This window comes from Nocardioides jiangxiensis (assembly GCF_030580915.1).
GTDB lineage: Bacteria > Actinomycetota > Actinomycetes > Propionibacteriales > Nocardioidaceae > Nocardioides > Nocardioides jiangxiensis.
In genome coordinates, this window is sequence record NZ_JAUQTA010000002.1 from 109,941 (window position 1) to 222,737 (window position 112,797).

104 protein-coding genes and 2 tRNA genes (2 of these 106 running past the window's edge) are annotated in these 112,797 nt (G+C 71.5%); 76 read left to right on the forward strand and 30 right to left on the reverse strand.

Going from position 1 to position 112,797, the window contains the following annotated elements; genetic code table 11:
* The 6 genes from Q5722_RS11880 to Q5722_RS11905 form a co-directional block, all read left to right on the forward strand.
* Window positions 1–1,194: the 3' portion of a lipase family alpha/beta hydrolase gene (locus tag Q5722_RS11880; protein ID WP_305028481.1), read on the forward strand. It extends 18 nt beyond the left edge of the window; the window shows 1,194 of its 1,212 coding nt (coding positions 19–1,212); its start codon lies beyond the left edge, outside the window; the stop codon is at window positions 1,192–1,194.
* Window positions 1,191–1,676, forward strand: coding sequence for an SRPBCC family protein (locus Q5722_RS11885; protein ID WP_305028482.1), 486 nt, complete (start codon window positions 1,191–1,193; stop codon window positions 1,674–1,676). Before Q5722_RS11880 ends, Q5722_RS11885 begins: the two co-directional genes overlap by 4 nt.
* A 143-nt stretch (window positions 1,677–1,819) precedes the next feature.
* Window positions 1,820–2,419: an ATP-dependent Clp protease proteolytic subunit gene (locus Q5722_RS11890; RefSeq protein WP_305029065.1), complete on the forward strand. Its 600-nt coding sequence runs from the start codon at window positions 1,820–1,822 to the stop codon at window positions 2,417–2,419.
* Complete coding sequence (locus tag Q5722_RS11895; RefSeq protein ID WP_305029066.1) at window positions 2,416–3,054, forward strand: ATP-dependent Clp protease proteolytic subunit; 639 nt, start codon at window positions 2,416–2,418, stop codon at window positions 3,052–3,054. Before Q5722_RS11890 ends, Q5722_RS11895 begins: the two co-directional genes overlap by 4 nt.
* 87 nt (window positions 3,055–3,141) lie before the next feature.
* Window positions 3,142–4,419, forward strand: coding sequence for an ATP-dependent Clp protease ATP-binding subunit ClpX (gene clpX, locus Q5722_RS11900; RefSeq protein WP_305028483.1), 1,278 nt, complete (start codon window positions 3,142–3,144; stop codon window positions 4,417–4,419).
* Window positions 4,420–4,557: 138 nt separating this feature from the next.
* Complete coding sequence (locus Q5722_RS11905; RefSeq protein ID WP_305028485.1) at window positions 4,558–5,106, forward strand: hypothetical protein; 549 nt, start codon at window positions 4,558–4,560, stop codon at window positions 5,104–5,106.
* 177 nt (window positions 5,107–5,283) lie between these two features.
* Here the strand turns inward: Q5722_RS11905 and valS are convergent, their stop codons facing one another.
* Window positions 5,284–7,896: a valine--tRNA ligase gene (gene valS, locus Q5722_RS11910; protein WP_305028486.1), complete on the reverse strand. Its 2,613-nt coding sequence runs from the start codon at window positions 7,894–7,896 to the stop codon at window positions 5,284–5,286.
* A 123-nt stretch (window positions 7,897–8,019) separates the two neighbouring features.
* Between valS and Q5722_RS11915 the strand changes: the two genes are divergently transcribed.
* The 11 genes from Q5722_RS11915 to rodA all read left to right on the forward strand — a co-directional run bounded on the left by Q5722_RS11915 (window position 8,020) and on the right by rodA (window position 19,410).
* Window positions 8,020–9,480: a bifunctional folylpolyglutamate synthase/dihydrofolate synthase gene (locus tag Q5722_RS11915; protein WP_305028487.1), complete on the forward strand. Its 1,461-nt coding sequence runs from the start codon at window positions 8,020–8,022 to the stop codon at window positions 9,478–9,480.
* Complete coding sequence (locus Q5722_RS11920) at window positions 9,477–9,905, forward strand: DUF4233 domain-containing protein (RefSeq protein WP_305028488.1); 429 nt, start codon at window positions 9,477–9,479, stop codon at window positions 9,903–9,905. Before Q5722_RS11915 ends, Q5722_RS11920 begins: the two co-directional genes overlap by 4 nt.
* Window positions 9,906–10,049: 144 nt before the next feature.
* Window positions 10,050–10,469 (forward strand): hypothetical protein, encoded by a 420-nt coding sequence (locus Q5722_RS11925; RefSeq protein WP_305028489.1) that lies wholly within the window; start codon window positions 10,050–10,052, stop codon window positions 10,467–10,469.
* Between the two features lie 10 nt (window positions 10,470–10,479).
* Window positions 10,480–10,902 carry a nucleoside-diphosphate kinase gene (ndk, locus tag Q5722_RS11930; protein ID WP_305028490.1) on the forward strand — a complete coding sequence of 141 codons (423 nt, stop codon included), beginning with the start codon at window positions 10,480–10,482 and terminating at the stop codon, window positions 10,900–10,902.
* Complete coding sequence (locus tag Q5722_RS11935; RefSeq protein WP_305028491.1) at window positions 10,902–11,876, forward strand: hypothetical protein; 975 nt, start codon at window positions 10,902–10,904, stop codon at window positions 11,874–11,876. Before ndk ends, Q5722_RS11935 begins: the two co-directional genes overlap by 1 nt.
* 124 nt (window positions 11,877–12,000) lie before the next feature.
* Window positions 12,001–13,428 (forward strand): PxKF domain-containing protein, encoded by a 1,428-nt coding sequence (locus Q5722_RS11940; protein WP_305028492.1) that lies wholly within the window; start codon window positions 12,001–12,003, stop codon window positions 13,426–13,428.
* A 196-nt stretch (window positions 13,429–13,624) separates the two neighbouring features.
* Window positions 13,625–14,653: a rod shape-determining protein gene (locus Q5722_RS11945; protein ID WP_305028493.1), complete on the forward strand. Its 1,029-nt coding sequence runs from the start codon at window positions 13,625–13,627 to the stop codon at window positions 14,651–14,653.
* Window positions 14,653–15,597 (forward strand): rod shape-determining protein MreC, encoded by a 945-nt coding sequence (mreC, locus tag Q5722_RS11950; protein WP_305028494.1) that lies wholly within the window; start codon window positions 14,653–14,655, stop codon window positions 15,595–15,597. The genes Q5722_RS11945 and mreC overlap by 1 nt, the downstream gene beginning before the upstream one ends.
* Window positions 15,594–16,118: a rod shape-determining protein MreD gene (gene mreD, locus Q5722_RS11955; protein WP_305028495.1), complete on the forward strand. Its 525-nt coding sequence runs from the start codon at window positions 15,594–15,596 to the stop codon at window positions 16,116–16,118. The genes mreC and mreD overlap by 4 nt, the downstream gene beginning before the upstream one ends.
* Entirely contained in the window at window positions 16,115–18,238 is a 2,124-nt protein-coding gene (gene mrdA / locus Q5722_RS11960; protein ID WP_305028496.1) for a penicillin-binding protein 2, read from the forward strand. Before mreD ends, mrdA begins: the two co-directional genes overlap by 4 nt.
* Window positions 18,235–19,410 (forward strand): rod shape-determining protein RodA, encoded by a 1,176-nt coding sequence (gene rodA, locus Q5722_RS11965; protein WP_305028497.1) that lies wholly within the window; start codon window positions 18,235–18,237, stop codon window positions 19,408–19,410. The genes mrdA and rodA overlap by 4 nt, the downstream gene beginning before the upstream one ends.
* Before the next feature lie 193 nt (window positions 19,411–19,603).
* Here the strand turns inward: rodA and Q5722_RS11970 are convergent, their stop codons facing one another.
* A complete protein-coding gene (locus tag Q5722_RS11970) occupies window positions 19,604–21,646 on the reverse strand; it encodes an acyltransferase family protein (RefSeq protein WP_305028498.1) in 2,043 nt (680 codons plus the stop codon).
* An 82-nt stretch (window positions 21,647–21,728) separates the two neighbouring features.
* Between Q5722_RS11970 and Q5722_RS11975 the strand changes: the two genes are divergently transcribed.
* The gene (locus Q5722_RS11975) at window positions 21,729–23,714 is read left to right on the forward strand and encodes a TIGR03960 family B12-binding radical SAM protein (protein ID WP_305028499.1); all 1,986 of its coding nucleotides are present in this window, start codon (window positions 21,729–21,731) and stop codon (window positions 23,712–23,714) included.
* A 66-nt stretch (window positions 23,715–23,780) separates the two neighbouring features.
* Entirely contained in the window at window positions 23,781–24,350 is a 570-nt protein-coding gene (locus Q5722_RS11980) for a TIGR03086 family metal-binding protein (protein ID WP_305028500.1), read from the forward strand.
* A 27-nt stretch (window positions 24,351–24,377) separates the two neighbouring features.
* On the opposite strand, the gene Q5722_RS11985 is transcribed toward Q5722_RS11980, so the two are convergent.
* Together Q5722_RS11985 and Q5722_RS11990 are read right to left on the reverse strand one after the other, a co-directional pair.
* Window positions 24,378–25,214 carry a DUF4190 domain-containing protein gene (locus Q5722_RS11985; RefSeq protein ID WP_305028501.1) on the reverse strand — a complete coding sequence of 279 codons (837 nt, stop codon included), beginning with the start codon at window positions 25,212–25,214 and terminating at the stop codon, window positions 24,378–24,380.
* Complete coding sequence (locus Q5722_RS11990) at window positions 25,211–25,744, reverse strand: hypothetical protein (RefSeq protein ID WP_305028502.1); 534 nt, start codon at window positions 25,742–25,744, stop codon at window positions 25,211–25,213. The genes Q5722_RS11985 and Q5722_RS11990 overlap by 4 nt, the downstream gene beginning before the upstream one ends.
* A gap of 100 nt (window positions 25,745–25,844) precedes the next feature.
* Between Q5722_RS11990 and Q5722_RS11995 the strand changes: the two genes are divergently transcribed.
* From Q5722_RS11995 to Q5722_RS12040, 10 genes are all read left to right on the forward strand, one after another.
* Window positions 25,845–26,540 (forward strand): TIGR03936 family radical SAM-associated protein, encoded by a 696-nt coding sequence (locus tag Q5722_RS11995; RefSeq protein ID WP_305028503.1) that lies wholly within the window; start codon window positions 25,845–25,847, stop codon window positions 26,538–26,540.
* Between the two features lie 338 nt (window positions 26,541–26,878).
* Window positions 26,879–30,265, forward strand: coding sequence for an Rne/Rng family ribonuclease (locus Q5722_RS12000; RefSeq protein ID WP_369415030.1), 3,387 nt, complete (start codon window positions 26,879–26,881; stop codon window positions 30,263–30,265).
* A gap of 183 nt (window positions 30,266–30,448) precedes the next feature.
* On the forward strand, window positions 30,449–30,751 hold the full coding sequence (gene rplU, locus Q5722_RS12005) for a 50S ribosomal protein L21 (protein WP_305028504.1): 303 nt from the start codon (window positions 30,449–30,451) through the stop codon (window positions 30,749–30,751).
* Between the two features lie 46 nt (window positions 30,752–30,797).
* On the forward strand, window positions 30,798–31,052 hold the full coding sequence (rpmA, locus tag Q5722_RS12010) for a 50S ribosomal protein L27 (protein WP_107700322.1): 255 nt from the start codon (window positions 30,798–30,800) through the stop codon (window positions 31,050–31,052).
* A 111-nt stretch (window positions 31,053–31,163) separates the two neighbouring features.
* Window positions 31,164–32,714 carry a GTPase ObgE gene (obgE, locus tag Q5722_RS12015; RefSeq protein WP_305028505.1) on the forward strand — a complete coding sequence of 517 codons (1,551 nt, stop codon included), beginning with the start codon at window positions 31,164–31,166 and terminating at the stop codon, window positions 32,712–32,714.
* Entirely contained in the window at window positions 32,711–33,826 is a 1,116-nt protein-coding gene (proB, locus tag Q5722_RS12020) for a glutamate 5-kinase (RefSeq protein ID WP_305028506.1), read from the forward strand. Before obgE ends, proB begins: the two co-directional genes overlap by 4 nt.
* Before the next feature lie 19 nt (window positions 33,827–33,845).
* Window positions 33,846–34,994, forward strand: coding sequence for a cysteine desulfurase family protein (locus Q5722_RS12025; protein WP_305028507.1), 1,149 nt, complete (start codon window positions 33,846–33,848; stop codon window positions 34,992–34,994).
* Between the two features lie 7 nt (window positions 34,995–35,001).
* The gene (gene mnmA, locus Q5722_RS12030) at window positions 35,002–36,153 is read left to right on the forward strand and encodes a tRNA 2-thiouridine(34) synthase MnmA (protein WP_305028508.1); all 1,152 of its coding nucleotides are present in this window, start codon (window positions 35,002–35,004) and stop codon (window positions 36,151–36,153) included.
* Complete coding sequence (locus Q5722_RS12035) at window positions 36,150–37,157, forward strand: uroporphyrinogen decarboxylase/cobalamine-independent methonine synthase family protein (RefSeq protein WP_305028509.1); 1,008 nt, start codon at window positions 36,150–36,152, stop codon at window positions 37,155–37,157. The genes mnmA and Q5722_RS12035 overlap by 4 nt, the downstream gene beginning before the upstream one ends.
* Window positions 37,158–37,245: 88 nt before the next feature.
* Window positions 37,246–38,388, forward strand: a complete 1,143-nt coding sequence (locus Q5722_RS12040; protein WP_305028510.1) for a hypothetical protein — start codon at window positions 37,246–37,248, stop codon at window positions 38,386–38,388.
* 67 nt (window positions 38,389–38,455) lie between these two features.
* On the opposite strand, the gene Q5722_RS12045 is transcribed toward Q5722_RS12040, so the two are convergent.
* Both Q5722_RS12045 and Q5722_RS12050 read right to left on the reverse strand, forming a co-directional pair.
* The gene (locus Q5722_RS12045) at window positions 38,456–40,135 is read right to left on the reverse strand and encodes an MFS transporter (RefSeq protein WP_305028511.1); all 1,680 of its coding nucleotides are present in this window, start codon (window positions 40,133–40,135) and stop codon (window positions 38,456–38,458) included.
* Window positions 40,136–40,155: 20 nt separating this feature from the next.
* Entirely contained in the window at window positions 40,156–40,758 is a 603-nt protein-coding gene (locus tag Q5722_RS12050; RefSeq protein WP_305028512.1) for a TetR/AcrR family transcriptional regulator, read from the reverse strand.
* A 204-nt stretch (window positions 40,759–40,962) separates the two neighbouring features.
* Between Q5722_RS12050 and Q5722_RS12055 the strand changes: the two genes are divergently transcribed.
* Window positions 40,963–41,439 (forward strand): Hsp20/alpha crystallin family protein, encoded by a 477-nt coding sequence (locus Q5722_RS12055; protein WP_305028513.1) that lies wholly within the window; start codon window positions 40,963–40,965, stop codon window positions 41,437–41,439.
* A 123-nt stretch (window positions 41,440–41,562) separates the two neighbouring features.
* Here Q5722_RS12055 and Q5722_RS12060 read toward each other — a convergent pair whose 3' ends face one another.
* Window positions 41,563–42,183, reverse strand: coding sequence for an alpha/beta hydrolase (locus Q5722_RS12060; protein WP_305028514.1), 621 nt, complete (start codon window positions 42,181–42,183; stop codon window positions 41,563–41,565).
* 114 nt (window positions 42,184–42,297) lie between these two features.
* Here Q5722_RS12060 and ligA point away from each other — a divergent pair, with 114 nt between their 5' ends.
* Window positions 42,298–44,403, forward strand: coding sequence for an NAD-dependent DNA ligase LigA (gene ligA / locus Q5722_RS12065; RefSeq protein WP_305029067.1), 2,106 nt, complete (start codon window positions 42,298–42,300; stop codon window positions 44,401–44,403).
* Window positions 44,404–44,542: 139 nt separating this feature from the next.
* The gene (locus Q5722_RS12070) at window positions 44,543–46,831 is read left to right on the forward strand and encodes a glycosyltransferase family 2 protein (RefSeq protein WP_305028515.1); all 2,289 of its coding nucleotides are present in this window, start codon (window positions 44,543–44,545) and stop codon (window positions 46,829–46,831) included.
* A 15-nt stretch (window positions 46,832–46,846) separates the two neighbouring features.
* Here the strand turns inward: Q5722_RS12070 and Q5722_RS12075 are convergent, their stop codons facing one another.
* Window positions 46,847–47,758: an SGNH/GDSL hydrolase family protein gene (locus Q5722_RS12075; protein WP_305028516.1), complete on the reverse strand. Its 912-nt coding sequence runs from the start codon at window positions 47,756–47,758 to the stop codon at window positions 46,847–46,849.
* 80 nt (window positions 47,759–47,838) lie between these two features.
* Here Q5722_RS12075 and gatC point away from each other — a divergent pair, with 80 nt between their 5' ends.
* Genes gatC through gatB form a run of 3 tightly spaced genes read left to right on the forward strand, consistent with a single transcriptional unit; the run spans window position 47,839 to window position 51,144 of the window.
* On the forward strand, window positions 47,839–48,135 hold the full coding sequence (gatC, locus tag Q5722_RS12080) for an Asp-tRNA(Asn)/Glu-tRNA(Gln) amidotransferase subunit GatC (protein WP_305028517.1): 297 nt from the start codon (window positions 47,839–47,841) through the stop codon (window positions 48,133–48,135).
* 2 nt (window positions 48,136–48,137) lie between these two features.
* Window positions 48,138–49,643: an Asp-tRNA(Asn)/Glu-tRNA(Gln) amidotransferase subunit GatA gene (gene gatA / locus Q5722_RS12085; protein ID WP_305028518.1), complete on the forward strand. Its 1,506-nt coding sequence runs from the start codon at window positions 48,138–48,140 to the stop codon at window positions 49,641–49,643.
* A gap of 1 nt (window position 49,644) precedes the next feature.
* On the forward strand, window positions 49,645–51,144 hold the full coding sequence (gene gatB / locus Q5722_RS12090; protein ID WP_305028519.1) for an Asp-tRNA(Asn)/Glu-tRNA(Gln) amidotransferase subunit GatB: 1,500 nt from the start codon (window positions 49,645–49,647) through the stop codon (window positions 51,142–51,144).
* Between the two features lie 191 nt (window positions 51,145–51,335).
* Here the strand turns inward: gatB and Q5722_RS12095 are convergent, their stop codons facing one another.
* The 3 genes from Q5722_RS12095 to Q5722_RS12105 form a co-directional block, all read right to left on the reverse strand.
* Window positions 51,336–51,599: a hypothetical protein gene (locus Q5722_RS12095; RefSeq protein ID WP_305028520.1), complete on the reverse strand. Its 264-nt coding sequence runs from the start codon at window positions 51,597–51,599 to the stop codon at window positions 51,336–51,338.
* A gap of 128 nt (window positions 51,600–51,727) precedes the next feature.
* Window positions 51,728–53,242 (reverse strand): adenylate/guanylate cyclase domain-containing protein, encoded by a 1,515-nt coding sequence (locus Q5722_RS12100; protein WP_305029068.1) that lies wholly within the window; start codon window positions 53,240–53,242, stop codon window positions 51,728–51,730.
* 32 nt (window positions 53,243–53,274) lie between these two features.
* Window positions 53,275–54,789 (reverse strand): adenylate/guanylate cyclase domain-containing protein, encoded by a 1,515-nt coding sequence (locus Q5722_RS12105; RefSeq protein ID WP_305028521.1) that lies wholly within the window; start codon window positions 54,787–54,789, stop codon window positions 53,275–53,277.
* Between the two features lie 50 nt (window positions 54,790–54,839).
* Between Q5722_RS12105 and ilvD the strand changes: the two genes are divergently transcribed.
* From ilvD to ilvC, 7 genes are all read left to right on the forward strand, one after another.
* Entirely contained in the window at window positions 54,840–56,687 is a 1,848-nt protein-coding gene (ilvD, locus tag Q5722_RS12110; RefSeq protein ID WP_305028522.1) for a dihydroxy-acid dehydratase, read from the forward strand.
* Window positions 56,684–57,379, forward strand: a complete 696-nt coding sequence (locus Q5722_RS12115) for a GNAT family N-acetyltransferase (protein ID WP_305028523.1) — start codon at window positions 56,684–56,686, stop codon at window positions 57,377–57,379. The genes ilvD and Q5722_RS12115 overlap by 4 nt, the downstream gene beginning before the upstream one ends.
* Window positions 57,376–58,299: a hypothetical protein gene (locus tag Q5722_RS12120; RefSeq protein ID WP_305028524.1), complete on the forward strand. Its 924-nt coding sequence runs from the start codon at window positions 57,376–57,378 to the stop codon at window positions 58,297–58,299. Before Q5722_RS12115 ends, Q5722_RS12120 begins: the two co-directional genes overlap by 4 nt.
* Before the next feature lie 12 nt (window positions 58,300–58,311).
* Window positions 58,312–58,965, forward strand: a complete 654-nt coding sequence (locus tag Q5722_RS12125; RefSeq protein WP_305028525.1) for a 4a-hydroxytetrahydrobiopterin dehydratase — start codon at window positions 58,312–58,314, stop codon at window positions 58,963–58,965.
* Window positions 58,966–59,208: 243 nt separating this feature from the next.
* Window positions 59,209–60,951, forward strand: a complete 1,743-nt coding sequence (locus Q5722_RS12130) for an acetolactate synthase large subunit (RefSeq protein WP_305028526.1) — start codon at window positions 59,209–59,211, stop codon at window positions 60,949–60,951.
* Window positions 60,951–61,493 carry an acetolactate synthase small subunit gene (gene ilvN / locus Q5722_RS12135; protein WP_305028527.1) on the forward strand — a complete coding sequence of 181 codons (543 nt, stop codon included), beginning with the start codon at window positions 60,951–60,953 and terminating at the stop codon, window positions 61,491–61,493. Before Q5722_RS12130 ends, ilvN begins: the two co-directional genes overlap by 1 nt.
* A 74-nt stretch (window positions 61,494–61,567) precedes the next feature.
* Window positions 61,568–62,593, forward strand: a complete 1,026-nt coding sequence (gene ilvC, locus Q5722_RS12140; RefSeq protein WP_305028528.1) for a ketol-acid reductoisomerase — start codon at window positions 61,568–61,570, stop codon at window positions 62,591–62,593.
* 71 nt (window positions 62,594–62,664) lie between these two features.
* Here ilvC and Q5722_RS12145 read toward each other — a convergent pair whose 3' ends face one another.
* Entirely contained in the window at window positions 62,665–63,486 is an 822-nt protein-coding gene (locus Q5722_RS12145; protein WP_305028529.1) for an ABC transporter permease subunit, read from the reverse strand.
* Entirely contained in the window at window positions 63,483–64,379 is an 897-nt protein-coding gene (locus tag Q5722_RS12150; RefSeq protein ID WP_305028530.1) for an ABC transporter ATP-binding protein, read from the reverse strand. The genes Q5722_RS12145 and Q5722_RS12150 overlap by 4 nt, the downstream gene beginning before the upstream one ends.
* Before the next feature lie 132 nt (window positions 64,380–64,511).
* Between Q5722_RS12150 and Q5722_RS12155 the strand changes: the two genes are divergently transcribed.
* From Q5722_RS12155 to Q5722_RS12180, 6 genes are all read left to right on the forward strand, one after another.
* Complete coding sequence (locus Q5722_RS12155) at window positions 64,512–65,210, forward strand: DsbA family oxidoreductase (RefSeq protein ID WP_305028531.1); 699 nt, start codon at window positions 64,512–64,514, stop codon at window positions 65,208–65,210.
* 169 nt (window positions 65,211–65,379) lie between these two features.
* The gene (gene serA, locus Q5722_RS12160; protein ID WP_305028532.1) at window positions 65,380–66,969 is read left to right on the forward strand and encodes a phosphoglycerate dehydrogenase; all 1,590 of its coding nucleotides are present in this window, start codon (window positions 65,380–65,382) and stop codon (window positions 66,967–66,969) included.
* 194 nt (window positions 66,970–67,163) lie between these two features.
* Window positions 67,164–68,039, forward strand: a complete 876-nt coding sequence (locus tag Q5722_RS12165; RefSeq protein ID WP_305028533.1) for a glycoside hydrolase family 16 protein — start codon at window positions 67,164–67,166, stop codon at window positions 68,037–68,039.
* A gap of 18 nt (window positions 68,040–68,057) precedes the next feature.
* On the forward strand, window positions 68,058–68,939 hold the full coding sequence (locus Q5722_RS12170; RefSeq protein ID WP_305028534.1) for a glycoside hydrolase family 16 protein: 882 nt from the start codon (window positions 68,058–68,060) through the stop codon (window positions 68,937–68,939).
* Between the two features lie 214 nt (window positions 68,940–69,153).
* On the forward strand, window positions 69,154–70,035 hold the full coding sequence (locus tag Q5722_RS12175) for a glycoside hydrolase family 16 protein (RefSeq protein WP_305028535.1): 882 nt from the start codon (window positions 69,154–69,156) through the stop codon (window positions 70,033–70,035).
* A gap of 145 nt (window positions 70,036–70,180) precedes the next feature.
* On the forward strand, window positions 70,181–71,080 hold the full coding sequence (locus Q5722_RS12180; protein ID WP_305028536.1) for a glycoside hydrolase family 16 protein: 900 nt from the start codon (window positions 70,181–70,183) through the stop codon (window positions 71,078–71,080).
* Between the two features lie 8 nt (window positions 71,081–71,088).
* On the opposite strand, the gene Q5722_RS12185 is transcribed toward Q5722_RS12180, so the two are convergent.
* Window positions 71,089–71,655 carry an O-methyltransferase gene (locus tag Q5722_RS12185; protein WP_305028537.1) on the reverse strand — a complete coding sequence of 189 codons (567 nt, stop codon included), beginning with the start codon at window positions 71,653–71,655 and terminating at the stop codon, window positions 71,089–71,091.
* A gap of 239 nt (window positions 71,656–71,894) precedes the next feature.
* Between Q5722_RS12185 and Q5722_RS12190 the strand changes: the two genes are divergently transcribed.
* The 4 genes from Q5722_RS12190 (at window position 71,895) to Q5722_RS12205 (ending at window position 75,767) form a co-directional block, all read left to right on the forward strand.
* Complete coding sequence (locus Q5722_RS12190) at window positions 71,895–72,020, forward strand: hypothetical protein (protein WP_305028538.1); 126 nt, start codon at window positions 71,895–71,897, stop codon at window positions 72,018–72,020.
* A gap of 11 nt (window positions 72,021–72,031) precedes the next feature.
* On the forward strand, window positions 72,032–73,081 hold the full coding sequence (locus Q5722_RS12195; RefSeq protein WP_305028539.1) for a 3-isopropylmalate dehydrogenase: 1,050 nt from the start codon (window positions 72,032–72,034) through the stop codon (window positions 73,079–73,081).
* A 93-nt stretch (window positions 73,082–73,174) separates the two neighbouring features.
* Window positions 73,175–74,257, forward strand: a complete 1,083-nt coding sequence (locus tag Q5722_RS12200) for a branched-chain amino acid aminotransferase (protein WP_305028540.1) — start codon at window positions 73,175–73,177, stop codon at window positions 74,255–74,257.
* 1 nt (window position 74,258) lies between these two features.
* Window positions 74,259–75,767, forward strand: coding sequence for a serine/threonine-protein kinase (locus Q5722_RS12205; protein WP_305028541.1), 1,509 nt, complete (start codon window positions 74,259–74,261; stop codon window positions 75,765–75,767).
* Window positions 75,768–75,856: 89 nt separating this feature from the next.
* Here the strand turns inward: Q5722_RS12205 and Q5722_RS12210 are convergent, their stop codons facing one another.
* Complete coding sequence (locus tag Q5722_RS12210) at window positions 75,857–76,519, reverse strand: MerR family transcriptional regulator (RefSeq protein ID WP_305028542.1); 663 nt, start codon at window positions 76,517–76,519, stop codon at window positions 75,857–75,859.
* A gap of 214 nt (window positions 76,520–76,733) precedes the next feature.
* On the opposite strand from Q5722_RS12210, the gene cimA reads away from it, so the two are divergent.
* Entirely contained in the window at window positions 76,734–78,338 is a 1,605-nt protein-coding gene (gene cimA, locus Q5722_RS12215; protein WP_305028543.1) for a citramalate synthase, read from the forward strand.
* 108 nt (window positions 78,339–78,446) lie between these two features.
* Window positions 78,447–78,974 (forward strand): NAD(P)H-dependent oxidoreductase, encoded by a 528-nt coding sequence (locus tag Q5722_RS12220; RefSeq protein WP_305028544.1) that lies wholly within the window; start codon window positions 78,447–78,449, stop codon window positions 78,972–78,974.
* Window positions 78,975–79,010: 36 nt separating this feature from the next.
* On the opposite strand, the gene bioD is transcribed toward Q5722_RS12220, so the two are convergent.
* Genes bioD through bioB form a run of 4 tightly spaced genes read right to left on the reverse strand, consistent with a single transcriptional unit; the run spans window position 79,011 to window position 83,344 of the window.
* The gene (bioD, locus tag Q5722_RS12225) at window positions 79,011–79,679 is read right to left on the reverse strand and encodes a dethiobiotin synthase (RefSeq protein WP_305028545.1); all 669 of its coding nucleotides are present in this window, start codon (window positions 79,677–79,679) and stop codon (window positions 79,011–79,013) included.
* Window positions 79,676–80,803 carry an 8-amino-7-oxononanoate synthase gene (locus tag Q5722_RS12230; protein ID WP_305028546.1) on the reverse strand — a complete coding sequence of 376 codons (1,128 nt, stop codon included), beginning with the start codon at window positions 80,801–80,803 and terminating at the stop codon, window positions 79,676–79,678. The genes bioD and Q5722_RS12230 overlap by 4 nt, the downstream gene beginning before the upstream one ends.
* Window positions 80,800–82,119: an adenosylmethionine--8-amino-7-oxononanoate transaminase gene (locus tag Q5722_RS12235; protein ID WP_305028547.1), complete on the reverse strand. Its 1,320-nt coding sequence runs from the start codon at window positions 82,117–82,119 to the stop codon at window positions 80,800–80,802. Before Q5722_RS12235 ends, Q5722_RS12230 begins: the two co-directional genes overlap by 4 nt.
* A 10-nt stretch (window positions 82,120–82,129) precedes the next feature.
* On the reverse strand, window positions 82,130–83,344 hold the full coding sequence (bioB, locus tag Q5722_RS12240) for a biotin synthase BioB (RefSeq protein ID WP_305028548.1): 1,215 nt from the start codon (window positions 83,342–83,344) through the stop codon (window positions 82,130–82,132).
* Between the two features lie 100 nt (window positions 83,345–83,444).
* On the opposite strand from bioB, the gene Q5722_RS12245 reads away from it, so the two are divergent.
* Window positions 83,445–84,038, forward strand: coding sequence for a TetR/AcrR family transcriptional regulator C-terminal domain-containing protein (locus Q5722_RS12245; protein WP_305028549.1), 594 nt, complete (start codon window positions 83,445–83,447; stop codon window positions 84,036–84,038).
* Window positions 84,039–84,043: 5 nt separating this feature from the next.
* Window positions 84,044–84,313 carry a hypothetical protein gene (locus Q5722_RS12250; RefSeq protein WP_305028550.1) on the forward strand — a complete coding sequence of 90 codons (270 nt, stop codon included), beginning with the start codon at window positions 84,044–84,046 and terminating at the stop codon, window positions 84,311–84,313.
* 77 nt (window positions 84,314–84,390) lie between these two features.
* Here the strand turns inward: Q5722_RS12250 and Q5722_RS12255 are convergent, their stop codons facing one another.
* The 3 genes from Q5722_RS12255 to Q5722_RS12265 all read right to left on the reverse strand — a co-directional run bounded on the left by Q5722_RS12255 (window position 84,391) and on the right by Q5722_RS12265 (window position 87,380).
* On the reverse strand, window positions 84,391–85,881 hold the full coding sequence (locus Q5722_RS12255) for an adenylate/guanylate cyclase domain-containing protein (protein ID WP_305028551.1): 1,491 nt from the start codon (window positions 85,879–85,881) through the stop codon (window positions 84,391–84,393).
* 50 nt (window positions 85,882–85,931) lie between these two features.
* Entirely contained in the window at window positions 85,932–86,426 is a 495-nt protein-coding gene (locus Q5722_RS12260) for a GNAT family N-acetyltransferase (protein WP_305028552.1), read from the reverse strand.
* A gap of 156 nt (window positions 86,427–86,582) precedes the next feature.
* Window positions 86,583–87,380: a 3-methyladenine DNA glycosylase gene (locus Q5722_RS12265; protein ID WP_305028553.1), complete on the reverse strand. Its 798-nt coding sequence runs from the start codon at window positions 87,378–87,380 to the stop codon at window positions 86,583–86,585.
* A gap of 217 nt (window positions 87,381–87,597) precedes the next feature.
* Between Q5722_RS12265 and Q5722_RS12270 the strand changes: the two genes are divergently transcribed.
* A complete protein-coding gene (locus Q5722_RS12270; protein WP_305028554.1) occupies window positions 87,598–88,281 on the forward strand; it encodes an RDD family protein in 684 nt (227 codons plus the stop codon).
* 3 nt (window positions 88,282–88,284) lie between these two features.
* Here Q5722_RS12270 and Q5722_RS12275 read toward each other — a convergent pair whose 3' ends face one another.
* Window positions 88,285–89,403 (reverse strand): DUF2306 domain-containing protein, encoded by a 1,119-nt coding sequence (locus Q5722_RS12275; protein WP_305028555.1) that lies wholly within the window; start codon window positions 89,401–89,403, stop codon window positions 88,285–88,287.
* 80 nt (window positions 89,404–89,483) lie between these two features.
* Here Q5722_RS12275 and Q5722_RS12280 point away from each other — a divergent pair, with 80 nt between their 5' ends.
* From Q5722_RS12280 to Q5722_RS12295, 4 genes are read left to right on the forward strand one after another with little or no spacing between them, the layout of a single operon-like run.
* Window positions 89,484–90,101: a TetR/AcrR family transcriptional regulator gene (locus Q5722_RS12280; protein WP_305028556.1), complete on the forward strand. Its 618-nt coding sequence runs from the start codon at window positions 89,484–89,486 to the stop codon at window positions 90,099–90,101.
* A 10-nt stretch (window positions 90,102–90,111) separates the two neighbouring features.
* Complete coding sequence (locus Q5722_RS12285; RefSeq protein ID WP_305028557.1) at window positions 90,112–90,927, forward strand: fumarylacetoacetate hydrolase family protein; 816 nt, start codon at window positions 90,112–90,114, stop codon at window positions 90,925–90,927.
* A complete protein-coding gene (gene gltX / locus Q5722_RS12290; protein ID WP_305028558.1) occupies window positions 90,924–92,393 on the forward strand; it encodes a glutamate--tRNA ligase in 1,470 nt (489 codons plus the stop codon). The genes Q5722_RS12285 and gltX overlap by 4 nt, the downstream gene beginning before the upstream one ends.
* A gap of 14 nt (window positions 92,394–92,407) precedes the next feature.
* The gene (locus tag Q5722_RS12295; protein WP_305028559.1) at window positions 92,408–93,331 is read left to right on the forward strand and encodes a CPBP family intramembrane glutamic endopeptidase; all 924 of its coding nucleotides are present in this window, start codon (window positions 92,408–92,410) and stop codon (window positions 93,329–93,331) included.
* Here the strand turns inward: Q5722_RS12295 and Q5722_RS12300 are convergent.
* The gene (locus tag Q5722_RS12300) at window positions 93,321–94,076 is read right to left on the reverse strand and encodes a metallophosphoesterase (RefSeq protein ID WP_305028560.1); all 756 of its coding nucleotides are present in this window, start codon (window positions 94,074–94,076) and stop codon (window positions 93,321–93,323) included. The genes Q5722_RS12295 and Q5722_RS12300 overlap by 11 nt on opposite strands.
* A gap of 131 nt (window positions 94,077–94,207) precedes the next feature.
* Here Q5722_RS12300 and Q5722_RS12305 point away from each other — a divergent pair.
* From Q5722_RS12305 to Q5722_RS12325, 5 genes are all read left to right on the forward strand, one after another.
* Window positions 94,208–94,279 (forward strand) — tRNA-Gln (locus Q5722_RS12305).
* 116 nt (window positions 94,280–94,395) lie between these two features.
* A tRNA-Glu gene (locus Q5722_RS12310) sits at window positions 94,396–94,471 on the forward strand.
* Window positions 94,472–94,544: 73 nt separating this feature from the next.
* Window positions 94,545–94,982 carry an SRPBCC family protein gene (locus tag Q5722_RS12315; RefSeq protein WP_305028561.1) on the forward strand — a complete coding sequence of 146 codons (438 nt, stop codon included), beginning with the start codon at window positions 94,545–94,547 and terminating at the stop codon, window positions 94,980–94,982.
* A gap of 104 nt (window positions 94,983–95,086) precedes the next feature.
* A complete protein-coding gene (locus Q5722_RS12320) occupies window positions 95,087–97,309 on the forward strand; it encodes an ATP-binding cassette domain-containing protein (RefSeq protein ID WP_305028562.1) in 2,223 nt (740 codons plus the stop codon).
* Window positions 97,310–97,344: 35 nt separating this feature from the next.
* A complete protein-coding gene (locus Q5722_RS12325) occupies window positions 97,345–97,830 on the forward strand; it encodes a methylated-DNA--[protein]-cysteine S-methyltransferase (protein WP_305028563.1) in 486 nt (161 codons plus the stop codon).
* Window position 97,831: 1 nt separating this feature from the next.
* Here Q5722_RS12325 and Q5722_RS12330 read toward each other — a convergent pair whose 3' ends face one another.
* Window positions 97,832–98,830: a metallophosphoesterase family protein gene (locus Q5722_RS12330; protein WP_305028564.1), complete on the reverse strand. Its 999-nt coding sequence runs from the start codon at window positions 98,828–98,830 to the stop codon at window positions 97,832–97,834.
* Window positions 98,831–98,888: 58 nt separating this feature from the next.
* A complete protein-coding gene (locus Q5722_RS12335; RefSeq protein WP_107700199.1) occupies window positions 98,889–99,611 on the reverse strand; it encodes an IclR family transcriptional regulator in 723 nt (240 codons plus the stop codon).
* Between the two features lie 99 nt (window positions 99,612–99,710).
* On the opposite strand from Q5722_RS12335, the gene leuC reads away from it, so the two are divergent.
* From leuC to Q5722_RS12360, 5 genes are all read left to right on the forward strand, one after another.
* A complete protein-coding gene (gene leuC / locus Q5722_RS12340) occupies window positions 99,711–101,111 on the forward strand; it encodes a 3-isopropylmalate dehydratase large subunit (protein ID WP_305028565.1) in 1,401 nt (466 codons plus the stop codon).
* 20 nt (window positions 101,112–101,131) lie between these two features.
* On the forward strand, window positions 101,132–101,725 hold the full coding sequence (gene leuD, locus Q5722_RS12345; RefSeq protein ID WP_305028566.1) for a 3-isopropylmalate dehydratase small subunit: 594 nt from the start codon (window positions 101,132–101,134) through the stop codon (window positions 101,723–101,725).
* A 211-nt stretch (window positions 101,726–101,936) separates the two neighbouring features.
* Complete coding sequence (locus Q5722_RS12350; RefSeq protein ID WP_305028567.1) at window positions 101,937–102,749, forward strand: HU family DNA-binding protein; 813 nt, start codon at window positions 101,937–101,939, stop codon at window positions 102,747–102,749.
* 147 nt (window positions 102,750–102,896) lie between these two features.
* Window positions 102,897–103,667, forward strand: a complete 771-nt coding sequence (locus Q5722_RS12355) for a lysophospholipid acyltransferase family protein (RefSeq protein WP_305028568.1) — start codon at window positions 102,897–102,899, stop codon at window positions 103,665–103,667.
* Complete coding sequence (locus tag Q5722_RS12360) at window positions 103,664–104,665, forward strand: NAD(P)H-dependent glycerol-3-phosphate dehydrogenase (RefSeq protein WP_305028569.1); 1,002 nt, start codon at window positions 103,664–103,666, stop codon at window positions 104,663–104,665. Before Q5722_RS12355 ends, Q5722_RS12360 begins: the two co-directional genes overlap by 4 nt.
* Window positions 104,666–104,709: 44 nt before the next feature.
* On the opposite strand, the gene Q5722_RS12365 is transcribed toward Q5722_RS12360, so the two are convergent.
* Window positions 104,710–105,825 (reverse strand): trans-sulfuration enzyme family protein, encoded by a 1,116-nt coding sequence (locus tag Q5722_RS12365; RefSeq protein ID WP_305028570.1) that lies wholly within the window; start codon window positions 105,823–105,825, stop codon window positions 104,710–104,712.
* Window positions 105,826–105,854: 29 nt separating this feature from the next.
* Between Q5722_RS12365 and pyrE the strand changes: the two genes are divergently transcribed.
* Window positions 105,855–106,397: an orotate phosphoribosyltransferase gene (pyrE, locus tag Q5722_RS12370; RefSeq protein WP_305028571.1), complete on the forward strand. Its 543-nt coding sequence runs from the start codon at window positions 105,855–105,857 to the stop codon at window positions 106,395–106,397.
* Complete coding sequence (locus tag Q5722_RS12375) at window positions 106,394–107,503, forward strand: D-alanine--D-alanine ligase family protein (protein ID WP_305028572.1); 1,110 nt, start codon at window positions 106,394–106,396, stop codon at window positions 107,501–107,503. The genes pyrE and Q5722_RS12375 overlap by 4 nt, the downstream gene beginning before the upstream one ends.
* A 24-nt stretch (window positions 107,504–107,527) precedes the next feature.
* On the opposite strand, the gene Q5722_RS12380 is transcribed toward Q5722_RS12375, so the two are convergent.
* Together Q5722_RS12380 and Q5722_RS12385 are read right to left on the reverse strand one after the other, a co-directional pair.
* On the reverse strand, window positions 107,528–108,016 hold the full coding sequence (locus Q5722_RS12380) for a DUF3515 domain-containing protein (protein WP_305028573.1): 489 nt from the start codon (window positions 108,014–108,016) through the stop codon (window positions 107,528–107,530).
* Window positions 108,017–108,042: 26 nt separating this feature from the next.
* On the reverse strand, window positions 108,043–108,279 hold the full coding sequence (locus Q5722_RS12385; protein ID WP_305028574.1) for an Lrp/AsnC ligand binding domain-containing protein: 237 nt from the start codon (window positions 108,277–108,279) through the stop codon (window positions 108,043–108,045).
* A 112-nt stretch (window positions 108,280–108,391) separates the two neighbouring features.
* Here Q5722_RS12385 and Q5722_RS12390 point away from each other — a divergent pair, with 112 nt between their 5' ends.
* The gene (locus tag Q5722_RS12390; protein ID WP_305028575.1) at window positions 108,392–109,363 is read left to right on the forward strand and encodes a thiamine-phosphate kinase; all 972 of its coding nucleotides are present in this window, start codon (window positions 108,392–108,394) and stop codon (window positions 109,361–109,363) included.
* Window positions 109,364–109,519: 156 nt separating this feature from the next.
* Here Q5722_RS12390 and rpmB read toward each other — a convergent pair whose 3' ends face one another.
* Window positions 109,520–109,705, reverse strand: a complete 186-nt coding sequence (gene rpmB / locus Q5722_RS12395) for a 50S ribosomal protein L28 (protein WP_107700189.1) — start codon at window positions 109,703–109,705, stop codon at window positions 109,520–109,522.
* 220 nt (window positions 109,706–109,925) lie between these two features.
* Here rpmB and Q5722_RS12400 point away from each other — a divergent pair, with 220 nt between their 5' ends.
* Entirely contained in the window at window positions 109,926–111,536 is a 1,611-nt protein-coding gene (locus Q5722_RS12400) for a DAK2 domain-containing protein (protein ID WP_305028576.1), read from the forward strand.
* A 16-nt stretch (window positions 111,537–111,552) separates the two neighbouring features.
* Window positions 111,553–112,797: the 5' portion of an ATP-dependent DNA helicase RecG gene (locus tag Q5722_RS12405; RefSeq protein ID WP_305028577.1), read on the forward strand. 993 nt of this gene lie beyond the right edge of the window; 1,245 of the gene's 2,238 nt are visible here — the first part of the coding sequence; its start codon is at window positions 111,553–111,555; its stop codon lies beyond the right edge, outside the window.

Sequence of the window (112,797 nt, forward strand, 5' to 3'; positions counted from 1 at the left end):
GCTCCCGCAGCTGCCCGTGTCGTCGCCACGGCGTCCACCGACGGAGCCACCCTCCACGGCACCGGCGCCCTCGCCGCGACGTACGCCGAGGACCTGCTGCTCGGCACCGTCCGCGACACCCACCTCGCGATCGCGAACCGTGTCTGGGGGCTGGTCAACCCGGCGACCGCCGGCGCCGCGAAGCCCTCCCAGCTCGTGCACGACGCCATCGCCGGCGGCATCTACGCGTCGCTGGGTGCCGGACTGCGTGCCGGTGCGAAGGTGCTCGACCGCCAGGACCGCAAGGGCCGCGGTCGACGCACCGAGGACCTCCGCCTCGGCCGGCACGTCACGTCCGTGGTCAACGGCCTGATCGGTGACCGGCTGACCGAGGACGGCAGCTCCAGCGCGATCCGGATGGCGGTGCGCGACGGCGGGCACGACGTGCCGATGACTCCGCAGGGCCTGCGTGCCGCGTTCCCGCAGGCCAGCGGGCAGGTCGTCGTCTTCGTGCACGGCCTCATGGAGCACGACGAGCACTGGGACCGTCGCGCCGACGAGCTGCCGTCGTACGGCGCGGCCCTCGCCGCCACGGGGGAGTGGTCGCCGGTCCGGCTCCGCGTCAACACCGGCCTCTCGATCGCCGAGAACGGCGTCGCCCTCGCAGCCCTGCTGGACGAGCTCGTCGCGGGCTGGCCCGCGCCCGTGACCCGCATCGCGCTCGTGGGCCACTCCATGGGCGGCCTGATCATCCGCCGCGCCTGCGTCGTCGACACCGGCGCGCCGGAGCCGTGGCGCGAGCTGGTCACGGACGTCGTCATGCTCGGCACTCCTCACCTGGGCGCGCCGCTGGAGCGGCTCGTCCACGGCGGTGCGTGGGCGCTCGGCAAGCTGCCCGAGGTGCGCTCCATCGGTCGCATCCTCGACACCCGCTCCGTCGGCATCTCGGACCTGCGTCGCGGCGTCCGCGACGAGGTCGCCCGGCTGCCGCACGTGCGCTACCACCTCGTGTCCGCCACCCTCGGCCCGACGGTCTTCCATCCCCTCAGCGTGGCGTTCGGCGACCTGCTGGTCCGCCACCCCTCGGCCATGGGACGCTCGGGCCGCATCGACCTCTTCCCGGGGGCCAGCACGCTGCACCTGCCCAACACCGACCACTTCGGGTTGCTCAACCACCCCGAGGTGCACCGCAAGCTGAAGGAGTGGCTCGCATGACCGAGTCCCGTCTGCCCACCCTCCCCGCCGACCGGGAGCTGCGCGCGGAGACCGTGGTCGACGCGCCGGTGGCGGCCGTGTGGGCGGCCCTGACCGACCTGAGGCGGATGCCGGAGTGGAGCCCCGAGCTCCTCGCCATGACCCCGCTCAAGCGCGGCGGCCTGCGGCTGGGCCAGTGGTACCTCGGGTGGAACCGCAAGGGACTGGCCGTCTGGCCGAGCCGCAGCATCGTCACCCAGCTCGACCCCGAGCGGACCCTCGCCTGGCACACGGCGACCTCGGGCGCGACCTGGATCTTCGAGCTTGCAGCGGAGGGGGAGGGCACGCGCCTCGTGCAGCGTCGCCCGGTGCCCCGGCTGACCTGGATCTCGCGGATCTACGCGCCCCTCATGCTCGGGGGCGGCGCCGCACACGCCGACGCCCTCGAGGCGGACATGGGTGTCACCCTGTCCCGGCTCAAGGCTGCTGTCGAGCGCCGCTGACCCGGTGCGGACCCCGCGGGGACCCCGCGCAGCCCCCGCTCGTGCGGCGAAATCTGCTGTCGGCGAACAGGGCGGTGTATGCCGTGGAAATGTCGGTCGCCGCGGCTACTGTCGGCGACGTGAACCAGATCTCCAGCCCCCAGATGGACGGCGGCACCTCGCCGTCGTACGGCCTCGACGCGGATGTCTACCAGCGGCTGCTCCGTGAGCGCATCGTCTTCCTCGGCTCCGAGGTGCGCGACCAGAACGCCAACGCGATCTGCGCGCAGCTCCTCCTGCTCTCCGCGGAGGACCCGGAGGCCGACATCTTCCTGCACATCAACAGCCCTGGCGGCTCGGTGACGGCGGGCATGGCGATCTACGACACCATGAACTACATCCCCAACGACATCGTCACCGTCGGCATGGGCCTGGCTGCGTCGATGGGCCAGTTCCTCCTGTGCGCCGGCACGCCGGGCAAGCGCTACGCCCTGCCCCACGCGCGCATCATGATGCACCAGCCGTCCTCCGGCATGGGTGGCTCCGCCTCCGACATCAAGATCCAGGCGCAGCAGTCGATCCACGTGAAGAAGGTCCTCACCGAGCTCATCGCCGAGCACACCGGCCAGACCGTCGAGCAGATCACCGAGGACGCCGACCGCGACCGCTGGTTCACCGCGCAGGAGGCCCTGGAGTACGGCCTCGTCGACCAGGTGATCAAGTCGGCCAAGGAAGCCGTCGACCAGGGCCGTCCGGCCCGCTGACCTGCCTCACTGACGAGAAGAGAAGACGCATGAACTACTACATCCCGCAGTGGGAAGAGCGCACGTCCTACGGCATCCGCCGGATCGACCCCTACGCCAAGCTCTTCGAGGACCGGATCATCTTCCTCGGCACCCCGATCAGCGACGACGTGGCCAACGCGGTCATGGCCCAGCTGCTCTGCCTCGAGTCGATGGACCCCGACCGCGACATCCAGATCTACATCAACTCGCCCGGTGGCTCGTTCACGGCGCTGACGGCGATCTACGACACGATGAAGTTCATCAAGCCCGACGTGCAGACGGTCTGCCTGGGCCAGGCTGCCTCGGCCGCCGCGATCCTGCTCGCTGCCGGCGCCCCCGGCAAGCGTCTCGCGCTGCCCAACAGCCGGATCCTGATCCACCAGCCCTACACCGAGGGCACGTTCGGCCAGACCTCCGACATCGAGATCCAGGCCAACGAGATCCTCCGCATGCGCGAGCTGCTGGAGAAGATGATCTCGGAGCACTCCGGCAAGGATGTGGAGCAGGTCAGCCGCGACATCGAGCGCGACAAGATCCTGACCGCCGAGGCGGCGCTGGAGTACGGCCTGATCGACGGCGTGCTCGAGTCGCGCAAGGCCGCGGCGTTCATCTGACACAAGTCGGCCTCCGTGTCGGGCCCCGAAAGGGCCCGACCGGAGGTACCGTCGACAAGCTGAACTGGTTGAGAGAAGAGGAACCCCGTGGCACGCATTGGTGACGGTGGCGACCTGCTGAAGTGCTCCTTCTGCGGGAAGAGCCAGAAGCAGGTCAAGAAGCTCATCGCGGGCCCCGGCGTCTACATCTGCGACGAGTGCATCGATCTCTGCAACGAGATCATCGAGGAGGAGCTCAGCGAGGGCACGGAGGTCGGCCTCGAGGAGCTGCCCAAGCCGCGCGAGATCTTCGAGTTCCTCAACTCCTACGTGGTCGGCCAGGAGCAGGCGAAGAAGTCGCTCGCCGTAGCGGTCTACAACCACTACAAGCGGGTGCAGGCAGGTGCGACGCTGGCCGGCAAGCACGCCAAGGACGAGGTCGAGGTGGCGAAGTCCAACATCCTCGTCATCGGCCCGACGGGCTGCGGCAAGACCTACCTCGCGCAGACGCTGGCGCGGATGCTCAACGTGCCGTTCGCCATCGCCGACGCGACGGCGCTGACGGAGGCGGGCTACGTGGGCGAGGACGTGGAGAACATCCTGCTCAAGCTGATCCAGGCCGCTGACTACGACGTCAAGAAGGCCGAGACCGGCATCATCTACATCGACGAGATCGACAAGGTCGCCCGCAAGGCGGAGAACCCCTCGATCACGCGTGACGTCTCGGGTGAAGGCGTCCAGCAGGCGCTGCTGAAGATCCTCGAGGGCACCTCCGCCTCGGTCCCGCCGCAGGGCGGTCGCAAGCACCCGCACCAGGAGTTCATCCAGATCGACACCACGAACATCCTGTTCGTCGTCGGCGGTGCGTTCGCGGGCCTCGACCACATCATCGAGCAGCGGGTCGGCAAGAAGTCGCTCGGATTCACGGCCGAGGTGAAGGGCCAGCAGGAGCGCGAGGAGCAGGACCTCCTCGCCCAGGTCCGCCCCGAGGACCTCACCAAGTTCGGCCTGATCCCCGAGTTCATCGGCCGCCTGCCGCTGATCGCGAGCGTCGCCAAGCTCGACGAGACCGCCCTCGTGCAGATCCTCACCGAGCCGAAGAACGCCTTGGTCAAGCAGTACCAGAAGCTCTTCGAGCTCGACGGGGTCGAGCTGGAGTTCACCGACGACGCCGTCAAGGCGATCGCGGTCAAGGCGCTCGAGCGCGGCACCGGTGCCCGTGGCCTCCGCGCCATCATCGAGGAGACCCTCCTCTACGTGATGTACGACGTCCCCTCCCGCGGCGACATCGCCCGCGTCATCGTCACCGGCGAGGTCGTCAACGACGGCGTCGAGCCGACGCTCGTCCCGCGCGACGAGGAGCCGAAGAAGAAGAAGTCGGCCTGACCGACCCGCAGCACCTGCTACGACCGTCCCGCACAGCGGGGCGGTCGTAGTCCTTTCGGGCCATTTCGCGGAAGTGTGCACCGGTCTCGCTCAGGAACGGGGAGACTTGACCCGAGGGAGCCAGCAAGGGAGGGGACCATGGACGCATCGCATGCACGGCCACTCACGGCCTACGCGGCACTGTGTGCTGCCGCGGTGGTCGTCCTCGTCCAGGGCATCTCGCCCGGCAACCCCGTTGCTGACTCGGTCGCGCGCGCGGGTGGTCCTGCGCCCATGTACGACGCCGTCCGCAGCGTCTCTCTCGCGGCCAAGGAGCTCGGGCACGTCAGCAGCGAGGTGGCCTCCGCGGTCGCCGGCACCGTCGTACCCGCCGTGGTGAGCGTGGTTCCGGTCTCGGGCCCGCACACTGCCTCAGGTGGCGGGCACCGCGCTGCGACGACCGGTCATGCATCCGCAGCCGTCACGGTGCAGACGGTCAAGCACGCCGGCCCGGCCGTCTCGGTCGCGCCGCGCAGCAGTGGCCCGACCCAGATGGGTCATCACCAGGCGAAGCGTGCGACCGCACACACGACCGCGCAGGCCCAGCGCAAGGCCGACCACGCCGCCGCCAAGACCCGTCGTGCCGCAGCCAAGGCCGACCGCAAGCCCGGCCACGCTGCCACGCGCGCCGCGCAGCACCCTCGCTGATCCCGCCGAGACGGGCCTCGTGCCGCGTCGAGACGGGCCTTGTGCCGCGACGATGGTGCGACCGACGTCTCGGCACAAGCCTCGTCTCGGCACAAGCCTCGTCTCGGCGCAGGGGAGTGGAACGGCGAACGCCGCGCCGGGGCACCCTGAGGGTGCGCCGGCGCGGCGTCCTGCGTGTCAGGCCTCGGGCTGCGCGGCCACCTCGGCGACGATCGTGAGGTCACCCTCGCCCTCGGTGTAGACGACGTCGCCGGTGATCTTGCCGGCGTTGCGCAGGTCCTGCTCGGCGCTCTTGACGATCGCGAGCACCGCAGCCGGGCCGGTGAACTCGACGCGCGACAGCTCCGTGCGCATCGACACCTTCGCCTGCGACTTCGCGCCACGGATGCCGCCGAGCGCCGCCGCGACGGTGTCGACGGCGGTGCCGTCAGCGGCCCCGGCCGAGCCCATCTCGAGGACCGTCGGCCACGCGGCGTGGTGGACGGAACCGGACTGCCACCACGACCAGACCTCCTCGGTCACGTACGGCAGGAACGGCGCGAGCAGGCGCAGCTGGACGTGGAGCGCCAGTGCCAGCGTCGCCTTGGCCGACTCCGAGCCGGCGTACGCGCGCTCCTTGACCAGCTCGAGGTAGTCGTCGCAGAACTCCCAGAAGAACTTCTCCGCGGTCTCGAGCGCGGTCGTGTAGTCGTACGCCTCGAACGCCTCGGTGGCGCGGCGGACGACCGCGGCGAGGCGCCCGATGAGGGCCACGTCGACGGCCTCGGTGATCGCCACGTTGTTGAGGGTGGTGGCCCCGACGCCGAAGTCGCTGCCGATGACGAAGCGCGAGGCGTTGAGCACCTTCATGGCCAGGCGACGGCCGACCTTCATCTGCGACTCGTCGAACGGCGAGTCGAGGCCCGGTCGTGCCATGGCGGCACGCCAGCGGACGGCGTCCGCGCCGTACTTGTCGAGGATCTCGGTCGGGACGACGACGTTGCCCTTGGACTTCGACATCTTCTTGCGGTCCGGGTCGACGACGAAGCCGGAGAGCATCGCGTGCTTCCACGGGACGGTCTTGTCCTCGTGGTGCGCGCGGACGACGCGGGAGAAGAGCCAGGTGCGGATGATGTCGTGGCCCTGCGTGCAGAGGTCCATCGGGTAGACGGAGGCCCACAGCTGCGGGTCGGACTCCCAGCCGCCGGCGATCTGGGGCGTCAGGGAGGAGGTCGCCCAGGTGTCCATGACGTCCGGGTCGCCGATGAAGCCACCGGGAACGCCGCGCTGCTCGGCCGTGTAGCCGGCAGGCACGTCGGTGGAGGGGTCGACCGGGAGCTGCGCCTCGGTCGGGACGAGCGGGTTGGCGTAGTCCGGCTCGCCATCGGCGTCGAGGGAGTACCAGACCGGGAACGGGATGCCGAAGAAGCGCTGGCGCGAGATCAGCCAGTCGCCGTTGAGGCCGGAGATCCAGTTGTCGTAGCGGTGCTGCATGTGCGCCGGGTGCCAGTCGATCTTCGTCCCGTCGGCGATCAGCGCCTCGCGCAGGTCGGCGTCGCGGCCGCCGTTCTTGACGTACCACTGGCGCGTGGCGACGATCTCGAGCGGCTTGTCGCCCTTCTCGTAGAAGTTCGTCATGCGCTGCGTGGGCTTGGGCTCGCCGTCGAGGTCGCCCGACTCACGCAGCCAGGTGACCATCTGCTCGCGCGCGGAGAACGCCGTCTTGCCCGCCAGGGACTCGTCGTACCTGGTCGCGGCGTCGCCGGAGAGCCACTCCGGGGTCTCGCGCAGCAGGCGGCCGTCGCGGCCGATGACCGTGCGGACCGGGAGCTGCAGCTCGCGCCACCAGGTGACGTCGGTGAGGTCACCGAAGGTGCAGCACATGACCAGGCCGGAGCCCTTGTCCGGCTCGGCGGCCTCGTGCGCGAGCACCGGGACCTCGACGCCGAAGACCGGCGAGGTCGCGGTGGTGCCGAAGAGGTGCTGGTAGCGCTCGTCGCCCGGGTGGGCGATGAGCGCGACGCAGGAGACGATCAGCTCGGGGCGGGTCGTCTCGATGAAGAGGGGAGTCCCGTCGGGCGCGTGGAACGAGACGCGGTGGTACGCGCCGGCGTACTCCCGGGACTCGAGCTCGGCCTGCGCGACGGCGGTCTGGAAGGTGACGTCCCACAGGGTCGGCGCCTCCTGCAGGTACGCCTCACCGCGGGCGAAGTTGCGCAGGAACGCCTTCTGCGACACCGCCTGGGCCTTCTGGCCGATGGTCGTGTAGGTCTCGTTCCAGTCGACCGAGAGGCCGAGCGTGCGCCACAGGGACTCGAAGACCTTCTCGTCCTCCTCGACCAGCTGCTCGCAGAGCGCGATGAAGTTGGGGCGGGAGATCGGGATCTGCTTCTTCGGGTCCGGCTTCTCCGGAGCAGTGAAGTCCGGGTCGTACGGCAGCGAGGGGTCGCAGCGGACGCCGAAGTAGTTCTGCACGCGGCGCTCTGTCGGCAGGCCGTTGTCGTCCCAGCCCATCGGGTAGAAGACGGACTTTCCGGTCATCCGCTGGAAGCGGGCGATGACGTCGGTGTGCGTGTAGGAGAAGACGTGGCCGACGTGCAGCGAGCCGGAGACGGTCGGCGGGGGAGTGTCGATCGAGTAGACGTTCTCGCGCGGCTGCGACCGGTCGAACTTGTAGGTGTCGTCGGCCTTCCACCGGGCGGCCCACTTCTCCTCGAGGCCCTCCAGCGCCGGCTTCTCCGGTACGACGACGGCGCCGGTGGGAGTGGCGTCGGGCGTCTCGGGGGCGGCGTTCTGGGGAGTCTCAGTCATGCGCGGGAGTTTAGTTGCGGCGGTCGGCACGGCGAAAACGCATCGGTGCAGTTGGGACGCGCCTCGGCGGCGCGTGCTCGGCACGGTCCGTGCCCTGCGGCACGCCCTAGACTTGCCGCCGAGATGACTGACTTCCCTTACGAGCCTCAGGGCCGTCCTGCCGAGACCGTCGCCGAGGCCGAGGACGCGCTGCTGTCGCGGTGGCCCGAGACCCGGCTCGAACCCTCGCTCGACCGGATCCTCGCGTTCACCGAGCTGCTCGGACGACCGCAGGACAGCTTCCCGGTGGTGCACCTGACCGGCACCAACGGCAAGACCTCCACGTCGCGCATGATCGACACCCTGCTGCGCACGCTCAACCTGCGCACCGGCCGCTTCACCAGCCCCCACGTCGAGAAGATGAGCGAGCGGATCAGCATCGACGGCGAGCCGCTCAGCGACGAGGCGTTCGTGGCGACGTTCAACGAGGTCGCCCCCTACCTGCAGCTCGTCGACGCGACGCAGCCGCACCCGATGAGCTTCTTCGAGTCCGTCGTGGCGATGGCGTACGCCGCGTTCGCCGACGCGCCCGTCGACGCCGCCGTGGTCGAGGTCGGCATGGGGGGCTCCTGGGACGCCACCAACGTGGTCGATGCGAAGGTCGCGGTCGTCCTGCCGGTCGCCATGGACCACGCCCAGTACCTCGGCGACACGCTCGTCGACATCGCCCGCGAGAAGGCGGGGATCATCAAGTCCGGCTCGACCGTCGTCCTCGCGCAGCAGACGCCGGAGGTCGCCGCGGTGCTCCTCGAGCGGGCGGCCGAGGTCGGCGCCACCGTCGCGCGCGAGGGCATGGAGTTCGGCGTCGTCTCGCGGGTGCCCGCGGTCGGCGGCCAGCACCTCTCCCTCCAGGGCCTCCGTGCCCGCTACGACGACCTCTTCCTGCCGCTCTACGGCGCCCACCAGGCCCAGAACGCCGCCGTCGCCCTGGCGGCGGTCGAGGCGTTCCTGGGCGAGGGTGCGCTCTCCGTCGACGTCGTCCGCGAGGCGTTCGCCCAGGCCACCAGCCCGGGCCGGCTCGAGGTCGTGCGCCGCTCGCCCACCGTCGTGCTCGACGCGGCGCACAACCCGCACGGTGCCGCGGCCAGTGCCGCCGCGCTGCAGGACTCCTTCGCCTTCGAGCCGCTCATCGGCGTGATGGGCGTGATGGGGGACAAGGACGTCGAGGGAGTGCTCGCTGCGTTCGAGCCCCACGTCGCCCACCTCGTCTGCACCCAGAACTCCCTGCCCCGCTCGATGTCGGCCGCTGACCTCGGTCGGCTCGCGGTCGGCGTCTTCGGCGAGGACCGGGTCACGGTCGAGCCGGACCTGCGCGATGCGATCGACCGGGCAGCCGCGCTGGCAGAGGCGGGGGCTGCGTTCGGTGAGTCCATCGGCTCCGGTGGTGTCCTCGTCACCGGTTCTGTGGTGACCGTGGGCGAGGCGCGCGCCCTGCTCGTGCACAAGGACGACGCCATCGACCGCGCCGCCGCGCGCACCGCCGAGCGCATCGCGCTGCGCCAGTCGACGCCGATCGACACCGCCGACTGGGAGGACGAGGCATGAGCGAGAACCAGCCGCTCGACGACAACATCGCCGAGGACATCGCCAACCGCAAGATCACCGGTGCCCGCCGCGCCATGTGCGCCGCGATCCTGACGCTCGAGGCGATCGCCTTCGGCCTGGTGACGCCGGTCCTGCTCACGCTGACCTCCCTCTCCACGCCCCTCGCGCTGCTGATCGGCCTCGGCTTCGTCGTCGCCTGCATCGTGCTGGCCGGCATGCTCAAGCGTCCCGGCGGCTACTGGGGCGGCCACGTCGTGCAGGTGCTCGCCTTCGGCCTCGGCCCCGTCGTCGCGATGATGTACGTCGTCGGTGGCCTCTTCGCGCTGCTGTGGTTCACGGCGTACTGGCTCGGCGGCAAGATCGAGCGCGAGAAGGCCGAGGCCTGGGCCGCGTGGGACGCCCAGCAGGCGCAGTCCCGGTCGTGAGCGGGGACGCCGCGCGGGCGAAGGCCGTCGGCAGCTGACCTGCACGAACCGACACGTTGGCGGCCGGCCCTGCGGGCACCCGGGGACGATCCGCCCACCTGCGGGCCGAACGTGTCGGTTCACGCGGGCAGCTAGCCTCGGGGCATGGCACGTGTTGTCCTGGGAGCGGTGGCAGCGGAGATGACGGTCCCCGGCGGGCACTGCGTGAGGAGCGGAACGGCCACGGCGGAGAGGCACACCGTGCGGGCCTGGCTCGTTCCCGGACGGCCCCGGGTCGAGCTCCCGCTGCAGCACGCGCGCCACGACGCGTACGGGCGTGGCATGCGGAGTGCGGCGGTCATGGCCGTCGCCGGCATCGCGGGGACGATCTGGGCAGCGACGACCGGGCGCGACCACCCCGCGGGCTTCCTGCTCCTCACGCTCGCTGCACTGCTCCTGACAGCGGTCAACCGCCTCGCGACGATGGTCGGCTTCGGCCAGGACGCCGACGGCAACGTCGTCATGACCCGGGTGCACCCGTCCGCTGCGGCAGCCGTCCAGCGGGCGCAGGAGCGGGTTCGCTAGGGTCTGACCCATGACCCAGCGCACCCTCGTCCTCGTCAAGCCCGACGGCGTCCGCCGCGGTCTCACCGGCGAGGTCCTCCGCCGCATCGAGGCGAAGGGCTACACCCTCGTCGCCTGCGAGCTGAAGCAGGCCACCCGCGACATGCTCGCGCAGCACTACGCCGAGCACGAGGGCAAGCCGTTCTACGAGCCGCTCGTCGAGTTCATGCTCTCGGGCCCGGTCACTGCGGCCGTGTTCGAGGGCGAGCGCGTGATCGAGGGCTTCCGGGCCCTCGCGGGCGCCACCGACCCGACGGTCGCCCTGCCCGGCACCATCCGTGGCGACCTCGGTCGGGACTGGGGCCTGAAGGTCCAGCAGAACATCGTGCACGGCTCCGACTCCGAGGAGTCGTCGGCGCGCGAGATCGCGATCTGGTTCCCGGGCCTGGCCTGATGTCCGTACGCCGACGGGCGGCCGCTCTCGCGGCACTCGTCGGCCTCGGCCTGACCGGCTGCTCTGCCCGGGGACTCGGCGTCGCGGACCCCGTCGCCGCCCCTCGTCCTGACGGGGCACCGGCACGCTGCCACGGTGTGGCGTACGACGACGTGCGCGGGCGCGCTGCCGACCTCATGCGGCCTCCGCTGCAGGAGCACCCCGTCCAGGCAGCCGTCTGCGCGGCGTACTGGGTCCCGCAGGTGGACCGCGCCTTCGTGCCGCAGGCGCTCGCGGTCGACGGCCGACGAGTCTTCGTCGGTGGCTATCGCTGGGAGCGGGCCTTCGGCAACCGCAACTGCCAGGTCGCGGTGCTCGACCAGCGCACCGGTGCGGTGACGGCGTTCGAGGACCGTCTGTCGCTGCCGTCCGGCGACTACTGCCGCCACGGCGGGGGTCTGGAGCTCGACGGCGCGGGCCTGTGGGTGCTGGAGACGCGTCGGCTCTGGCTGCTCGACCCCGACCGGATCGGCCACGGGGGCTCGCTGCGGCAGGTCTGGATGCTGCCGAAGGGCGTGCGCGGGTCGACCCTGGTCGTCGACGGCGACCGGATCGGAGTCGGCGGCTACCGGCCCCACCGGGGAACCCGACTGTGGTGGTTCGACCGCAGCGAGACCATCGGCAGCGCCACCATGCCGGCTCCGGTCGCGGGGATGGAGCTGCCCTCGCGCCTGCAGGGGCTGGGGGACGGCCCGGGAGGGATCTGGGTGAACCGCAGCAGCACCCACTGCGCCGAGCTGGGGACGCCGGACGGTCGTCGTCTGGCGTTCGTGCCCGGGTCGGAGGACGTGGAGCTCCGTGGCCGCGACATCTGGACGGTGAGCGAGTCCGCCACGCAGGGCTATCTCGACCCGCACGAGCTGGTCGTCCCGCAGGTGCTGCGCCTGGACCGCGGCCAGGTCGAGCGCGCCCCGCGGGCCGACTGCGACTTCTGACCGCCGACGGGTCCGGGGTTGACACGGCGCCCGGCCCCTCCGGCACCACCCGGACGGGTGGTCTCGACCCGGGGGTCTGCCCGAACCCGGAGCGGATGCCTCCCGGGCAGGCAACGGTCGAGGCATGCGTCCCTCCTCCCTCCCGGCCAGCCTCGTCGCCACCGGCGCGCTGGTCCTCCTCGCCCCCTCCGCCTTCGCCGACAACCTCGTCGTCACCGACGAGCTCCACGCCTCGACTGGCTCCCTCGACCTCGGTGCGGTCTGCCTCGGTGAGGCCGCGTCCGATGCCGTCGCCTTCACGCTGCGCCACAACGGCTCCGACGCGGCGCAGGTGTGGGCCGACTCGACGCTTGTCTCCATCACCACGGCCGGCGCGTCGGCAGGCGGCGCGAGCGTCTCCGCGACCCCGTCCTCGGCGACCACTCCGGCGGGCTGGAGCACGTCAGCACCCAACTCCGCCACCTACGCCGACGCGTCCACCGTCACTGTCACCGTGCCGGCGGGCGCAGCGACCGGTGCGCACGGTGCGACGCTCACCTTCACCGCGAGTGGAACCGGCGCCTCGCGGGCCACGGTCAGCCGCACGGACACGCTCGACGTGAGCTGGACGGCGGTCGACTGCACGCCGGTGGTGACCAACCGCGCTCCGGTCGTGGCTGCCCAGGCAGCCGACGCCAACGGGAACGAGGGCGACACCCTGGCCACCACGGGCGGCTTCACCGACCCCGACGGTGACCCGCTGGTGCTCACGCAGACCGCCGGTGCGGGAGTGATCACCGACCACGGCGACGGCACCTTCTCCTGGAGCCTGGCCACCGTCGACAACGGCGGCGGCACGGTGACGGTCCAGGCCAGCGACGGCGTCCTCACAGCGACCCAGAGCTTCTCGTGGTCTGCGGCGAACGTCGCCCCCGGAGTCGGCCCCCTCACCGCGACGTACGTCGACGCCTGCACGGCAGCGGTCAGCGCGCCGTTCACCGACCCGGGCACCGCCGACACGCACACGGCCTCGATCAGCTGGGGCGACGGTGCGACCACGGGTGTCGACCCCGCGACCTCGCCGGTCACCGGCTCACACACGTTCGGCGCCGGCACGTTCACCGTCGGCGTCAGCGTGACCGACGACGACGGTGGTACCGGCTCGGCCTCCCTCACGGGCGGGTTCGCCACGAAGAACACCCCGAGCGCGCTGCTGCAGCCGATCAATGCGACCGGCACCCGGAGCACCTTCAAGCTGGGGTCGACGGTCCCGGTGAAGATCACGGTGAAGGACTGCTCCAACGCGACGGTGAGCACGCTCGCCCCCACGGTCAGCCTGACCCGGCTCGACACGCAGGCAGACGGCACCGTGAACGAGATCGCGGCCGACAGCGTGGCCACCAACGGCCTGCAGATGCGCTGGGATGCAGCGGCGCAGCAGTACGTCTACAACCTCTCGACGAAGCTGAGCCAGCAGACGGGTGCCGCCCTGACCGCGGGCACCTACCGGATCACTGTCATCGACCCGAGCTTCTTCGGATCGACGAGCGCGGTGGTCGACCTGCGCAAGTGAGCTGAGCCCGGCACGGGGCCCGTCGCGCCTGCGGCGGGCCCCGTGGTGCGCCCGGAACTGACCATTCGGGTCATGTCGGCCACACGCGCGGCGAGCCTCCCGGTTTCGCCCGCTCCGGCTCCTTAACCTCGTGGGCGAGTGCGGCGGGTCGACGGCGTACTCACTTCCCCTTCACTCGACCAGAGGCACAGCAACCATGGCGAACAGCTTCATCGGACGCGACATGGCCGTCGATCTCGGCACGGCCAACACGCTGGTCTACGTCCGTGGCAAGGGCATCATGCTCGACGAGCCCTCCGTGGTCGCGCTCAACGACTCGACCGGCGAGGTCATCGCCGTCGGTCACGAGGCCAAGCGCATGGTCGGGCGCACGCCTGACAACATCAGCGCCATCCGCCCGCTGAAGGACGGCGTGATCGCCGACTTCGACGCGACCGAGCAGATGCTGCGCTTCTTCATCCAGCAGGTGCACCGCCGCCGCTACTTCGCCAAGCCCCGCCTCGTCGTCTGCGTGCCCTCCGGCATCACCGCCGTCGAGCAGCGCGCCGTCAAGGAGGCCGGCTACCAGGCCGGTGCCCGCCGGGTCTACATCGTCGAGGAGCCGATGGCCGCGGCCATCGGCGCCGGCCTGCCCGTCCACGAGGCGACCGGCAACATGGTCGTCGACGTCGGCGGCGGTACGACGGAGGTCGCCGTGATCTCCCTGGGTGGCATCGTGACCTCGCTGAGTGTCCGCACCGCCGGTGACGACCTCGACCAGGCGATCATCGCCTGGATGAAGAAGGAGCACTCCCTGATGCTGGGGGAGCGCACCGCCGAGGAGATGAAGATGACGCTCGGCTCGGCGTTCCCGCTGAGCAAGGAGCCCGAGGCCGAGATCCGTGGGCGCGACATGGTCTCCGGGCTGCCGCGCACGGTCGTCATCTCGAGCGCGGAGCTCCGCCAGGCGCTCGAGGAGCCGCTGCACAGCATCGTCGACGCGGTCCGCACGACCCTCGACCAGACGCCGCCCGAGCTCGCTGGCGACATCATGGACCGTGGCATCGTCCTCACCGGTGGTGGCGCCCTGCTCCGTGGCCTCGACGAGCGGATCCGCCACGAGACCGGCATGCCGGTCCACGTGGCGGAGGACCCGCTGACCAGCGTCGCTCTCGGCGCGGGCAAGTGCGTCGAGGAGTTCGAGGCCCTCCAGCAGGTGCTCGTCTCGGGTCCGCGGCGGTACTGATGGCGGCACGCGAGAAGCGCTGGCGCGGGCTCGACCGCCTGGAGCCGGCGGACCGGTCGTCCCGGTCCACCCTGGTGGCCCTGGTCCTGACCTGCGCGACCCTGATCACGCTGGACCACGTGGGTGGGGCGCTCGACCCGGCGCGCCGGCTCGTCGGCGAGGTGGTCGGCCCCGCCGAGGACACCGCCAACGGCATCGTGGCTCCGTTCGAGGCGATCCCGCGCTGGTTCCACACCAGGAACGGGCTCGAGGACCGTGTCGCCGAGCTCGAGGCACGCAACGCGCAGCTCGAGCAGCAGGTCGCCACGACGGCGCTCGACCGCAACCGCCTCGCGGAGTACGACGGCCTGGCCGGCACCGCGACCACGCTGGACCACGTGCTCGTGCCGGCCCACGTGATCGCCTACGGGCCGGCCCAGTCGTTCTCGCAGACGGTGACCATCGACGCCGGCACCTCCTCGGGCATCCACGCCGACCTCACGGTGCTCAACAACGACGGCCTCGTCGGTCGTGTCCTCTCGGCCACGCGCACCACCGCGACCGTCGTCCTGCTGCTCGACCGCCACTCGGTGGTGGGCGGGCGGCTCGGCGGAAGCATGGAGGTCGGCTTCCTCCAGGGCCGCGGCCAGCTGTCGGGCGACGCGACGCTGGACCTCAAGCTCAACGACGGCGCGTTCATCGCCAACGAGGGCGACACGGCCGTGACGTGGGGCAGCGAGGACGGCGCCCCGTACATCGCCGGTGTGCCGATCGGGAAGGTCACCGCCGTGTACTCCAGCCCCCGGGAGACCTCCCGACGCGTGGAGATCAAGCCCTTCGTCGACTTCACCTCGCTCGACCTCGTCGGCGTCGCGGTGCCGTCGGGCACCCACTCGGACCGTCGGCTCGTGAAGCCCGGCGCGGGCACCGTGACCGCGGGCCAGGACAAGGAGAGCGGCCGATGAGCCTGATCCGCGGCTTCGTCGCCCTTCTCGTCCTCCTCGTGGCCGTCGTGCTCCAGGTGACCTTCTTCCCGCACCTGGCCTGGCACGGCGTCGTCCCCGACCTGGCGCTGCTGGTCGTGGTCGCCGCGGGGCTCACGCGTGGCCCTCAGTTCGCCGCGGTCCTCGGCTTCACCGGCGGCCTCCTCCTCGACCTCGCCCCGCCGGCGGACCACTATGCAGGGCGGTGGGCGCTCGCGCTCGTCGTGGTCGGCTACCTCGTCGGTCGCCTGCGCGTACCGGGGCAGGGCGGTCGTCCCGAGCCGGTGATGGTCGTGGCGGCCGCGGCGGCGGCGTCGTTCCTCGGCACCTCGCTCTTCGCGCTCACCGGGCTGCTCCTGCGTGACCCGGTCGTCTCCGTGCCGGACATGCTCCAGGTGATCCTGGTGGCCCTGGTCTGGGACGTCCTGCTCACGCCGCTGCTCGTCCCGGCGCTGATGGTCCTCTTCCGCCGCACCGAGCCGGCCCGGGTCTCGCTGGCATGAACTCGCGTCCCACCTCCGCCGCGGCCGAGCGCAGCCGCATGCGGCTGGTCGTGCTCCAGGCACTGGTCCTCGCGCTCTTCTCGACCCTGCTGGTGCGGCTCTGGTACCTCCAGGTCGCCTCCGGCGACGACTACCGTGCCAAGGCCGCCTCGCAGTCCGTGCGGGAGGTCGTCGTGCAGCCGGACCGCGGCCTGATCGTGGACGCCCAGGGGCGTCCGCTGGTCGCCAACCGCAGCTCGTGGGTGGTCTCCATCGACCGGACGACGCTCGGCCAGCTCTCCACCGACGAGCAGGACCTGCTCCTCGAGCGGGTCGCCAAGGCGCTCCACCACAAGGTCAAGGACGTCCGGGCCCGGCTGCTCAACTGCGGTACCGAGGGCTCCGTGGCCGGCACGTGCTGGAACGGCTCGCCCTTCCAGCCCGTCCCCGTCGACGACGACGTCGACCAGCAGACCGCCCAGCTCATCCGCGAGCAGGCCGAGGACTACCCCGGGGTGGTGGTCCAGGAGCAGTCCGTCCGCGCCTACCCGCGTCCGTACGGGGTCGAGGCGGCCCACGTGCTCGGCTACCTCAGCCCGGTCACCGAGGACGAGCTCACCGCCGCAGAGAAGAAGAGCGACCTCTCCGTCAACGGTGCCTCCCAGGTCGGCCGCGCCGGCGTGGAGAAGGAGTACGACGCCTACCTCCGCGGCATGCCCGGCTACCAGCACGTCGCCGTCGACTCGAAGGGCCGCGTGCTGGGGGAGTCCGGGCGCGACGACGCCGTGCCCGGCGACACCCTCGTCACCTCGATCGACGCGAAGGTGCAGGGCGTCGCCGAGTCGGAGCTGCACAAGGCGATCCTCGCCGCTCGCGCCCGCACCGACCGCAACGGCGTCCACTACCGCGCGGACTCCGGCGCCGTCGTCGTGCTCGACGCGCACACCGGGCGGGTCATCGCCATGGCCAGCGAGCCGACGTACGACCCGGGCATCTGGGTCGGTGGCATCACGCAGAAGCAGCTGAGCCACCTGTACTCGGAGAAGGCCGGCACCCCGCTCCTGGCGCGTGCGATGCAGGGCCAGTTCGCGCCGGGCTCCACCTGGAAGCCGATCATGACGGTCGGCGCGATGCTGAACGGCATGGGGCCGGACACCCGGCTCAACTGCTCCCCGTCCGTGCAGATCGGCAACCGCGCCTTCGGCAACTACGAGTCCGAGTCGTTCGGCATGATCGACTTCAAGACCGCCATCACCGTCTCCTGCAACACCTTCTTCTACCGCGTCGGCCTCCACTTCTGGCAGAAGTACGGCTCCGACCCGGCCAACGAGAACGCCAGGGACCCGCTCGTCGCGGAGGCCAAGAAGTTCGGGTTCGGCAAGGCCACCGGCATCGACATCCCCGGCGAGGCGTCCGGCCGCATCGCCGACCGTCACTGGAAGCGCGCCTACTACGACTCGATGAAGAAGTACTACTGCGGGCTGGCCAAGCACCCCGGCGACGCATCGGCCTTCGTGAAGCTCTTCGCGAAGGAGTTCTGTGCCGAGGGCTACCTCTACCGCGCCGGTGACGCCGCCAACTTCGCCATCGGCCAGGGCGACACGATCGTCACCCCGCTGCAGCTCGCCCGGGCGTACGCCGCCCTGGCCAACGGCGGCACCCTCTACCGCCCGACCGTCGGCAAGGCGATCGTCGACGCCGACGGCAAGCTGGTGAAGCGGATCGAGCCCGTCGCCCAGGCGAAGGTGCGGATCCCGAGGAGCGTCCTGGCCTATGTCCGCGATGCCATGAACAACGTGACCCTGGCCGGCACCCTGGCCGGCACCTTCGCCGGCTGGCCCCAGGACAAGGTGACGATGCACGGCAAGACCGGCACCGCGGAGGTCTACGGCAAGCAGACCACCGGTTGGGTCGGTTCGTACACCAAGGACTACGTCGTGGTGTCGATGATCAGCCAGGCCGGCACGGGTGCGGGCGCCAACAGCGTCGTCGTCCGCAAGATCTGGGACACACTCTACGGCTTCGGTGAGGACGCGAAGTCGTCCAGGCCCGCGATCCCCGGCGTCACCGAGACCGACGCCCTCCCGGTCTTCTCTCCCGACGGCGCGATCCTGCCGCCGGCCCGCAAGGAGAACGAATGAGCACGCAGCGTCCCGGCCTCGGCCGGCACGGCCTCGACTGGATCCTCATGGGGTCGGTCCTGGTCCTGACCTTCCTCGGCGCGCTGCTGGTGTGGTCGGCGACGAGCGAGCGCGACTCGCTCACCGGCGGCGACCCGACGGCGTTCCTCCGCAAGACGCTGGTCAACGTCGCCATCGGCCTGGTCCTCATGGTGATGGTGCTCGCCACCGACCACCGCTGGGTGCGGATCCTGGCCCCCTTCGTGTACGTCGGGTCGCTGGTGGGACTCGTCCTCGTGCTGGTGATGGGCTCGACGATCAACGGCTCGAAGTCGTGGGTCCAGCTCGGCGGCATGTCCATCCAGCCCTCGGAGTTCGCCAAGCTCGCGGTGATCATCGGCATGTCGCTCTTCGTCGCCGAGCGCTTCGAGGGCCGCTCGCGCCGCCAGGTCGGCACGGGTGAGGTGATCGGCATGCTGGTGATCGCCGGCCTGCCGGCCGGCCTGATCCTGCTCCAGCCCGACATGGGCACCACGCTCGTGCTCGCGGCGACCGTCTTCGGGGTCCTCTCGGTCGCCGGCGCCCCTCCGAAGTGGCTGCTCGGCCTCTTCGCCGGCGGCCTGCTCGGTGCCACCGTCGCGATCCGGCTGCACGTCCTGAAGCAGTACCAGATCGACCGGTTCCTCGCCTTCCTCAACCCCGACCTCGACCCGCGCGGCGCGGGCTACAACGTCGAGCAGGCGCGCACGGCGGTCGGCAACGGCGGCTGGTTCGGCCAGGGTCTCTTCCACGGCTCGCAGACCCGCTCGGGCTTCGTGCCGGAGCAGCAGACCGACTTCATCTTCACGGTCGCCGGCGAGGAGCTCGGCCTCATCGGCGCCGGCATCCTGATCGGCCTGATCTGCCTGATCGTCTGGCGCGCGCTGGTCATCTCGCGCGAGTCCCGCGACATCTTCGGCCGTGCCGCCGCGGCAGGCATCGCCTGCTGGTTCGCCTTCCAGGCGTTCCAGAACATCGGCATGTGCATGGGGATCATGCCCGTCACGGGCGTCCCGCTGCCGTTCGTGTCGTACGGCGGCTCGTCGATGTTCGCCGGCATGCTCGCGGTCGGGCTGCTGCAGAACATCCACCTGCGCGGGGCGCCGGCGCTGCCGACGCGTTTCTCGCCGGCGCGGGTGTTCACGACGCGCTGAGCTGTCGGCCTGGGGGCCTCCGCCCGTCCTGCGTCGGGCCTGCGCCCGGCCTGCGGGAGACCCCGCCGGGATCCATCCACTCGCTCGTTCCGCGCTCGCTCCCGCCAGACCCAGCCCGCCGGCGGGGTTCCGTCTTCCTCCGGCCGGGCCCCCTCAGCGTGGGTTGCGGCCGGTACGTCGGCCCGTGGCCTGGTCAGCCGAAGAGGCCGGTGCTGACGAGGCGGTCGCGGATCTCGTCGTAGTGGTCGAGGAGGACCTCGGTCGAGTAGTGCTTGTCGTCGCGCCACACGGGGATGCCGTCGAGCACGGCCTGGCAGACCGGGTAGGTCGGGCAGACGATGTCGTTGATGTTCGTCGTGAAGACCGAGGGCGAGCGGACGTCGAGGGTGTGCACGAAGTCATCGGTGAGCGGCGGCGGGGGAGCGGTGACGGCGCAGTCGCCGACCGTCCTCGCACCCGAGAGGCACTCGAGGGGATTCACGCCGTCGTAGCGGACGATCCAGGAGTCGATCGCGAGGGCCTTGGCGCCGTCGCGCTTGATCGTCTGCAGCGACGAGGTGATGGTGTCGAGGTTGAGCTGGTCGACGCCTGCGGTGCTGCCGGTGGTCGAGATCAGGCCGTGCTCCCAGGAGTCCGCCGAGCGCGGCATCTCGGTGAGCACGACCAGGTCGATGTCCATCTTCTGCAGGAGGCCGCCGTAGAGCGCCGAGCGGGCGGCGGTGCAGCCGGACTGCTCGTCGGGCGCGGCGTAGCGCGAGATGACGCCCTCCTGCCACGGGCAGGCGGCGACCATGCTGTAGGCGAGGGTGAAGTTCTTCTCCTTCGCGAGCTTCAGCATGAGGGGAGCCATCACCCGCGCGTGGCTGTCGCCGACCAGCATCACCTTCAGGCCGCTCGTGCCCGTGTGGGCGATGCAGCTCGTGGTGTCGATGAGCGTGCAGTACGACGTGTCGAAGCCGCGGCTGCTGCTGATCGCCTCCCAGTCGATGTGCGGGACCGGGTCGCCGGGCTTGGCGATCTCGCCGACGCGGCCGTTGGTCGTCTTGCCGACGGCGGTGCCGGTCAGGGCCGGCGCGGCCGCGGCCGGGGCGGACGCCAGCGCGGGCCGGGTGTCCGACTTCAGCACGCCCGGGAGCACGGCGTACGCCGTGAGCACGGAGCAGGTGAGGCCGACGAGGACAGTCGGCGCGCTGAACCGGCCGAGCAGCGCGGAGCGGCGCACGGGGTGCTCGAGCAGCTCGTAGGAGAGCGCGGCCAGGCCGGTCGCGACCGCAGCGGTCAGCAGCGCGACCACCCACGGGTCCACGTCGACGCCCGCGAGAACGAGGAGCAGGACGGGCCAGTGCCACAGGTAGGTGCCGTAGGAGATCCGGCCCAGGTAGGAGATCGGCCGCAGTGACAGGAAGCGGTCCAGCGAGGGGCTGGTGCGGGTCATCACCGAGAGGACGAGGCCGACGCCGAAGAGGGTCGCGAGCAGGCCCCGCACGCTCACGGAGACGTCGACGAGGCTCGTCGAGACGAGGAGGAGGCCGGCCAGCATGGGCCAGCCCGCGTGGCGCAGTGCGCGGCGACGGCCGGCGAGGTGGCGCCAGGCGATCGCCGCGAGCACGCCGGCGAGGGGCTGGTAGATGCGCGAGTCCGTGCCGTAGTAGGCGTGGTCCGGGTTGGCCTGGGCCCACCAGAGCTGCGCGCCGACCGAGGCGAGGAAGAGGAGGCCGACGCCGGTCACGAGGGCGGGACGCCACCGCTTCTTCAGCGCGACGAGCCCGAGCAGCACGAACGGGAACCCGACGTAGAACTGCTCCTCGACCGAGAGCGACCAGAAGTGCAGGTACGGCGAGGTGTTCACGTCGGCGCCGAAGTAGTCGCCCGTGCTCTGCAGGAAGCGCCAGTTCGCGACGTAGAGCAGCGAGGCCTGGGCGTCGCCGACCCACGCGAGCCGGCGTACGACCGGTGCGACGAGCAGGAAGACGGCGGCCGTGGCGACGACCACGACCAGCGCTGCCGGCAGCAGGCGCCGGATGCGCCGCCCGAAGAAGGCAGCCAGCCTGATGGTGCCGGTCGTGTAGCGCTCCTCGAGGAGGATCGAGGCGACCAGGAAGCCGGACAGCACGAAGAAGAGGTCGACCCCGATGAACCCGCCATCGGCCCAGACCAGCTTCGCGTGGAAGCACAGGACGAGGTAGACCGCCACGGTCCGCAGCCCGTCGAGTGCGGGACGGTGCTGCCAGGCCATGGGGGGAGGTTAGTCGAGGGTCCCCCCGGAGAACGATTCGTCTGTTTCGCCGAGCGTGTGGTGGCGCCGTAGTCTTGTGGGCGTGTCTGCGTCTGTCTTCCCCCGGCTCGAGCCCCTGCTTTCTGGTGTCCAGAAGCCGATCCAGTACGTCGGCGGCGAGCTGAACTCCACCGTCAAGGAGTGGGACTGCGCGCCCGAGGGCGCGACGGTCCACTGGGCGCTGATGTACCCCGACGCCTACGAGGTCGGCCTGCCCAACCAGGGTGTGGCGATCCTCTACGAAGTGCTCAACGAGCGCGACTGGATCGTCGCCGAGCGCACCTACTCGGTCTGGCCGGACCTCGAGAAGGTCATGCGTGAGCACGACATCCCGCAGTTCACGGTCGACGCGCACCGCCCGATCCGCGACTTCGACATCATGGGCCTGAGCTTCTCCACGGAGCTCGGCTACACCAACATGCTCAACGCGCTGGACCTCGGTGGCATCCCGATCCACAGCGCCGACCGCACCGACGAGGACCCGATCGTCCTCGCGGGCGGCCACGCGGCGTTCAACCCGGAGCCGATCGCCGACTTCATCGACGCCGCCGTGCTCGGTGACGGCGAGGAGGTCGTGCTCAAGATCTCCGAGATCATCAAGGAGTGGAAGGACGCCGGCTCGCCGGGCGGCCGCGACGAGCTCCTCATGCGCTTCGCCGCCACGGGCGGCATCTACGTCCCGAAGTTCTACGACGTGACGTACGACGAGGCCGGCGCGATCGCCTCCGTGGCGCCCAACCGTCCAGGCGTTCCGGAGCGGGTCACGAAGCACACGCTGATGGACCTCGACCAGTGGCCCTACCCGGCCAAGCCCCTCGTGCCGCTGGCCGAGACGGTCCACGAGCGCTTCTCCGTCGAGATCTTCCGTGGCTGCACGCGCGGCTGCCGCTTCTGCCAGGCCGGCATGATCACGCGCCCGGTCCGCGAGCGCTCGATCACCACCATCGGCGCCATGGTCGAGAACGGCATCCGCCAGTCCGGCTTCGACGAGGTCGGCCTGCTGTCGCTGTCCTCTGCCGACCACACCGAGATCGCCGAGGTGGCCAAGGGCCTGGCCGACCGCTACGAGGACTCCAACGTCTCCCTCTCGCTGCCGTCGACGCGTGTGGACGCGTTCAACATCTCGCTGGCCAACGAGTTCTCGCGCAACGGTCGGCGTTCCGGCCTGACCTTCGCCCCCGAGGGTGGCTCGGAGCGCATGCGCAAGGTGATCAACAAGATGGTCACCGAGGAGGACCTGATCCGCACCGTCGCAGCGGCGTACTCGCACGGCTGGCGCCAGGTGAAGCTCTACTTCATGTGCGGCCTCCCCGAGGAGACCGACGAGGACGTCATGCAGATCGCCGAGCTGGCCAAGAAGGTGATCCAGAAGGGTCGCGAGGTCACCGGCCACAACGACATCCGCTGCACCGTCTCCATCGGTGGCTTCGTGCCCAAGCCGCACACGCCGTTCCAGTGGGCGCCGCAGCTCGACGTCGAGACCACGGACGAGCGCCTGCGCAAGCTGCGCGACGCGGTGCGCGCCGACCGTCGCTTCGGCCGTGCCATCGGCTTCCGCTACCACGACGGCAAGCCCGGCCAGGTTGAGGGGCTGCTCTCCCGGGGCGACCGCCGCGTCGGCAGGATCATCGAGACCGTGTGGCGCGACGGTGGCCGGTTCGACGGCTGGTCCGAGCACTTCTCCTACGACCGCTGGGTCGCCTCCGCGGCCACCGCGCTCGAGGGCACCGGCGTCGACCTCGACTGGTACACCACCCGCACCCGCGAGTACGACGAGATCCTGCCGTGGGACCACCTCGACTCCGGTCTCGACAAGGACTGGATGTGGGCCGACTGGGAGGACGCGCTCGCTGCCGCCAACGGCGAGGACATCGAGGTCGAGGACTGCCGCTGGACGCCGTGCTACGACTGCGGCGTGTGCCCCGAGATGGGCACCGAGATCCAGATCGGCCCCACCGGCCAGACCCTGTTGCCGCTCTCCGTGGTGGGCGCGGGCCAGCCGGGCATGGTCACCCAGGTCGTCCACTGACCTGCTGAGGGCCGGCCGCACCTCTGGGGTGGCCGCCGGGGTGGCCCGCGGGTGCACGATGGTCGGGTGGACGCCAGGACACTGCACCGGGCGACCGTCGACCGCTGGCAACAGCTGCTCGACGGCGTACCCGACGACGCGTGGGCGGCGCCCACGCCCTGCGCGGAGTGGGACGTGCGTGCGCTCGTCAACCACGTCGTGGGAGAGGAGCTGTGGCTGCCGCCGCTGCTCGCCGGCAGGACGATCGCTGAGGTCGGGGACCGCTTCGACGGTGACCTGCTGGGCGCGGACCCGAAGGCCGCGGGCCGGCGCGCCGCAGGCGCAGCGGCCGAGGCCGGCGAGGGCGTGGCCGACGGCCAGCGGGTCCAGCTCTCCTATGGCGAGGAGGCCGCCAGCGAGTACCTGATGCAGCTCGCGGCCGATCACCTCGTGCACGGGTGGGACCTCGCCGCGGCGTCGGGTCAGGACCGGCGCCTGGACCCCGAGCTGGTGGACGCCGTCGCCGCCTGGTTTCGCGACCGTGAGGACATGTACCGGGCCGGCAACGCGATCGGCCCGCGGGCGACCTCGGCAGGGGATCCGCAGGCAGAGCTGCTGGCCGCCTTCGGCCGGACCGCGGACTGGTCGCCGGGCTGAGCGCGGCCACGCCCAGCCCGGCGGGTGTCAGTGTGCGACGGGGTCGGAGTCGAGCGTTCCGTCGACGGCCTCGATCCAGCAGGCCACCGGGCTTCCGGCCCTGATCGCCCGCTGCTCGCTCGCGGCGGACACCTCGACCTCCTCGCCGGAGATGTCCAGGCGCGGGTGCCCCTTGACGACGCGGCCCTCGACCCCGGGGAAGGCGCCCGCGACGCGGGTCAGGCAGAGCCCGATCGACGTGCGGTGCGCGGCGACGTCGGCGGCGGTCGGGGTGAGGACGGCGAAGATCTGGGCGTTGTGCTCCACCGAGCAGCCGGTGTCGATCATCGTCACGTTGCTGCCCTTGCTGGTGACCGCGACGCACTGGCCGGCCTCGGCGTTGTCCGGCGTGACGACGCGCTGGCCGACCGCGAAGATCACGATGCCGACGACGGCGGCGAGGAGCGTGCCGATGACGCCGAGCACGAGGCCCGTGACCGCCATCCAGCGTCCCCTGGCCTTGCCGGGTCCGGTCTTGACGATGCCGATGATGCCGAGCGGGATGGCGAAGATGCCGAGGCAGCAGGTCAGCGCGCACACGAATGCGGCGATCGCGACGCCGCTGTACGACGCGCTGCCGTCGTTCGGTCCGCCGTAGGCCTGGTACGCCGGCGGCGGGTAGCCGCCTCCCGGGGGAGCGGGCGGAAACCCCGGGGGAGCGGGCGGAGGTGGCACGGCGCCTGCGCCGGGCGGGACCGGCGGGACGGGCGGCGCCGGCGGCATGGGCGGCGCCGGGGGCGTCGGGGGCGCGGGCGGCGCGGGAGGCTGGCCGGGCTGCTCGGGCTGCTCGGGCTGAGGCTGGCCCGGGTACGACGGAAGGTTCATCGGTCACTCCCTGTGAAGACGGCACCCCGCAACGGGGCCCCGTTCTGCTGGCGGACGAAGCAGGCGACGGGGACCCCGGGGGTGGGGTCCTTGTCGGTGAGGGCGAGGGGACGGACCTCGAGGTGGCGCGCGGCCAGGGCCGAGGCGTCGACGCCCAGGTCCTCCGCCGCCTCGAGGCACCGTGACGCGACCGCGTCGAGGTCCTCCCCGGGGCTGATCGTGCGGAGGGCGAACACCTCGGCGTCGTGCAGACGGCTGCAGCTGAGCGCGTCGAGGTGCTGGAGGCTGGTCCTTCCCCGGGCGAGGTCGGTGCTGGACAGGCAGGTGCCGACGGTGATGTCCGGGAGGGTGGCGGGGTCGTGGTGGACGAGCCTGCTCGTGAGCACCGCGCAGCTGCCGATGACGGCAGCCGCGGCCGCGAGCCCTGCCAGCAGGGTCCAGCGCACGCGCCGGGCTGGTGGCGCGGTGTGGGCCGGCTCTGCGTCCTCGACCGGCGCCCGGTGGCCACGCCAGGTCGGTTGCTCGGCCACAGGCACCTTCCACGGATAGCGACGGATCGTCGGACGGCAGCGTATCGCCGCGTGACCGGGCGCGGACGGGCAACGGCCGGATCCTCGATATCCTCCTCCCGTGCGTGAACAGCCCGAGCAGCAGGCCCCTCCGGTCCAGCGACTGCGGATCCGGTATGCCAAGCGTGGCCGCCTCCGCTTCACCAGCCACCGCGACTTCAGTCGTGCCTTCGAGCGCGCCGTCTTCCGCGCCCGGATCCCGATGGCCTACTCCTCGGGCTTCAACCCGCACCCGCGGATCTCCTACGCCGGCGCCGCGCCGACGGGCTCCGCCAGCGAGGCTGAGTACGTCGAGATCGCGCTGCGTGAGGTCGTCGACCCGGCCGGTGTGCAGGCGCTGCTCGCCGAGGCACTGCCCGACGGCCTCGACGTCCTGACCGTCGTCGCTTCGCCGGGCGGGTCCCTCGCCGACCGGCTGGAGGCGAGCCGCTGGCTGATCGACCTGGCCGTGCCCGTCGCCGAGGCCCAGGCCGCGGTGGCGACGTTCCTCGCTGCCGACGAGGTTCTCGTCGAGCGCATGACGAAGAAGGGGCTGCGCTCCTTCGACTGCCGCGCGGCGGTCCTCGCCCTCTCCGTGGAGGCGGGGGAGCGGGGCAGCCGCCTCGACGTCGTGCTGCGCCACGGCGTGCCGAGCGTCCGCCCGGACGACGTGGTCACCGGCGTCGGGCTCGTCGACGGCGCGGGCGCGCCGCTCTACACGCGTCTGGCCCAGGGGCCCCTGGAGGGCGACGCCACGATCGGCGACCCGCTGGCCTGAGGCGAAGAATCGGGCTCCGCGAGGCGGTGTGCGATACTCCCCAGTGACCGACGTCTCTTCCGCACCCGCGGGCGGGATCGAGGTCCGACGACGTTCTCGCCGGCCCGGCCGGCACAGTGGTGAAGGTCGTCACCACGCCGCGACGCGGCCCCTCGACTGGTGACAGCAGCGCGGGGCACAGCGACCGCGGCAGGTGGCAGACACGCACGACTGACGCGCCCCGAGCGGGGGACTCGCCGCCAGAAGAAGGCTTTCGCACCACGTCCGGGTGACCGGTCGGGGGTGCCGAACACGACGTACGTCGGACGGATCCAGGGGTCCGCCGGCGAGGAGCTCCGATGAGCGAGACCACCACCGAGCAGAACACCGCAGCAGAGAGCGTGGAGGCCGCCGAGGCGCCCGCGCCCGCGAAGAAGGCGCCGGCCAAGAAGGCGGCCGCGAAGAAGGCGCCGGCGAAGAAGGCGGCCGCGAAGAAGGCGCCGGCGAAGAAGGCCGCTGCCGCGGAGGCGACCGCCGAGCCGGTCGCCGCCGAGGGCGACGCCCCGGTCGAGAAGGCTGCGGCGAAGAAGGCGCCGGCCAAGAAGGCCGCCGCCAAGAAGGCCGCCGCCAAGAAGGCGCCGGCCAAGAAGGCGCCGGCCAGGAAGCCTGCGGCGAAGCCCGTCGACGAGGCGCTCCCGCTGGACGCCTCCCCGATCACCGATGCCGCCGAGGCGGCCGAGGCGCCGGCAGCCACCGAAGCCGCAGCGACCGACGCCGGCGCCACCACGGTGCTCTTCCAGGCGCCGGAGACCCCGAAGCGCACCCGCACGCGCAAGCCCGCTGCGAAGAAGGCCCCCGAGCCCGTCGCCGAGACCGGGCCCGAGACGCCGGCCGAGGCGGCCGACCAGGTCGCCGGCGCCGTCGAGGTCCCTGCGGAGGACGCCGCTGCCGACGTCCCGGCCGGCGAGGCGCAGGAGCAGGCCGACGTCCCGGCCGGCGAGGCGCAGGAGCAGGTCGACGCCCAGGAGGCCGACGCCGAGGAGACCGACGCCGAGGACGGCGACGAGGCCGAGGACGCCGAGTCCGACGACGAGGGCCAGCCCCGCAACCCCAACCGTCGTCGTCGCCGCCGTGGCGGCCGCCGTCGCCGCAAGCCGGGCGACGCCAACGGCGAGGGCAACGGCGAGGCCGCTGCGGACAGCGAGGGCGCGGAGACCACCGAGTCCGGCGAGGACGCCCCCGCGGAGGCCGGGACCGACAACGACTCCGAGGGCGACAGCGAGGGTGGCGACGGCACGAGCACCCGCCGTCGTCGTCGTCGCGTGCGTGCCGGCGAGTCGGCCTCCGGCGAGGGCGACGACCCGGAGAACACCGTCACCCGGGTCCGCCAGGGACGCTCCGCCGAGGACCAGATCACCGCTGTCTCGGGCTCCACCCGCCTCGAGGCCAAGAAGCAGCGCCGTCGTGAGGGTCGCGAGGCAGGCCGCCGCCGCGCCCCCATCGTCTCCGAGGCCGAGTTCCTGGCGCGCCGCGAGGCCGTCGAGCGGGTCATGGTCATCCGCCAGCGCGAGGACCTGACCCAGATCGCCGTGCTCGAGGACAAGGTCCTCGTCGAGCACTACGTCGCCCGTGAGTCGCAGACCAGCCTCATCGGCAACGTCTACCTCGGCCGGGTGCAGAACGTCCTGCCCTCGATGGAGGCCGCGTTCATCGACATCGGCAAGGGCCGCAACGCCGTCCTGTACGCCGGCGAGGTCAACTGGTCCGCCCTGGGCCACAAGGAGGGCCAGCCGCGCAAGATCGAGAACGTCCTCAGCTCCGGCCAGACCGTCCTGGTCCAGGTCACCAAGGACCCGATCGGTCACAAGGGCGCCCGCCTCACCTCGCAGGTCTCGCTCGCCGGCCGCTTCCTGGTCTACGTGCCCGACGGCACCACAAGCGGCATCTCGCGCAAGCTGCCCGACACCGAGCGTGCCCGCCTCAAGGCGCTGCTGAAGGAGATCGTCCCGGACACTGCGGGCGTCATCGTGCGCACGGCCGCGGAGGGCGCCGCCGAGGACGAGCTGACCCGTGACGTCGAGCGCCTCAAGGCCCGCTGGGAGGAGATCGAGAAGCACACGCAGGGCGACGCGAAGGGCAACGCCCCGCGCCTGCTCTACGGCGAGCCGGACCTCACCCTCAAGGTGGTCCGCGACCTCTTCACCGAGGACTTCTCCAAGCTCGTCATCCAGGGCGACGACGCCTGGAACACCGTCCAGCAGTACGTCGCGCACGTCGCCCCCGACCTCGAGGACCGCCTCGAGCAGTACGCCGGCGACGACGTCTTCGCGACGTACCGCGTCCAGGAGCAGATCGCCAAGGGCCTGGACCGCAAGGTCTGGCTGCCGTCGGGCGGCTCGCTGATCATCGACCGCACCGAGGCGATGACGGTCGTCGACGTCAACACCGGCAAGTTCACCGGCTCCGGCGGCAACCTCGAGGAGACGGTCACCAAGAACAACCTCGAGGCGGCCGAGGAGGTCGTGCGCCAGCTCCGGCTGCGCGACATCGGCGGCATCATCGTCGTCGACTTCATCGACATGGTGCTCGAGTCCAACCGCGACCTGGTCCTGCGTCGCCTCGTCGAGTGCCTCGGCCGCGACCGCACGCGCCACCAGGTCGCCGAGGTCACCTCGCTCGGTCTCGTGCAGATGACGCGCAAGCGGATCGGCACCGGCCTGCTCGAGGCCTTCTCCGAGACCTGCGAGCACTGCCACGGCAGCGGCCACATCACCCACGCGATGCCGATCGAGCCGAAGAAGTCCGACGACGGCGGCAACCAGCGCGGGGGCAACCGCCGCAACCGTGGCCGCGGTGGCAACGGCGCTCAGCAGGAGCAGGGCGCCAAGGCGCCGTCGCCGGCCGACGTCGCCGCGATCGCCCACGCCCCGGAGGACGCGGACGCCCAGGCGGCTGACGCGGTCGCGGAGGCGGCCGTGGATGCAGTCGTCGCGACGCCCGCCGTCGACGAGCCCACGCAGGACGCCGCGCAGCCCGATGCCCAGGACACGGCTGCTCCCCGCGAGGCGGCCGTCGTTCCCGAGTTCCTGCCCGGCGAGCCCGACCTCCGTGAGCTCCGCGCCCAGCAGAAGGCCGAGGAGGAGGCTGCCGCCGCGGCCGAGGCCGAGCGCAAGGCCGCCGAGGCTGCCGAGCGCAAGGCCGCCCGTGACGCCGAGCGCCAGGCCCAGCGTGAGGCGCGTGCCGCCGAGCGCAAGGCCGCGGCTGAGGCTGCCGCCCTGGCTGAGGCCGAGGAGGCCGCTGCCTCGGAGGAGGTCGCCGCGGCCGACGACGCCGATGCCGCGCTCGACGAGGAGCCGGTCGTCGCCGAGCCCGAGGTGGAGGTCGCTGCCGAGGTCACCGGGACCGTCGCGCCCCCCGCCACGGAGGAGGCCAAAGGCGACCAGGTCGAGGTTCCGGCTGCTCCGGCCGCGACGACGACGGTCGTGACCCGCCAGCGCCGTGCCGTACGCCGGGCTGCCGGGTCCACGGCCGGGGCCGCCCCCGAGCCGGTGCAGATCGTGGTCGCTCCGCCCGTCGCGGTCGAGCCGGCCGCTGCTCCGGAGCCGCCGCGGGTGATCACCCGGACCCGGAAGGCTGCGACGCGTGCTGCTGGTGCGGGCGTCGCGACGGACGCAGGCGAGCAGGCGGGGGAGACGGCCTCGGCCGAGCTCCACGTGCCCGTCAAGAAGAACTCCCGCAAGCGGTAACCGGAGCTGTGGCGGCAGGGGCCGCAGGCGAGGGACACCTCGTTTTGCGCCTCTGCCGCTGCTCCCGTACTCTTGACCCTCGGTGCGTTGAGAAGCGCACCCGTCATTCCCTGTGCGGCCCCGGTGCCGGAGAGCCCCAGGGAAGCCTCCAGTTTTCAAGCAATGATTCGTTAGGAGACCGCGGTGTACGCGATCGTCAAGGCTGGCGCCAAGCAGCAGAAGGTTGCCGTGGGCGACGTCATCGAGATCGACCTCGTTTCGGCCAAGGCCGGCGAGTCCGTCGAGATCCCCGTCGTTCTCCTCGTCGACGGTGAGGCCGTGACCTCCACCGGTCTCGACAAGGCCTCCGTCTCCGCTGAGGTCCTCGGCGGCTTCAAGGGCCCGAAGATCATCATCCAGAAGTACAAGAACAAGACCGGCTACAAGAAGCGCCAGGGTCACCGCCAGAAGTACACCCAGGTCAAGGTCACCGCGATCAACGCCTGACGGCGTCGCGGACGAGAACTTCGAACAGATCCCAGAGGACTGAACAATGGCTCACAAGAAGGGTGCCGCGAGCACCAAGAACGGTCGTGACTCGAACGCCCAGCGCCTCGGCGTGAAGCGCTTCGGTGGCCAGCTGGTCAACGCCGGCGAGATCATCGTCCGCCAGCGTGGCACGCACTTCCACCCCGGCTCCAACGTCGGCCGTGGTGGCGACGACACCCTCTTCGCCCTCGCCGCCGGTGCGGTCGAGTTCGGTACGAAGCGCGGCCGTCGCGTCGTCAACATCGTCCCGGGCGAGTGACTCTGACGTCACTCATCTGAGTCTTCATCGAAGGGCGTCCCACTCGCTGGGGCGCCCTTCGGTATTTTCTAACCTGCGCCGTCCGGCGCACCCCCAGAAGCGGAGTAACCCATGGCTGTGCCCACGTTCGTCGACAAGGTGACGCTGCACGTCGCCGCCGGACGTGGCGGCCACGGCGTCGCCTCGGTGCACCGGGAGAAGTTCAAGCCCCTCGGCGGCCCCGACGGCGGCAACGGCGGCCCGGGTGGCTCCGTCATCCTGCGCGTCGACCCCGACGTGACGACGCTGATCGACTACCACCACAGCCCCAAGCGCAAGGCCTCCAACGGCGGCGGCGGTGCCGGTGACCACCGCAACGGCGCCCACGGCCAGGACCTGATCCTCCCCGTCCCGGACGGCACGATCGTCAGCCTCCGTGACGGCACCGTCCTCGGCGACCTGCTCGGCGCCGGCACCGAGATGGTGGTCGCCCAGGGCGGCAAGGGCGGTCTCGGCAACGCCGCGCTGGCCAGTGCCAAGCGCAAGGCCCCCGGCTTCGCCCTGCTCGGCGAGCCCGGCGACGAGCTGGAGATCGTGCTCGAGCTGAAGGTCGTCGCCGACATCGGTCTGGTCGGCTTCCCGTCGGCCGGCAAGTCCTCGCTCATCGCGAGCATCAGCCGGGCCCGGCCCAAGATCGCCGACTACCCGTTCACCACCCTGGTCCCCAACCTCGGCGTGGTCCGTGCGGGCGACACCACCTTCACGGTCGCCGACGTGCCGGGCCTGATCGAGGGTGCGGCCGAGGGTCGCGGCCTGGGCCACGACTTCCTGCGCCACATCGAGCGCTGTGCCGCGCTGGTCCACGTGATCGACACGGCCAACATCGAGCCCGGTCGCAACCCGGTCGACGACCTCGACGTGATGGAGGGCGAGCTCCACCGCTACGGCGGTCTCGAGGACCGTCCGCGCCTGGTGGCCCTCAACAAGATCGACGTGCCCGACGGGCGCGACATCGCGTCGTTCGTGGTCGACGAGCTCCGCGAGCGTGGCCTGGAGGTCTTCGAGGTGTCCGCCGCCTCCGGTGAGGGCATGAAGGAGCTGATCTTCGCGATGGCGAGGATCGTCCAGGCCTCCCGCACCGAGAAGCCCGAGGTCGAGCCCACCCGCATCGTGATCCGTCCGCGCAGCGCCGACGGTGCCGACGACTTCACCGTCACCCGCACCGACGAGGGCTGGCGCGTGCGGGGCGAGAAGCCGGAGCGCTGGATCCGCCAGACCGACTTCAACAACGAGGAGGCCGTCGGCTTCCTCGCGGACCGCCTCAACCGGCTCGGTGTCGAGAAGCGCCTGCTCGAGGTGGGTGCGGTCGAGGGCGATGCCGTCATCATCGGCGCCGAGGAGAACTCGGTCGTCTTCGACTTCAAGCCGGAGCTCGACGCCGGTGCCGGCGAGATGCTCGGCCGCCGCGGCGAGGACCAGCGCCTGCGCGAGGACCGCCCCGCGGCGCAGCGTCGTCGCGACATCCAGGAGGCCATGGAGGAGAAGGGCGAGCACGAGACGCGTGCCGACGTCGCCCGTCGCCTCGACGCGACCCGCGGTGGCACGTCCGGTCCGCTGTCGTACGAGATCGGCTCCGCCGAGGACCCGGACTGGGCCGAGTCGGACCCGGACTCCCTGACGTGAGCACCCGGACCGAGGTGACCTCGGCGGCGCGCATCGTCGTCAAGGTCGGCTCCTCCTCGCTGACCACCGCCGCCGGCGGCATCGACCCCGAGCGCGTACGTCGCCTGGTCGACGTCCTGGCGGGCGTGCGCGCCCGCGGCACCGAGGTGGTGCTCGTCTCGAGCGGTGCCATCGCCGCGGGCCTGGCGCCCCTCGGCCTGAAGAAGCGCCCTCGCGGCCTCGCGGCCCAGCAGGCGGCTGCCTCCGTGGGTCAGGGGCTGCTGGTCCACCGCTACACCGAGGAGCTCGCGCGCCACGGCCTCATCGCGGGCCAGGTGCTGCTCACGGTCGACGACGTCACGCGCCGCGCGCACTACCGCAACGCGCACCAGACCCTCGCGGAGCTGTTGCAGCTCGGGGTGCTCCCCGTGGTCAACGAGAACGACACCGTCGCGACGCACGAGATCCGGTTCGGCGACAACGACCGCCTGGCCGCCCTCGTCGCGCAGATGGTCCACGCCGACCTGCTCGTGCTGCTCTCCGACGTCGACGGCCTGTACGACGGCCACCCGTCGCAGCCGGGCACCCGGATGCTGCACGAGGTCCGTGGCGAGGCCGACCTGGCCGGGGTGCAGATCGGCTCGGTGGGCGCAGCGGGCGTGGGCACGGGCGGCATGGTCACCAAGGTCGAGGCGGCCCGCATCGCGACCGGGGCGGGCATCCCCGTCGTCCTGACCTCGGCCGACAACGCCTCGGCCGCGCTGACCGGCGACGCGGTCGGCACCCTCTTCCACGCCACCGGCAAGCGGCGTCCGACGCGGCTGCTCTGGCTGGCCCACGCCACCGAGCCCAAGGGACGCCTCCTGCTCGACGCCGGTGCCGCTCGCGCGGTCGTGTCGCGCGGTGCCTCGCTGCTGGCAGCCGGCCTGACCGGCTGCGAGGGGGCGTTCGAGGCCGGGGACCCGGTCGACCTCGTCGACCCCGCCGGCGCCTCCGTGGCGCGCGGGCTGGTCAACTTCGACGCGTCCGAGGTGCCGGGCCTCCTCGGGAAGTCGTCGGCCGTGCTGCTGCAGGAGTTCGGCGAGGGCTACGACCGCGTCGTCGTCCACCGCGACGACCTCGTCCTGCTCTGACCGTAACCTTGGCTCTGCCATGACCTACCTCGACCACGCTGCGACCACCCCGATGCGCCCGGAGGCGATCGAGGCCATGGCTGCGCAGTTCGGGAAGGCCGGCAACGCCTCGTCGCTGCACGCCTCGGGCCGCGCCGCGCGCCGGATCGTCGAGGAGTCGCGGGAGCGGATCGCCCAGGTGCTCGGCGCCCGGCCGACCGAGGTGGTCTTCACCTCCGGCGGCACCGAGGCAGACAACCTGGCCCTCAAGGGCCTGTGGTGGTCGCGTGCGCGCCGCCGGGTGGTGTCGACCGCGATCGAGCACCACGCGGTCCTCGACCCGCTGGAGTGGCTGCGCGAGCACGAGGGGGCCGAGGTGACGCTGCTGCCCGTCGATGCGGGCTGCCGCCTGGACCTGGCCGCCCTGGACGCCGCGCTCCGCGAGCCAGACGACATCGCCTTCCTCTCCGTGATGTGGGCGAACAACGAGACCGGTGTGCTGCAGCCGCTCGACGAGGTCGTCACGCGGGCGTCGGCCCTCGGCGTGCCGGTGCACAGTGACGCGGTCCAGGCGGTCGGCGCTGTGCCGGTGGACTTCGCTGCGAGCGGCCTCGACGCGCTGACGCTCACCGGCCACAAGATCGGTGGGCCCTACGGCGTGGGCGCCCTGCTGGTGCGGCGTGACCTGGAGCTGACTCCGCTCCAGCACGGAGGCGGGCAGGAGCGCGACCTGCGCAGCGGGACCATCGACGTACCCGCCATCGCCGGCTTCGCCGCCGCCGTCGAGCTCGCCGTCAAGGAGCAGGCCGACGCCCGGGCCCGGCTCGCCGCCCTCCGCGACGAGCTCGTCGCGGGTGTCCTCGGTGCCGTCCCCGATGCACGCGTGCACGGCGACCCCACCCAGCAGCTTCCGGGCCACGCCAACATCGGCTTCCCCGGCTGCGAGGGCGACTCGCTGCTGATGCTGCTCGACGCCCAGGGGGTCGAGTGCTCGACCGGCTCGGCCTGCAACGCCGGCGTCCCGCAGCCCTCGCACGTCCTGCTGGCCATGGGCTGCAGCCCGGAGGAGGCGCGCGGCTCGCTCCGGTTCAGCCTCGGCCACACCTCGACCGGCTCCGACGTCGCCGCCCTGGTCGCCGCGATCGGCCCGGCCGTCGAGCGCGCCCGCGCCGCCGGCGTACGACGGTGAGGGCGCGATGAGGGTCTTGGCAGCCATGTCGGGCGGCGTCGACTCCGCCGTGGCCGCGGCGCGCGCCGTCGAGGCCGGGCACGACGTCACCGGCATCCACCTCGCGCTCTCGCGCAACCCGAGGTCCTACCGCTCCGGTGCACGCGGCTGCTGCACCATCGAGGACAGCAACGACGCGCGCCGCGCTGCCGACGTCCTGGGCATCCCGTTCTACGTCTGGGACATGAGCGAGGAGTTCCACGAGGGCGTCGTGGAGGACTTCAAGGCGGAGTACGCCGCCGGCCGCACGCCCAACCCGTGCCTGCGCTGCAACGAGAAGATCAAGTTCGCCGCGGTGCTGGAGCGCGGCCTCGCGCTAGGCTTCGACGCCGTCGTCACGGGCCACTACGCGACGCTGCGCACCGGACCCGGAAATGTGGTCGAGCTGCACCGGGCAGCCGACGGAGCCAAGGACCAGTCCTACGTGCTCGGCGTGCTGACCCAGGAACAGCTCGCGCATTCGTTGTTCCCGCTGGGCGACACCACGAAACCTCGCATTCGTGAGGAAGCGGCGCGCCGCGGCCTGCTGGTCGCGGACAAGCCCGACTCCCACGACATCTGCTTCATCGCCGACGGGGACACCGGCGGCTGGCTCACCGAGAAGCTGGGAGCCGACGCCCCCTCCGCGGGATCCATCGTCGACACCTCCGGCGCCGTGCTGGGTGAGCACGCGGGCACCCACCACTTCACGATCGGACAGCGCAAGGGGCTCCGTCTCGGCGTGCCCGCCCCCGACGGCAGGCCCCGCTTCGTGCTCGACATCGAGCCGGTCTCGGGCACGGTCACCGTCGGCCCGCGCGAGGACCTGCGCGTCGACGGGCTCACCTGCATCGCGCCCCGCTGGTGTGGTGCCGTGCCGACCGCGCTCGACGGCCCCGAGGTCACCGTCCAGCTCCGGGCACACGGCGCCGAGCACCGCGCCCGGGTCACCGTGGGGTCGTCCGCCCCAGCCCTACCTATGGCTAGGGCTCAGGCGGACGACCTCGTGGAGATCGAGCTCCTCGAGCCCGCGTCCGGCATCGCCCCCGGCCAGGCGGCGGTGATCTACGACGGCACCCGGGTCGTGGGCTCCGCGACGATCGCGGCCACGCGGCGTACGGCTGTGGGGGAGGGCGCATGACCGCCACCGGCATCGGCTCGATGCCCGGCGGTGACGTGCTGGCATCCGAGGACGACAACGCCCGGGAGTACGCCGAGGCGGTGCGGGTCGTGCTCGGCGAGCTGCCTGACTTCGCGCACCTGCCGGAGCTGCCGGGGCGCGGCGCCGGTGCCTCGATGACCGGCCGCGCGCTGGCCCTGGTGACCGAGCTCGGCGTCGACCTGCAGCCGGCCGGCTGGCGGCTGACCGGGTCTGGCTCGGGCATCGACCACCGCCGGGCGCGCTCGCTCCTGGGCCGTGACCTCGACGTCTTCGAGGAGCACGCGCAGGGCCTCGCCGGTCCCGTGAAGGTCCAGGTGTGCGGTCCGTGGACGCTGGCGGCGACCGTCGAGAAGCCGCGCGGCGACAAGGTCCTCGCCGACCACGGCGCGCGACGCGAGCTGGCCGAGGCCCTCGCCCTGGGCGTGGCCGACCACGTCGCGGACATGCGCCGCCGGGTGCCGGGGGCGACCGAGATCGTCGTCCAGGTCGACGAGCCGGCGCTGCCGGCCGTGCTCGCCGCACAGGTCCCGACGGCGTCGGGCTTCGGCAAGCACCGGGCGATCCACCCGCCCGAGGCGTCGGGCGCCCTGGAGACCGTGCTGTCAGCCGTCACGGGCGCCGGAGCGACACCTGTGGTGCACTGCTGCGCGGGCGAGGTGCCGGTGGACCTGATCCGCGGCGCGGGGGCGCGCGGCGTCGCGGTCGACCTGGCCGCCCTGCGCGCGTCGGCCTACGACGGCGTGGCGGCCGCCCTCGAAGCGGGGGAGCGGGTGCTGCTGGGAGTGGTCCCGACGCTCGACCCGGCCACGTCGCTTACCGACAAGGCGGTGGCGGATAAGGCGCTGCGCTTCCTGGACATGCTGGGGCTCGAGCCCGTGCCGGGGCTGGTGCTCACGCCCGGGTGTGGCCTCGCCGGTGCCTCGCCCGCGTGGGCGCGCCGGGCGCTCGAGCTCGTGGCGTCGGCGTCGAAGCACCTGCGCTGACGCCGGAGTCGGCGGTGTGTCGGCGGTGTGTTTGCGGACTGTCGGCGGTCTGTGGGCGAGGCGCTGCCCGGCGCCGTACGGTCTGCCCATGCTGACCTCTCCACGTCGCCTGGCCTCCGCCGTCACCGCGGCCCTGGTGGCTGCCGGGATCCTCACCTCCTGCGGCGGCACCGACCTGCACTCCGGTACGTCCGCGGCGGCGACCTCGGAAGCGCTCGTCGCGGTGGCGTTGAGCCACCTGACCCCCGAACCCGACGAGATCCAGCTCCGCGAGGCTGGTGCGCCGATCGACGACATGGGCACCAAGGACCCCTCGCTCGGGGGACTCCTGCGCTGGAAGCCCGATCCGGACTGGACGCTCGACGTGCAGGTGCAGCCGGTCCCGAAGGACGGCCCGTCGTGCGCCCGGCTCGGCTGCGTCCCGCTGGGTGATGCAGAGCTGAGCTGGCAGGAAGGCAGTGAGGACGCGCCTCCGGCCTTCACGGTCTCTCTGGTCCGCGGTGGGGAGCTCCGGTCGGTCGCCTACGAGGGCGGCATGGAGGGCGACCCGCGGACGAGCCGCCTGCCCGTCGACCTGAAGGAGCTGGAGGAGATCGTCACCGACCCGGCGTTCTCGTTCCACACCACCACGGCGGCTGTCGAAGCCGGCGTGAAGCTCCGCGCATCGCTGCCCGCGAACAAGGCCGCGGAGCGCGAGCAGAGGGAGTGGGAGGCAGCGCCGGTCATGACGCCGCGTGCCCTGGCCGCCACGGTGGAGAAGGACCTGCGCGAGGTCAGTGGTCTGCAGGACGCCATCGTCTCCGGGCGGGAGTCGGTCTTCCGCGAGCCCGGCGGCCCGCTGCCGGACGGGACCTGGGGCATCGCGCTGACCCTGCGTGACCGCACGCGGATCCACGTGACCATGCTTCCCGAGCCCGACCCGTCGTCCTCCGCGTGCCAGCCGGCGCTGCACTGCACGAAGGTGCCGCAGAGCGACGACGTCCTCGCCTGGCGTTCCGACCTCGCCGGCGTCTTCCGGTCGGACGAGAAGCGCAACGTGCACATCTGGGTCGAGGGGCCGCGGTTGCGGCGGCTGGACCGGCGGGCGCTCGAGGACGTCCCGGCCACCGACCCGGCCCGGGCTGCGCTCCTCGCGGCGCTCCACTACCTCCCGGATGACCCGGCCCTCGCCTGGAAGACGACGCGGGCGATGATCCGCGCGGGTGACGAGCTGACCTGGTTCCACGACTGACCGCCCGAAATGCGGCACGCGGCCACCCCCGATCGGGGAGTGGCCGCGTGCGACGGCGTACGGCGGGTCAGCCGATGTGGACTCCGCCGTGGCCCTCGGCGTCCTGGAGCTCCTCGTGCTTGACGTTGAGGAAGACCCAGATGATCAGCGAGGCGCCGAGCATCAGGAACGTGCCGACCAGGAAGCCGTGCGTGGCGCCGGTCGGGAACGAGCCGAGGTAGGTCACGCCACCGAAGAGCTCCTTCACGTTCTCGACGCCGGCCTTGGCCAGCGCGGCGGCCTGCGTGGCGGCGGGCTGGTTGTTCCACCACGCGAAGAAGCCGGTGTGCAGCGCGCCGCCGATCTTCTCCGCGTGGGCGTTGCCGAAGTGGGCGCCGACGGTCGACAGGACCGCCAGACCGAGCGCGCCACCGACCTGCTGCATCGTGTTGAGGACGCCGGAGCCGATGCCCGAGTCCTCGTGGCGCAGGTGGTGCACCGCGGTCAGGGTGAGCGGCACGAAGACCGCGCCCATGCCCAGGGCCATGATCGTGATGAACGGCATGATCTGGGTCCAGTAGTTGATGTCGTCGCCCAGGTGGTGTCCCGGCTGCAGTGCGGCGAGGACGTCGCTGGCGCCGTCCGGCACCGAGAGGCGCGAGAAGCCGAAGAGCGCGGAGGCGGCGACCAGGGTGCCGACGCCGGCGATGAGCTTCGGGTCGATCCGCGTGACCAGGTTGGACACGACACCGGCCGAGATCACCATGCCGAAGCAGAACGGCAGGAACGCGAAGCCGGTGCGCAGCGGCGAGTAGCCGATGACGTTCTGCATGTACTGGGAGAGGAAGAAGAACATCGAGAACATCGCAGCCGGCATCAGCATCATCGCGACGAACGACGCCGCACGGGTGCGGTTGGCGAAGACGCGGAACGGCAGCAGGGGCTCGGCGACCCGCGACTCGACCACGATGAACGCGACGAGCAGTACCGCAGCGGCGACGAGTGCGCCGATCGTGGATCCGGCGCCCCAGCCGTAGTCCTGGTTGCCGGCCCGGGTGAGGCCGAAGACCAGCGAGACCAGGCCCGCCGTGCCGAGGACGGCGCCGGGGACGTCGAGGCGGCCGTCGTGGCGGTCGGACTCGGGCAGGATGCGCGGCGCGAGGAAGGCCGCGGCCAGGCCGATCGGGACGTTGATCAGGAAGGTCAGGCGCCAGCCGTGCACGTCCCAGCCGAAGATCGACGGGTTCGAGCCGGTGAGCCAGCCGCCGAGGATGAGGCCGATGGCCGCGCCGACGCCGGACATGGTGGCGTACATGGCCATGGCGCGGTTGCGCTGCGGGCCCGGCGGGAACGTCGTGGTGATCAGCGACAGCGCGGCGGGGGAGGCCAGTGCGGCGCCGAGGCCCTGGAGGCCACGGGCGCCGAGCAGGAGTCCCTCGTTCTGGGCGAGGCCACCCAGGAGCGAGGCGACCGCGAAGACGGTGAGACCGATCATGAAGGCGCGGCGGCGACCGAAGAGGTCACCGAGGCGGCCACCCAGGAGCAGGAAGCCACCGAAGGCGAGGGCGTAGCCGGTCACGATCCAGGTCAGGTTCGTGCCGGTGATCTCGAGGTCGCGGCCGATGAACGGGATCGCGATGTTGGCGATGGTGGCGTCGAGGACGACCATCAGCTGCGCGACGCAGATGAGGACGAGGGCCCAGCCGAGGTGCGTGGAGCCCTTGACGGGCTCCTGCTCCTCGATCGGGTCGAGTGCGACGTTGGACATGGGGTTCCTTACGAGTCGGGTCAGGCGACGGTGTGGGTGGCAGCGGGAACGATCAGCTCGTCGACGATCCGCGTGACCAGGTCTTGGTCCGGGATCTCGCCGAGCATGAAGGCGCGGTGCAGGCAGATGCCGGCGAGCGCCGGGGCGAACAGGTCGATCGGCAGGTCGCCCCGGATCTCGCCACGCGCCTTCGCGCGCTCGTAGATCTCGAACGACACGGCGACCTTGGGGCCGATGACCTTGGTACGGAACTCCGAGGCGAACTCGGGGTCGCGCTGGATGGCGGTGAGCACGCTCGAGAAGAGCGAGAGGGCCTGCGGCTGGATCATCCCCTCGGGGCCGCAGTACGCCGCGATCAGGTCCTCGCGGAAGCTGCCCGTGTCGGGGGTCTCCGGCGCCGGCTTGGTCAGCAGGAGGGCGTCGATGACGAGGGAGACCTTCGCCTCCCAGCGACGGTAGAGCGTCGCCTTGGATGCCTTGGCCCGCTTGGCCACGGCATCCATGGTGAGCCGGTCGTAGCCGACCTCCGAGAGGACCTCGAGGGTGGACTCGAGGATCTCGCGCTCGCGGTCGCCCTCGACGCGCGGCCGGCTGCCGTGCCCGGTGAGGGAGGACATCATCATGGGCTTCTCCGTGCAAGTAGAACGAAACAGTTTCGTTTCGTCAGACGGTACGACATCGTTTCATCCCATGGCAACCCCGGGATCGTCGTGCTGGTGCCGACGACCTCGCCGACGCCCCTTGAACGACGCCCGATCGCGCGCTATTTCGATGGGTGGGCAGTGAGAACACCTGCCCCGACAACCACACATCGGAGGTGAACCACCATGTTGCTTCGGACCGACCCGTTCCGGGACTTCGACCGGCTCGCCCAGCAGGTCATGGGCGCCGGCACCACGTCCCGGCCCGCGATCATGCCGATGGACGCCTGGCGCGAGGGCGATCGCTTCGTCCTCGAGTTCGACCTGCCCGGCGTCGCCCCGGACACGCTCGACATCGACGTCGAGCGCAACGTCCTGACGATCCGCGCGGAGCGTCCCTCGCGCAGCGGTGACTGGGAACCCCTTGCAGCCGAGCGGCCGCGCGGCCTCTTCAGCCGCCAGCTCGTCCTGGGGGAGAACCTCGACCTCGAGCGCATCGACGCGTCGTACGACGGCGGCGTGCTGCGACTCGTCGTCCCCGTGGCGGAGAAGGCCAAGCCCCGCAAGGTGCAGATCAGCCACGGTGCCACCCAGGTCGGCGGCGGTCGTGACGCGGCCCAGATCGAGACGAAGGAGACGCACGACGCCGGTTCGTCGAGCTGACCTCCGGTGATCGGCCGGGCGGGCGGGAGCGGGTGTGCTCGCCCGCCCGGTGCCGTGCCGGTGCCGTGCCGGTGCCCGTGGCCGGTGCGCCGTGGCCGGTGCGCCGTCGTCAGGGCACTGTCGTCAGGGCGCGAGGACGTCGAGCACGGACCCGGCCGCGAACGCGTTCCAGCGTCCGCTGGCCCGGAGCAGGTAGTGGCCGGCATCGCCGAGATCGTGGAACTCCGCCGAGCGGGCGACCGTGCGCGAGCGCTCGACGTACGCACGGCTCTGGGCGAACGAGGTGATCCGGTCGCGCCGACCGTGGCCGACGACCAGGTGGCGGTCGCGCAGTGCCGCGACGGGCTCGCCCTGCGGCAGCCAGGGAGCCAGTCCGACGACGCCGCGGACCGACGGGTCGTCGGCGACGTGCACGGCGGTGCGCGCTCCCATGGAGTGGCCCAGGAGGGCGACCGGCAGGTCGAGCTCGCGGCGCACCGTCTCCAGCGCCCACCTCGCGTCGGCGAGCGGTGAGGGCCGCGCCGGGTCGTTCCAGCCGCGCACGCGGAAGCGCAGCAGCCAGACGGCCACGCCGGCGGCGTGCAGATCGGGGCTGAGTGCGCGCTGCAGGGCCCGTGCCCGCTGCCACGACGCGCTCCGCCCGTCGACAGCCCGTGTCGAGCGGACCGCGCCCCCGTGGAGGACGAGCGCCACCGCGCGCGGTGGTGTGGGCGGGTCGCTGCGGGTGAGCAGGGGGTCGGGCACGGGGTTCCTCTCGCGGATGTCTCGGCTCTCTGGTTCGTCGCGGGGCGGCTTCCGGATGGGTCCGGTTCCCACCATCCTCCGCCCTGCCGCAGGGTGTCGGTGCCGCACGGCAAGATGGACCCCATGACCGAGCCGCTGGACGCCACCGACTCCGCCACTGCCCGCCACCGCGAGATCAGCGAGCAGATCGAGGGGGCCTCCGACGCCTACTACCGCGACGGCACCTCGCCCCTCTCCGACGCGGCGTACGACGCCCTGCTGGCGCAGCTGCGCGACCTCGAGGAGCAGTTCCCCGAGCTGATCACGCCCGACAGCCCCACCCAGCGGGTCATGGGGAAGGCCTACACCGACTTCGCGTCGTACGACCACCTCCGGCGGATGGAGTCGCTCGACAACGCCTTCTCCGCAGACGAGCTCGCCGCCTGGTTCGACCGCGTCGTCCGCGACAGCGGCACCCGGCCGGAGCTGCTCTGCGAGCTCAAGGTCGACGGTCTCGCCATCAACATCCTCTACACCGACGGCGTCCTGACCCGTGCCCTCACGCGAGGCGACGGCACGACGGGCGAGGACGTCACGCCCAACGTGCGCACGATCTCGTCGGTGCCCCACCGCCTCAAGGGCACGCCGGAGTTCCCGGTGCCGGCGCTGGTCGAGGTGCGTGGCGAGGTCTACCTGCCGACCGTGGTCTTCGAGGAGATCAACGAGCAGCAGGCTGCGGCGGGCAAGCCCCTCTACGCCAACGCCCGCAACACTGCCGCCGGCTCCCTGCGCCAGAAGGACCCGGCGGTGACGGCGTCGCGTCGGCTGACCATGGTCTGCCACGGCATCGGCGCGCGCGAGGGCTTCGACGCGAGCACCCAGTCGCAGGCCTATGCCGCCCTGGCAGCCTGGGGCCTTCCGGTCGCGCCGACGGTGAAGGTCGTGCCCGGGCTGGCCGAGGTGCAGGAGTTCATCGACTTCTACGGCGAGCACCGCCACGACGCCACGATCCTCGACCACGAGATCGACGGGGTCGTGGTCAAGGTCGACGACGTGGCGCTGCAGCGCCGGCTCGGGTCGACCAGCCGCGCGCCGCGGTGGGCGATCGCGTTCAAGTACCCGCCCGAGGAGGTGCACGCCAAGCTCCTCGACGTCCTCGTCAACACCGGCCGCACGGGCCGGGTCACGCCGTTCGGACGCATGGAGCCGACGAAGGTCGCCGGGTCGACGGTCGAGATGGCCACGCTCCACAACTTCCACGAGGTCGCGCGCAAGGACGTGCGCCCGGGCGACACCGTCATCCTGCGCAAGGCGGGCGACGTGATCCCGGAGATCCTCGGCCCCGTCCTCGCGCTGCGGCCGGAGGGTCTGCCGGCGTGGGTCCCGCCCACGACCTGCCCCGCCTGCGGCACCGAGCTCGTCGAGCAGAAGGCAGGCGACAAGGACCGGCGCTGCCCCAACCACCGCGACTGCCGGGCCCAGGTGGTCGAGCGGATCAACCACGTCGCTGGTCGTGGCGCCTTCGACATCGAGGGGCTCGGCTACGAGGCGGCGATCGCGCTGCACCAGGCGGGGGTGGTGGCCAACGAGGGCGACGTCTTCGACCTGACCCCGGAGAAGCTCCTGCAGGTGCCGCTCTTCACGCGTGCGCCGAAGAAGGGGGAGGAGGGGCCTCAGCTCACCGCCAACGCCCTCAAGCTGCTCGCCAACCTCGACGCGAGCAAGCAGGCGGCGCTGTGGCGCGTCCTGGTCGGGCTCTCGATCCGGCACTGCGGGCCGAGCGCGTCCCGCGCCCTCGCCACCCGGTTCGGCTCGATGGAGGCGATCCGGGCGGCGACGCTCGAGGAGCTGGCCGAGACCGAGGGGGTCGGCGCCGTGATCGGCGAGGCGGTCATCGAGTGGTTCGGCGTCGACTGGCACCGCGAGATCGTCGAGAAGTGGGCCGCCGCCGGCGTACGCATGGAGGACGAGCGCGACGAGTCCGTCGAGCGCACGCTCGAGGGACTCACCGTCGTCGTGACCGGCGGTCTGGAGGGCTTCACGCGCGACTCGGTCAAGGAGGCGATCATCGCCCGCGGTGGCAAGGCCGCCGGGTCGGTGTCGAAGAAGACCGACTACGTCGTCGTCGGGGAGAACGCCGGGTCCAAGGCGGCGAAGGCGGAGGAGCTCGGCCTCACGATCCTCGACGAGGAGGCGTTCGTGCGCCTGCTCGCCGGCGGCCCGGCTGCACTGGAGGGTTAGCCCGAAGCCCGGAGATGTCTCGCCGCCGGCTGACGACAGGCCTCCCCGCTCGCCGGACCCGGCCTCGCCGCCGCTCACCCCGACCGGCACGGCCGGGTCGCTTCACGCATCTGTCAGCAACGAGACCTAACCTGCCGCCATGGACCTTCTCTCGGGGCTGCTCTTCGCGGCCGTCGTCCTGCTGGTGCCCGCGACGATCGGCGTCTTCGCGATCCGTGACGCGGGGCGCCGGCGCGCCGTCGAGTCGCCCGCCGGCCGGGGCCTGGCCGCGGCGCTGGTGGTCGGGCTCCTCGGGGCGCTCGTCGCGGCGCTCCTCGGCCGTGCTCCCGGCCAGGTCGCCCTCATCGGCCTGCTGCTGGCTGGCAGTGTGGCGGTCTGGGCGCCCGTGGCCCGTGACCGGGCGACCCGGGGCCTCGTGGCGTGGGCGCTCTCCCTCGACGTCGGCGTGGGCTACCTCGTCTACGTTCTGGTCTGGATGGCCGGCGCCGACCTCGGCACGGGCGAGTGGGTCGGCGGCGTCCTCCTGTGGCTGCTCGAGGCGTTCGTCTTCCTGATCGGCGTCGGCTACCTGTGGGAGCTCGTCGACGTCCTCGCGCGCCGCCAGTGGTCGTCGTACGTCGACGCCTCGGGAGCGCTGCCCACGGCACGACGACCCTTCGTCTCGCTGCACGTGCCCACGCACAACGAGCCGCCGGACATGGTGATCGCGACCCTGGAGTCGCTCCTCGCGCTCGACTACGACGACTACGAGGTCCTGCTCGTCGACAACAACACCGACGACGAGGCGCTGTGGCGACCTGTCGAGGCGTTCTGCGCGCAGCACGACCGGCTGCGGTTCCTGCACCTGGCCGACTGGCCGGGCTACAAGAGCGGCGCCCTCAACGAGGCGCTCCGGGTCACCGACCCGCGCGCGGAGGTGATCGGCATCGTCGACGCCGACTACCTCGTCCGCCCGGACTTCCTGGCCCGCTGCGCCCCGCTGCTCGCAGACCCGACGGTCTCGTTCGTGCAGACCCCGCAGGACTACCGCGACTGGGAGGAGGCGGGCTACTTCCGCCGCCTCTACTACTCCTACGGCTACTTCTTCGACGTCTCGCAGCGGTCGCGCAACGAGCGCAACGGCGCCATCTTCGGCGGCACCATGGGGCTGATCCAGCGCGCGCAGCTGGAGGCCGTCGGTGGCTGGGACGAGTGGTGCATCACCGAGGACGCCGAGCTCTCCCTGCGGCTGCTGCGCGGCGGTGGGCGCGGCATCCACATCGACCAGTCGTTCGGCCACGGCATCATGCCGCTGACCTTCGAGGCCCTCAAGCGCCAGCGCTACCGGTGGTGCTTCGGCGGCATCCAGATCCTGCGGATGCACTGGCGCTCGCTGCTGCCCGGCCGACGCACCGCTGCCAACCAGCTGACGATGGCCCAGCGGTGGGCCTACTTCGTCGGTGGCCTGCAGTGGTTCGGGGACCTCGCATCCGTGCTGTTCACCGGCTTCCTGCTGGCCGGCGCCATCGGGCTCGTGACCGGTCACTCGATCGTCGTCCGGCAGCTCTCCGGCCTGATCCTGCTCTGCCTCGTGGCGCTCGTCGTGCTCGGCGCCGTCCGGTCGCTCGCGCTGGTCCGGCGTACGTCGGGGGCGACGTGGGCGGAGGCGCGCGGTGCGTTCGGGCTGTGGCTCGCGCTCGGCCTGACCGTCGCCCGTGCCTCCGCCAAGGGACTGGTGGCGCGCGAGGGCGCCTTCCTGCGTACGCCGAAGGTCCGCGGGGAGCTCGGATGGCGGCACGCGCTGCGGGGCAACCTGACCGAGAGCGGGATCGCGCTGCTCTGCCTCGCCGGTGCCGTCGTGAGCCTCGGGCACGGGGGAGCGACGGGCATCGTGATCGGCGTCCTGCTGCTGGTGCACGCGCTCGGCTACGGGCTGGCACCGGTCAACAGTCTCGCCGCGATCCGGGCGGACCTGCCCGAGGACCTGCGTCGCCGGCGCGCCTCCGGGCTCCGGTCGTGGACCGGCCCGGCCGCTCGTCGCGGCGGCATCCTGGTCGCGCTCGTCGCGACCACCTGTCTGGGCCTTCTCGTCGTCGCTGCGCCGGTCGGTGCTCCCGACCTGACGCCGACGAAGGACCGGATCGCGGGGGTGGTGCCGCGGATCAGCGACGACACGACCCGGCACCCGCGTCCGTCCGTCACCGGCTCCGCCACGCCGGGTGCCTCGCTGTCGGCCACTCCGACCCCGGGTGTGCCGGCGACGCTGGCGACCGCGGCGCCCACCTCGGCCGCTCCGGCACCGACGTCGGCGGCACCCACGCGCACGGTGCGTGCGACGCCCACCGTGGCGCCGACGCCGACGGTCGTGGCCGGGAAGCCGACCGCGTCGCCGACCCGCAAGCCGGCGACCTCGGGGCCGCCGACGGCCCGGCCGACGGGCCGTCCGTGACGCCGGCGCCGGGCGTCAGCGAAGCAGGCTGACCACCAGGTCGGCGACGGCCTGCTGTTCGGCCGCACGGGGGTGGTAGAACATCGCGACTCCCGGCGCGCTGGTGCGGCCCTGGATCCACGGGTCCGACGCGCAGATGTCGTGGCCCCGGGTCGCGGTGTAGGTGTCGACGTAGGTCGCATCGCCCTGGGCTGCTGCGCGCTCGAGGTTGTGGTTCAGGTGCTGCAGGACGCGCCGTGCGTAGGCGACGTCCCCGGTCGCGAGCCCCAGCTCGTCGCAGGTGCCCGTCGCGGGGAAGATGTCCGGGTAGCCGATGACCAGGACGCGCGCGTTCGGCGACCGGCGGTGGATCGTGTGCAGGGCGTCCACCATCTGCTGCCGGCCCTGGTCCAGGACCTGCATCACCTGGTCCGTGCCGCTGCGCTCGAAGTAGTCACGGCAGGGAGAACCGTGGGGATCGCTGGCTGTCAGCCGCGGGCAGTCGAGGAACCACGCCCGCGACGCAGCCGGGTTGGCGCCGAGCCCGATCGTCACCAGGTCGGTGTGGTCGGTGAGGCCGTCGAGCTGGGGCGGTACCGACGGCGCCTGCGCGGTGGTCAGCTGCTCGAACTGGGCCTGGCTGCAGGTCCGGTCGTCGACCGAGGCCCCGACCTCCTGCCCGATGAGCGTCGGGTAGTTCACCGCAGAGCGCATGCAGACGTCGCCCGGTCGCTGCGGGGCGACGAGCGGGGCCGCGCTGTAGGAGTCGCCGAGCGCGACGTAGTCGTCGATCGGGGCCATCGGCTGCGTGCCGGGCGCCGACGAGGAGCTCGTCCTCGTGGGTTCTGCCCGGTCGGGAACCGGTGCTCCGCATCCCGCGAGGGACGCTGCCAGCGCGAGTGCGGCCGCCGTCGTCACCACGCGGCTGAGCCTGGGTCGCTTCGCCATGTCCACCTCCGCCGCGAGGGTAGCGGGGGTGTGGTGGACCCGTGGCTCCGCCGGTGGGGCCGACACCTAGGATGATCCGCATGCCTGAACTGACCCGCGACGAGGTGCGCCACCTGGCGGATCTCGCCCGGATCGACCTCAGCGATGCTGAGCTCGATCACCTCGCCCCGCAGCTCAACGTCATCCTCGAGGCGGTCGCCTCGATCCAGGGAGTGGCCGGCGACGACGTCCCCGCGACGTCCCACCCGATCCCGATGACCAACGTCTTCCGCGAGGACGTCGTGACCCCCGGCCTCACCGCCGAGCAGGCGCTCGCGATGGCGCCCGCCGCCGAGGAGCAGCGCTTCAGCGTCCCGCGCATCCTGGGGGAGGAGTGACCATGAGCTGGATCCACACGACCGCCGCCGAGCAGGCCGCTGCCCTCGCCGCGGGTGAGGTCACCAGCGTCGAGCTGACGCAGGCGCACCTCGACCAGATCGCCGCCACCAACGGCGAGCTGAACTCCTTCCTCCACGTCGACGCCGACGGTGCGCTCGCCCAGGCGGCCGCGTCGGACGCGCGCCGTGCCGCCGGCGCGCCGCTGCACGAGCTCGACGGCGTCCCGATCGCGATCAAGGACGTGCTCGCGACCGAGGGGCTGCCGACCACCGCTGGCTCGAAGATCCTCGAGGGCTGGATCCCGCCGTACGACGGCACGGTCACCGCGAAGATCAAGGCCGCCGGCCTGCCGATCCTCGGCAAGACCAACATGGACGAGTTCGCCATGGGCTCGGCCAACGAGAACTCCGCCTACGGCCCGGTCAAGAACCCGTGGGACCACACCCGGATCCCGGGTGGCTCGGGCGGCGGCTCGGCGGCTGCCGTGAGCGCCTTCCAGGCCCCGCTGGCGATCGGCTCGGACACCGGCGGCTCGATCCGCCAGCCCGGTGCGATGACCGGCACCGTGGGCGTGAAGCCGACCTACGGGTCGGTCTCGCGCTACGGCGTCATCGCGCTCGCCAACTCGCTCGACCAGCTCGGACCGGTCACCCGCACGGTCCTCGACTCCGCCCTGCTGCAGGAGCTGATCGGCGGCCACGACCCGCTCGACTCGACCTCGGTCGCCACGGCGGTCACCGGTCTCGCCGACGCCGCCCGCCAGGGTGCGGCGGGCGATCTCGCCGGTGTCCGGATCGGCATCGTCAAGGAGCTCCAGGGCGACGCGTGGTCCGCACCGGTCGTCGAGCGCTTCGACGAGTCGATCGAGATCCTCAAGGGCCTCGGTGCAGAGGTCGTCGAGGTGAGCCTGCCGAGCTTCGTGCACGCCATGGCCGCCTACTACCTGATCCTGCCGGCCGAGTGCTCCAGCAACCTCGCCAAGTTCGACGCGATGCGCTACGGCCTGCGGGTCACGCCCGAGGGCGACCCGAGCGCCGAGGACGTCATGAAGGCCTCCCGCGACGCGGGCTTCGGCAACGAGGTCAAGCGCCGCATCCTGATCGGCACCTACGCCCTGTCGTCGGGCTACTACGACGCCTACTACGGCCAGGCGCAGAAGATCCGCACGCTGATCATCGAGGACTTCAAGAAGGCATTCGAGCAGGTCGACGTGCTGGTCAGCCCGACCGCGCCGACGACCGCATGGGCGCTCGGCGAGAAGGCCGACGACCCGCTGGCCAACTACCTGCAGGACCTCGCCACCATCCCGGCGAACCTCGCCGGCGTCCCCGGCATCTCGATCCCGTCGGGCGTCTCGTCGGCCGACGGTCTGCCGACCGGCATCCAGTTCCTCGCGCCGGTCCTCGAGGACGCGCGGCTCTATCGCGTCGGTGCCGCCCTCGAGGCCGCGCTCACGAAGCAGTGGGGCGCCGCGATTGCCGCTCCGGCGTACGCCAAGGAGGCGTGAGATGACCCAGACGATCGTCCCCTTCGAGAAGGCGCTCGCGGCGTACGACCCGGCCATGGGCCTCGAGGTCCACGTCGAGCTCAACACCAACTCGAAGATGTTCTGTGGCTGCCCCACGGAGTTCGGCGCCGAGCCGAACACGCAGGTCTGCCCGACGTGCCTGGGCCTGCCCGGCGCGATGCCGGTGGTCAACGGCAAGGCCGTCGAGTCGGCGATCCGGATCGGTCTCGCCCTCAACTGCGAGATCGCCGAGTGGTGCCGCTTCGCGCGGAAGAACTACTTCTACCCGGACATGCCGAAGAACTTCCAGACCTCGCAGTACGACGAGCCGATCGCCTTCGACGGCTGGATGGACGTCGAGGTCGAGGGCGAGACCTTCCGGGTCGAGATCGAGCGCGCCCACATGGAGGAGGACACCGGCAAGTCGACCCACGTCGGTGGTGCCACGGGCCGGATCCACGGTGCCGAGTACTCCCTGGTCGACTACAACCGTGCCGGCATCCCCCTCATCGAGATCGTCACCAGGCCGATCCTGGGAGCGGGGGAGAAGGCGCCCGCCGTCGCTCGCGCCTACGTGGCGCAGCTCCGCGACCTGATCGTGGCCCTGGGCGTCTCCGACGCCCGCATGGACCAGGGCTCGATCCGTGCCGACGTGAACCTCTCGCTGGCTCCGAAGGGCTCGGACAGGCTCGGCACCCGCTCGGAGACCAAGAACGTCAACTCGCTCCGCTCCGTCGAGCGCGCGGTCCGCTTCGAGATCGGCCGCCACGCGGGCATCCTCGACGCGGGCGGCTCGGTCGTCCAGGAGACGCGCCACTTCCACGAGGACACCGGCGAGACGACGTCCGGGCGCGAGAAGTCCGACGCCGAGGACTACCGCTACTTCCCGGAGCCGGACCTGGTGCCGGTCGCCCCGTCGCGGGAGTGGGTGGAGGAGCTGCGTCGCACGCTGCCCGAGAACCCGACTGCCAGGAAGGCGCGCCTCCAGGCGGAGTACGGCTTCACCGACCTCGAGATGCGCGATGTCTGGGCTGCCGGTGCGCTCCCGCTGATCGAGGCGACCGTCGCCGAGGGTGTCGCCCCGCAGGCCGCGCGCAAGTGGTGGGTCGCGGAGCTGCTGCGGCGTGCCAACGAGGCCGGTGTCGAGCTGGCCGAGGTCGGTGTCACGCCGGCGCAGGTCGCTGCCGTCCAGGCACTCATCGACGCGAAGACGATCAACGACAAGCTGGCGCGGCAGGTCTTCGACGGGCTCATCGCCGGCGAGGGGACGCCCGAGGAGGTCATCGAGAAGCGCGGCCTCGCGCTCGTCTCCGACGACGGCCCCCTGATCGCCGCGATCGACGACGCCCTCGCGTCGCAGCCTGACCTGGTCGAGAAGATCAAGGGCGGCAACATGGGCGCCATCGGCGCGATCATGGGGGCCGTCATGAAGGCGACCCGTGGCCAGGCCGACGCCGGCCGCGCCCGCGAGCTGATCCTCGAGAAGCTGGAGTTGAGCTGAGCAGAGGCGAGCTTGCTCGGTCTCTGCCGGCGAAGTGATGGCCGGGCGGGGCTCGTGCGCGCCGGGATGGGGCCTGTGCAGCGCTTCGCGCGGCACGGGCCCCGTCTCGCGTCGGCACGGGCCCCGTCTCGGCGCGAACAGGGCGCCTGCGCGCGCACGGGCGTCGCCGGATCGTTACCGGACGGCGTACGTCAGTCGGCGACCTGTGACAGCGTCGGAGGGAGCGGGTCCGCCTCCGGGGCGTCGGGAGGGAGTGCGCCGGCGGCGGACCCGGACACCTCGGATCGCGCACCCAGCCGGGCGGCGAGGAACTCCTCCACGACGATCCGCTGGGCCCGCGTGCGGGCCAGGGCGGTGCTCGCCACCATGGCGTTGCGGCAGGCCTGCTGCTGCGCAGCGGTCGCCCACGAGTCGACGAGGGCGGCGACGCGCTGGCGGGGGACCTGGAAGACCACAGCTGCTCATTCGGGAGAGTCGGTGAATCGGGACATTTGCGAGGGTAGCGACGCTCCGGTGGGGCGCCAATCCCGACGCGCGCGGTAGCGCTGCTCTCCAACGAGTGTGGGGTCGCGGGTGCCGTGCGTCAGTCGCGGGTGACCGCGATGACCGTCTCGGCGACCCGACCACGCGGGCGGACCGGGTTCTTGCGCACCCAGGCCTCGGCCTCGGGGCCGGCGGCGTCGAGCAGTGCGGCGTTCGCGACGACGCGGCCGGGGAACCTCTTGGCGACCTCCGAGAGGCGGGAGGCCTCGACCACGGGGTCGCCGATCAACGTGTACTCGTAGCGCTCGGCGACACCGACGTTGCCCGCCACGACCTCGCCGGCCGTGACGCCGATGCCTGCCGGCACCTCCGGGAGCTCGTCCTGCAGCCGGCGGCCCAGCTCGCGCGCCGCGTGCAGCACCTTCCGCTCGAGGTCCTCGACCTCGGTGGGCACGCCCCACACCGCCAGGGCGGCATCACCTTCGAACTTGTTGATCCAGCCGTCGTGCTGGTGGACCACGTCGATCACGATCTCGAAGAATCGGTTGAGGAGCATGACCACCTCGCCCGGCTCACGCTCGGTGGCGAGGGTGGTCGAGCCGATGACGTCGGTGAAGAGAACGCCGACGTAGCGGGCCTCGCCGCGCAGGCGTACGCCGCCCTCGAGCGCCGCCCGGGCCACGTCGTCGCCGACGTGGCGGCCGAACAGGTCGCGCATGCGCTCGCGCTCGCGCAGGCCCGCGGCCATGTCGTTGAACCCGGCCTGCAGGACGCCGATGTCGGTGCCGTCGTAGATCGGGAGGTGGACGTCGAGGTCGCCGCGCTCGAGCTGGGCGAGACCGAGGCGCAGCTGGCGGACCGGGTCGCTGGTGGCCCGCCCGGCGAGCAGGATCATGAGCCCGCCGACGACCAGGGCGATCAGGGCGATCACGATCATCGTGCGGGCGATCTGGTTGACCGTCACGTTCGTGTCGTCGGTGAGGAGCCGGGACCCGACCATGACCAGGCCCACGACGGGGGCTGCCGTGCCGAGCGCCCAGGCGAACATCGTGCGCGTCACCACGGTGCGCAGCCGCGCCCTCTCCGGTACGCCGTTGCGCAGCGCGACGCTCGCGAGTGGCCGGATCAGCCGCTCCGCGACCAGGTAGGCCAGCGCGCTCGCACAGATGCCGGCGATGAGCACGATCTGGCCGACGGACCAGGCGCCGTTCCAGCCCAGGCGCCAGGCGTTGAGCAGCATGAAGGTGACGACGCCGAGCATCCACCCGCGCGCGTGGAACGCGAAGGCCGTGCGGGGCACCGCGAGCAGTGCCAGCTTCTCGTCGTCGGTCGGGCTGCGACGCGCCTCGAGCCAGCTGACGACGGGCTCGACCTGCCGGAAGGCCCACCAGTGGCCGAAGACGGCGACCGGCCAGGCGAGGGAGACGATGATGACCGCGTTGAAGGCGATCCAGTCCGCATCGATGTCGACCGGGAGCGGGATGACGAAGAGCGCGAGGGCGGCGACGAGCAGGACGCCCATCAGGTTGATGCTGACCAGCGTGAGGCTGGTGAGCAGGCGTGCCTGCGACGTGAGCGACAACGCCAGGAAGCGCTGTCGTACCTCTGCCCGCATCGTCACAGGGAGAAGGTACCGACCCGCGGAGCTCAGTGGAGCGGGGTGGCCAGTCGCGTGGTCGTGCCGCGGCCCCGGAGCTGGACCGGCTTGCGCTCGTGCCAGTGGTCCGCCTCGTCGCCGGCTGCGTCGAGGAGGGCGGCGTTGACGGCCACACGCTTCGACCGCTCCTTGGCCAGGTCCGTGAGCCGCGCCGCCTCGTTCACGGGGTCGCCGATGACGGTGTACTCGTAGCGTTCCGCAGCGCCGACGTTGCCCGCGACGGCAGTGCCGGCCGAGACGCCGATGCCGGCGTCGAGCTCGGTGACCTCGCGGCGGAGGCGGTCCGCCATGACCCGGGCGGCGCGGAGGGCCTGCGCCTCCATGTCGGGGACCGCGGTCGGTGCGCCCCATACGGCCAGGACGCCGTCGTCCTCGAACTTGTTGATCCAGCCACCGTGCTCGTGGACCACCTCGACGACCACCTCAAGGAACCGGTTGAGCAGGCGCACGACCTCGCCCGGCGAGTGCTCGCGCGCGAACGTCGAGACGCCGACGATGTCGACGAAGAGCACCGCCACGCGGCGCGACTCCCCGCCGAGCTGCACGGTGCCCTCCAGTGCGCTGCGCGCCACGTCGGGTCCGACGTGGCGGCCGAAGAGGTCGCGCAGCCGCTCACGCTCGCGCAGGCCCGCCACCATCGTGTTGAAGCCGGCCTGGAGGTGACCGAGCTCGGTGCCGTCGTAGATCTGCACCTGGGAGCTCAGGTTGCCCCGGGAGACCTCGGCGAACGCCTCACGGAGGCCGCGGACCGGGTCGGCGCTGGCGCGGGCGGCGGCGTACGCCGTGGCGCCGCCGACGGCCAGGGTGAGCAGGCCGAGGACGAGCATGGTCACGGCGAGCTGGTGCACGGAGACCAGCACGTTGTTGGCCAGGGTGTTGACGCCCACGAGGACCACGCCGAAGAGCGGTGCGCCGGTGCCGAGCAGCCAGGCGAACATGGTGCGGGCGGCCACCGAGCGGACCCGCACCCGCTCCGGGACGCCGCGGCGCAGCGCCTGGCGGGCGAGCGGGCGGGCCAGCCGCTCGGTGGTGAGGTAGGCGACGGACGCGACGCCGAGGCCGGACAGCGCGACGATGCCGCCCAGGACGAGCCCGAGCCACGCGTCGTAGAAGGCGTTGTAGACGCCGAAGACGACCGTGGCCATCGCCCAGAAGAGGGCATGGTGCACGAACACGCGCTCCGGCGCGTTGAGCACGTGTCGCTGCTCGTCGGGCCAGGGACGCCGGCCCTCCACGAGCCAGTCGAGCGTCTGGTGCACGAGGCGCAGGCCGACGGCGAGCCCGTACACGCAGATCGCCGGAAGCAGGAGCACCAGCAGCTCGAGGTTGCGGATCGCCTGCTCGGAGTCGTAGACGACCGGCAGGGGCACCACGAGGATCGAGAGCAGGAAGGCGAGGGCCGCTCCGCCGACGTTGATCACGATGACGGAGGCGATGACGCCGATCTTGAGCCTGGCGTCGAGCGACAGGCCCGACCAGACCGCCTGCCCTCGTCGAATGCTCACGGGGAGAAGGTACCGACTCGCGCCCTCGCTGCGGCGACTAACCTTGGTCCATGCCCACTCTGCGTTCTGCCACCTCCACCTCGGGCCGCAACATGGCCGGTGCCCGCGCCCTCTGGCGCGCGACCGGCATGACGGACGGCGACTTCGGCAAGCCGATCATCGCCATCGCGAACTCGTTCACCGAGTTCGTCCCCGGCCACGTGCACCTGCGCGACCTCGGCAAGATCGTCGCCGAGCAGATCGAGGCAGCGGGTGGCGTCGCCAAGGAGTTCAACACGATCGCCGTCGACGACGGCATCGCGATGGGCCACGCGGGCATGCTCTACAGCCTGCCGAGCCGCGAGCTGATCGCCGACGCGGTGGAGTACATGGTGGAGGCGCACTGTGCCGACGCCATCGTCTGCATCTCCAACTGCGACAAGATCACCCCGGGCATGCTGCTGGCGGCCCTGCGCCTCAACATCCCCGTCGTCTTCGTCTCCGGCGGCCCGATGGAGGCCGGCAAGACCACCGCGATCGAGGGCATCGTCCACTCCAAGCTCGACCTCGTCGACGCGATGGTGCTGGCGGTCGACGAGCGCGTCAGCGACGAGGTTCTCGACACCGTCGAGCGCTCGGCGTGTCCGACCTGCGGCTCGTGCTCCGGCATGTTCACCGCCAACTCGATGAACTGCCTCACCGAGGCCATCGGCCTCTCCCTGCCGGGCAACGGCTCCACGCTCGCCACCCACGCCAAGCGCCGCGCCCTCTTCGAGGAGGCCGGCCGCCTCGTCGTGGACCTGTGCAAGCGCTACTACGAGCAGGACGACGAGTCCGTCCTGCCGCGTGCGATCGCCTCGCGCGCCGCCTTCGAGAATGCCGTCGCCCTCGACGTCGCCATGGGCGGCTCGACCAACACGGTGCTGCACCTGCTGGCTGCCGCCCGCGAGGCCGAGCTGGAGTTCGACGTCCACGACATCGACGCCATCTCGCGCCGGGTGCCGTGCCTGTCGAAGGTCGCACCCAACTCCCCGAAGTTCCACATGGAGGACGTCCACCGCGCCGGTGGCATCCCGGCGCTGCTCGGTGAGCTGCGTCGCGGTGGTGCGCTCAACGAGGACGTCCACTCGATCCACTCGGCGTCTCTCGACGAGTGGCTGGGGGAGTGGGACATCCGCGGCGAGAAGCCGTCCGAGAAGGCGCTCGACCTCTTCCTCGCCGCCCCGGGCGGTGTCCGGACGACCCAGGCGTTCTCCACGGAGAACGTCTGGAGCTCCCTCGACACCGACGCCGAGGAGGGCTGCATCCGCGACTTCGCGCACGCCTACTCGAAGGACGGCGGCCTCGCCATCCTCTCCGGCAACATCGCGGTCGACGGCTGTGTCGTGAAGACGGCCGGCGTCCCGGAGGAGTGCCTGACCTTCACCGGCACCGCCATCGTCTTCGAGTCGCAGGACTCCGCCGTCGAGGGCATCCTCTCCAAGAAGGTGCAGCCCGGCCACGTGGTCGTCATCCGCTACGAGGGCCCGAAGGGCGGCCCGGGCATGCAGGAGATGCTGTACCCGACGTCGTACCTCAAGGGCGTCGGGCTGGGCCAGAAGTGTGCGCTCATCACCGACGGGCGCTTCTCGGGTGGCTCCAGCGGCCTGAGCATCGGGCACATCTCGCCGGAGGCGGCCTCGGGTGGCCTGATCGCCCTCATCGAGGACGGCGACACCATCTCGATCGACATCCCGAAGCGCACGATCCACCTGGACGTCGAGGACCACGTGCTGATGGAGCGCCGCCTGGTGCAGGAGAAGCGCGACAAGCCCTACACGCCGGCCACCCGCGACCGGAAGGTGTCGGCTGCGCTGCGTGCCTACGCCTCGATGGCGACGTCGGCCTCCGACGGCGCCTACCGCCGCGTTCCCGAGTGACGATCCCGACCAGGCCGCCGGTCGGCCCGGCTGTGCCGGGCTGGTCGGTCCGCCCCACCCCCGAGGCAGTGCACCTGCAGGGCCGGTACGCCTCCCTGCGGCCACTCACCTCGGCCTCCTACAGCGAGCTGTACGCCGCTCTCGGCGGCGAGCAGGCGGCCCCGCGGTGGACCTACCTCCCCGCGGAGCCGCCTCGGGACCTGCCGTCCCTCTGGATGCTGATGTCGACGCGGCTGGAGGCCGACCCTGCGACGTTCGCGGTCGTGGGGGAGGACGGCCGTGTGGCCGGCACGTTCGCGCTGTGCACGGTCGACGAGTCCAACGGCTCGGTCGAGCTCGGATGGGTGCTCTTCGGTGAGGCGCTGGCGCGCACCCGTGCCGCGACCGAGGCCGTGCACCTGGTGCAGTCCCACGTCTTCGAGGAGCTCGGTTACCGCCGCCTCGAGTGGAAGTGCGACAGCCTCAACGAGCCGTCGCGCCGGGCAGCGCTCCGGTTCGGCTTCACCTACGAGGGCACGTTCCGTCAGCACCGGGTGGTCAAGGGCCACAACCGCGACTCCGCCTGGTTCTCGATCACCGACTCCGAGTGGCCGGCCATCCGTGAGCGCCAGCTGGCCTGGCTGGATCCGGAGAACTTCGACGCCGACGGCGTCCAGCGCACCTCGCTCCGCCCGCACGGCAGCGCCCGATGACGCCGCAGATCCGCCGCCAGGTCCTCGCGGCCGTGGCGCTGGTCCTCGTCGCGGTGCTCGCGCTGGTCCAGTCGGCCGGCTCGGTCGACGAGCACCGGGCCCGGGCGCGCACGGCGGATGCCAGTCCTGTCGACCCGGTCTCCCCGGCCCTGGAGCGGGGCCGGCTCTTCGACGGGCGGATGTTCGTCGCCTACTACGGCACCGTCGGCACGCCCGTGCTCGGCACGCTGGGCGAGGCGGCGCCCTGGAAGGCGGCAGCACGGGTCGAGAAGGCGGCTGCGCCGTTCCGTCGTGCGGGCCTGCCGGCGCAGCCCGTCTTCGAGCTGATCGTCACCATCGCCGACCGCTACGCGGGTGCGGACGGTGACTACAACCACGACGTGCCCGCGGTCGCCGTACGCCGGTGGATGGCCGCCGCCCGCCAGTCCGGCGCGCTCCTCGTCCTCGACGTCCAGCCCGGGCGAGCGGACTTCCCCAGCGTCGCCAGGCGCTGGGCGTGGGCCCTGAAGGACCCGAACGTGGGCCTTGCGCTCGACCCCGAGTGGCGCATGCACGGCAGCCAGGTGCCGGGACACACCATCGGCTCGACCACCGGGTGGGAGATCAACCTGACCTCGCGCTGGCTGCAGGACTTCGTGGTCGCGCGCCACCTCCCGCAGAAGCTCTTCGTGGTCCACCAGTTCCGGCGCGACATGATCCGGGGGATCGACATCGTCCGGGACCGTCCCGACCTGGCGGAGATCCAGCACGTCGACGGCTTCGGCACGCCGCGCCAGAAGTACGCGACCTACCGCGCCGTCGCGCGACCCGACCTCTTCCGGATGGGCTTCAAGCTGTTCTACGACGAGGACACCCCGATGCTGTCCGCGCAGCGGGTGATGCGGATCCGGCCCCGGGTGGACTTCGTCAGCTTCCAGTAGCACGGTGGAGGCATGACCTCTCCCCAGAGCGACCTCATCGAGCGGTCCGCGTTCGACGACGCCGGCCTGACCGACTGGCGGATGTTCCTCCGGGCCCTGCACACGCGCTACGACCCCGGCTCGTACGCCGCCGGCCTGGCGCTGGTCGCTGCGATCGGCGCCGCGGCTGAGGAGCAGGACCACCACCCCGACCTCGACCTGCGCTGGGGCCACGTCAACGTGCTCCTCACCAGTCACGACAGCGGGGGAGTGACGGTGCGCGACCTGCGGCTGGCGCGCCGGATCAGCGAGATCGCGGCCGCCGCGGGGGCCGTCGCCCGTCCGCAGCTGGTCCAGCGGATCGAGATCGCGCTGGACACCGCCGACTGGCGGCGGATCCGTCCGTTCTGGAAGGCCGTACTGGGCGGGGCCGACAACCCGCGCCTGCCCGACGAGGTGCGGGACCCCGACGGAGCGACGCCGACGCTCTGGTTCCAGGAGACGGAGCCGCACGAGACCCCGAAGCAGCGCTTCCACCTCGACATCCGGGTGCCGGTCGACGTCGCGGGCGAGCGCATCGCTGCCGGCCTCGCGGCCGGGGGTGTCCTCGTGAGCGATGAGAGCGCTCCCGACTTCGTCGTCCTCGCGGATCCGGACGGCAACCGGGTCTGCATCGGCACCAGCTGACGAGGCGGCTGGCCAGCCGCGGGGCCGCCATGATGTGGGACCGGCGTACCGAATCATGGGACGACGGTCATACTTGCTTGACGCCTCCTTACCCGGCAGCGAGTCTTGACGCATGCGCACTCTTGTACGCACGCGACGCGTGGACTGAAACGGACACAATCCCGATCAGTGCATGCGTATCCCCTCGTCGCCGGCAGGCCGAGGGGTTTTTTGTTGGACTCACACTTCGGAGAAGGAACACGGATGAGCGAGAGCGTGACGGGCGCCCAGAGCCTGGTGAGGTCTCTGGAGCACGCCGGCGTCGAGGACATCTTCGGCTACCCGGGCGGCGCCATCCTTCCGGCGTACGACCCGCTGTTCGACAGCTCGATCCGCCACATCCTGGTCCGCCACGAGCAGGGTGCCGGCCACGCGGCCGAGGGCTACGCCGCGGCGAGCGGCAAGGTCGGCGTCTGCATGGCGACCTCGGGTCCGGGCGCGACCAACCTGGTCACCCCGATCGCGGACGCCTACATGGACTCCGTCCCGATGGTCGCGATCACCGGCCAGGTGCCCGAGGCCCTCATCGGCACGGACGCCTTCCAGGAGGCGGACATCCGCGGCATCACGATGCCGATCACCAAGCACAACTTCCTGGTCACGGACGCGGCGGAGATCCCCCGCACGATCGCGGAGGCGTTCCACCTGGCCTCGACGGGTCGGCCCGGTCCGGTCCTCGTCGACGTCACCAAGTCGGCGCTCCAGGCGATGACGTCGTTCGCCTGGCCGACCGAGATCACGCTCCCGGGCTACCGTCCGGTGACCCGTCCGCACGCCAAGCAGATCCGTGAGGCCGCCCGGCTGATCGCTGCTGCCCGCAAGCCGGTCCTGTACGTCGGCGGCGGCACGATCCGCTCCGGCGCGCACAAGGAGCTCCGCGCCCTGGCCGAGCTGACCGGCATCCCGGTCGTCACGACCCTGATGGCCCGGGGCGCCTTCCCGGACAGCCACCCGCAGCACCTCGGCATGCCGGGCATGCACGGCACGGTCTCCGCCGTCGCTGCCCTGCAGAAGTCCGACCTGATCATCAGCCTCGGCGCCCGCTTCGACGACCGGGTGACCGGTGACCTCTCGACGTTCGCGCCGGGTGCGCTGATCATCCACGCCGACATCGACCCGGCCGAGATCGGCAAGAACCGCCACGCCGACGTCCCGATCGTGGGTGACGTCAAGGAGGTCCTGACCGAGCTCATCGCGCAGCTCAAGGCCGACGGCCAGCAGGGCGACTACGAGGGCTGGGTCGCGTTCTGCGCCGGCATCAAGAAGCAGTACCCGCTGGGCTACGACGCTCCGGCCGAGGGCCTGGCCCCGCAGTACGTCATCGAGCGCCTCGGTGCGATCTCCGGTCCGGAGACGATCTTCGCGGCGGGCGTCGGCCAGCACCAGATGTGGGCTGCCCAGTTCATCTCCTACGAGAACCCCAACACCTGGCTCAACTCCGGTGGCGCCGGCACGATGGGCTACTCGGTGCCCGCTGCCATGGGTGCCAAGGTCGCCTGCCCGGACACGACCGTCTGGTCGATCGACGGTGATGGCTGCTTCCAGATGACCAACCAGGAGCTCGCGACCTGCGCGATCGAGGACATCCCGATCAAGGTCGCCGTGGTCAACAACGACAACCTCGGCATGGTCCGGCAGTGGCAGACGCTCTTCTACAAGGAGCGCTACTCCAACACCGACCTGCAGAAGCACGACAAGCCGGTTCGCATCCCCGACTTCCCGAAGCTCGCGGAGGCCTACGGCTGCGTCGGCCTCTCGTGCGACTCGCCGGCCGAGGTCGACGCCGTCATCAAGAAGGCGATGGAGATCGACGACCAGCCGGTCGTGATCGACTTCCGGGTCCACAAGGACGCGATGGTCTGGCCGATGATCGCCGGTGGCGCCAGCAACGACGAGATCCAGTACGCGCGCGACCTCGCGCCCAAGTTCGACGAGGATGACCTCTGATGGCCCGTCACACCCTCTCGGTCCTGGTCGAGAACAAGCCCGGCGTCCTGGCCCGCATCGCGGCGCTCTTCAGCCGTCGCGGCTTCAACATCGACTCGCTCGCGGTCGGCCCGACCGAGCACAGCGACGTCTCGCGCATGACCATCGTGGTCAACGTCGAGGAGACCCCGCTCGAGCAGGTCACCAAGCAGCTCAACAAGCTGATCGAGGTGCTGAAGATCGTCGAGCTCGACGGCAGCGCCTCGGTCAACCGCGAGCTGCTCCTGGTCAAGCTCAAGGCAGACGCCGAGAGCCGTGGCCAGGTCCTCGACGTGGTCCAGCTCTTCTCGGCCGACGTCGTCGACGTGGCCCCGGACGCGGTCACGGTCCAGCTGGTCGGCAGCAGCCAGCGACTCTCCGACTTCCTCAAGGTCGTCGAGCCGTTCGGCATCCGCGAGCTGGTCCAGTCGGGCATGGTCGCGATCGGTCGTGGCCCGCGCTCGATCTCGGAGCGCACCCTGCGCCCCGTCGCAGTTCCGACCCCGCCGCCCGCTGCCGGCTGAGTCCCCAGCCGGCCGCCGGCCGGGTGTCCCCCTGACAATCCCTACGTACAACCCCACCAGAAGGAGAGCCCATCGTGGCTGAGATGTTCTACGACGACGACGCCGACCTGAGCCTGATCCAGGGCAAGCAGGTCGCTGTCATCGGTTACGGCAGCCAGGGCCACGCCCACGCCCTCAACCTGCGCGACTCCGGCGTCGACGTGCGGATCGGCCTCAAGGCCGACTCGAAGTCGATCGCCAAGGCCGAGGCCGAGGGCCTGCGCGTCCTGACGGTCGCCGAGGCCGTGGAGGAGGCTGACGTCATCGTCATCCTCGCTCCCGACCAGCACCAGCGGAAGATCTACGCCGAGGACATCAAGCCGCACCTCGCCGAGGGCGACACCCTCGTCTTCGGTCACGGCTTCAACATCCGCTTCGGCTACATCGAGGCCCCCGAGGGCGTCGACGTGATCATGGTCGCCCCGAAGGCCCCGGGCCACACCGTCCGCCGCGAGTACGTCGCGGGCCGCGGCATCCCGGACATCATCGCCGTCGAGAAGGACGCCTCCGGCAACGCGCTGGAGCTCGCGAAGTCCTACGCGAAGGCGATCGGCGGCACCCGCGCCGGCGTCATCATGACCACCTTCACCGAGGAGACCGAGACCGACCTGTTCGGTGAGCAGGCCGTCCTCTGCGGTGGCGTCTCTCAGCTCGTCATGTACGGCTTCGAGACCCTGACCGAGGCCGGCTACCAGCCGGAGGTCGCCTACTTCGAGTGCCTCCACGAGCTCAAGCTCATCGTCGACCTGATGTGGGAGGGCGGCATCGCCAAGCAGCGCTGGTCCGTCTCCGACACGGCCGAGTACGGCGACTACGTCTCGGGCCCGCGCGTCATCGACCCGCGCGTCAAGGAGAACATGAAGGCCGTCCTCGCGGACATCCAGTCGGGTGCCTTCGCGAAGCGCTTCATCGACGACCAGGACGCCGGTGCCCCGGAGTTCCTCGAGCTCCGCGCCAAGGGCGCTGCCCACCCGATCGAGGAGACCGGCCGCAAGCTCCGTGGCCTCTTCTCGTGGAAGCAGCAGGACGCCGACTACACCGAGGGCTCGGCCGCGCGCTGACCCGACGCCACGTCGTACGACGACGCCCCCGACCGGACCCGGTCGGGGGCGTCGTCCCTTTCAGTCGCGTGTCACTTGACCTCGGTGCGCAGCACGAGCCGCAGGCCGACGAGGAAGGGCACGACGATCCAGAGCAGGGTCGTCACGCCGAGCTGGGTCCACTGCTCACCGGTCAGTGCGCTGTCGAAGAGCAGGAAGCGGGTCTGGTTGAGGTCGAACCAGCCGGCGTGGTCGGCCCACCACTGCTGCGAGGAGGCCAGTGCGCCGGAGACGCCCGGGAGCACGAAGTTCACGACGAAGTAGCCGACGACGGCGGCGGGCGAGCTGCGGAAGAGCAGGCCGAGGGCGAGGCCCAGCAGCATGCCGAGCTCGTTGGCCAGGACGATCTTCGCGAACGATGCGGCGCTGATGTCCCAGATCGCCTCGTTGCCGGTCACGAGCGAGGTCACCACGTTGCCGAGGGCGCCGATGCCGAGCGCGAGCAGCATCGAGACGACGCCGATGGCGAGCACGTCGACGACCTTCGCGCCGATGACGCGTGGCCGGCTCGGCACGAGGGTGAACGTCGTGAGCGCGGTGCGCTGGCTCCACTCACTGGTCACGGCCAGCACGCCGATGACCGGGAGCACGATCGACATCGGGCTGCCGACAGCGGCGGCGAAGGAGTCGAAGGAGAGCGAGTCGCGGTCGCCGAGCAGCACGGTGACCACGGTCGCGATCACCGACGCGATCACGATGCTCGCCATCAGCCAGAACCCGGCGCGGGTGTCGAACATCTTCTGCAGCTCGACCAGGAGCACCCGGCCGAATGGGATCGGCTCCGGCGTACGCCGTGGCGCGCGGCGTTCGCCTGCGACGGGGCGGGCGTCGGGGGAGAGGGTCTCGGTGCTCATGCTGCGTTCCCTTCGCGGGCGGTGGTGGCGGTGAGCTCGAGGAACATCTCCTCGAGGCGGGCCCCGTCGGCGGCGCGGAGCTCGCTGACGGCGATGCCGGCGGCGAAGGCGATCCGGCCGATGTGGCCGGCGTCGCCGCTGACCAGCAGGGCGCCGTCGGCGGGCGTGGACTCCAGGCCTGCGCCGACCAGAGCGGTGTGGAGGCCGCGCAGGTCGTCGGCGCGGACCAGGGTCTCGGCCGACGCGAGCAGGTCGGCCTTGGTGCCCGAGGCGACGATCCGGCCGTGGCCGATGACGACGATGTCGTCGGCGACGACCTCGATCTCGTTGAGCAGGTGGCTGGAGAGGAGCACGGTGCCGCCCTGGTCGGCGAAGCCGCGCAGGAGGTCGCGCATCCAGCGGATGCCGGCGGGGTCGAGGCCGTTGGCCGGCTCGTCGAGGATCAGCACCTCGGGGTCGCCGAGGAGTGCGGAGGCGATGCCGAGGCGCTGGCGCATGCCGAGGGAGTAGGTGCGGACTCGGCGGCCCGCCTCCTCCTCGGTCAGGCCCACGGCGGCGAGGAGGTCGTCGACGCGGGACCCGGGCAGGCCCATGAGGCGCGCGTTGATGCGCAGCACCTCGCGGCCGGTGCGGCCGGCGTGCTGGGCCGAGGCGTCCAGGAGGACGCCGACCTCGCGGCCGGGGTTGGGCAGGTCGGCGAAGCGACGGCCGAGGATGTGGGCGGTGCCGGAGCTGGCCTCGGCGAGGCCGGCCATGATCCGCATGGTGGTGGACTTGCCGGCGCCGTTCGGGCCCAGGAAGCCCGTGACGCGGCCCGGCAGCGCGGTGAACGACACGTGGTCGACGGCGGTGTGGCGGCCGTACGACCTGGTGAGGGATTCGACGGTGATCATGGCTCCCACCCTCGTGTGCAGGCGGGGGCGGGCGCTTCGGGCACGCCCCCGGTGCCGACCCTGAGATCGCCGCGCCTGGCCTCAGGGACACATCGGGGGAACAAGGGGACACGTCACGTGGTTGTGCCCGCCATGGAGATCGAGATCTGGTCCGACGTCGTCTGCCCGTGGTGCTACATCGGCAAGCGCCGGCTCGAGAAGGCACTGGACGGCTTCGAGCACGACGTGACCATCACCTGGCGTTCCTTCCAGCTCGACCCGGGCGCACCGACGGTGCCGGTCGAGACTGTCGCGGAGGCCCTGGGCCGCAAGTACGGCGGGGGAGAGGCCGCGGGTCGGCAGATGATCGACCGCGTCGAGGCGGTCGCCGCGGAGGAGGGCATGCTCTGGCGGCACCACCAGTCGCAGCGTGTCGGCACCGTCGACGCCCACCGTCTCCTGCACCTCGCGCTGCACGACGGCGGTCCCAAGCTCCAGGGCCAGCTCAAGGAGCGCCTCTTCGCGGCGTACTTCGCCGAGGCGGCGAACGTCGCGGACCACGGCGTCCTGCGGAGCCTGGCGGCCGAGGCCGGCCTCGACGCCGCCCGTGTCGACGAGGTCCTGGCGGGCAGTGACTACCTCGACGAGGTGTACGCCGACCAGCAGCAGGCCGGCGCGTACGGTGCGACCGGTGTGCCGTTCTACGTGATCGAGAAGCGCTACGGCGTCTCGGGTGCCCAGCCCGCCGAGGCCCTGCGCCAGGTCCTCGGCCGCGCGTGGACGGACCTGCACCCGTCCCTCACGATCGTCGACGGCGACAACGCCTGCGGCCCCGACGGTTGCGCCATCTGAGACGGCACGAGCGTTCACCGTGCCGCCGCCGTGCGGCCGTGAAACCCGCCCGGGCTCCCCTCGGGGGTCCCTGTAGAGTGAGGGCCCGCGCACAGCGTCGTGCACGCCCCTCTGCGCCTTCTGCGCGAGGATCCCCGGAACCACACTCGCACCAAACGAGGGAATCGCTGTGAGCAAGCCTGTCGTCCTGATCGCCGAAGAGCTGAGCCCCGCCACCATCGACGCGCTGGGTCCCGACTTCGAGATCCGCAACTGCAACGGCGCCGACCGCGCCGAGCTGCTGCCGGCCATCGCCGACGTCGACGCGATCCTGGTCCGGTCCGCGACCAAGGTCGACGCCGAGGCGCTCGCCGCCGCGTCGAAGCTGAAGGTCGTCGCCCGCGCCGGTGTCGGTCTCGACAACGTCGACGTGAAGGCCGCCACCGAGCGCGGTGTCATGGTCGTCAACGCGCCGACGTCCAACATCGTCTCCGCCGCCGAGCTCGCCGTCGCGCTGATGCTCGCCGCCGCCCGCAACGTCTCGCCGGCGCACGCCGCGCTCAAGGACGGCGTCTGGGCCCGCTCGAAGTACTCCGGAATCGAGCTCTACGAGAAGACGGCCGCCATCGTCGGCCTGGGTCGCATCGGCGTCCTCGTCGCGCAGCGCCTCTCGGCGTTCGGCATGAAGGTCATCGCGTACGACCCCTACGTCCAGGCCGGCCGCGCTGCCCAGATGGGTGTCCGCCTCGTCGACCTCGACACCCTGATGGCCGAGGCCGACTTCATCTCCGTGCACCTCCCGAAGACGCCGGAGACCGTGGGCCTGATCGGCGCCGACCAGTTCGCGAAGGCGAAGAAGGAGCTCGTGCTCGTCAACGCCGCCCGCGGTGGCATCGTCGACGAGGCCGCGCTCTACGACGCGCTCAAGGAGGGGCGCATCGCGGCCGCCGGCCTCGACGTCTTCGCCAAGGAGCCGTGCACCGACAGCCCGCTCTTCACCCTCGACAACGTGGTCGCCACGCCGCACCTCGGTGCGTCGACCGAGGAGGCCCAGGAGAAGGCCGGCATCGCCGTCGCCAAGTCCGTGCGCCTCGCTCTCGCGGGTGAGCTGGTCCCCGACGCGGTCAACGTCCAGGGTGGCGTCATCGCTGAGGACGTCCGCCCGGGCATCCCGCTCACGGAGAAGCTCGGCCGCGTCTTCACCGCGCTCGCCGGCGAGGTCGCCCAGCAGATCGACGTCGAGGTCCGTGGCGAGATCACCGAGTACGACGTCAAGGTGCTGGAGCTCGCCGCCCTCAAGGGCGTCTTCGCCGACATCGTCGAGGACCAGGTCTCCTACGTCAACGCGCCGCTGCTGGCCGCCGAGCGCGGCACGGCTGTCCGCCTCGTCGCCGAGTCGGAGTCGCCGGACCACCGCAACCTGATCACGATCCGCGGCACGCTCGCCGACGGCTCGCAGGTCTCGGTCTCCGGCACCCTGGTCGGCATCCACCAGCGCGAGCGCCTCGTCGAGGTCAACGGCTTCGACGTGGACATCGAGCTCACCGAGCACCTCGCCTTCTTCCGCTACGAGGACCGCCCGGGCATGGTCGGCACGCTCGGCGGCATCCTGGGCGACGCGGGCGTCAACATCGCCGGCATGCAGGTCGCCCGTGACGCCAAGGGTGGCCAGGCCCTCGTGGCGCTGTCGGTCGACTCCGCCATCCCGGCAGAGACGCTGGCCAAGGTCGAGGCCGAGATCAAGGCCGAGTCGGTGCGCGCTGCCGACCTCACCGACTGACTCCACGCAGCAACACGTCGTACGGCCGGTCCCGTCGGGGCCGGCCGTCCGGCATTTCCTGGCCCGTACGGGTCACTGTGCCCCAGTTCATGAGCGCGGGGCCGTGACCCTGCGTGCAGGGGCGTCGTTGGGACTCGACAGCGCTGCTTCCCATCCGGGGGCAGGCATCGGACCTCCCGGAAGGCAGCCTCCTCGTGGACCGTCGACCTCGCATCCTGCTGCTCCTCGCAGTGCTGGTGGTGCCGTTCGGCGTCCTCGACGTGGCCCCCGCGCCGCACGCGGCTGCCGCAGACGGACCGAACTGCGGCACGACGGTCTACAAGGCCTCCGGCGAGGCGTGGCAGTGCACCTTCTCCGAGGGGTTCTCCAGCTCGACCCTCGACACGACGAAGTGGCGGCCGCTGCTCACGCGCAACACCGATGCGCAGACACCCGAGTGCCGGATCAAGGACAACCGGACTGTCGCGCTCGCGAACGGCGTCCTCAAGCTCACCGTCCGCAAGCTCTCCTCGCCGATGACCTGCACCACCAAGTCGGGCAGCACCTACCGGACGTCGTACATCGGGGGCGGGATCGCCACCAACGGCCTGTTCCACCTCACCTACGGTCGCGTCCAGTTCCGCGCGGCGATGCCGTACTACGGCGGCAGGGGCATCCACAGCGCGCTCTGGCTGTGGCCGGCGTACATGAAGTACGGCGAGAAGTCGGGCGAGCTGGACGTGGCCGAATGGCGTTCGTCGCAGCCGCACCGCGTCGTGCCGACGGTTCACTACAACGACGGGGGAGCGGACCCCGACATCACCAACTGGGCCTGCTACGTGGACAAGGTCTGGAACTTCCACACCTACACGCTGGAGTGGACGCGGGACTCGCTGCGGTTCCTCTACGACGGCAAGCTGTGCCTCGAGGACAGCTGGATCTCCGCCGACGGCCTGACCAAGCCGGCGCCGTTCGACGAGCCGTACTTCCTCATCCTCAACCAGGCCCTCGGGAGCGGGCAGAACGCCGTCACGTCGAGCACGGCCTTCCCCCAGTCGATGTCCGTGGACTACGTGCGGGTGTGGCGCTAGCCGCCTAGGGTCGACGGGATGCGCCCCCGTCTCGCGCCGTACCTTGCTGCGGCACTCGTCCTCCTCGCTGCCGGCTGCGCGCCGGGCGGCCCGGCCACGGCGCCGCCCCGCTCCGGTTCCAGTGCGCCTGCCTCGAGCCCGTGCGGCTCCCCGGCCCCCGCACGTCCGGGAGGAGGCACCTGGACGTGCGCGTTCGCGGACGACTTCGAGGGCGACCAGCTCGACTCGCGCCGCTGGCGTCCGCTGCTGACGCGCGACTCCGGGGTGGCCACTCCCGAGTGCCGGCTCGACCTCCCGGGCACGGTGGCCGTCGCCGGCGGCCTGCTGAGGCTGACGGCGCGCCGTCTCCCGCATCCGGTCCCGTGCCCCGTCGTCGGGCCGACGCGCTTTCTGGGTGGCGGTGTGAGCACACGAGGCCTGTTCTCCCAGACCTACGGACGATTCGAGATCCGGGCCCGGTTCCCGGGCGGGCCGGGAGCGGGCCTCCACAGTGCGCTGTGGCTCTGGCCGGAGCACAGCCTCCACGGCGCGAAGTCGGGCGAGATCGACATCGCCGAGTGGCGCTCGGCGCAGCCCTATCGGGTGGTCCCGACCCTGCACCTCGGTAGGGGATCCGCAGCCCGGTCCGCATCGAGCTGGCGCTGCTGGGTGCGGACGCCGGAACGCTTCCACACGTACGTCGCGGAGTGGGCGCCTCACCACGTCACGATCACCTACGACGGTCGCACCTGCCTCGACGTCCATCTCGACCGGTCGGCTGGCTCCCGGGCGCCGGATCCCTTCGACGAGCCGTACTTCCTCGTGCTGAACCAGGCAATCGGCGCAGGCGGGAACGCCCCGGGAGAAAAGGCCCGGCTTCCGGCCACGATGTACGTCGACTACGTCCACGTGTGGCGCTGAACCAACGCCAACGAGCCGATTCGACGCGAACGAGTGCAGACTGATCCAGCCGTTGTGTGACGCAGGTAACGGCGCGGTCGGTGTGATCCGTGTCATCTTTCGCGGGCACACCCGTCTCTTGGGCATGGGGGAGGCGCGGGTCAAGGGTGACCGTCGCGTTTTTGTCTCGGGGCCAGCACGCATCTGCTCGTCACTCGACTCGTGGGGGTCACACATGTTCACTCGCCTGCGCTCGCGCAGCATTCTCGCCGTGGCCGGCCTGACGGCCGCGACCGCGCTCGCCGTCGTCGGTCCGGGCGGCTCTGCCGACGCCGCCTGGGGGCCGTACTGCGGCAGCACCATCCGGAAGGCCGGGGGCGGCACCTGGAAGTGCACGTTCTCGGACGACTTCTCCGGGCGCTCGCTCGACACCACCAAGTGGTCTCCGCTGCTGACGTCCAACACCGGCGTCCAGACGCCGGACTGCCGCATCGACAACCCGGACACGCTGTCGGTCGGCGGGGGCTACATCTCGTTGTCCACCGTCGACACCGGCTCCGACTTCGTCTGCCAGGGCCCGTCCTGGTCGACCGACTTCACCACGCACTACCAGAGCGGTGGCATCACCTCGCGCAACAGCTTCGCCCAGACCTATGGCCGGTACGAGTTCCGGGCCGCGTTCCCGGGCAGCACCAGCGCCGGCCTGCACAGTGCGCTGTGGCTGTGGCCCAAGGAGCTCGTGTACGGCGCCGACTCCGGCGAGCTCGACGTGGCGGAGTACTACACCGGCGCGCCCGGGCGAGTGGTCCCGACGGTCCACTACGACGACGGTGGGCTCGACCCGGACAAGACCGACTGGCACTGCTACGTGGCGAACCCGGGGGCGTTCCACACCTATGCGATGGAGTGGACCCCGACCTCGCTCACGTTCCTGTACGACGGACAGACCTGCCTCGTCGACACCTGGCTGTCGGGCGCCCTGGCCAAGCCGGCGCCGTTCGACCAGGACTTCTTCATGATCCTGAACCAGTCGATCGGTGCGGGCTTCAACGCCCCGACGGAGGCGACGGAGTTCCCGGGCACCATGAAGGTCGACTACGTGCGCGTCTGGAAGTGACGGGTGTCACCCGGGCGGACCGAATCGTCTAGTCCGCCCGGGTCATTCCGCCCGCCTTCCGATGACGGGCGCTCTCCAGCCTGCCTACCGTCGGTAGCGGGGCCGCAGCTCAGGGAGGGGCAGCGGCAAGGGAGGGAAAAACATCATGTTCAATGCTGCGCGCCGGCGCTCGCTCGGGCGGGCCGCGGCCATCATCACCACGGTTGCCGCGGGTCTGGTCCCGCTTGCCGCCACGACCGCCCCGGCCCAGGCCCGGGGCTTCACCTACACCACGAGCCCGTACTGCGGGACGACCATCAAGAAGGCCACCGGGGGCTCGTGGAAGTGCTCGTTCTCCGACGACTTCAACGGGTCGGCGGTCGACGGCACGAAGTGGTCGCCGCTGCTCACCTCGAAGACCGGCGTCGCGACACCTGAGTGCCGGATCGACTCGAAGGAGACCATCTCGGTCTCGAACGGCGCCGTGCACCTGACCACGCTGCGCAAGCCCGGCTACGTGTGCTCGACCATGGCCGGCACCTACACGACGGACTTCGTCGGCGGCGGGATCCAGTCCAAGGGCAAGTTCAGCCAGACGGCCGGACGCTTCGAGGCCCGGATCCAGTTCCCCGGGAGCACGACGGCCGGCATCCACAGTGCCTGGTGGCTGTGGCCCGAGAAGCAGCTCTACGGCTCGCTCGGCGGGGAGCTGGACGTCGCCGAGTGGCGTTCGGGGCAGGCGGACCACGTGCTCCCGGCCGTGCACTACGACGAGGGCGGCGTCCCGTCGACGTTCGCCAACCTGGACTGCGTCGTGTCCACGCCGGGCGCGTGGCACACCTACGCGCTGGAGTGGGTCGGCGGCACGATGACCTTCATCTACGACGGTGCGGTGGTCTTGACGAAGCAGATCCTCGATGGCGGCGGCCTCGTCGCGCCGGCGCCGTTCGACGAGCCGTTCTTCATGATCCTCAACAACGGCATCGGCGGCGGGCTCAACGTCCCGACCGACAGCACGGCGCTGCCGTCGACCATGAACGTCGACTACGTGCGCGTCTGGAAGTGAGCCGGGGCTCAGCGACGGGTGGCGATGATCGCGGCGGCATCGGCGGCGACCATCACCTCGACACTCGTGAAGCGCTCGTCGCTGAGCCAGCCCTCGCGGAGGGTGTCGACGCGGCCGTCCGACACGGGTGGCCAGCCCGCGCACGGCACGAAGTCGTCGAGGACGACGATGCCGCCGGGCTCGACGAGGTCCGCGACCGAGTCGACGTCGACCTCGGTGGGGGAGCCGGAGTCGAGGAAGAGCAGCGAGAAGGGGCCCTTGTCCCGCAGTGTCGACCAGTCCGCGGCGAGGACCTCGACCTGCGGGTCGTCGGCGAAGATCTCCTGCGCTGCACCCGCGAGACGCGCGTCGAGCTCGGCGCTCAGGATCATCGCCCCGGGGCGTACGCCGCTGCGCAGCCAGGCGGTGCCGACGCCGCAGCCCGTGCCGAACTCGGCGAGCACACCCGACCGCGTCGCGGCCAGGGCCGCCAGCAGGCGGCCCGTCTCGTTGCGGCAGAAGGAGACGTAGCCGGCGCGCCGGGAGACGTCGAACGCACGCGCGACGACCTCGGGCAGCTCCAGCGGGGCACTCATGTCACGAGTCTTGTCGCGGGTGGGGCAGGTGAGACCTCGATCTCAGATCCTGAGCGACCTTCGAGAAATCCATGACACACGCCCGTAACACGCCGTACGGTATGTCCACCATGTTCGGCGTGCTCGTACTCATCGACTGCCGCGGCGAGGCCTGATACGGAAGGCCACCTCGTCGCGGTGTTCGGCGTTGCGGTCTTCCTTCTTCCTCACTCTCCACCCGCCACGTACGGAGCACGCTCATGAACTACCGCATCACCTTCTGGGGTCCGGCCAACCACAACCCGGAGAACCCGACCTCGTTCGAGGCCGTCTCGCACGCGCTTGACCTGCGAGACACCGCGGGCTTCGCGCCCGAGGACAACTAGATTTCGTTGACATGACCAGCATCAAGCTCGCCGTCATCCCCGGTGACGGCATCGGCCAGGAAGTCGTGCCCGAGGCACTCAAGGTCCTCGCGGCTGCCACCCCGGAGGGGGTGACCTTCGAGCAGACCCACTACGAGATCGGCGCGGAGCGCTACCTCGCCACCGGCGAGGTCCTGACCGACGAGGTGCTGGCCGACATCCGCACGAAGGACGCGATCCTCCTCGGCGCGGTCGGCGGCAAGCCCGGCGACCCGAACCTGCCCCCGGGCATCCTCGAGCGCGGCCTCCTCCTCAAGCTCCGCTTCGAGCTCGACCACTACGTCAACCTGCGTCCCTCGAAGCTCTTCCCCGGTGCCGCGTCCCCGCTCGCCAACCCCGGCGACATCGACTTCGTCGTCGTCCGCGAGGGCACCGAGGGTCCGTACACCGGCAACGGTGGCTCGATCCGCGTCGGCACCCCGCAGGAGGTCGCCACCGAGGTCAGCCTCAACACCGCGTTCGGCGTCGAGCGCGTCGTGCGTGACGCGTTCGCCCGCGCCCAGAAGCGCCGCAAGAAGCTGACGCTGGTCCACAAGACCAACGTCATCGTCAACGCGGGCAAGATCTGGACCCGCCTCGTGGCCGAGGTCGGCGCCGAGTACCCCGACGTCACCGTCGACTACCAGCACGTCGACGCGATGATGATCCACCTGGTCGCGAACCCGTCGCAGTTCGACGTCATCGTCACCGACAACCTCTTCGGTGACATCGTCACCGACCTCGCTGCCGCCGTCACTGGTGGCATCGGCCTGGCTGCCTCCGGCAACGTCAACCCCGACCGCACCACGCCGTCGATGTTCGAGCCGGTCCACGGCTCGGCCCCCGACATCGCGGGCCAGCAGATCGCCGACCCCACGGCCGCGATCGGCTCCGTCGCGCTCATGCTCGACCACCTCGGCTACCCCGAGGCGGCGGCGAAGATCGACGCAGCGATCGTCAAGGACCTCGAGAACCGACAGGGCCAGGGCCCGCGGAAGACCTCCGAGGTCGGCGACGCGATCGCGGCCCTCGTAGCCGGCTGACAGCCCGCTCCCACGTCATCGGGGCGCCGGGCACGAACGACGTGCCCGGCGCTCTTCCCATTTCCCCAACGGAGGTTGGATACCGTGAGCCCCATGCAGATCAGCACCACGCCGGCCCCGCAGCCGGTGGACGACGCCCGCCTTGCCGAGATCCTCGCGGACCCGGGCTTCGGCACCTACTTCACCGACCACATGTTCACGGTCGAGTGGACGCCCGAGAAGGGCTGGCACGACGCGCGCATCACGCCGTACGGGCCGATCACCCTGGACCCGGCCACTGCCGTCCTGCACTACGCGCAGGAGACCTTCGAGGGCATGAAGGCCTACCGCCACGAGGACGGCTCCGTCTGGACCTTCCGCCCGGAGGCCAACGCGGCCCGCATGGCGAAGTCGAGCCGGCGCCTGGCGCTGCCCGAGCTGCCCATCGAGGACTTCGTCCAGGCGGTCGACGCGCTCGTCGCCGTCGACGAGCGCTGGGTGCCGACGTCGGAGGGGGAGAAGAGCCTGTACATCCGGCCCTTCATGTTCGCCTCGGAGAAGTTCCTCGGAGTCCGGCCCTCGCACCACGTCACCTTCATGGTCATCGCCTCGCCGGCGGGCTCCTACTTCAAGGGAGGCCTGAAGCCGGTCACCCTGTGGCTCACCACCGAGTACACCCGCGCGGGCCGCGGCGGCATGGGTGACGCGAAGACGGGCGGCAACTACGCCTCGTCCCTCGTCGCGCAGCAGGAGGCGTACGCCCAGGGCTGCGACCAGGTCGTCTTCCTCGACGCCCAGGAGGGCATGTACGTCGAGGAGCTCGGCGGCATGAACCTCTACTTCGTCTTCAAGGACGGCCGCGTCGTCACCCCGGCGACCAGCGGCACGATCCTCGAGGGCATCACGCGCGCGTCGATCATCGAGCTGGCGAAGGGGCTGGGCCACACGGTCGAGGAGCGCAAGTTCTCCATCGACGAGTGGCGCGACGGCGTCGCGAACGGCGACATCGTCGAGATCTTCGCGTGCGGCACGGCCGCCGTCGTCACGCCGGTCGGCACGCTCAAGGAGGCCGGCCGCGAGACCCCGGCGCCGACCGCCGAGGCCGGTGAGCTCACCACCAGGATCCGCGAGGCCCTGGTCGACATCCAGTTCGGTCGCGCCGAGGACACGCACCACTGGATGCACAAGGTCCTCTGACGTGGAGGCAGTCCGCGTCGGGCGCTGGACCCTGGTTCGCCGGCTCGGTGAGGGCGGCATGGGGGTCGTCCACCTCGCGGAGGACGAGCGGGGCCGCCTCGCGGCGCTGAAGGTCCTGCGCCCGCACGTGGTCGGCGACGAGGAGGCGCGCGAGCGCCTCGAGCGTGAGGTCGCGACGCTGTCGCGGGTCGCCTCCCCGCTCGTCGCGGAGATCGTCGACTCCGACCCGTGGGGGCCCGTCCCGTACGTCGCCACCCGCTACATCGACGGGCCGTCACTCCACGACGAGATCACCGAGGCCGGGCCGTTCACCGGGCCGGACCTTCGCCGCTTCGCGATCTCGCTGGCCAAGGCGCTCCAGGCGGTGCACGGCGCGGGGGTCATGCATCGCGACGTGAAGCCGTCCAACGTCGTCCTCGACGGGATGACGCCGGTCCTCATCGACTTCGGCCTGGCGCGCCTGGGCGACGACACGAAGATCACGCGCACCGGCTTCCTGCTGGGCACGCCGGGCTACATGGCACCCGAGGTCATCGCGGGCGACGAGCCGGGGGCGCCGGCCGACGTGCACTCGTGGGCCGCGACCGTCGCCTTCGCCGGCACCGGCCGGGCGCCGTACGGCTCGGGCAACGCCATGGCGGTGATGGATCGCGTCCGTCGGGGCGACCACGATCTCGACGGGCTCGACCCGTCGCTGCGGATCGCTGTGGAGGCGGCCCTCGACCCCGACCCGCTGCGCCGTCCGACGCTGACCGCCCTGGTCCGTGTGCTCGATGCGCGCAACGCGGCCCTGCTGCCGTCCGGCGTCCCGCCCCGCACCGTCGCCGCAGCCCCCGCGACGCGCGTCATGCCGGTGGACGAGCCGCCGCTCGTCATCGACGACGAGGACGACCGTCCGCTCTGGTCCGAGGCGCCCGCCGGACGGCGCGTGCCCGTGGGGGAGCGGCTGCGTCGCTGGACGCTCGGTCTCGGCCTCCTGCTGCTCGTCGCCGCGGGTGTCGCCGCCGCCCCGATCCAGGTGCTCGCCGCCCTCGCGCTGGTGGTCGCCGTCCTGCGTTGGGGAGCCGTGACCGCCGACGGGCACCGCTCGCGTCGCGACGCCCGCGGCCGCCGCTGGTACGACGTCCCGCTGGCGTTCCTCAAGTCGCCCGTGGACCTGCTGGTCTCGCTCCCGGTGACCGTTCTGCTCTGGAGCGCGGCCGGTGTCGTCGGAGCCGTCGCCGTGCTGGCTGCGGCTCTCGCCGGCGCGCCGCGCCTGCAGTGGTCGGCCTGGGCGGGCCTCGGCGTCGGCTTCGGCCTGCTGCTCGGCCCGGGCTCCGCCCGGCTGCGGCGCCCCGTCCGGGGGATGCTCGCGCCCCTAGCCCGCACGGGCGGGGGCTGGCTGCTGACCGCTGCCGCGTTCGTCGCGCTGGGCGGCGCGCTGGCCTGGTCGGTCTGGGCGCACGGTGTCCAGTGGGCGCCGCTGCACGAGGCTCCCTGGGACCTCGACTGGCGCAGCCGGCTGCCCTGACAGCTGAGGGTCCGACGGCCCGGCCCACGACGTCATACGGCGCGCACCCCCGGGGTGCGCGCCGTACGACGTCGAGGACGCTGCGTGGGTCAGGCAGACGGGATGGTGGTCGCCCGCTGGCCGGGGACCCGCGTGCGCTGCCGCGTGACCTGGTTCTCGATCGCGAGGCGGCGCAGGGCGGTGAAGAACGCGTCGTAGAGAGCGGTGCCGGCGGCAGCGACCAGGGCACGCATGTGCGGGTCGGCCTCGATCACCGTCGCGACGTCGTTGCGGGCGACGTGGGACGCCGCCTCGGCGTAGACCCGCATGCGGTCAGCGGACGGCGCGACGCCGATGCCGTCGAGCGCGGTCAGCGTCTGGGCGAGCGCACCGAGGTGCGGTGAGTCCTCGCTGATGCTCCAGCCGACCTGGTCGACGAGCTCGCGGGCGGCGGTCAGGTCGAGCCGGTCACCGTCGATCCCGGAGGTGCCGGCGGTCGCGAGCGACAGCATCTCGACGGTGTCGAGCGGGGCAGCGTCGGCGTCGGCCTGCGGCGCCGCGAGGGCCGCGAGGACGCGCTGGATCTCGGCATGGCTGAGCTTGCCGATCTCGAGGAGGGCGCGCACGAGGCGGAGTCGCTCGAGGTGGCTCTGGTCGTAGATCGCCTGGGTCGCGCTGGTGGCCCGGCCTGCGTGCAGGAGACCCGTGCGCAGGTAGAACTTCACGGTCCCGACCGGCAGGTCCGCTGCCTGACTGAGCTGACTGATGCGCATGACGTGCTGCTTCCTCCCTAGTGCCCCCGCACGCGAGTCTACGTGGGCGCGAGCGGGCGCGCACACGACACGTGGCACAATGAACGTATGCAGCGCCACATTGCCATTGGCTAGCGCGTCAGCCGCCCCGGCCGACGCGCATACCTCTCGTCCGCGAGGGGTTTTTTTGTTGCTGCACCCGAACCACACGAGACCGACAGACAAGGCTGGGCCGATGGACCTGCAGGGCGCGTTCCACGTCTACGACACCACGCTGCGTGACGGCATGCAGCAGGAGGGGCTCAACCCCACCGTCGCGGACAAGCTCGCCATCGCGCGCCAGCTCGACGAGCTCGGCGTCGGCTTCATCGAGGGTGGCTGGCCGGGCGCCAACCCCAAGGACACCGAGTTCTTCCGCCGCGCCGCGACCGAGCTCGACCTCAAGCACGCGAAGCTCGCTGCGTTCGGGGCCACCCGCCGTGCCGGCGTACGCGCCGCGGATGACCCGCTGATCGCTGCCCTGCGCGACTCGGGTGCCCCCGTCGTCACGCTCGTGGCCAAGTCGCACGACCGCCACGTCGAGCTCGCCCTCCGGACCACCCTCGAGGAGAACCTCGCGATGGTCCGCGACACCGTCGCCCACCTCCGCGAGAACGGCCAGACCGTCTTCCTCGATGCCGAGCACTTCTTCGACGGCTACAAGGCCAACCGTGCATACGCGCTCGAGGTGCTGCGGGTCGCGTTCGAGGCGGGAGCGGAGGTCGCGGCCCTCTGTGACACCAACGGCGGCATGCTGCCCGCCTGGGTCTCCGACGTGGTCCACGACGTCCAGACCTCGACCGGTGGACGTGTCGGCATCCACTGCCACAACGACACCGGCACGGCCGTCGCCAACACCCTCGCCGCCGTCGACGCCGGAGCCACGCACGTCCAGGGCACCATCAACGGCTACGGCGAGCGCACCGGCAACGCCGACCTGATCTCCGTCGTCGCGAACCTCGAGCTCAAGCTCGACCGCCAGGTGCTCCCGCAGGGCCTCCTGCGCGAGGCGACGCGGATCGCCCACGGCATCGCCGAGGTCACCAACGTGCCTCCCGCCTCGCGCCAGCCGTACGTCGGCTCCTCGGCGTTCGCACACAAGGCCGGCCTGCACGCCTCCGCGATCAAGGTCGACCCGATGCTCTACCAGCACATGGACCCGATGGGCGTCGGCAACGACATGCGCCTGCTGGTCTCCGACATGGCCGGCCGGGCGTCGATCGAGCTCAAGGGCAAGGAGCTGGGCTTCGACCTCTCCGAGAACAAGGAGCTCGCGACCGCGATCACGAACCGGGTCAAGGAGCTGGAGTCGCAGGGCTTCAGCTTCGAGGCGGCCGACGCGTCGTTCGAGCTGCTCCTCGCCGAGATGGTCGAGGGCGAGCGTCCGGCCTTCTTCGAGATCGAGTCGTGGCGCGTGGTCACGGAGACCCTGCCGCAGGCGGCTGCCCACGGCGGAGGGGCCGGCGAGGCGGTCTGTGAGGCGATCGTGAAGCTCCATGCCCAGGGGGAGCGCTTCGTCCTCGTGGGCGAGGGCAACGGCCCCGTCAACGCGCTGGACCACGCCCTGCGCCAGGCGATCGGCCGGGCCTACCCCGAGGTCGCGAAGTTCGAGCTGATCGACTTCAAGGTCCGCATCCTCGACCAGGGCCACGGCACCGACGCGATCACGCGCGTGCTGATCGAGACCACCGACGGCACCACGTCCTGGGTCACGGTCGGGGTGGGTGCCAACATCATCGAGGCGTCGTGGCAGGCGCTGGTCGACAGCGTCACCTACGGTCTGCGCAAGCACCAGGCCTGAGGCCGCGGGGGCCGTGTGACCCAGATCTCGTTCCGGCGGGAATGCAGGTGCGGGAATCATGGTTGACGCGTCATACACCTGCTTCGCAACCCACCTCAGGAGATTCCCGTGACCAAGGTCCTCGCCCTCGTCGGCTCGCTCCGTGCCGACTCCGTCAACCGCAAGCTCATCGAGGCCGTGCAGGCGCAGGCCCCGGAGGGCGTCACCATCGAGATCGCCCAGGGCCTCGGCGAGATCCCGTTCTACAACGAGGACATCGACGGCGACGCCGCTCCGGCCGCCGCCCAGGCGCTCCGCGACCAGGTCGCCGCGGCCGACCGCCTCCTCTTCGTCGTCCCGGAGTACAACGGCTCCACCCCGGCCGTCGTCGCCAACGCCATCGACTGGGCCTCGCGTCCGTTCGGTGCGGGCTCCATCAAGGACAAGCCGACCGCCGTCGTCGGCACCGCTGTCGGCCAGTACGGCGGCCAGTGGGCCCACCAGGACACCCGCAAGTCGGCGGGCGTCGCCGGCGCGAAGATCGTCGAGGACATCGAGCTCTCGCACGCCTACGCGTGGGGCACCGACCCGTCGCAGGACGCCGAGACCGTCGCGAAGTTCGCCGACGCCGTCGCGAAGCTCGCTGCCGCGAACTGACGCTACACGTGGTGAGGGCGCGCCGCGCCGCTCGCCTCAGCTGAACCAGGTGGGAGCCTGGGCCCGGAACTCCTCCGGGTCCAGGCTTCCTGCGTTCTCCGGCAGGACGGCCACCACGGGTACGCCGGTGACGCGCGGCAGCTCGGTGCGGTTCAGTGTCTCCGCCTGGTCGGGCTCGGCCGGCCAGCTGCCGATGACGAGCCCCGCGGGCTCGAGGCCGGCATGGCGCAGGGCCTGGACGGTGAGCTCGGTGTGGTTGAGCGTGCCGAGGCCCGCGCGGGCCACCACGTAGACCGACACGGGCTCGCGCTTCGCCAGGTCTGCGGCCAGGTCGAGGAGGGTTCCGCCCTCGGTGTCGAGGCGAACGAGCAGCCCGCCCGCTCCCTCGACGAGGACCGTGGCGTGGTCGGTGAGGAGGTGGCGGATGGCGGTTGCGTGCTCGGCTACCCGGGGGAGCGCGACCTCCCGCAGGCGGGCCGCGGTGTCGGGGGCCAGCGGGTCGGCGAGCTCGACGAACTGCGCGGTCGGCGCTCCGGACAGGCGGGCCACGACATCGATGTCGCGCTCCTCGCCGTTGCCGGGCGCGATGCCGGTCTGTGCGGGCTTGACGACCAGCGGCCCGCCCAGATGGACGGCCAGTGCCGCCGTGGCGACCGTCTTGCCGACGCCGGTGTCGGTGCCGGTGACGATGACGATGCGGCTCATCGGTGCTCCTTGGCGATCCTGGTGACGACCTCGGTCGCGCGGGCCCAGTCGGCGTCGGGGACACCGGCGTTCGTGGTGATCCGGAGGCGGCTGATGCCGTCGGGGACGGACGGCGGCCGGAAGCAGGCCACGCGGACGCCCTCGTCGAGGATCGCGGCCTGGGCGGCCAGGGCGGCCTGGGGTGAGGGCATCGGCACCGAGAGGACGGCGCCCGCGGGTGCCTCGACGGCGAGGGCGTCGGCGAGGGCCCCGACCCGCGTGCGGATGACGGCCGGGAGGTCGGGATGGGCCCGCAGGTGGCGCAGCGATGCCAGGGCGCCCGCGGCTGATGCGGGCGCGAGGCCGGTGTCGAAGATGAAGGGGCGCGCGGCGTTGACGAGGTGCTCCCGGAAGCTCGCAGGGCCCAGGAGGACGCCTCCCTGGGCGCCCATCGCCTTCGACAGAGTGACGGTGACGACGACGTGGGGGTGGCCCGCGAGGCCCGCCGCGTGCACGAGGCCGCGGCCGCCGTCGCCCACGACGCCGACGCCGTGGGCCTCGTCGACCACGAGCAGGGCGCCGTGCGCGGCGCAGATCGCGGCCAGCTCCTCGAGGGGTGCGGCGTCGCCCAGCACCGAGTAGATCGACTCGACCAGCACGAGCGTCCGTCGACCGGGGTTCGCGGTGAGGATGCGCGCGACGTCGGCGGCGTCGTTGTGGGCAGCGACGGCGACCTCGGCGCGGCTCAGGCGGGCGGCGTCGATCAGCGACGCGTGCACGTGGGCGTCGGAGACGATCAGGTCGCCCCTGCCGACGAGCGCGGCCACCACGGAGAGGTTGGCGTGGTAGCCCGTCGAGAAGGCCAGGGCCGCCGGCCATCCTGCGAGCTCCGCGAGCTCGTCCTCCAGCTGCTGGTGCACCTCGAGCGTGCCGGTCACGAGGCGTGACGCACCGGCGCCGGCGCCCCAGGTGAGTGCGGCGTCCGCGGCGGCCCGGCGTACGTCGGGGTGGGTGGAGAGGCCGAGGTAGTCGTTGCCGGCCAGGTCGATGACCGGGTCGTGGGCGCCACGGGGCCTCAGCACGCGACGCAGGCCCGCGGCCTCGCGCTCCGCGACGCGGTCGGAGAACCACTGCTCCCAGCTCATGCGGTGGCCTCCAGGGATGCACGGGTCGCGGCGTGGATCGCTGCGACGATGGTGTCGACCTCGGTGTCGGTGCACACGTACGGCGGCATCGCGTAGACCAGGTCGTTGAACGGCCGCAGCCAGGCGCCTGCGGCGATCGCGGCGTCGGTGGCTGCCTTCACGTCCACCCGTTGCTCCAGCTGGACGACGCCGACCGCCCCGATCGTGCGCACGTCCTTCACGCCCGGCAGGTCGCGCAGGGACGCCAGTCCCGTGGCGAGGCGGCCGCCGATCCTGGCGACGGTCGCCCTCCAGTCCGTGCGGGTGAGCACGCGCAGCGACTCGACGGCCACGGCGCACGCGAGCGGGTTGCCCATGAAGGTCGGGCCGTGCATGAGGACACCGGACTCCGAGGCGGAGATGCCGCGCCCGACGGCCTCGGTGGTCACGACCGCCGCGAGCGTCAGGTAGCCACCGGTGAGGGCCTTGCCGAGGCACAGGACGTCGGGGCGCACCAGCTCGGAGACGAAGAGATGGCCCGTGCGGCCGAAGCCCGTGGCGATCTCGTCGAAGACCAGCAGCATCCCGAGCTCGTCGGCCACCTCGCGCATGACCTGCAGGCACGCGACCGGGTAGGGCCACATCCCGCCGGCGCCCTGGAGCAGCGGCTCGACGACGATGCCGGCGAGCTCGTGGGCGTGCTCGTCGGCCACCGCGCGGAACGCCGTCGCCCAGGCCTCGACCTCGGCCGGGCCCGCGTCGTACGCCGGAGGGCGCGGTGCGAAGACGTGCTCGGGGAGCACCCCGCGCCACATGCCGTGCATGCCCCCGTCCGGGTCGGTCACGGACATCGGATGGAAGGTGTCGCCGTGGTACCCGCCGCGCACGGTCAGGAACCGGCGTCGCTCGGGGCGACCGACGCCGCGCTGGTGCTGCAGCACCATCTTGAGCGCGACCTCGACCGCGACCGAGCCCGAGTCGGCGAGGAACACCTTGTCGAGGCCCTCGGGGGTCAGCTCGACCAGGGCGCGGCCGAGCGTGACCGCCGGGGAGTGCGTCAGCCCGCCGAACATGACGTGGCTGAACCGGTCGACCTGGTCCTTGACGGCCTGGTCCAGACGCGGGTGCCGGTAGCCGTGGATCGCCGACCACCACGAGCTCATGCCGTCGACGACGTTGACGGCGTCGGCGGGGGAGCCGCTCTCCGAGAGCCAGAGCCGTGCACCCGAGGCGCCGACGACGGCGCGGACCTGGGCCGGCGCCGTCATCGACGTGTACGGGTGCCACAGGTGCTCGCGGTCGAAGGCGAGCAGGTCCCGGGGCACGGCGTCACTCATGGAGCAGGGATCAGGCGTTGGCCGGGACCTCGGTGCCCGCGCCACGGCGGCGGATCACCGGCTTGTGCGGGTCAACAGCCTGCTCGGCGGCCTTGTCGGCGGGGGACAGGGCGGTGCAGCCGCCGCAGCCGTCGCCGCAGGCGGAGCCCGCCGAGGAGCCACACGGCGTCGTGGCCGGCGCGTGCTGGTGGCCTCCGCGCGGAGCGTTGAAGACCTCGTCGAAGGTGCCGTCGTTGAAGGCGTTCTCCTGGCCCAGGATGACGAAGCCGTTGTCGCGGATCATCTCGAGGTCGTCGCGCGCGTCCTGGCCGGTCGAGGTCAGGTAGTCGCCGAGGAAGATGGAGTTGGCGACGTGCAGCGCCTGGCCCTGGAGCGAGCGCAGGTGCATCTCGCGACCACCGGCGATCCGGATCTCCTTGTCGGGGCAGACGAAGCGCGCCATCGCCAGGATCTTCAGGCAGCGCTGCGGGGAGAGCTCCCAGGTGTTCTCGTACGGCGTGCCGTCGAACGGCATGAGGAAGTTGACCGGGATCGAGTCGGACTCGAGCGCCTTGAGCGCGAAGAGGGCCTCGACGAGCTGCTCGTCGGTCTCGCCCAGGCCGGCGATCAGGCCGGAGCAGGGGGAGAGGCCGGCCGACTTGGCCTTGCCGATCGTGTCGACGCGGTCCTCGTAGGTGTGCGTCTGGACGATGTTGTCGTGGTTGGACTCGGCCGTGTTGATGTTGTGGTTGTAGGCGTCGACACCGGCCGCCTTCAGGCGCTCGGCCTGGCCCTCCTTGAGCAGGCCGAGGCAGGCACAGACCTCGACGCCCTCGTACTCCTCCTTGAGGGCCTCGGTCATCTCGACGACCTTGTCGATGTCCTTGTTGGACGGGCCGCGACCGGAGGAGACCATGCAGACGCGCGAGGCGCCGCCCTTGAGGCCGGCGCCGGCCTGGGCGATCGCGTCGTCCTTGGAGAGGTAGGAGTACTTGAGGATGTCGGCCTCGGAGCCGCGCGCCTGGCTGCAGTAGTTGCAGTTCTCGGGGCACAGGCCCGACTTGAGGTTGACCAGGTAGTTCACCTTGACCGTGTTGCCGAAGTGCTCGCGGCGCAGCCGGCCGGCAGCGGCGACCACCGACATGAGCTCGAAGTCGTTGGCCTGCAGGACCGCGAGGGCCTGCTCCGGCGTCGCGGGCGTGCCTGCGAGGACCTGGTCGGCGATCTGGTCGAACTGCGTGCTCATCGGTGCTCCTCGGTGCGGTGGGGCCGCTGTGGTCGTGGTGCCCTCGCCTGGGTGACTTCTCCGGGGCTACCTGAACGGTGTTCAGGTTAGGGTGTGCGACGTGGCTTCGCCAAGTTCTCCCGCCCCGGTCTCGAGCGCGCCCGCACGGTACCGCCGTGCGGACGTCGTCGATCGCGCCATCGACCTGCTCGAGGAGGTCGGGTTGGAGGGCCTGTCGATGCGGCGCCTCGCCGGCGATCTCGGCGTACGGCCGAGCGCGCTCTACCACCACGTCGCCTCCAAGCAGGAGCTCCTCGGAGCGGTCGCCGACGAGATGCTCGAGAGGGGCCGGCGCGCGACGGAGGTTCTCGGGTGGCAGGACGAGCTGCGCCTCGCGTGCGTCGAGCTGCGCGACACCATGCTGCGGCACCGCGACGGGGCCGCCGTTCTCGCCACAGCCCGGGCCCAGGGTGTCGGCGGCACCGACCCGGTGACGAGGATGGCGGCGGTGCTGGCCTTCAACGGAGCCGACCCGGAGCTGGCCCGCGTCGGCGCCCAGACCCTCTTCCACTTCGTCTTCGGCCACGTCGCGGACCGTCAGGCCGCCGGCGTCGCCGGGGAGCCGGGAGACGCGGATTTCGCGGTCGGGCTCGCGATCGTCCTGCGTGGACTTGAGACGAGGGTTGGGACGCACGGGGATGACAGGTCATCATGACCTCCATGCGTCGTCTCTCGGTCCTCCTCGTCCCCGCTGCGCTGCTCCTCGCTGCCTGCGGCGGCGGCTCTGACGCGCCCTCGGGGTCCGCGCTCCCGACGACGACCAGGCAGTTCGTCCAGCAGGTCTGGAACGGGTGGACCGACGCCGACCGTGCCTCCACCTGCCACGACTACAAGGTCGACCCGGCGCGCACCATCACGCACCTCTTCCCGGAGAGCTCCGGCATCCCCGAGTCGGACGTGAAGGACCTGCTGAGCCGCTCCTGCAAGTGACCAGGGCCTGCGGCTGAGGCAGCGGCCCTGAACGCCCCCGGTCCGGTCGTCGGCGCCGGCTGCGGCGGCCGGAGCGGTCAGGCCTTCGGTACGGCGACGCGGGTCTCGACGCCGCGCCCGCGCAGCACGACCGGCTCACGCTCGAGCCAGTGGTCCCGCTCGGTGGCTGCGGCCGCGAGCAGGGCGGCGTTCGCGACGCAGCGCTCGGGGTGCTCCTTCGCGACCGAGGTGAGGCGGGCCGCCTCGTTCACCGCGTCACCGATGACGGTGTACTCGTAGCGGTCGGCGGAGCCCACGTTGCCGCAGACGACGGGGCCGCCGGAGACGCCCACTCCGGCGGCGATCTCGGGGACCTCCTGCCGGAGCCGGTCGGCGAGGACGCGGGCTGCGGCGAGCGCCTTGGCGTCGCGGTCCTCGACCGCCACCGGTGCGCCCCAGATCGCGAGCGCCGCGTCGCCCTCGAACTTGTTGATCCAGCCGTCGTGCTGGTGCACGACGTCGATGACCGTGTCGAAGAACCGGTTGAGGAGGCCGACGACCTCGGTCGGGTCGAGCTCGGTGGCCATCGTCGTGGAACCCATGACGTCGACGAAGAGGACGGTCACCTCGCGCACCTCGCCACCGAGCTGCACGCCCTTGGCGAGGGCCTCCCGCGCGACGTCGACACCGACGTGGCGGCCGAAGAGGTCGCGCAGCTGCTCCCGCTCGCGCAGGCCTGCGACCATGTCGTTGAACCCGGCCTGCAGCTCGCCGATCTCGGTGCCGTCGTCGATGGCGACCCAGGTGTCCAGCTTGCCGCGGCCCACGCGCAGGAAGCCCCTGCGCAGCGCGCGGATGGGATCGGCGGTCGCTCGGGCGGCGAGGAAGGTCACGAGTCCGCCGACCAGGACGATCACCGCGCCGAGCGAGATCATCGTCGCCCCGAGCTGGGCGTACGACGTGGCGTCGGCGCCGAGCACGATCGCGGTGAGCCCGGCGAGCATCAGGCCGATCGCGGCAGCACCGGTGCCGAGCAGCCAGGCCATCGTCACCCGCACCGAGACGTGCCCGACCTTGTGGTGGGCCGGCAGTCCGGTCTCGAGGGCCGCGCGGGTGATCGGCCGGATCCGGCGTTCGACGATGAGGAAGGAGAGCGACGCCACCGTGATGCCGGTGATCGCGACGATCACCACGATGAGGCCTGCCCGGCCGGCGTTGGAGGGGACGTTGACGACACCGAAGAGCGCGGAGGCGAAGCCCCACAGGGTCAGGTGCATCCACGCGTAGAACTGCGGCGTCCTGAGCAGTGCCCGCTTCTCGCGGTCCGTGGCCGGGCGCCGCTCCACGAGCCAGGTGTCGAGGCGCCGCTGGCGGCGGACGCCCCAGATGGTCCCCACGACCACCGCGGTGGGGACGTACGCGGCGAGGACCGCGAGGTTGAGCAGCCGGACCCGGGTCTCGTCACCGCCCGGCAGCGGGACCACGAACGCCGCGAGCGTGAAGACGACGGCCGCGCCACCGAGGTTGGTGACGGTCAGCAGCACGGCGATCACGAAGCGGATCGCCCGGCGGCGAGGGGCGCGGGCCATGCGCGCAGCATAGGGGCGCCGCCCTGTCCCCGGAGGTCAGTCGCCGGAGGTCAGTCGCCGGCGTACGTGGGGCTGCCGAGGCGGGTGAGTGCGTCGCCGGCGAGCCGGTTGACCGTCCACTCGTCCATGCGGACGGCGCCGAGGGAGCGGTAGAACCCGATCGCGGGCTCGTTCCAGTCGAGCACGGACCACTCCAGCCGCTCGAAGCCGCGCTCGACGCACTCACGGGCGAGGGCCGCCAGCAGGTCGCGCCCCAGGCCCAGGCCGCGGTGCGACGGGCTGACGAAGAGGTCCTCGAGGTAGATGCCGTGGGTGCCGCGCCACGTGGAGAAGTTGAGGAACCACAGCGCGATGCCGACCACCTCGTCGTCGTGGGTGGCGACGTGGCCGAAGAGTGCGGGGGAGTCCCCGAAGAGCGCCCCGCGCAGCTGCTCGACGGTCAGGTGGCACTCGTCCGGAGCCTTCTCGTACGTCGCCAGCTCGTGCACCAGCTCGACGGTGCGCTCGAGGTCGGCGGGCGTGATGCGGCGGATCGCGGTGCTCATGACCGCGAGTCTGTCACCGGCTCGCACCCCCGGCGCCGGCGGTGCGTCAGGCGGCGCTGCCCGCTCCTGCAGGAACCGACACGTTGACCTGTCAACCGAGTGGTTCTCGCGCTCGCGAGAAAGAGCGTGACGCGTCATCGTGTCGGTTCGTGCAGGTCATCCGAGGAGTCGCTCGCACTCGGCGATCAGGGCCGCGCGGATCGGCGCGCCGCGCTCGGCGAAACCACGCTGCTGGGCGACGTACTCCGCCTTGCCCTCCGGCGTCTCGATGGCGACGGGCGTCCACTCCTCGCCGGTCGGGTCGAGCGTCCATCCCGTCATGTCGTACGGCGCCGCCCGCATGTCGAGGATCCGGATGTCCCAGGCCAGCTCGAAGGCGTCGGCGACCAGGTCCGAGCAGATCATCGGCGAGAGCCGGTAGGCGTGCTTGTAGAGGTCCATGCCGCCGTGCAGGCAGGCCGGCTGCTCGTACGCCGGCCGGTCGGTGGGACCGGGAGACAGGGTGTTCCTGCCGGCCGCGGATGGCGTGAAGAAGCGGAAGGCGTCGAAGTGCGAGCAGGCGATCCGGTGTGACTCCGTCACGCGATCGGTCTCGGCGGCTCCCAGCCGCAGGGGCATCGGATGCCGGTTGGGCTCGGCGCCGTGGACCATGGCCCACTCGTGGAGCCCGAAGCAGCCGAAGTTGCCGGCACGGCTCGCGGTGGCGACGAGCAGCTCGTGGACCTGCTCGATGCGGGGGCGTCGGGCCTCGACGGCAGGGTCACCTGCCGGGACGCCGGGGCTCCAGCGCAGCAGCTGCCCGGGGCGGAAGTTGTAGTACGTGAAGAGGAAGTCGTGGACCGGGTGCTTCACGCCGGCGGCGCGCCGTGCCAGGTGCGGCGTCACGTACGGCGCGAGCCTCGCGCCATGGGCCGCGGCGCGAGCCTCGACGTCCAGCGGGTCCAGCACGGTCACGCCGTCAAGGATCCGGTCAGGCGGGGGAGGCCTGCAACTTCGCGATCGCCGCGCGCGTCGACTCGGACCACGTCGCCCTCGTGCCGGCGCGGTGTCGAAGGCGACGATGACGGGCATGTCGGTGTGCGCTCACGCTGCCTCTTCGACCCCGCGGGCGCGGCCACGCGTCTAGGGTGCTCGACATGTCTGACGTCGCTGCCGGCTGGTACCCGACCCGATGCCCACCACGGGCGTCCCCACGTTGCGCTACTGGGACGGAACAGCCTGGACCGAGCACGTCGCCCCGGCCCAGCAGTACGTCTCTCCGGCGTACGCCGCCCGGCCGGCGGGGCCGACCACGCCGGACGGTGTGCCGCTGGCGAGCTACGGAGCGCGCGTGCTCGCGCAGATCATCGACATCGTGGTGCTGGTGGTGCCAAGCCTGGTGCTGACGCTGCCGTCGCAGGTCGACTCCCAGGAGCGCCTCCAGAACCTCAGCGATCGCTACCTGACCTCCACGTCCCCGGACGTCGGGGCCTACTGGCACGGCTACGTCGGCGTGCTCCGCGACCAGTTCGCGGGTGATGCGTGGGTGACCGTCATCGGCTTCCTCTACATCGTGCTGATGCTGCGCTGGAAGGGTGCGACGCTGGGCAAGCTGGCGCTCGGCCTGCGGGTGCGGCTGCGCGAGCAGCCCGGTCGCCTGCCGTGGGGCGCCATCGGGATCCGCGTGCTCGTGGCCAGCGGCCTGGCCTACCTGTGCACCCTGACCGTGCTCACTGGTTCCCTGGCGCTGACGGTGGTCGGCTTCCTGGTGATGATGGTGTTCGGCTTCCTCGACGTCCTGTGGCCGCTCTGGGACGGCAAGCGTCAGGCCCTGCATGACAAGGCCGCCCGCACCAACGTGGTCTCGGTGCGCTGACCCTCAGGCGATGACGGAGGCGGCGGCGGTGACGCGTGCAGGGCGGCGTCGGTGCCAGGCGATCACGAGGAGCCCGAGCGACAGCGTGACGGCGGGGCCGGTCAGCAGGGCACCGTAGAACGCCTGCTCGGTGGTGAAGGGAAGCCGGTAGACCACCCAGAGGACCGCGGTCACAGGTGCACCGGCCAGCATCGCGGCGTGATGGACGCGCCACTCCTCACGTGCCGCCGGCTCGGCCGCGGCACGCAGGTTCACGACCGTGAGGGCGAGGCCGAGAGCGTTGGCGACGAGCGCGGTGAGGGTGACCCGGTCCAGCCCGTCGAAGGTCGCGGCGTACCCGACGACGAGGGCGAGCAGGCCGAGGCCTCCGACGGTCGTCGCTGCCGGCTCGAGGAGGGACGTGACCGGCCGGCGGTCGACCCGACGTCGTGGCGCCGGCAGGACCCGTGAGGCGATGATCGCGGCCATCGGCGCCCAGACCGCCTCGATACAGCCGCCGGCGAGGTTCGTGACCTCCTGGGTGACCCCGGGCCAGGCCAGTCCGAGCAGGAGGTAGAGGAGCCGGAGGAACGGCGCGGTGCACAGCAGTGCGAACGCGTACGTCATGAGCACGCGGTGCGTCGCGATCTGCCCGCGCCGCGCGGCCGTGACGCCGAGGACGGTGCCCGCCAGCGTGCCGATCGCGAGCGCCCACAGTTGCAGGTAGAACGCCGGACCGTCGTACGTCCCGCCGGGGCCGACCAGGACGAGGAACGTCATCGCGCCGAGCATCGCCAGCACGGCGAGCGTCGCCTGGATGCGGCCGAGGAGGCGGTGCACCCCCGGGCGGCGCCGGCTGCGGTCGGTGAGCTGGAAGACCGCGAGGGCGATCGCGACCGAGCCGAGGGTGGTGTGGGCGAGCAGCACCCACCGGTGCGTGGAGTAGACCTGCTGCTGTTCGTGGTGGATCGAGCCGGAGCCCAGTGCATGGGCGCTGCCGACGGTCGCGCTGAAGGTGTGGTCCCACAGCTCCGGTCCGCCTCCGAAGAGTCGAGCGGTGTACTCGAAGGCCATGGGTGCGTACACGAGCACGACAGTGGCGATGACGAGCCAGGCCACGGTGGCCAGACGGATGGTGCGCATGGGGACCTCACTGGTATAACAAACGTTATGTACAAGTATCTCGCAGATGTAAAGCGAGTGCACCGGTGAGCTCCGGTGACATGCGTCGCAGGCTCGTCGAGGCCGCGGCCGAGCTCGTCGCCGAGGGAGGTGCGGCAACGCTGACCGTCCGGAAGGTCGCGGCGGCGGCGGGCACCTCGACGATGGCGGTGTACACGCACTTCGGTGCGATGGAGCCCCTCGTCGCGGCCGTCGTCGAGGAGGGCTTCGCGATGCTCGAACGGGCGTTCCTCGCCGTGGACCTGACCGATGACCCCATGCGGGACGTCGCAGCGCTCACGGCCGCCTATCTCGAGTTCGCGTCCGACCATGCAGCGCTCTACTCCGTCATGTTCGGCACGGCGCCGCTCGGTCGCTTCACGCTGCCGCTGCCGTCGACCGACCAGCGCGGCCGGCGCCAGACCCTGGACCGGGTCGCGGCCAGCCTGGAGCGGGGTCTGGCGCTCGCCCGCCTGCGCGACGGGCGAGCGGTCGACCTGTCCTTCCAGTGGTGGAGCCTCGTGCACGGATACGCGCTCCTGGAGGCCACGGGGTTCGTCGTGGCCGGACCGGGCCGGAGCCGGGTGCTCGTGCCGGGCCTGACCGCCTTCTTCATTGGGCACGGGGACGAGCCCGAGCGCGCGAGGGCGTCGGTCGAGGCGGTGCTGGGCGCCCGATAACCTTGCGCCCGTGCGCATCGTTCGATTCACCCCGCTCAGCGGCGACAGCGACGAGATCTCCTACGGCGTCCTGACGGGGGAGGTCGACCAGTTCGGCCAGCCCGAGGACGACGCGGTCATCGTCGCGCTCGCCGGCGACCCGCTCTACGTCGGCGTCAAGCTCCTCGAGAAGGAGTACGCCGTCGGCGACGTGCGCTTGCTCAGCCCGATCATCCCGCGGAGCAAGGTCATCGGCATCGGCAAGAACTACGCCGCGCATGCCGCCGAGATGGGTGGTGACGTCCCGGCCGAGCCGCTGATGTTCCTCAAGCCCAACACCTCGGTGATCGGTCCCAACGACGTGATCCGCCTCCCTGCGCAGAGCGAGGAGGTGCACTACGAGGGCGAGCTCGCCGTCGTCATCGGCCGGATCTGCCGCGACGTCCCGGCGACCAAGGAGGACGTCAGCCGCGTCATTCATGGCTACACCGTGGCCAACGACGTGACCGCGCGCGACCTGCAGCGCAAGGACGGACAGTTCACGCGCGCCAAGGGCTTCGACACGTTCTGCCCGCTGGGCCCCTGGATCGAGACCGAGCTCGACCCGAGTGACGTGCAGGTGCAGACCTACCTCAACGGTGACCTCGTCCAGGACGGCTCCACCAAGGACCTCGTCTTCGACATCCCGACCCTCGTCGCCCACGTCAGCAGCGTGATGACCCTGCTGCCCGGCGACGTCATCCTCACCGGCACCCCCGAGGGTGTCGGCCCGCTCAGCGCCGACGACGAGATCGAGATCCTGGTCTCCGGCATCGGCGCCCTCACCAACAAGGTTGCTGCCCGATGAGCACGACTCCCGTCCGCGTCCGCTACTGCCCCTCGCCGACGGGCTCCCCGCACGTCGGCCTGGCGCGCACGGCCCTCTTCAACTGGGCCTTCGCCCGCCACCACGGAGGCACGATCGTCTTCCGCATGGAGGACACGGACAAGGCCCGCAGCACCGAGGAGTCGTACGCCGGCATCCTCGACCTCTTCACCTGGCTCGGCCTCGACTGGGACGAGGGCGTCGAGGTGGGCGGCCCCCACGCGCCGTACCGCCAGAGCGAGCGCACGGACATCTACGTCGACGCGCTCGCGCAGCTGAAGGCCTCGAGCTACACCTACGACTGCTACTGCACCAACGACGAGGTCGAGGCGCGCCGCAAGGAGTCGGGCTCGAAGGTCATCGGCTACGACGGCTTCTGCCGCGAGCTGAGCGAGGCGCAGGTCGCTGCGTTCACCGCCGAGGGGCGCCAGCCGGTCGTCCGCTTCCGGATGCCCGAGGGCTCGATCACCTGGAACGACCTGGTCCGCGGCGAGGTCACCTTCGAGACGCGGTTCGTCCCCGACTACGCGCTCGCCCGTGCCAACGGCGACCCGCTCTACACGCTGGTCAACCCGGTCGACGACGCGCTCATGGAGATCACCCACGTGCTCCGCGGCGAGGACCTGCTCTCCAGCACGCCGCGCCAGATCGCCCTCTACGAGGCGCTCAAGGAGCTCGGCATCGCCAAGCAGACGCCCGAGTTCGGCCACCTGCCCTACGTCATGGGCGAGGGCAACAAGAAGCTCTCCAAGCGCGACCCCGAGGCGCACGCGCTGGCCTACCGCGACCAGGGCTTCATCCCCGAGGGGCTGCTCAACTACCTCGCGCTGCTCGGCTGGTCGATCGCGGCCGACCGCGACGTCTTCACGATGGAGGAGATGGTCGCCGCCTTCGACATCGCCGACGTCAACGCGAACCCGGCGAAGTTCGACATCAAGAAGTGCGACGCCATCAACACCGAGCACATGAAGCTGCTCAGCGAGGACGACTGCAAGCAGCGGATCCTGCCGTTCCTGCAGCGCGAAGGCATCGTCGGGGAGACGCTCACCGCCCACGAGAGCGTGCTCCTGGACCAGCTCATGCCGCTGGTCGCGCCGCGCCTGCGCAAGCTCGCCGAGGCGCCGGGCCTGGTGAAGTCCTTCTTCGTCGCCGAGGAGGACTTCCGCATCGACGAGGCCGCGAAGGCGAAGGTGCTCAACGAGGCCGGCCTCGAGGTCGTGAAGGCGGCGTACGACGCGCTGCGTGGCCTGGACGAGTGGACCACCGTCACCATCGAGGAGGCGCTCACCCAGCGCCTGGTCGAGAAGATGGAGCTCAAGCCCCGTGTGGCCTTCGGCCCGGTCCGCGTCGCCACCTCCGGCGCGCAGATCTCGCCGCCGCTCTTCGAGTCGCTCGACCTGCTCGGCCGCGAGAAGACGCTCGGTCGCCTGCAGGCCGCGCTCGGCTGAGCGCCACTGGCTCCATGAGTACGACGGCGGGCACCGGCCTCGGCTACCACCAGCTCCAGCGCAGCGGGCCGCGGGCGATCTGGAGGCCGGTGCTCGGCGCCGTCGCGCTCCTGGTCGGGATGGTCGTCCTGGCCAACCTCATCACTGCGGTGGCGGCGCTCGTCGACGTCGTCGTGACCGGGGGCGTGCCCGCGGGCACCAAGCCGCTCGACGATCCCGGTCCCGTGCTCATGGCCGGCATCCTCCTCGGGCTGTCCGCCTCCATCCCGCTCGCGCTGGCCCTCGCGCGCGCCCTGCACGGGCTGCGGCCGGGCTTCGTGGTCTCCGTCGCCGGCCGGATCCGCTGGCGCTACCTCGGGGGCTGCCTGGGCATGGCCGTCGTCGCCATGATCGCGACCATGGCAGTGGCGTCGCTGGTGCCGAGCGGTACGCGGGCGGAGCTGACGGCGACGCCGCACCCGTTCGACGGACGCATGCTGGCACTCCTCGTCACGGTCGGCCTGCTGACGCCCTTCCAGGGGGCGGCCGAGGAGGTGGTGTTCCGTGGCTACCTCACCCAGGCCGTGGGGTCGATCTTCCCGACCGCTGTGGCCGTCGTCTTCCCGGCGCTGGTGTTCGCCGTGCTGCACGGCTTCGGCCAGAGCTGGCCGGTCTTCACGGACCGGTTCGCGTTCGGGCTCGTCGCGGGCATGCTCGTCGTGCTCACGGGCGGGCTCGAGGCCGGCATCGCGATGCACGTGGTGAACAACTGGCTGGCCTTCGGCTTCGCGATCGTCTCGGGCAACCTGGGCGAGGCGCTCCAGCCGACCGACGGCACCTGGTGGTCGCTGCCCGGCACGCTCACGCAGTCGCTGGTCTACCTCGGCCTCGCCGTCTGGCTCGCGCGCCGGCAGGGCCTCGCGACCCGCACTGGTGTGCGCTGGGTCCCTACGCGCTGAGGTCGACGAGCAGCAGCGGCCCGCCGTCGTAGCGACCGCCGTCGATCGCGAGCGCCGCGCCGCCGGCGTACGCCAGGGTGCCGTGGCCCGGCGCCGTGCCGCGCAGGGTCGCCACGATGCTGTGGCCGTGCACGACCCGGCGTCCGCCGTAGGCGGCGAGCATGCTGGCGGCCTGCTCCGGTCCCTTCGCGCCCACGAACCTGCGGCGCTGGGCGAGGCCGCGCCAGACCTCGGCGATGCCGCTCGGGTCGGGCCGGGTCAGCAGGCTCGTGACGTGGGCGTTGACGGCGTCGACGCTGCGCCCCCAGCCGAGGTACGCCGTGGTGTCGCTGTGGACCAGCAGGTTGTCGCCGACCCGGGCCATCACCGGGAGCCGGGTCAACCAGCCGATGTCGTCCGGCGTGAGCTCGGCCTGGTCGCGGGGGACGCCGCCGTTGCGCTGCCAGACCGGGAGGTAGCCCTCCTGAGGATGCAGCCACATGCCGAGGGCGAGCACCTCGTGGTTGCCGAGGAGCACGTGGACCCGGCCGGGAGCCTCCGCCTGGAGGCGTCGCACCAGCCGGATGACACCGATGCCGTCGGGGCCCCGATCCAGGAGGTCGCCGAGGACGTAGAGCCGGTCGTCGCCTCCCGACCAGTGCTCCTGCTCGTCGATCAGCCCCGCGGCCCGGAGCGACCGGACGAGGTCGTCGCGGTGGCCGTGGATGTCGCTGATCGCGAAGGCACGGGCGGGGGAGGAGGGCACGGTTCCATCCTCGCAGCGACCACCGACACCGGCCGATTCGGCCGGTCTCCGGCCATCGTTTTGGAGGTCCCGATGGGCGCCGTGTAGGGTTTTCCCTTGTCCCGGCAGTCCTCGGACTGCGGGCGGCACTGTGGGATATGGTGTAATTGGCAACACGACGGTTTCTGGTTCCGTTATTCAAGGTTCGAGTCCTTGTATCCCAGCTGAATCCGGTCCGATCGCCCTCAGCGATGAGGGTCACACGGCCCGGATTTGTTACGGAACGAAGGCAAACGCTAGAGTTCCGGAACGTCGCCAGCGAGTGAATCGCCAGCGAAACGCCCCCGTTGTGTAGTGGCCTAGCACGTCGCCCTCTCAAGGCGGTAGCGCCGGTTCGAATCCGGTCGGGGGTACCACATCAAGGAAGGCTTCCCGAGTGCGGGAAGCCTTCTTTGCTTTCCGCCCCCACGTCGTACAGGAGCAGCAGTCATGGCCCAGGTCACCGCCGTCGCCGAGGCGATCGTCCCCGCAGCCCCCGCCCGCGTCCTCGAGGCGCTGGCCGACTACCGCGAGGCGCGGCCCGCGATCCTGACGCCGGCCTACACCGAGTACCAGGTGGTCGAGGGCGGGGTCGGTGCCGGCACGGTCGCGTCATGGCACCTGCACGCGACCGAGAAGCGTGTCCGGGACGTCGTCGCCGACGTCGTCGTGACCAGCGACTCCGTCGTCGAGACCGACCGCAACTCCTCGATGGTCACGACCTTCACGGTCGCCACCGAGGACGCGGCCACCAAGGTCACCGTCACCACGACCTGGAACGGCGCCGGCGGCGTCGGCGGCTTCTTCGAGAAGACCTTCGCCCCGCTCGGCCTGCGCCGCATCCACGGCGAGCTCCTCGCCAACCTCGCGGCGTACGTCGTCTCCTGACTCCGCCTCCTGACTCCGCCTCCTGAGCCGCTCGTCGCTGCCCGGCGCCGCTCCGGCGTGGCTGCCCCGGACCAGGACGAATCGGACCTAGCGTGGGCCGCGAGATGACCACGCAGCTCCCAGACCTCGCCACCCAGGAGCGCCTGCGCGTCACGACCAACGGGGACTTCCGCGAGTTCGACGCCGACGAGGTGCTGGGGCCGCTCGCGCTCCAGTGCGGTCCGGCGGGCTGGTCGGTGCGGGACGTGGGAGAGCAGCCGATGCTCTTCCTCGACGGCTGCCGGGTGGTCCAGCTCCCGCTCTTCCTCGGCCGGCCCGTGCAGCTGCATGTCGGTGCGCCCGACGGGCAGCTGGTCGAGCTCGAGGTCATCGAGTACGTCGAGTCGTTCCTCGAGTACGGCCCCGGTGACCCGACGCGCGGCTCGATGCGCCCGAAGCCGGCCGGGGTGCCGCTGCCGGCTGCGCGCGAGCCGCTGCCCCAGCCCGCGCGCGGGACAACGGTCGAAGCGCCCCTCGCAGCTCCCGGTGAGGAGCCGGCCGTGGCCCCTGTCCGCGAGCCGGTGCCCGTCGCCGTGTCGGCCGGTTCCGCTGCCCCTTCCGTGGCGCGGCCCACGGCCGTTCCGCGTCCCCCGAGTCTGGCGCGGGCTCCGGGTCGCCCGGAGGGCGCGCCGCCGGAGAACCAGGGGCTGCTGGTCCTCGACGCCCTCAACGTGACCGTCGAGGGCACGCGGCTGCTCCGCGACGTGTCCGTCGCGCTGCGCCCGGGCACGCTGACCGCCGTCATCGGCCCCTCGGGTGCCGGGAAGTCGACCCTGCTGCGCGCGCTGACGGGGGAGCGGCCAGCGACCACCGGGCGTGTCATCTGGGACGGTCACGACCTCGACAGCGAGCGTGAGCTGGCGCGCTTCCGGATCGGGGTCGTGCCGCAGGAGGAGCTCCTGCACCCGCAGCTCACCGTCCGCCAGGAGCTCAGCTTCGCCGCCGCACTGCGCATGCCGCCCGCCGCCTCGCGCAGCGAGCGCGAGGCCCGCGTCGCCGACGTGCTCGGCCGCCTCGGTCTCGCGGGCCAGCGTGACCAGCGGATCAGCAGCCTCTCCGGCGGACAGCGCAAGCGCCTCGCCATCGCGGCGGAGCTCCTCACCGCACCCGACCTTCTCTTCCTCGACGAGCCGACGACCGGGCTGGACCCGGGCTTCGACCGCAGCGTCATGGAGCAGCTGCGCGACCTCGCGCACGACGGCTGCACGGTCGTCGCGGTCACGCACTCCGTGATCGGCCTCGAGGCCTGCGACCAGGTCGTCGTCCTGGCCCGTGGCGGGCGCCTCGCCCACGTCGGCGCGCCCGAGACGCTGCTCGGCCACTTCGGCTGTCTGGACTACCCCGAGCTCTTCGACCTCCTCGAGTCCGGCGACGTCCCGCCTGCGGGCACCACGGTCGAGCGCCCGCGGCTCAGGCCTCCCGGCACCCTCGTCGTCGCGGAGCGGCGACGTCCCGCGGCCCAGCTGCTCACCCTGCTGCGTCGCACCGCGGTGGCAGCGTTCTCCGACCGGCTGACCGTCGCGCTCCTCGTGCTGATGCCGTTGCTGCTCGGCGCGCTGAGCCGCGTGGTCCCGGGAGGCGCGGGCCTCTCGCTGACGGCTGCCCGCGGCCACGGCGTGGCGCGTGCCCGCCTGGGCGAGGAGGCGAACCAGCACCTCACCCTGCTGCTCGTCGCCGCGTGCCTGATGGGTGCGGCGATGACGGTGCGCGAGATCGTCCGGGAGCGGGCCCTGCTGCGCCGGGAGTACGCCGTCGGCGTGTCTCCCGGCGCCTGGGTCGTGGCCAAGGGTCTCGTCCTCGGCCTGCTCTGCTTCGTCCAGGGCGTCGGCGTCACCTGGCTGGCGCTCGTCGGCCTGCCGGCCGCCGATGGCGACGGCGTCCACGGCTGGGGCACGCGCGAGATCGCGCTGGCCGTCGGCCTGCTCGCGACCGCGTCGGCCTGGGCGGGCCTGCTCGTCTCCGCCCTCGTCCGCTCGGTCGAGCAGACCATGCCGGCACTCGTCGCGCTCGTCATGGGACAGCTCGTCCTCTCCGGTGCCCTCGTCCAGGTCGCGGGCCGTGCGGGCCTCGAGCAGGTGGCCTGGCTGGCTCCTGCGCGGTGGGCGCACGCCGCCAACGCGGTCAGCGTGCACCTCGAGCGCGCCAAGAGCGGGGTCCGGGGAGCGGTGCCCGACCCGCTCGCGACGTACGCGACCGGGCAGTGGGCGCACGACCTGCTGGTGCTCGGGGGAGTCGCCCTCATGGCACTGCTGACGACCATCCACGTGGTCCGTCGCTCCCTGCGGTGAACCGGCTGTCGGTGCTGCCTGCGATGATCTGAGCCATGTGGACCGTGACGGACTCGCCGGTCGGCGAGCTGCGCATCATCGAGCGCGGCGGAGCCGTGTCGGCCATCGAGTTCACACCCTGGCGTCCGCCGGCCGACGGCCGCCCCCTGGGGGAGCGCGCGGACGACCACCCGGTGCTCGCCGCCGCGGTCCGGCAGCTCTCCGAGTACTTCGCCGGCGAGCGCACCACGTTCGACCTTCCGGTCGCCCCACGCGGCACGGAGTTCCAGGAGCGTGTGTGGGCGCAGCTGCTGCGGATCCCGTTCGGGGAGACCCTCACCTACGGTGAGATCGCCGGAAGGCTCGGGCAGACGGCCGCCGCGTCACGTGCGGTCGGGCTGGCCAACGGGCGCAACCCGATCCCGATCGTCATCCCGTGCCACCGGGTCATCGGGGCCGACGGCTCGCTCACCGGCTATGCCGGTGGCACGAGCCGCAAGCAGGTGCTGCTCGACCTCGAGCGCCAGGACGCCCTGTTCTGACTCAGCGGTAGGCGAGGCGCTCCCAGGTGAGGACCGGGGACCCGTGGGCAGCCACCCGCACCTTGAGCCAGCCGGTGTTGTTGCTCGACCCGTCGACGGTGACCCGTGTGAGGTTGCCGGCGCTGCCGTCGACCCCGTAGAAGTCGAGCCAGGGCGATCCGTCGGCGAGCGGACGGTCGACGTGGAAGACGTGGCTGTCCCCGTCGAAGAGGTAGACCTTGCCGTCGAACGCCGCAGACTCCTCGACCAGCGCCTGGACCCACGGCTTGAACGCGGAGAAGTCGGCGAAGGTGGGCGTCCAGGTCGGATCGAAGACGTCGGCCTGCTGCATGACGACGACGGCTCGGTCGCCGTTCTCCTGTGCCTCGGTGAACGCGTGGTGGAGCTGGGCGATGTCGGCCCGGGTCCGGGCGGGCACCTCGGCGAGCTGGCGCTCGTTGGGGGCAGTGGCGCCGGTCCACGGCGCCATCCCGTTGTTGCTCCCCACCACGTGGGCGGTCGTGAACGTGACACCGCCGGCGCGCCACGCCACGTTCTCCGGGTACGCCGGCTGAGCCTCGACGGCCATCGGCACGCCGAGGGTGGTGCCGGGGTGGTCGAAGAAGACCTGGCGGACGCGGTCGAGGCGCTCGTAGGGGTCGTAGCCTCCGTTGTTCGGCCGGTGGCAGTCCGTCCACTCGTTGTCGCCCGGCGTGTACACGAGCGGCGTGTCGAAGCGGTCGAACTGCGTGCGGATGGCCGCGAAGTACGCGTCGTCGCAGGTGGTGGAGCCGCTCTTGATGTCACCGAGGTGGGCGACGAGCTGGACGTCCGGGTCGGCGCTGATCTGGTCCACCCAGCCCGGGAACGCCGCGACCTGTGCTGCGCCGTAGGGGATGTCGCCGATGACGGCGAACGTGTACGCCGGAGCGGTGTCGGGGCGGGCGGCGCCGGCCGGAGCGGCCAGCGTCGTGGTCAGCAGGGCCGCAGTGGTCAGGCCGAGAGCGGTGCGGGTGCGCATGGCACCACCGTGGTCTCCGTGGGCCACGGGCGGGTGAGCGCCGGGGGAACTCTCGGTGTCACTCGGCAGCGGCGCGACGCAGCGACTCGGAGAGCCGCTCGGCGGCCGCGAGCACGGCGGGGGCGTGCATCCGGCCCGGCTGGCGCGAGAGGCGCTCGAGCGGGCCCGACACGGAGACCGCGGCGATGATCTTGCCGCTGGGGGAGCGGACCGGCGCAGAGACGGACGCGACGCCCTGCTCGCGCTCGCCGACGGACTGGGCCCAGCCACGACGGCGGATGCCGGAGAGGGCGGTGGCCGAGTAGGCGGCGTTCTGCAGGCCGCGGTGCATGCGCTCCGGGTCCTCCCAGGCGAGCAGGACCTGTGCAGCCGAGCCGGCGCGCATCGTCAGCTGGGAGCCGACGGGGATCGTGTCGCGGAGGCCGGAGGGACGCTCGGCGGCGGCGACGCACACGCGGTGCTCGCCCTGACGACGCCAGAGCTGCGCGGACTCACCGGTGATGTCGCGCAGGCGGGCGAGGACGGGACCGGCGGCGGCGAGGAGGCGGTCCTCGCCGGCGGCGGCGGAGAGCTCGGCCAGGCGCGGACCCAGCACGAAGCGGCCCTGGAGGTCGCGGGCGACCAGGCGGTGGTGCTCCAGCGCGACTGCGAGACGATGTGCCGTGGGCCGGGCCAGACCGGTGCCGGCCACGAGGCCGGCGAGGGTGGCAGGGCCCGCCTCGAGAGCGGCGAGCACGAGCGCGGCCTTGTCGAGAACGCCGACTCCACTGGTGTTGTCCATATGCCGATACTGACATCTCAATCCGTGGGATGCAAGCGTAGGCTCTGTGACGTGGCCCGGACCGGGCCTCGGCATTGGCACTCACAAAGGGAGACCTCCATGGGCAAGACCCTGTCGGAGAAGGTGTGGGACGAGCACGTCGTCCGCAGCGCTGAAGGCGAACCGGACCTTCTCTACATCGACCTCCACCTCCTGCACGAGGTCACCTCGCCGCAGGCCTTCGACGGTCTCCGCATCGCCGGCCGGAAGGTCCGCCGCCCCGACCTGACCCTCGCGACCGAGGACCACAACGTCCCGACGCTCGACTGGGACAAGCCGATCGCGGACCCGGTCTCCAAGACCCAGGTCGACACCCTCCGCAAGAACGCTGCCGAGTTCGGCGTCCGCCTGCACCCGCTCGGTGACATCGAGCAGGGCATCGTCCACGTCGTCGGCCCGCAGCTGGGCCTGACCCAGCCGGGCATGACGATCGTCTGCGGCGACTCGCACACCTCGACCCACGGCGCGTTCGGCGCGATCGCGTTCGGCATCGGCACCTCCGAGGTCGAGCACGTCCTCGCGACGCAGACGCTGCCGCAGGCCAAGCCCAAGACGATGGCTGTCACGGTCAACGGCCAGCTCCCCGAGGGCGTCACCGCCAAGGACCTGATCCTCTACCTGATCGCCCAGACCGGCACCGGCGGTGGCCAGGGCTACATCGTCGAGTACCGCGGCGAGGCGATCGAGGCGCTCTCCATGGAGAGCCGCATGACGATCTGCAACATGTCGATCGAGTGGGGCGCCAAGGCCGGCCTCATCGCTCCCGACGAGACCACCTTCGCCTACATCGAGGGCAAGCCCGAGGCACCGAAGGGTGCTGACTGGGACGCCGCCGTCGCGCACTGGAAGACCCTGGTCACCGACGCCGACGCGACCTTCGACAAGGAGATCGTGATCGACGCGGCCGACGTCACGCCGTTCGTCACCTGGGGCACCAACCCGGGCCAGGGCGCGCCGCTGGGCTCCAACGTCCCGTCGCCGGACGACTTCGAGGACGCCTCCGACAAGCTCGCCGCCGAGAAGGCGCTGGAGTACATGGGCCTCGAGGCCGGACAGCCGCTGCGCTCGGTCAAGGTCGACACGGTCTTCGTCGGCTCCTGCACCAACGGCCGCATCGAGGACCTGCGCCTCGCCGCCGAGATCATCAAGGGCCACAAGGTCGCCGAGGGCACCCGCCTGCTCGTCGTCCCGGGCTCGGTCCGCGTCCGCAACCAGGCGATGGAGGAGGGCCTGGACAAGGTCTTCATCGAGGCCGGTGCGGAGTGGCGTGGTGCCGGCTGCTCGATGTGCCTGGGCATGAACCCGGACACGCTGAAGCCGCAGGAGCGCTCCGCGTCGACGTCCAACCGCAACTTCGAGGGCCGTCAGGGCAAGGGCGGTCGCACGCACCTCGTCTCGATCCCCGTCGCCGCCGCCACCGCCGTCAAGGGCACGCTCGCGTCGCCCGCCGACCTGGTCTGATCCGGAAGGACCTGAACATCATGGAGAAGTTCACCTCCCACACCGGCACGGCGCTCCCGCTGCGTCGTTCCAACGTCGACACCGACCAGATCATCCCGGCGGTCTACCTCAAGCGCGTCACCCGCACGGGCTTCGAGGACGGCCTCTTCGCCGCCTGGCGCAACGACCCGGAGTTCGTCGCCAACAAGCCGGAGTACCAGGGCGTCTCGATCCTGATCGCCGGCCCCGACTTCGGCACCGGCTCCTCGCGTGAGCACGCCGTCTGGGCGCTCATGGACTACGGCTTCAAGGTCGTGCTGTCGAGCCGCTTCGCCGACATCTTCCGTGGCAACTCGGGCAAGGCCGGCCTGCTCTCCGTCCCGGTCGACCAGGACGTCATCGAGCAGCTGTGGGCGCTGGTCGAGGCCGACCCCACCACGCAGGTGACCGTCGACCTCGAGGCGAAGACGGTCAGTGCCGGCGACCTGGTCGCGCCGTTCGAGATCGACGACTACACGCGCTACCGCCTGCTCAACGGTCTCGACGACATCGGCATCACCCTCGGCAACGAGGCCGACATCGCGGCGTACGAGGCCAAGCGCCCGTCGTGGAAGCCCGTGACGCAGCACGCCTGACGCGTTTCCCCTTGCCTGCAAGGGATCTGCGCGCACAGAAGGGCCCGGACGCACCAGCGTCCGGGCCCTTCGGCGTACGACGGGGCCGTCAGCGCCTCCGAAAAACGTGGTGCGAAAGCACGCACAGTCGTTGTGGCGATGGCGATTCGTCCCTACGTTGCGAGGAAGAGGCGTCGGGGTCGGCCCGACCAGCTGCTCCGGAAGGACACCCGTGAACAAGACTCAGCTGATCGACGCGCTCGCTGCGCGCTACGAGGGCAACCGCAAGGCGGCCGCTGCCGCGCTCGATGCCGTCCTCGACACCATCACCCGCGAGGTCGCTCGGGGCGAGAAGGTCGCGATCACCGGCTTCGGCTCGTTCGAGAAGCGGATCCGGCCCGCGCGCATGGTGCGCAACCCGCGTACGGGTGAGCGGATCAAGGCGAAGAAGACCGCGATCCCGAAGTTCACCGCGGGTGCCGACCTCAAGGCCGTCATCTCCGGCGCGAAGAAGCTGCCGAAGCTCGAGCTCCCCAAGCTCGGCGCCAAGCCGGCCGCAGCTGCCAAGGGGGCGGCCACGAAGGCGGCTGCGCCGGCCAAGAAGACCGCCGCCGACGTCGCCAAGAAGGCCGCCCCCGCGAAGAAGGCGACCTCGGCCGCGACGCGCAAGGCGGTGGCCCCGGCCAAGAAGGCCGCGACCACCGCGGCGAAGAAGGCCGCCCCGGCGAAGGCCGCTGCCACCAAGGCCGCGGCGCCCGCGAAGAAGGCCGCGACCACGGCGGCCGCCCCTGCCAAGAAGGCCGCGAGCACCGCCGCGAAGAAGGCGGCTCCGGCGACGAAGGCCGCGTCCTCCGCCGCCACGAAGGCGACGGCACCTGCGAAGGCAGCCGCCAAGAAGGCGGCTCCGGCCGCAACCAAGGCTGCTGCTCCCGCGAAGAAGGCGGCCGCGACGACGGCCAAGAAGGCGCCCGCCAAGAAGGCGGCTGCCACGAAGGCCCCGGCGAAGAAGGCCCCGGCGAAGAAGGCCGCCTCGTCCGGCTCCTGACCCTGGTGGCTGCGGCGTCGTTCCCTCCCGGAGCGGCGCCGCAGTCGCGTTTCCGCGTGGGACGCGGGCGGCGCGGCGGGGGAGTCGATAGCCTGCTCCCGTTGTGCGTGACGCGGCGTTCGCTGCGCGGGATGGATGAGGTGTCAGGTGACGGGTCGCAAGTGGCCGCGCAAGCCCGGTGCGGGCTTCCAGGTGGGGCGGGTGATCCTGCTCCCGACCCTGACGGCCATGAGCGGGCGCGAGTGGATCGACGGTGAGAAGATCCCCGCGAGCGGTGGCGTCGTCCTCGTCGCCAACCACGTCACCAAGATCGACCCGCTGACGATCGCCCACTTCGTCCACCACCACGGTCGCTTGCCGCGCTTCCTCGCCAAGGCAGGGCTGTGGGACGTCCCGGGCCTCGGCTCGATCATGCGCAGTGCCAAGCAGATCCCGGTCGCCCGCATGTCCGGCGATGCGCGCAACGCCTTCGACGCGGCAGAGCGGGCGCTCCTGGACGGTGAGTGCCTCGTCGTCTACCCCGAGGGCACGGTGACGCGCGACCCCGACCTGTGGCCCATGCGCGGCAAGACGGGTGCCGCCCGCATGGCGCTCGCGACCGGCGTACCGGTGATCCCGGTGGGGCACTGGGGTGAGCAGGAGATCCTGCCGCCGTACGCCACGCGGCCCCACCTCTTCCCGCGGAAGCGGGTCGTCGTCAAGGCCGGTGACCCGGTCGACCTCGCCGACCTCATGGAGGGCGAGGTCACGGCCGCGAAGGTCGCCGAGGCGACCGACCGGATCATGGCGGCCCTGACCGCCGTCGTCGAGGACCTGCGCGGAGAGACGGCACCGGCGGTGCGGTTCGACCCGAAGGCACAGGGCGTCGCCGAGATCGGCAACCCGAAGAAGCAGAAGCGGAAGAAGGGACAGGCGTGAGCAAGATCGCCGTGTTCGGCGCGGGCTCGTGGGGCACCGCTTTCTCGATGGTGCTCGCCGACGCCGGCAACGACGTCACGATCTGGGGCCGCCGCGAGGAGGTGTGCCAGACGATCAACGAGCGCCGGGAGAACACCGACTACCTGCCCGGCATCGAGCTCCCGCCGACGATCTCGGCCACCCACGACGCCGAGCGGGCACTCTCCGGTGCCGACGTCGTCGTCCTGGCGACCCCGAGCCAGTCGCTCCGCGAGAACCTGGCCGAGTGGGCGCCGTACATCGACGACAAGGCCGTCATGGTCTCGCTGATGAAGGGCGTCGAGCTGGGCAGCCTCAAGCGCATGAGCGAGGTCATCGCCGAGGTCACCGGTGCCGGTCCCGACCGGATCGCGGTCGTGAGCGGTCCCAACCTGGCCAAGGAGATCGCTCGCCGCGAGCCCGCGGCCTCGGTCGTCGCGTGCGCCGACGAGGACGTCGCGAAGATGCTCCAGTCCCGGTGCCACTCGCCGTCGTTCCGCCCCTACACCTCGATCGACGTCCTCGGCTGCGAGCTGGGCGGTGCCTACAAGAACGTCGTCGCCCTCAGCGTGGGCATGGCCGTCGGCCTCGGCTTCGGCGACAACACCACGGCCTCGGTCATCACCCGTGGTCTCGCCGAGACGGCGCGCCTCGCGATGGCGCTCGGGGCGAACCCGCTGACCCTGATGGGTCTGGCGGGCCTCGGTGACCTCGTCGCGACCTGCTCCTCGCCCCTGTCGCGCAACCGCACGTTCGGCGAGAAGCTCGGCCAGGGCATGACCACCGAGGAGATCTACGCCTCGACGCGCCAGGTCGCCGAGGGCGCGAAGTCCTGCTCGTCGCTGCTCGCCCTCGCCGAGCGCACCGGCGTCGACGCCCCGATCGCGGAGCACGTCGACGCCGTCGTCGGGGGCCGGATGACCGCCACCGAGATGATGCACTCGTTCATCGGCCGCGACACCAAGGCCGAGACCGACTGAGCGAGGGCCCGGGTCGAGCGTGCTCGATCCCGAGCAGGAGCGGGTCAGCCGACGAGGGTGTCCAGCGCGGTGCGCAGGTCGTCCCACAGGTCGTCGACGTGCTCGACGCCGACGCTCATGCGCACCAGGTCCTCGGGGATCGTCTGCGACTCGGTCTTCCACCGGCGCCGGCGCTCGAACGTCGACTCGACGCCGCCGAGCGAGGTGGCATGCACCCAGAGCTTCGTCTTGTGCACCAGCAGGTCCGCTGCCAGCGGACCCTGCGTGAACTCGACCCCGATGACCGCGCCGAAACCCGGGTAGCGCACCGCCTTCACGGCCGGGTGCCCGCCGAGGCGGCGGACCAGCTCGCGGGCGTTGTCCTGGGCCCGTTCGACGCGCAGGTGGAGCGTGCGCAGGCCGCGCAGGGCGAGCCACGCCTCCATCGGGCCGGGTACCGCGCCGGTGAGGTCGCGCCGCTTCTTGAGGACGTCGAAGAGCTGCTCGTCGCGTGTGACGAGGGCACCCATCAGCACGTCGCTGTGGCCGGAGATGTACTTCGTGGCCGAGTGCAGCACCAGGTCCACGTCGTCCTCGAGCGGCCGCTGGAGCAGGGGAGTGGCGAAGGTGTTGTCGACGACCACGTAGGCACCGGCGTCGTGCGCGGCCTTCGTGATCGCGGGGATGTCGGCGACCTCGAGGGCCGGGTTCGTCGGCGACTCGAGCCAGACCAGCGCCGCGTCGTCGCACGCGGCGATGACCGCCGCGGTGTCCTCGACGTCGACGAGGACACCCTGCAGCCGCCCGCGGGCCTCGAGGTCGGCGAGCTGCATGATGCTGCCCTGGTAGGAGTGCCGCGGCATGACGACCTTCGCGCCCTGCCCGACGAGGTCGAGCACGCAGGCCACCGCTGCCAGGCCGCTCGCGAACGAGAGGCACCGGCCGCCCTCGAGCTCCCCGAGCGCCTCCTCGAACGCCGTCCAGGTCGGGTTGCCGTAGCGGCCGTACTCCATGTCGCCGCCGGCGACGTAGACCGAGGCCAGCGTCACCGGTGTGTTGAACGGCGCATCCGGCGTCCGCTCCGGGCGCCCTGCGTGGACCGCGACGGTCGCAGGCCGGCGTACGGGAGCACCGGGCGGCGGGGTGGAGGAACCGGACACGACGGGGGACTGGTCAGTCATGACCCCAACCCTAGGGAATACTCGGGCGCGTGACTGACGAGATCCTGACCCAGCTTGCCGCCGACATCGACGCCACGTGCCGCCTCCGCGGCGAGTTCGTCCTGCGCTCCGGGCAGGTCTCCGACACCTACTTCGACAAGTACCTGTTCGAGGCACAGCCGGCGCTGCTCGAGCGCGTGGCCGCGCAGATGGTCGACCTGCTCCCGGAGGGCACCGAGCTCCTCGGCGGGCTCGAGATGGGCGGTATCCCGATCGCCACGATGGTGAGCGCCAAGACCGGCATCCCGGTGATCTTCATCCGCAAGAAGGCCAAGGAGTACGGCACGGCCAAGCTGGCCGAGGGCCCGGCGTTCGACGGCAAGCGCGTGACCCTGATCGAGGACGTCATCACCTCCGGTGGTGCGGTCCGCGACGCCGTCAACGCGCTCCGTCCGGCCGGCGCGGTCATCGACACCGTCGTCTGCGCGATCGACCGCAGCCCCGAGGGCAACCCGCTCGACGACGTCGCCCTGGAGATCCGGCCGGTGCTGACGCGTGCGGACCTCGACGCTGCGGCGGAGGCCCGCGGATGAGCGACGCGAAGCCCCGCATCGTCGTCCTCTTCGGGGGGCGCTCGACGGAGCACGGCATCTCGTGCGTCACGGGCGGCAGCGTCCTCGCCGCGGTCGACCGCGAGAAGTACGACGTCGTCCCCGTCGGCATCACGCGGGACGGCCAGTGGGTGCTGGAGTCCGGTGACCTCGAGCGACTGAAGATCAAGGACCGCCAGACGCCGACCGTCGACGGCTCGCTCCCGCCGGTCACCCTGACCCAGGCCGAGGACGGCTCCGAGCTGGTCGTGCACGAGGCAGCCGGCCCGCGGTCGCTCGGCCACGTCGACGCGGTCTTCCCGCTGCTCCACGGTCCGTGGGGCGAGGACGGCACCCTCCAGGGCCAGCTCGAGATGGCGGGGGTCCGCTACGTCGGCGCCGGCGTCCTCGCGTCCGCCGTCAGCATGGACAAGGGGTTCATGAAGGTCGCGCTCACCGCGGCCGGCGTCCCCACGATGCCGTCGATCGTCGTGACCGCGCGCGAGTGGGCCCGCGACGCGGCCGCATGCCGTGCCCGTTCCGAGGAGCTGGGCTACCCGCTCTTCGTGAAGCCGGCGCGTGGCGGCTCCAGCATCGGCATCTCCAAGGTGCACGACGCCTCCGAGGTCGACGCGGCGATCACGACCGCGATGGAGCACGACCCGCGCGTGCTGGTGGAGGGCTTCGCTGCCGGCGTGCGCGAGATCGAGTGCGGCGTCCTGCAGCTCCCGGACGGCGAGCTGCGCACGTCGCTGCCGGCCGAGATCCGCATCGGCGGCGACCACGAGTTCTACGACTTCGAGGCCAAGTACCTGCCCGGTGAGCACACCGAGATCGACTGCCCCGCGAAGGTCGAGGACGAGCTCCTCGACCGGATGCAGGAGCTCGCGAAGAAGACCTTCGACGCGGTGGCCTGCGAGGGCCTGGCACGGGTCGACTTCTTCGTGTTCCCCGACGGCTCGCTGGTCGTCAACGAGCTCAACACGATGCCCGGCTTCACGCCGAGCTCGATGTACCCCCAGATGTGGGGCGCCTCGGGCATCGACTACACCGAGCTCGTCGACCTGCTGATCCAGCAGGCGCTCTCGCGCGGTACCGACCTCCGCTGACGCGCCGCTCAGGCGCTCAGACGCTCAGACGCAGCGCTCGGCCTTCGGAATCGCCTGCTTCACCGGCGCGGCGAGGGTCGCGAGCGCGTCGCCAGGGAACGCCGCGTCGCGGCGGTGCTCGGCCGGGATCACCACCTCGACGACCGGGTCGCGGCCGATGGTGTAGACGGTCAGGTCCTCCGACAGGTCGCCGAACTGCTCGGTCGGGACGAACCAGCCCACACCGTTGATCTCCTCGCAGGAGGCGCCCGGCTGGAAGTCGGCAGGCATCGTCACGCCGCAGGTCAGCACCACCGCCGGGTCGCCCCAGGCGTGGCCGAGCGCCGTCCGCGGCACGACCGCGCGCGTCACCAGGTGGTCGAGGGTCGCCGGGAGGGCGCGCACGAGCTGCTGGCATGTAGTGCGGTCGGCGGCGTCGACCCGGGTGCTGGCGATCTCGACGCTGTCGGAGCCGCATCCGGTCAGCAGGGCGGCGACGGTGAGGGCGGGCAGCACGAGGGAGCGCGAGGACATGCCTCGCATCCTCCCATCGGCCACCCTCAGAGACGTACGACGGGGCAGGCCAGCGTGCGGGTGATGCCGTCGAGCGCCTGGATCTTCGCCACCACGTCGGTGCCGAGCGCGTCGACGCTGCGGGCCTCGGCGCGCACGATCACGTCGTACGGACCGTTGACGTCATCGGCGGAGACCACTCCGGGCACGGAGGTCAGCGCGTGCGTCACCTCCGCGGCGTGCCCGACGTCGGTCTGGATCAGGATGTAGGCGTGGACGGACATCTCGGCCTCCTGTGTCGCGAGCCGCTGGGGTGGCGATGGACTACTCAACGTACTCCGATCGCGGCGCGTGTCGACCCCTCGCCGTCCCCGGGCTGCTGGTGGGATGGTCCTCATGGCCTCCGCGACCTTCCCCTCCGACGCCACCCTCGCCGACGTCGGTGAGTTCCCGCTCATCGACGCGCTCACGGCGCTGTTCGACACGGCGGAGCACGTGCTGGTTGGCCCCGGGGACGACGCCGCGGTGCTCCGGATCCGCAACGGACACGTCGTCGTCTCGACCGACCTGATGGTCGAGGGTCGGCACTTCCGGCGCGACTGGGTGCCGGCCGAGGACGTCGGGGCCCGGGCCGCCGCCCAGAACCTCTCCGACATCAACGCGATGGGTGGCAGCGCCACGTCGGTCACGCTCGGCATCGCCGCGCCTGCGGACCTCCCGGTCGCCTGGGTGCTCGACTTCGCCCGTGGATTCGCCGCCGAGTGCGCGAAGGTCGGGGCGGTCGTCGTCGGTGGCGACGTGACGCGCTCCGAGACGCTCGTCGTCTCGGTCACCGTCCTGGGCGGGTGCACGGTCTCGCCCGTGCTCCGGTCCGGCGCACGGCCCGGTGACGTCGTCGCGCTCTGCGGCCGACAGGGCTGGGCCGCCGGCGGCCTCGCGGTGCTCGGCCGCGGCTTCCGGTCACCGCGCGTGCTGGTGGAGGCCTACCGCCGCGCCGAACCGCCGTACGCCGCCGGGCAGGTGGCCGCCGACGCCGGCGCCACCGCCATGATCGACGTCTCCGACGGCCTGGTGGCCGACGCGGGCCACGTGGCCGAGGCATCGGGGGTCGTCATCGACCTGCGTACCGATGCGTTCGAGATCCCCGAGCCGCTGCACGCGGTGGGCTCGGCGCTGGGCGCGGACCCGATGCAGTTCATCCTCGGCGGGGGAGACGACCACCCGCTCCTGGCGACGTTCGCCCGCCCGAAGGACGTCCCGGCAGGCTGGACCGTGATCGGTGCTGTCCGGGAGGCTGACGACGACGGAGCTCGCGTCCTCGTCGACGGCGCGCCGTACGCCGGCCCGGCCGGCTGGACCCACTTCTGAGCGCCGAGGCGGGGCTCGTGCCGCGCCGAGACGGGACTCGTGCTCTCGGCACAAGCCCCGTCTCGGCGCCGGCGCTGACGTGTCCTGACCACGTCCTGACACAACGAAAGAGGCCCCGCCGGGCGCGATGCGCTCAGCGGGGCCTCTTTCGATGCGTCAGCGAGTGACCTTGCCAGCCTTCAGGCAGCCGGTGCACACGTTGAGGCGCTTCGGCGCACCGTTGACGGTGGCGCGGACGCGCTGGATGTTCGGGTTGAAGCGACGCTTCGTGATCTTGCGCGACCACGGACGGTTGTTGCCGAAGCCGGGCTTCTTGGCGCAGATGTCGCAGACGGCAGCCACGGGTTACTCCTGGAGATCGATCGGTACGAGGTCTTCGAGTCCCACGGACGGCCACACGAAACAGCGTCAGCACGGGACAACCGCACAAGGGTAAGCGAAAGCGCGCCGCGCACGCGAATCGGCCGGTGCCCACCGTGTGAGGGCGCCAGCCACTAGCCTGTGCGCTGCACCGTACGCCGGCCGGTCGGCGTGGTGCAGGTCACGAGCGAGAGGCGGTGGAATGTTCGACATCACGACGGTCGCGCGCTTCGTCGAGCTCGCGACCGACGCCCTCGCCGACGCGCGTGAGGAGATCGACGCGCTCAACGTCTATCCCGTTCCCGACGGCGACACCGGCACGAACATGTTCCTGACCGTCCAGGCGGGTCGTGACGCCCTGCTCGAGTCGGTCGCGCGCGGGGACGACGCGGAGACCGCTCTCAAGGCGCTCGCCCGTGGGTCGCTCATGGGCGCGCGCGGGAACTCCGGCGTCATCCTCAGCCAGCTGCTCGGCGCGCTCGTCGCCCGGATGCGCAAGGCCGGTCCCGAGGAGCGCAAGTCCGTCGTCCTCGCGGAGGCGTTCCGCGACGGCTGCGAGGCGTCGTACGCCGCAGTCGGCACGCCCGTCGAGGGCACCATCCTCAGCGTGATGAAGGCGGCTGCCGAGGCGGCGATGGCCGTCGCCCCCAACGACAGCTCCGCGCCGACCATCGCGGCGGCTGCCGAGGCCGCGCGCGTCGCGCTGGAGCGCACCCCGCAGCAGCTCAAGCTCCTGGCCGACTCGGGCGTCGTCGACGCGGGCGGCCGTGGCCTGGTCGTGGTCTTCGAGGCCGCCGAGGAGGCGCTGACCGGTCGTCGCCGGGTCGAGCCCACCAAGGCCCGGGGCGAGCGTTCGGTGCCCCTCGTGCTCCCGACCGACGACCTCACCGAGGACGGTCCGGCCTACGAGGTGATGTACCTCCTCGACGCCGACGACGCGGTGGTGGGAGACCTGCGCGCCGAGCTCGCGGGCCTGGGCGACTCGCTCGTGGTCGTGGGCGGCGACGGCCTGTGGAACGTCCACATCCACACCGACGACGTCGGTGCCGCCATCGAGGCCGGCATCCACGTGGGCCGTCCGCACCGGGTCCAGGTGACGCACTTCGCCGAGCAGGTCGCGGCCGCCAAGGCGCGTCGCCCGATCGGCGTGGGTCGCTCGATCGTCGCGGTCACCGCGGGGCCCGGCCTCCAGCAGCTCTTCGAGGAGGCTGGCGCCATCACGGTCGCCACCGAGCCCGGGCTGCGCCCGAGTGCCGCGGAGATCCTGCGCGCGATCGACGCCAGCGGCGCGGCGGAGGTCGTCGTGCTGCCCAACGACCCCGACTCGCTCCAGGTCGCCGAGATCGCGGCCCGAGGCGCCGAGGAGTCGGGCCGCGTGAAGGTGGCGGTCATCCCGAGCCAGGCGCAGGTGCAGGGCCTCGCGGCGGTCGCGGTCCACGAGCCCGGGCGCCCGTTCGACCAGGACGTGGTCGCGATGACGGCCGCGGCCCGCCACGCCCGCCACGGCGCGGTCACGGTCGCCGCCCGCAAGGCGATCACGAGCGCCGGCGCCTGCAGCCCCGGTGACGTGCTCGGCGCGATCGACGGGGACTTCGTGGTCGTCGGCGACGACCTCTTCGACGTGGCCTACGGGGTGCTGGGCCGCCTCATCGGCGGTGGCGGCGCGGAGCTGGTGACGCTCGTCGCGGGCCAGGACGCCGGCGACCTCGCCGAGCGCCTCGCGAAGATGGTGGCCCGACGTCATCCGGTCCTCGACGTGGTGGTCTACGACGGCGGCCAGGCTCGGTACCCGCTGCTGGTCGCGGTGGAGTGACACCGGAGGCGGTGGCGTGATCACTCTCGGGACCAAGGTCGAAGCCGTCCTCGGCGACCAGCCGCGCAAGCGCAAGGCGATCGTCGAAGGGCTCGGCATCGAGACCGTCGAGGACCTCCTCCACCACTTCCCCCGCCGCTACCTCGAGACGGGCAGGCTCAGTGACCTCGGCAGCCTCCGCGAGGGCCAGCTCCTGACCATCGTCGGCGAGGTCGCCGCGGCGGAGACGAAGTCCTACACCGACCGGCGCACCGGCAAGCCGGCGTACCGCGTGGAGGTGCTGCTCCGCGCCGACGGTGCCGGTCGCCTCAAGATGACGTTCTTCGCCAAGAGCCAGTGGATCGTCAAGAGCTGGGGCGAGAAGCTCCACCCCGGCCGCCGTGGGGTCTTCCAGGGCAAGGCGTCGCAGTTCGGCCAGCAGTGGCAGCTCACCAACCCGTCGATGGTCCTCTTCGGCCCGGGCGGGGGAGACGAGAGCGGCGCCCTGCTGTCGATGGAGAACATGCCGAAGTTCTTCCCGATCTACCCCCTCACCAAGGGCGTGGAGACCTGGGACCTGCAGCGTGCGTGCGCCTTCGCGCTGAGCGTGCTCGACGAGGTGCCGGAGCCTCTCGACGAGGACCTCCGGCAGCGGTACGGCGTCGTCGGCCGCCGCCAGGCGATCGAGTGGATCCACGCGCCCGACGAGTTCGCCCAGGTGAGCGCAGCCCGGCGGCGGTTCCGCTTCGAAGAGGCCCTCACCCTGCAGCTGGTGCTCGGCCGGCGGCGGCGCGAGCTGATGGCGCAGGGTGCCCAGGCGCGCACCGGGGGAGTGAGCCGCATCCTCGAGGCGTTCGACGCGCGGCTGCCGTTCGAGCTGACCAAGGGCCAGCGGGCGGTCGGCGAGGAGATCGAGGCGGAGCTCGCGCAGCCGCACCCGATGCACCGGCTGCTCCAGGGCGAGGTCGGCTCCGGCAAGACCCTCGTCGCCCTCCGCGCCATGCTGCGCACCGTGGACTCCGGTGGCCAGGCGGTGCTGCTGGCTCCGACGGAGGTGCTCGCCCAGCAGCACTACCGCTCGATCAGCGCCATGCTCGGTGACCTCGCGGGCGGGGGCATGCTCGGCGGAGCCGACGAGTCCACCGGCGTCGCGCTGCTGACCGGATCCATGACCAGGGCACAGCGCCAGCAGGCCCTCCTCGACATCGTCACGGGAGACGCGGGCATCGTCATCGGCACCCATGCACTGCTGGAGAAGTCCGTCGAGTTCCACGACCTCGGG

What these genes read in the sequence shown, in the direction of transcription:
- Q5722_RS11885 (WP_305028482.1), top strand. Translation starts at nt 1,191, where the DNA reads ATGACCGAGTCCCGTCTGCCCACCCTCCCCGCCGACCGGGAGCTGCGC.
- Q5722_RS11890 (WP_305029065.1), top strand. Translation starts at nt 1,820, where the DNA reads ATGGACGGCGGCACCTCGCCGTCGTACGGCCTCGACGCGGATGTCTAC.
- Q5722_RS11905 (WP_305028485.1), top strand. Translation starts at nt 4,558, where the DNA reads ATGGACGCATCGCATGCACGGCCACTCACGGCCTACGCGGCACTGTGT.
- valS (WP_305028486.1), bottom strand. Translation starts at nt 7,896, where the DNA reads ATGACTGAGACTCCCCAGAACGCCGCCCCCGAGACGCCCGACGCCACT.
- Q5722_RS11915 (WP_305028487.1), top strand. Translation starts at nt 8,020, where the DNA reads ATGACTGACTTCCCTTACGAGCCTCAGGGCCGTCCTGCCGAGACCGTC.
- Q5722_RS11920 (WP_305028488.1), top strand. Translation starts at nt 9,477, where the DNA reads ATGAGCGAGAACCAGCCGCTCGACGACAACATCGCCGAGGACATCGCC.
- Q5722_RS11925 (WP_305028489.1), top strand. Translation starts at nt 10,050, where the DNA reads ATGGCACGTGTTGTCCTGGGAGCGGTGGCAGCGGAGATGACGGTCCCC.
- ndk (WP_305028490.1), top strand. Translation starts at nt 10,480, where the DNA reads ATGACCCAGCGCACCCTCGTCCTCGTCAAGCCCGACGGCGTCCGCCGC.
- Q5722_RS11935 (WP_305028491.1), top strand. Translation starts at nt 10,902, where the DNA reads ATGTCCGTACGCCGACGGGCGGCCGCTCTCGCGGCACTCGTCGGCCTC.
- Q5722_RS11940 (WP_305028492.1), top strand. Translation starts at nt 12,001, where the DNA reads ATGCGTCCCTCCTCCCTCCCGGCCAGCCTCGTCGCCACCGGCGCGCTG.
- Q5722_RS11945 (WP_305028493.1), top strand. Translation starts at nt 13,625, where the DNA reads ATGGCGAACAGCTTCATCGGACGCGACATGGCCGTCGATCTCGGCACG.
- mreC (WP_305028494.1), top strand. Translation starts at nt 14,653, where the DNA reads ATGGCGGCACGCGAGAAGCGCTGGCGCGGGCTCGACCGCCTGGAGCCG.
- mreD (WP_305028495.1), top strand. Translation starts at nt 15,594, where the DNA reads ATGAGCCTGATCCGCGGCTTCGTCGCCCTTCTCGTCCTCCTCGTGGCC.
- mrdA (WP_305028496.1), top strand. Translation starts at nt 16,115, where the DNA reads ATGAACTCGCGTCCCACCTCCGCCGCGGCCGAGCGCAGCCGCATGCGG.
- rodA (WP_305028497.1), top strand. Translation starts at nt 18,235, where the DNA reads ATGAGCACGCAGCGTCCCGGCCTCGGCCGGCACGGCCTCGACTGGATC.
- Q5722_RS11970 (WP_305028498.1), bottom strand. Translation starts at nt 21,646, where the DNA reads ATGGCCTGGCAGCACCGTCCCGCACTCGACGGGCTGCGGACCGTGGCG.
- Q5722_RS11985 (WP_305028501.1), bottom strand. Translation starts at nt 25,214, where the DNA reads ATGAACCTTCCGTCGTACCCGGGCCAGCCTCAGCCCGAGCAGCCCGAG.
- Q5722_RS12000 (WP_369415030.1), top strand. Translation starts at nt 26,879, where the DNA reads ATGAGCGAGACCACCACCGAGCAGAACACCGCAGCAGAGAGCGTGGAG.
- rpmA (WP_107700322.1), top strand. Translation starts at nt 30,798, where the DNA reads ATGGCTCACAAGAAGGGTGCCGCGAGCACCAAGAACGGTCGTGACTCG.
- obgE (WP_305028505.1), top strand. Translation starts at nt 31,164, where the DNA reads ATGGCTGTGCCCACGTTCGTCGACAAGGTGACGCTGCACGTCGCCGCC.
- Q5722_RS12025 (WP_305028507.1), top strand. Translation starts at nt 33,846, where the DNA reads ATGACCTACCTCGACCACGCTGCGACCACCCCGATGCGCCCGGAGGCG.
- mnmA (WP_305028508.1), top strand. Translation starts at nt 35,002, where the DNA reads ATGAGGGTCTTGGCAGCCATGTCGGGCGGCGTCGACTCCGCCGTGGCC.
- Q5722_RS12035 (WP_305028509.1), top strand. Translation starts at nt 36,150, where the DNA reads ATGACCGCCACCGGCATCGGCTCGATGCCCGGCGGTGACGTGCTGGCA.
- Q5722_RS12040 (WP_305028510.1), top strand. Translation starts at nt 37,246, where the DNA reads ATGCTGACCTCTCCACGTCGCCTGGCCTCCGCCGTCACCGCGGCCCTG.
- Q5722_RS12045 (WP_305028511.1), bottom strand. Translation starts at nt 40,135, where the DNA reads ATGTCCAACGTCGCACTCGACCCGATCGAGGAGCAGGAGCCCGTCAAG.
- Q5722_RS12050 (WP_305028512.1), bottom strand. Translation starts at nt 40,758, where the DNA reads ATGATGATGTCCTCCCTCACCGGGCACGGCAGCCGGCCGCGCGTCGAG.
- Q5722_RS12055 (WP_305028513.1), top strand. Translation starts at nt 40,963, where the DNA reads ATGTTGCTTCGGACCGACCCGTTCCGGGACTTCGACCGGCTCGCCCAG.
- ligA (WP_305029067.1), top strand. Translation starts at nt 42,298, where the DNA reads ATGGACCCCATGACCGAGCCGCTGGACGCCACCGACTCCGCCACTGCC.
- Q5722_RS12070 (WP_305028515.1), top strand. Translation starts at nt 44,543, where the DNA reads ATGGACCTTCTCTCGGGGCTGCTCTTCGCGGCCGTCGTCCTGCTGGTG.
- Q5722_RS12075 (WP_305028516.1), bottom strand. Translation starts at nt 47,758, where the DNA reads ATGGCGAAGCGACCCAGGCTCAGCCGCGTGGTGACGACGGCGGCCGCA.
- gatC (WP_305028517.1), top strand. Translation starts at nt 47,839, where the DNA reads ATGCCTGAACTGACCCGCGACGAGGTGCGCCACCTGGCGGATCTCGCC.
- gatA (WP_305028518.1), top strand. Translation starts at nt 48,138, where the DNA reads ATGAGCTGGATCCACACGACCGCCGCCGAGCAGGCCGCTGCCCTCGCC.
- gatB (WP_305028519.1), top strand. Translation starts at nt 49,645, where the DNA reads ATGACCCAGACGATCGTCCCCTTCGAGAAGGCGCTCGCGGCGTACGAC.
- Q5722_RS12100 (WP_305029068.1), bottom strand. Translation starts at nt 53,242, where the DNA reads ATGCGGGCAGAGGTACGACAGCGCTTCCTGGCGTTGTCGCTCACGTCG.
- ilvD (WP_305028522.1), top strand. Translation starts at nt 54,840, where the DNA reads ATGCCCACTCTGCGTTCTGCCACCTCCACCTCGGGCCGCAACATGGCC.
- Q5722_RS12120 (WP_305028524.1), top strand. Translation starts at nt 57,376, where the DNA reads ATGACGCCGCAGATCCGCCGCCAGGTCCTCGCGGCCGTGGCGCTGGTC.
- Q5722_RS12125 (WP_305028525.1), top strand. Translation starts at nt 58,312, where the DNA reads ATGACCTCTCCCCAGAGCGACCTCATCGAGCGGTCCGCGTTCGACGAC.
- Q5722_RS12130 (WP_305028526.1), top strand. Translation starts at nt 59,209, where the DNA reads ATGAGCGAGAGCGTGACGGGCGCCCAGAGCCTGGTGAGGTCTCTGGAG.
- ilvN (WP_305028527.1), top strand. Translation starts at nt 60,951, where the DNA reads ATGGCCCGTCACACCCTCTCGGTCCTGGTCGAGAACAAGCCCGGCGTC.
- Q5722_RS12145 (WP_305028529.1), bottom strand. Translation starts at nt 63,486, where the DNA reads ATGAGCACCGAGACCCTCTCCCCCGACGCCCGCCCCGTCGCAGGCGAA.
- Q5722_RS12150 (WP_305028530.1), bottom strand. Translation starts at nt 64,379, where the DNA reads ATGATCACCGTCGAATCCCTCACCAGGTCGTACGGCCGCCACACCGCC.
- Q5722_RS12155 (WP_305028531.1), top strand. Translation starts at nt 64,512, where the DNA reads ATGGAGATCGAGATCTGGTCCGACGTCGTCTGCCCGTGGTGCTACATC.
- Q5722_RS12170 (WP_305028534.1), top strand. Translation starts at nt 68,058, where the DNA reads ATGCGCCCCCGTCTCGCGCCGTACCTTGCTGCGGCACTCGTCCTCCTC.
- Q5722_RS12175 (WP_305028535.1), top strand. Translation starts at nt 69,154, where the DNA reads ATGTTCACTCGCCTGCGCTCGCGCAGCATTCTCGCCGTGGCCGGCCTG.
- Q5722_RS12180 (WP_305028536.1), top strand. Translation starts at nt 70,181, where the DNA reads ATGTTCAATGCTGCGCGCCGGCGCTCGCTCGGGCGGGCCGCGGCCATC.
- Q5722_RS12185 (WP_305028537.1), bottom strand. Translation starts at nt 71,655, where the DNA reads ATGAGTGCCCCGCTGGAGCTGCCCGAGGTCGTCGCGCGTGCGTTCGAC.
- Q5722_RS12190 (WP_305028538.1), top strand. Translation starts at nt 71,895, where the DNA reads ATGAACTACCGCATCACCTTCTGGGGTCCGGCCAACCACAACCCGGAG.
- Q5722_RS12195 (WP_305028539.1), top strand. Translation starts at nt 72,032, where the DNA reads ATGACCAGCATCAAGCTCGCCGTCATCCCCGGTGACGGCATCGGCCAG.
- Q5722_RS12200 (WP_305028540.1), top strand. Translation starts at nt 73,175, where the DNA reads ATGCAGATCAGCACCACGCCGGCCCCGCAGCCGGTGGACGACGCCCGC.
- Q5722_RS12210 (WP_305028542.1), bottom strand. Translation starts at nt 76,519, where the DNA reads ATGCGCATCAGTCAGCTCAGTCAGGCAGCGGACCTGCCGGTCGGGACC.
- cimA (WP_305028543.1), top strand. Translation starts at nt 76,734, where the DNA reads ATGGACCTGCAGGGCGCGTTCCACGTCTACGACACCACGCTGCGTGAC.
- bioD (WP_305028545.1), bottom strand. Translation starts at nt 79,679, where the DNA reads ATGAGCCGCATCGTCATCGTCACCGGCACCGACACCGGCGTCGGCAAG.
- Q5722_RS12230 (WP_305028546.1), bottom strand. Translation starts at nt 80,803, where the DNA reads ATGAGCTGGGAGCAGTGGTTCTCCGACCGCGTCGCGGAGCGCGAGGCC.
- Q5722_RS12235 (WP_305028547.1), bottom strand. Translation starts at nt 82,119, where the DNA reads ATGAGTGACGCCGTGCCCCGGGACCTGCTCGCCTTCGACCGCGAGCAC.
- bioB (WP_305028548.1), bottom strand. Translation starts at nt 83,344, where the DNA reads ATGAGCACGCAGTTCGACCAGATCGCCGACCAGGTCCTCGCAGGCACG.
- Q5722_RS12250 (WP_305028550.1), top strand. Translation starts at nt 84,044, where the DNA reads ATGCGTCGTCTCTCGGTCCTCCTCGTCCCCGCTGCGCTGCTCCTCGCT.
- Q5722_RS12255 (WP_305028551.1), bottom strand. Translation starts at nt 85,881, where the DNA reads ATGGCCCGCGCCCCTCGCCGCCGGGCGATCCGCTTCGTGATCGCCGTG.
- Q5722_RS12260 (WP_305028552.1), bottom strand. Translation starts at nt 86,426, where the DNA reads ATGAGCACCGCGATCCGCCGCATCACGCCCGCCGACCTCGAGCGCACC.
- Q5722_RS12270 (WP_305028554.1), top strand. Translation starts at nt 87,598, where the DNA reads ATGCCCACCACGGGCGTCCCCACGTTGCGCTACTGGGACGGAACAGCC.
- Q5722_RS12275 (WP_305028555.1), bottom strand. Translation starts at nt 89,403, where the DNA reads ATGCGCACCATCCGTCTGGCCACCGTGGCCTGGCTCGTCATCGCCACT.
- Q5722_RS12280 (WP_305028556.1), top strand. Translation starts at nt 89,484, where the DNA reads ATGCGTCGCAGGCTCGTCGAGGCCGCGGCCGAGCTCGTCGCCGAGGGA.
- gltX (WP_305028558.1), top strand. Translation starts at nt 90,924, where the DNA reads ATGAGCACGACTCCCGTCCGCGTCCGCTACTGCCCCTCGCCGACGGGC.
- Q5722_RS12295 (WP_305028559.1), top strand. Translation starts at nt 92,408, where the DNA reads ATGAGTACGACGGCGGGCACCGGCCTCGGCTACCACCAGCTCCAGCGC.
- Q5722_RS12315 (WP_305028561.1), top strand. Translation starts at nt 94,545, where the DNA reads ATGGCCCAGGTCACCGCCGTCGCCGAGGCGATCGTCCCCGCAGCCCCC.
- Q5722_RS12320 (WP_305028562.1), top strand. Translation starts at nt 95,087, where the DNA reads ATGACCACGCAGCTCCCAGACCTCGCCACCCAGGAGCGCCTGCGCGTC.
- Q5722_RS12325 (WP_305028563.1), top strand. Translation starts at nt 97,345, where the DNA reads ATGTGGACCGTGACGGACTCGCCGGTCGGCGAGCTGCGCATCATCGAG.
- Q5722_RS12330 (WP_305028564.1), bottom strand. Translation starts at nt 98,830, where the DNA reads ATGCGCACCCGCACCGCTCTCGGCCTGACCACTGCGGCCCTGCTGACC.
- Q5722_RS12335 (WP_107700199.1), bottom strand. Translation starts at nt 99,611, where the DNA reads ATGGACAACACCAGTGGAGTCGGCGTTCTCGACAAGGCCGCGCTCGTG.
- leuC (WP_305028565.1), top strand. Translation starts at nt 99,711, where the DNA reads ATGGGCAAGACCCTGTCGGAGAAGGTGTGGGACGAGCACGTCGTCCGC.
- leuD (WP_305028566.1), top strand. Translation starts at nt 101,132, where the DNA reads ATGGAGAAGTTCACCTCCCACACCGGCACGGCGCTCCCGCTGCGTCGT.
- Q5722_RS12365 (WP_305028570.1), bottom strand. Translation starts at nt 105,825, where the DNA reads ATGACTGACCAGTCCCCCGTCGTGTCCGGTTCCTCCACCCCGCCGCCC.
- Q5722_RS12375 (WP_305028572.1), top strand. Translation starts at nt 106,394, where the DNA reads ATGAGCGACGCGAAGCCCCGCATCGTCGTCCTCTTCGGGGGGCGCTCG.
- Q5722_RS12380 (WP_305028573.1), bottom strand. Translation starts at nt 108,016, where the DNA reads ATGTCCTCGCGCTCCCTCGTGCTGCCCGCCCTCACCGTCGCCGCCCTG.
- Q5722_RS12385 (WP_305028574.1), bottom strand. Translation starts at nt 108,279, where the DNA reads ATGTCCGTCCACGCCTACATCCTGATCCAGACCGACGTCGGGCACGCC.
- Q5722_RS12390 (WP_305028575.1), top strand. Translation starts at nt 108,392, where the DNA reads ATGGCCTCCGCGACCTTCCCCTCCGACGCCACCCTCGCCGACGTCGGT.
- Q5722_RS12400 (WP_305028576.1), top strand. Translation starts at nt 109,926, where the DNA reads ATGTTCGACATCACGACGGTCGCGCGCTTCGTCGAGCTCGCGACCGAC.